Source organism: Shouchella oshimensis (genome assembly GCF_002019765.1).
GTDB classification, from domain to species: Bacteria; Bacillota; Bacilli; order Bacillales; family Bacillaceae_D; genus Shouchella; species Shouchella oshimensis.
In genome coordinates this window covers 3,519,418-3,634,760 of the sequence record NZ_KV917380.1, presented here as the reverse complement: position 1 = coordinate 3,634,760, position 115,343 = coordinate 3,519,418, and the positions used below count along the sequence as shown (strand labels likewise).

General features: G+C 38.9%; 116 protein-coding genes, 1 pseudogene and 1 riboswitch (2 of these 118 only partly in view). Of the genes and pseudogenes, 85 read left to right on the top strand and 32 right to left on the bottom strand.

From position 1 onward, the window contains the following. Together BK583_RS18210 and BK583_RS18205 are read left to right on the top strand one after the other, a co-directional pair. A protein-coding gene (locus tag BK583_RS18210) for a hypothetical protein (protein ID WP_055735508.1) crosses the window boundary here: on the top strand, nt 1–148 show its 3' end. Its footprint begins 518 nt before the window's first position; 148 of the gene's 666 nt are visible here — the last part of the coding sequence; its start codon lies beyond the left edge, outside the window; the stop codon is at nt 146–148. Nucleotides 149–177: 29 nt separating this feature from the next. Beyond that, entirely contained in the window at nt 178–525 is a 348-nt protein-coding gene (locus BK583_RS18205) for a hypothetical protein (protein WP_055735509.1), read from the top strand. On the opposite strand, the gene chbG is transcribed toward BK583_RS18205, so the two are convergent. Then, complete coding sequence (gene chbG, locus BK583_RS18200; RefSeq protein ID WP_055735510.1) at nt 499–1,206, bottom strand: chitin disaccharide deacetylase; 708 nt, start codon at nt 1,204–1,206, stop codon at nt 499–501. The genes BK583_RS18205 and chbG overlap by 27 nt on opposite strands. Nucleotides 1,207–1,222: 16 nt before the next feature. Next, nucleotides 1,223–1,933 carry a GntR family transcriptional regulator gene (locus BK583_RS18195; protein ID WP_236702350.1) on the bottom strand — a complete coding sequence of 237 codons (711 nt, stop codon included), beginning with the start codon at nt 1,931–1,933 and terminating at the stop codon, nt 1,223–1,225. Nucleotides 1,934–2,151: 218 nt separating this feature from the next. On the opposite strand from BK583_RS18195, the gene BK583_RS18190 reads away from it, so the two are divergent. From BK583_RS18190 to BK583_RS20915, 6 genes are all read left to right on the top strand, one after another. Further along, nucleotides 2,152–3,468, top strand: coding sequence for a 6-phospho-beta-glucosidase (locus BK583_RS18190; protein ID WP_055735512.1), 1,317 nt, complete (start codon nt 2,152–2,154; stop codon nt 3,466–3,468). A gap of 15 nt (nt 3,469–3,483) precedes the next feature. Then, a complete protein-coding gene (locus BK583_RS18185; RefSeq protein WP_055735513.1) occupies nt 3,484–4,764 on the top strand; it encodes a PTS sugar transporter subunit IIC in 1,281 nt (426 codons plus the stop codon). A gap of 14 nt (nt 4,765–4,778) precedes the next feature. After that, nucleotides 4,779–5,099, top strand: a complete 321-nt coding sequence (locus tag BK583_RS18180) for a PTS sugar transporter subunit IIA (protein WP_038476686.1) — start codon at nt 4,779–4,781, stop codon at nt 5,097–5,099. Between the two features lie 4 nt (nt 5,100–5,103). After that, nucleotides 5,104–5,412: a PTS sugar transporter subunit IIB gene (locus BK583_RS18175; RefSeq protein WP_038476689.1), complete on the top strand. Its 309-nt coding sequence runs from the start codon at nt 5,104–5,106 to the stop codon at nt 5,410–5,412. Between the two features lie 136 nt (nt 5,413–5,548). Continuing rightward, nucleotides 5,549–5,953, top strand: a complete 405-nt coding sequence (locus BK583_RS18170; RefSeq protein WP_201785149.1) for a GNAT family N-acetyltransferase — start codon at nt 5,549–5,551, stop codon at nt 5,951–5,953. A gap of 120 nt (nt 5,954–6,073) precedes the next feature. Continuing rightward, nucleotides 6,074–6,241: a hypothetical protein gene (locus BK583_RS20915; protein ID WP_160319272.1), complete on the top strand. Its 168-nt coding sequence runs from the start codon at nt 6,074–6,076 to the stop codon at nt 6,239–6,241. Between the two features lie 149 nt (nt 6,242–6,390). Here BK583_RS20915 and BK583_RS18165 read toward each other — a convergent pair whose 3' ends face one another. After that, nucleotides 6,391–6,573, bottom strand: coding sequence for a hypothetical protein (locus tag BK583_RS18165; protein ID WP_038476692.1), 183 nt, complete (start codon nt 6,571–6,573; stop codon nt 6,391–6,393). 484 nt (nt 6,574–7,057) lie between these two features. On the opposite strand from BK583_RS18165, the gene BK583_RS18160 reads away from it, so the two are divergent. The 11 genes from BK583_RS18160 (at nt 7,058) to BK583_RS18135 (ending at nt 15,178) form a co-directional block, all read left to right on the top strand. Beyond that, nucleotides 7,058–7,912 (top strand): ABC transporter ATP-binding protein, encoded by an 855-nt coding sequence (locus BK583_RS18160; protein ID WP_038476695.1) that lies wholly within the window; start codon nt 7,058–7,060, stop codon nt 7,910–7,912. Further along, nucleotides 7,909–8,565, top strand: coding sequence for an ABC-2 transporter permease (locus BK583_RS18155; protein WP_055735723.1), 657 nt, complete (start codon nt 7,909–7,911; stop codon nt 8,563–8,565). The genes BK583_RS18160 and BK583_RS18155 overlap by 4 nt, the downstream gene beginning before the upstream one ends. After that, on the top strand, nt 8,540–8,872 hold the full coding sequence (locus BK583_RS21465) for a YfzA family protein (RefSeq protein WP_496196931.1): 333 nt from the start codon (nt 8,540–8,542) through the stop codon (nt 8,870–8,872). Before BK583_RS18155 ends, BK583_RS21465 begins: the two co-directional genes overlap by 26 nt. A gap of 27 nt (nt 8,873–8,899) precedes the next feature. Continuing rightward, nucleotides 8,900–11,518, top strand: coding sequence for a class III lanthionine synthetase LanKC (lanKC, locus tag BK583_RS18145; protein WP_160319277.1), 2,619 nt, complete (start codon nt 8,900–8,902; stop codon nt 11,516–11,518). Between the two features lie 51 nt (nt 11,519–11,569). Beyond that, entirely contained in the window at nt 11,570–11,707 is a 138-nt protein-coding gene (locus tag BK583_RS20910) for a class III lanthipeptide (protein WP_166740231.1), read from the top strand. Between the two features lie 30 nt (nt 11,708–11,737). Further along, nucleotides 11,738–11,875, top strand: a complete 138-nt coding sequence (locus tag BK583_RS20905; RefSeq protein ID WP_166740232.1) for a class III lanthipeptide — start codon at nt 11,738–11,740, stop codon at nt 11,873–11,875. A 36-nt stretch (nt 11,876–11,911) separates the two neighbouring features. Next, complete coding sequence (locus BK583_RS20900) at nt 11,912–12,049, top strand: class III lanthipeptide (protein ID WP_166740233.1); 138 nt, start codon at nt 11,912–11,914, stop codon at nt 12,047–12,049. Between the two features lie 34 nt (nt 12,050–12,083). Continuing rightward, nucleotides 12,084–12,221, top strand: coding sequence for a class III lanthipeptide (locus BK583_RS20895; RefSeq protein ID WP_169789532.1), 138 nt, complete (start codon nt 12,084–12,086; stop codon nt 12,219–12,221). A gap of 31 nt (nt 12,222–12,252) precedes the next feature. Next, nucleotides 12,253–12,390, top strand: coding sequence for a class III lanthipeptide (locus BK583_RS20890; RefSeq protein ID WP_164468423.1), 138 nt, complete (start codon nt 12,253–12,255; stop codon nt 12,388–12,390). Nucleotides 12,391–12,478: 88 nt separating this feature from the next. Beyond that, nucleotides 12,479–13,309, top strand: a complete 831-nt coding sequence (locus BK583_RS18140; RefSeq protein WP_055735725.1) for a class I SAM-dependent methyltransferase — start codon at nt 12,479–12,481, stop codon at nt 13,307–13,309. Nucleotides 13,310–13,423: 114 nt separating this feature from the next. Beyond that, nucleotides 13,424–15,178, top strand: coding sequence for an ABC transporter ATP-binding protein (locus tag BK583_RS18135; protein WP_055735726.1), 1,755 nt, complete (start codon nt 13,424–13,426; stop codon nt 15,176–15,178). A 130-nt stretch (nt 15,179–15,308) separates the two neighbouring features. On the opposite strand, the gene BK583_RS18130 is transcribed toward BK583_RS18135, so the two are convergent. Both BK583_RS18130 and BK583_RS18125 read right to left on the bottom strand, forming a co-directional pair. Next, nucleotides 15,309–15,767, bottom strand: coding sequence for a FixH family protein (locus tag BK583_RS18130; protein WP_055735727.1), 459 nt, complete (start codon nt 15,765–15,767; stop codon nt 15,309–15,311). Between the two features lie 12 nt (nt 15,768–15,779). Beyond that, nucleotides 15,780–17,138: a PepSY-associated TM helix domain-containing protein gene (locus BK583_RS18125; RefSeq protein WP_055735728.1), complete on the bottom strand. Its 1,359-nt coding sequence runs from the start codon at nt 17,136–17,138 to the stop codon at nt 15,780–15,782. Nucleotides 17,139–17,453: 315 nt separating this feature from the next. On the opposite strand from BK583_RS18125, the gene BK583_RS18120 reads away from it, so the two are divergent. The 4 genes from BK583_RS18120 to BK583_RS18100 all read left to right on the top strand — a co-directional run bounded on the left by BK583_RS18120 (nt 17,454) and on the right by BK583_RS18100 (nt 21,111). Then, nucleotides 17,454–17,618 (top strand): YvrJ family protein, encoded by a 165-nt coding sequence (locus tag BK583_RS18120; RefSeq protein WP_078440252.1) that lies wholly within the window; start codon nt 17,454–17,456, stop codon nt 17,616–17,618. Continuing rightward, nucleotides 17,618–18,307: an N-acetylmuramoyl-L-alanine amidase gene (locus tag BK583_RS18115; protein ID WP_055735729.1), complete on the top strand. Its 690-nt coding sequence runs from the start codon at nt 17,618–17,620 to the stop codon at nt 18,305–18,307. Before BK583_RS18120 ends, BK583_RS18115 begins: the two co-directional genes overlap by 1 nt. Nucleotides 18,308–18,679: 372 nt before the next feature. Further along, a complete protein-coding gene (locus BK583_RS18105; RefSeq protein WP_055735731.1) occupies nt 18,680–20,011 on the top strand; it encodes a hemolysin family protein in 1,332 nt (443 codons plus the stop codon). Nucleotides 20,012–20,052: 41 nt separating this feature from the next. Next, nucleotides 20,053–21,111 (top strand): hemolysin family protein, encoded by a 1,059-nt coding sequence (locus BK583_RS18100; protein WP_055735732.1) that lies wholly within the window; start codon nt 20,053–20,055, stop codon nt 21,109–21,111. 774 nt (nt 21,112–21,885) lie between these two features. Here the strand turns inward: BK583_RS18100 and BK583_RS21335 are convergent. Further along, nucleotides 21,886–22,008: a hypothetical protein gene (locus BK583_RS21335; protein WP_269083162.1), complete on the bottom strand. Its 123-nt coding sequence runs from the start codon at nt 22,006–22,008 to the stop codon at nt 21,886–21,888. Nucleotides 22,009–22,170: 162 nt separating this feature from the next. On the opposite strand from BK583_RS21335, the gene BK583_RS18095 reads away from it, so the two are divergent. From BK583_RS18095 to BK583_RS18060, 8 genes are all read left to right on the top strand, one after another. Next, nucleotides 22,171–23,052: a helix-turn-helix domain-containing protein gene (locus BK583_RS18095; RefSeq protein ID WP_055735733.1), complete on the top strand. Its 882-nt coding sequence runs from the start codon at nt 22,171–22,173 to the stop codon at nt 23,050–23,052. 147 nt (nt 23,053–23,199) lie between these two features. Further along, nucleotides 23,200–23,412, top strand: coding sequence for a hypothetical protein (locus tag BK583_RS18090; RefSeq protein WP_055735734.1), 213 nt, complete (start codon nt 23,200–23,202; stop codon nt 23,410–23,412). Nucleotides 23,413–23,478: 66 nt separating this feature from the next. Then, nucleotides 23,479–24,312, top strand: coding sequence for an McbB family protein (locus tag BK583_RS18085; RefSeq protein WP_055735735.1), 834 nt, complete (start codon nt 23,479–23,481; stop codon nt 24,310–24,312). Then, a complete protein-coding gene (locus BK583_RS18080) occupies nt 24,305–24,967 on the top strand; it encodes a hypothetical protein (RefSeq protein ID WP_055735736.1) in 663 nt (220 codons plus the stop codon). The genes BK583_RS18085 and BK583_RS18080 overlap by 8 nt, the downstream gene beginning before the upstream one ends. After that, on the top strand, nt 24,964–25,953 hold the full coding sequence (locus tag BK583_RS18075) for a hypothetical protein (RefSeq protein WP_055735737.1): 990 nt from the start codon (nt 24,964–24,966) through the stop codon (nt 25,951–25,953). The genes BK583_RS18080 and BK583_RS18075 overlap by 4 nt, the downstream gene beginning before the upstream one ends. A gap of 36 nt (nt 25,954–25,989) precedes the next feature. Then, nucleotides 25,990–27,018, top strand: coding sequence for a YcaO-like family protein (locus tag BK583_RS18070; RefSeq protein WP_055735738.1), 1,029 nt, complete (start codon nt 25,990–25,992; stop codon nt 27,016–27,018). Nucleotides 27,019–27,032: 14 nt separating this feature from the next. Beyond that, nucleotides 27,033–27,710 (top strand): hypothetical protein, encoded by a 678-nt coding sequence (locus tag BK583_RS18065; RefSeq protein ID WP_055735739.1) that lies wholly within the window; start codon nt 27,033–27,035, stop codon nt 27,708–27,710. Between the two features lie 4 nt (nt 27,711–27,714). Next, the gene (locus BK583_RS18060) at nt 27,715–28,350 is read left to right on the top strand and encodes an ATP-binding cassette domain-containing protein (RefSeq protein WP_055735740.1); all 636 of its coding nucleotides are present in this window, start codon (nt 27,715–27,717) and stop codon (nt 28,348–28,350) included. Nucleotides 28,351–28,854: 504 nt separating this feature from the next. On the opposite strand, the pseudogene BK583_RS18055 reads toward BK583_RS18060, so the two are convergent. Continuing rightward, nucleotides 28,855–29,043, bottom strand: a pseudogene (locus tag BK583_RS18055) (zinc-binding dehydrogenase); the annotation flags it as partial. Beyond that, nucleotides 29,016–29,735: a PhzF family phenazine biosynthesis protein gene (locus BK583_RS18050; protein ID WP_055735741.1), complete on the bottom strand. Its 720-nt coding sequence runs from the start codon at nt 29,733–29,735 to the stop codon at nt 29,016–29,018. The pseudogene BK583_RS18055 and the gene BK583_RS18050, both read right to left, overlap by 28 nt. Nucleotides 29,736–29,840: 105 nt before the next feature. Here BK583_RS18050 and BK583_RS18045 point away from each other — a divergent pair, with 105 nt between their 5' ends. Then, complete coding sequence (locus BK583_RS18045; protein WP_269083164.1) at nt 29,841–30,050, top strand: LysR family transcriptional regulator; 210 nt, start codon at nt 29,841–29,843, stop codon at nt 30,048–30,050. Nucleotides 30,051–31,115: 1,065 nt separating this feature from the next. On the opposite strand, the gene BK583_RS18040 is transcribed toward BK583_RS18045, so the two are convergent. Then, nucleotides 31,116–31,865 (bottom strand): hypothetical protein, encoded by a 750-nt coding sequence (locus tag BK583_RS18040; RefSeq protein WP_078440249.1) that lies wholly within the window; start codon nt 31,863–31,865, stop codon nt 31,116–31,118. Between the two features lie 174 nt (nt 31,866–32,039). Between BK583_RS18040 and BK583_RS18035 the strand changes: the two genes are divergently transcribed. Then, a complete protein-coding gene (locus BK583_RS18035) occupies nt 32,040–32,306 on the top strand; it encodes a YesK family protein (protein WP_055735744.1) in 267 nt (88 codons plus the stop codon). A gap of 447 nt (nt 32,307–32,753) precedes the next feature. Next, on the top strand, nt 32,754–33,263 hold the full coding sequence (locus tag BK583_RS18030; RefSeq protein ID WP_055735745.1) for a DinB family protein: 510 nt from the start codon (nt 32,754–32,756) through the stop codon (nt 33,261–33,263). 73 nt (nt 33,264–33,336) lie between these two features. On the opposite strand, the gene BK583_RS18025 is transcribed toward BK583_RS18030, so the two are convergent. Beyond that, nucleotides 33,337–33,702, bottom strand: a complete 366-nt coding sequence (locus BK583_RS18025) for a hypothetical protein (protein ID WP_055735746.1) — start codon at nt 33,700–33,702, stop codon at nt 33,337–33,339. A gap of 161 nt (nt 33,703–33,863) precedes the next feature. On the opposite strand from BK583_RS18025, the gene BK583_RS18020 reads away from it, so the two are divergent. Next, nucleotides 33,864–35,066 (top strand): glycoside hydrolase family 5 protein, encoded by a 1,203-nt coding sequence (locus tag BK583_RS18020; protein WP_055735747.1) that lies wholly within the window; start codon nt 33,864–33,866, stop codon nt 35,064–35,066. A gap of 78 nt (nt 35,067–35,144) precedes the next feature. Here the strand turns inward: BK583_RS18020 and BK583_RS18015 are convergent, their stop codons facing one another. Further along, nucleotides 35,145–35,600, bottom strand: coding sequence for a VOC family protein (locus BK583_RS18015; RefSeq protein WP_055735748.1), 456 nt, complete (start codon nt 35,598–35,600; stop codon nt 35,145–35,147). Between the two features lie 507 nt (nt 35,601–36,107). On the opposite strand from BK583_RS18015, the gene BK583_RS18010 reads away from it, so the two are divergent. Next, entirely contained in the window at nt 36,108–37,094 is a 987-nt protein-coding gene (locus BK583_RS18010; RefSeq protein WP_055735749.1) for an aldo/keto reductase, read from the top strand. Nucleotides 37,095–37,414: 320 nt separating this feature from the next. Next, nucleotides 37,415–37,525: riboswitch (TPP riboswitch) on the top strand. A 215-nt stretch (nt 37,526–37,740) separates the two neighbouring features. Next, on the top strand, nt 37,741–38,982 hold the full coding sequence (locus tag BK583_RS18005) for an HAD-IIA family hydrolase (RefSeq protein WP_055735750.1): 1,242 nt from the start codon (nt 37,741–37,743) through the stop codon (nt 38,980–38,982). Nucleotides 38,983–39,263: 281 nt separating this feature from the next. On the opposite strand, the gene bla is transcribed toward BK583_RS18005, so the two are convergent. Continuing rightward, nucleotides 39,264–40,172 carry a class A beta-lactamase gene (bla, locus tag BK583_RS18000; RefSeq protein ID WP_055735751.1) on the bottom strand — a complete coding sequence of 303 codons (909 nt, stop codon included), beginning with the start codon at nt 40,170–40,172 and terminating at the stop codon, nt 39,264–39,266. Nucleotides 40,173–40,296: 124 nt separating this feature from the next. Between bla and BK583_RS17995 the strand changes: the two genes are divergently transcribed. Together BK583_RS17995 and blaI are read left to right on the top strand one after the other, a co-directional pair. Beyond that, nucleotides 40,297–42,045, top strand: coding sequence for a BlaR1 family beta-lactam sensor/signal transducer (locus BK583_RS17995; RefSeq protein WP_055735752.1), 1,749 nt, complete (start codon nt 40,297–40,299; stop codon nt 42,043–42,045). Continuing rightward, nucleotides 42,046–42,423: a penicillinase repressor BlaI gene (blaI, locus tag BK583_RS17990; protein ID WP_055735753.1), complete on the top strand. Its 378-nt coding sequence runs from the start codon at nt 42,046–42,048 to the stop codon at nt 42,421–42,423. Between the two features lie 152 nt (nt 42,424–42,575). On the opposite strand, the gene BK583_RS17985 is transcribed toward blaI, so the two are convergent. Beyond that, nucleotides 42,576–42,776, bottom strand: a complete 201-nt coding sequence (locus BK583_RS17985) for a hypothetical protein (protein ID WP_055735754.1) — start codon at nt 42,774–42,776, stop codon at nt 42,576–42,578. A 337-nt stretch (nt 42,777–43,113) separates the two neighbouring features. Here BK583_RS17985 and BK583_RS17980 point away from each other — a divergent pair, with 337 nt between their 5' ends. Further along, complete coding sequence (locus BK583_RS17980; protein ID WP_055735755.1) at nt 43,114–43,359, top strand: hypothetical protein; 246 nt, start codon at nt 43,114–43,116, stop codon at nt 43,357–43,359. Between the two features lie 504 nt (nt 43,360–43,863). On the opposite strand, the gene BK583_RS17975 is transcribed toward BK583_RS17980, so the two are convergent. Beyond that, nucleotides 43,864–44,442: a hypothetical protein gene (locus tag BK583_RS17975; protein WP_139366210.1), complete on the bottom strand. Its 579-nt coding sequence runs from the start codon at nt 44,440–44,442 to the stop codon at nt 43,864–43,866. 312 nt (nt 44,443–44,754) lie between these two features. Here BK583_RS17975 and BK583_RS20530 point away from each other — a divergent pair, with 312 nt between their 5' ends. Then, complete coding sequence (locus tag BK583_RS20530; RefSeq protein ID WP_055735757.1) at nt 44,755–45,609, top strand: GIY-YIG nuclease family protein; 855 nt, start codon at nt 44,755–44,757, stop codon at nt 45,607–45,609. Between the two features lie 176 nt (nt 45,610–45,785). Here the strand turns inward: BK583_RS20530 and BK583_RS17965 are convergent, their stop codons facing one another. After that, nucleotides 45,786–46,139, bottom strand: coding sequence for a hypothetical protein (locus BK583_RS17965; protein WP_055735758.1), 354 nt, complete (start codon nt 46,137–46,139; stop codon nt 45,786–45,788). Between the two features lie 115 nt (nt 46,140–46,254). On the opposite strand from BK583_RS17965, the gene BK583_RS17960 reads away from it, so the two are divergent. The 5 genes from BK583_RS17960 (at nt 46,255) to BK583_RS17940 (ending at nt 53,746) form a co-directional block, all read left to right on the top strand. After that, nucleotides 46,255–46,482 (top strand): helix-turn-helix domain-containing protein, encoded by a 228-nt coding sequence (locus tag BK583_RS17960; RefSeq protein ID WP_055735759.1) that lies wholly within the window; start codon nt 46,255–46,257, stop codon nt 46,480–46,482. A 67-nt stretch (nt 46,483–46,549) separates the two neighbouring features. Continuing rightward, nucleotides 46,550–47,371 carry a hypothetical protein gene (locus tag BK583_RS17955; protein ID WP_078440248.1) on the top strand — a complete coding sequence of 274 codons (822 nt, stop codon included), beginning with the start codon at nt 46,550–46,552 and terminating at the stop codon, nt 47,369–47,371. Nucleotides 47,372–47,522: 151 nt separating this feature from the next. Then, the gene (gene hsdR, locus BK583_RS17950; RefSeq protein WP_055737452.1) at nt 47,523–50,735 is read left to right on the top strand and encodes a type I restriction-modification system endonuclease; all 3,213 of its coding nucleotides are present in this window, start codon (nt 47,523–47,525) and stop codon (nt 50,733–50,735) included. Nucleotides 50,736–50,819: 84 nt separating this feature from the next. Then, a complete protein-coding gene (locus BK583_RS17945) occupies nt 50,820–52,253 on the top strand; it encodes a class I SAM-dependent DNA methyltransferase (RefSeq protein ID WP_055737451.1) in 1,434 nt (477 codons plus the stop codon). After that, a complete protein-coding gene (locus BK583_RS17940) occupies nt 52,253–53,746 on the top strand; it encodes a restriction endonuclease subunit S (RefSeq protein WP_055737450.1) in 1,494 nt (497 codons plus the stop codon). The genes BK583_RS17945 and BK583_RS17940 overlap by 1 nt, the downstream gene beginning before the upstream one ends. A gap of 12 nt (nt 53,747–53,758) precedes the next feature. Here the strand turns inward: BK583_RS17940 and BK583_RS17935 are convergent, their stop codons facing one another. After that, nucleotides 53,759–53,884 (bottom strand): helix-turn-helix domain-containing protein, encoded by a 126-nt coding sequence (locus BK583_RS17935; protein WP_236702471.1) that lies wholly within the window; start codon nt 53,882–53,884, stop codon nt 53,759–53,761. Between the two features lie 113 nt (nt 53,885–53,997). On the opposite strand from BK583_RS17935, the gene BK583_RS17930 reads away from it, so the two are divergent. From BK583_RS17930 to BK583_RS17900, 7 genes are all read left to right on the top strand, one after another. Beyond that, nucleotides 53,998–54,669, top strand: coding sequence for an inositol monophosphatase family protein (locus BK583_RS17930; protein WP_055737449.1), 672 nt, complete (start codon nt 53,998–54,000; stop codon nt 54,667–54,669). A 154-nt stretch (nt 54,670–54,823) separates the two neighbouring features. Further along, on the top strand, nt 54,824–57,358 hold the full coding sequence (locus BK583_RS17925; RefSeq protein ID WP_055737448.1) for an MrcB family domain-containing protein: 2,535 nt from the start codon (nt 54,824–54,826) through the stop codon (nt 57,356–57,358). Continuing rightward, on the top strand, nt 57,327–59,786 hold the full coding sequence (locus tag BK583_RS17920) for a restriction endonuclease-like protein (RefSeq protein WP_055737447.1): 2,460 nt from the start codon (nt 57,327–57,329) through the stop codon (nt 59,784–59,786). Before BK583_RS17925 ends, BK583_RS17920 begins: the two co-directional genes overlap by 32 nt. A gap of 104 nt (nt 59,787–59,890) precedes the next feature. Then, nucleotides 59,891–60,298 (top strand): protein-tyrosine phosphatase family protein, encoded by a 408-nt coding sequence (locus BK583_RS17915; protein WP_055737446.1) that lies wholly within the window; start codon nt 59,891–59,893, stop codon nt 60,296–60,298. 105 nt (nt 60,299–60,403) lie between these two features. Beyond that, a complete protein-coding gene (locus BK583_RS17910; protein WP_139366209.1) occupies nt 60,404–61,132 on the top strand; it encodes a hypothetical protein in 729 nt (242 codons plus the stop codon). Between the two features lie 42 nt (nt 61,133–61,174). Further along, nucleotides 61,175–61,672 (top strand): hypothetical protein, encoded by a 498-nt coding sequence (locus BK583_RS17905; protein ID WP_236702470.1) that lies wholly within the window; start codon nt 61,175–61,177, stop codon nt 61,670–61,672. A 102-nt stretch (nt 61,673–61,774) separates the two neighbouring features. Further along, nucleotides 61,775–62,026, top strand: a complete 252-nt coding sequence (locus BK583_RS17900) for a hypothetical protein (RefSeq protein ID WP_055737443.1) — start codon at nt 61,775–61,777, stop codon at nt 62,024–62,026. Nucleotides 62,027–62,147: 121 nt separating this feature from the next. Here the strand turns inward: BK583_RS17900 and BK583_RS21330 are convergent, their stop codons facing one another. Together BK583_RS21330 and BK583_RS17895 are read right to left on the bottom strand one after the other, a co-directional pair. Next, nucleotides 62,148–62,270 carry a hypothetical protein gene (locus tag BK583_RS21330; protein ID WP_269083182.1) on the bottom strand — a complete coding sequence of 41 codons (123 nt, stop codon included), beginning with the start codon at nt 62,268–62,270 and terminating at the stop codon, nt 62,148–62,150. Further along, a complete protein-coding gene (locus BK583_RS17895) occupies nt 62,267–63,355 on the bottom strand; it encodes a response regulator aspartate phosphatase (protein ID WP_055737442.1) in 1,089 nt (362 codons plus the stop codon). Before BK583_RS17895 ends, BK583_RS21330 begins: the two co-directional genes overlap by 4 nt. A gap of 317 nt (nt 63,356–63,672) precedes the next feature. Between BK583_RS17895 and BK583_RS17890 the strand changes: the two genes are divergently transcribed. The 7 genes from BK583_RS17890 to BK583_RS17855 all read left to right on the top strand — a co-directional run bounded on the left by BK583_RS17890 (nt 63,673) and on the right by BK583_RS17855 (nt 76,138). Next, nucleotides 63,673–66,777 (top strand): AAA domain-containing protein, encoded by a 3,105-nt coding sequence (locus BK583_RS17890; protein ID WP_055737441.1) that lies wholly within the window; start codon nt 63,673–63,675, stop codon nt 66,775–66,777. Nucleotides 66,778–67,560: 783 nt separating this feature from the next. After that, complete coding sequence (locus BK583_RS17880; RefSeq protein WP_055737439.1) at nt 67,561–68,226, top strand: 4'-phosphopantetheinyl transferase family protein; 666 nt, start codon at nt 67,561–67,563, stop codon at nt 68,224–68,226. 168 nt (nt 68,227–68,394) lie between these two features. Further along, nucleotides 68,395–71,394, top strand: a complete 3,000-nt coding sequence (locus tag BK583_RS17875; protein ID WP_055737438.1) for an amino acid adenylation domain-containing protein — start codon at nt 68,395–68,397, stop codon at nt 71,392–71,394. 887 nt (nt 71,395–72,281) lie between these two features. Continuing rightward, complete coding sequence (locus BK583_RS17870; RefSeq protein ID WP_055737437.1) at nt 72,282–73,196, top strand: helix-turn-helix domain-containing protein; 915 nt, start codon at nt 72,282–72,284, stop codon at nt 73,194–73,196. Between the two features lie 438 nt (nt 73,197–73,634). Then, nucleotides 73,635–73,958: a MazG nucleotide pyrophosphohydrolase domain-containing protein gene (locus BK583_RS17865; RefSeq protein WP_035398778.1), complete on the top strand. Its 324-nt coding sequence runs from the start codon at nt 73,635–73,637 to the stop codon at nt 73,956–73,958. 56 nt (nt 73,959–74,014) lie between these two features. Next, complete coding sequence (locus BK583_RS17860; protein WP_055737435.1) at nt 74,015–74,491, top strand: SRPBCC domain-containing protein; 477 nt, start codon at nt 74,015–74,017, stop codon at nt 74,489–74,491. Nucleotides 74,492–75,064: 573 nt separating this feature from the next. Next, a complete protein-coding gene (locus BK583_RS17855; RefSeq protein ID WP_371836668.1) occupies nt 75,065–76,138 on the top strand; it encodes a helix-turn-helix transcriptional regulator in 1,074 nt (357 codons plus the stop codon). Nucleotides 76,139–76,304: 166 nt separating this feature from the next. On the opposite strand, the gene BK583_RS17850 is transcribed toward BK583_RS17855, so the two are convergent. Then, entirely contained in the window at nt 76,305–76,979 is a 675-nt protein-coding gene (locus tag BK583_RS17850; protein ID WP_055737433.1) for a CPBP family intramembrane glutamic endopeptidase, read from the bottom strand. A 181-nt stretch (nt 76,980–77,160) separates the two neighbouring features. On the opposite strand from BK583_RS17850, the gene BK583_RS17845 reads away from it, so the two are divergent. Next, nucleotides 77,161–78,111 (top strand): hypothetical protein, encoded by a 951-nt coding sequence (locus tag BK583_RS17845; protein WP_055737432.1) that lies wholly within the window; start codon nt 77,161–77,163, stop codon nt 78,109–78,111. 636 nt (nt 78,112–78,747) lie between these two features. Continuing rightward, nucleotides 78,748–81,306: an exosporium glycoprotein BclB-related protein gene (locus BK583_RS17840; RefSeq protein ID WP_281248539.1), complete on the top strand. Its 2,559-nt coding sequence runs from the start codon at nt 78,748–78,750 to the stop codon at nt 81,304–81,306. Nucleotides 81,307–81,383: 77 nt separating this feature from the next. Here BK583_RS17840 and BK583_RS17835 read toward each other — a convergent pair whose 3' ends face one another. After that, complete coding sequence (locus BK583_RS17835) at nt 81,384–81,920, bottom strand: PadR family transcriptional regulator (RefSeq protein WP_038476771.1); 537 nt, start codon at nt 81,918–81,920, stop codon at nt 81,384–81,386. A 134-nt stretch (nt 81,921–82,054) separates the two neighbouring features. Here BK583_RS17835 and BK583_RS17830 point away from each other — a divergent pair, with 134 nt between their 5' ends. The 4 genes from BK583_RS17830 to BK583_RS17815 are packed head-to-tail and all read left to right on the top strand — an operon-like array spanning nt 82,055 to nt 84,872. Further along, nucleotides 82,055–82,384 carry a DUF1516 family protein gene (locus tag BK583_RS17830; RefSeq protein WP_055735516.1) on the top strand — a complete coding sequence of 110 codons (330 nt, stop codon included), beginning with the start codon at nt 82,055–82,057 and terminating at the stop codon, nt 82,382–82,384. Continuing rightward, nucleotides 82,384–83,109, top strand: a complete 726-nt coding sequence (locus tag BK583_RS17825; RefSeq protein WP_055735517.1) for an alpha/beta family hydrolase — start codon at nt 82,384–82,386, stop codon at nt 83,107–83,109. Before BK583_RS17830 ends, BK583_RS17825 begins: the two co-directional genes overlap by 1 nt. Further along, complete coding sequence (locus BK583_RS17820; RefSeq protein WP_055735518.1) at nt 83,106–83,993, top strand: COX15/CtaA family protein; 888 nt, start codon at nt 83,106–83,108, stop codon at nt 83,991–83,993. The genes BK583_RS17825 and BK583_RS17820 overlap by 4 nt, the downstream gene beginning before the upstream one ends. 6 nt (nt 83,994–83,999) lie before the next feature. After that, nucleotides 84,000–84,872 (top strand): phytoene/squalene synthase family protein, encoded by an 873-nt coding sequence (locus BK583_RS17815; RefSeq protein ID WP_055735519.1) that lies wholly within the window; start codon nt 84,000–84,002, stop codon nt 84,870–84,872. A gap of 546 nt (nt 84,873–85,418) precedes the next feature. On the opposite strand, the gene BK583_RS17810 is transcribed toward BK583_RS17815, so the two are convergent. After that, a complete protein-coding gene (locus BK583_RS17810) occupies nt 85,419–86,171 on the bottom strand; it encodes a tetratricopeptide repeat protein (RefSeq protein WP_055735520.1) in 753 nt (250 codons plus the stop codon). A gap of 715 nt (nt 86,172–86,886) precedes the next feature. Between BK583_RS17810 and chrA the strand changes: the two genes are divergently transcribed. The 5 genes from chrA (at nt 86,887) to BK583_RS17780 (ending at nt 90,915) form a co-directional block, all read left to right on the top strand. Then, nucleotides 86,887–88,080 carry a chromate efflux transporter gene (gene chrA / locus BK583_RS17800; protein WP_055735522.1) on the top strand — a complete coding sequence of 398 codons (1,194 nt, stop codon included), beginning with the start codon at nt 86,887–86,889 and terminating at the stop codon, nt 88,078–88,080. A gap of 213 nt (nt 88,081–88,293) precedes the next feature. Continuing rightward, complete coding sequence (locus tag BK583_RS17795) at nt 88,294–88,749, top strand: MarR family transcriptional regulator (protein WP_035396215.1); 456 nt, start codon at nt 88,294–88,296, stop codon at nt 88,747–88,749. A 13-nt stretch (nt 88,750–88,762) separates the two neighbouring features. Beyond that, nucleotides 88,763–89,392 (top strand): nitroreductase family protein, encoded by a 630-nt coding sequence (locus tag BK583_RS17790; RefSeq protein ID WP_055735562.1) that lies wholly within the window; start codon nt 88,763–88,765, stop codon nt 89,390–89,392. Nucleotides 89,393–89,543: 151 nt separating this feature from the next. Beyond that, on the top strand, nt 89,544–90,440 hold the full coding sequence (locus tag BK583_RS17785) for a fructose bisphosphate aldolase (RefSeq protein ID WP_055735523.1): 897 nt from the start codon (nt 89,544–89,546) through the stop codon (nt 90,438–90,440). A 178-nt stretch (nt 90,441–90,618) separates the two neighbouring features. Then, nucleotides 90,619–90,915, top strand: coding sequence for an antibiotic biosynthesis monooxygenase family protein (locus BK583_RS17780; RefSeq protein WP_055735524.1), 297 nt, complete (start codon nt 90,619–90,621; stop codon nt 90,913–90,915). A 634-nt stretch (nt 90,916–91,549) separates the two neighbouring features. Here the strand turns inward: BK583_RS17780 and BK583_RS17770 are convergent. Further along, nucleotides 91,550–92,059, bottom strand: coding sequence for a DoxX family protein (locus tag BK583_RS17770; protein WP_055735525.1), 510 nt, complete (start codon nt 92,057–92,059; stop codon nt 91,550–91,552). Between the two features lie 258 nt (nt 92,060–92,317). On the opposite strand from BK583_RS17770, the gene BK583_RS17765 reads away from it, so the two are divergent. Further along, a complete protein-coding gene (locus tag BK583_RS17765; RefSeq protein WP_055735526.1) occupies nt 92,318–93,778 on the top strand; it encodes an AMP-binding protein in 1,461 nt (486 codons plus the stop codon). Continuing rightward, nucleotides 93,714–94,826: an acetyl-CoA C-acyltransferase gene (locus BK583_RS17760; RefSeq protein ID WP_055735527.1), complete on the top strand. Its 1,113-nt coding sequence runs from the start codon at nt 93,714–93,716 to the stop codon at nt 94,824–94,826. Before BK583_RS17765 ends, BK583_RS17760 begins: the two co-directional genes overlap by 65 nt. On the opposite strand, the gene BK583_RS17755 is transcribed toward BK583_RS17760, so the two are convergent. Further along, the gene (locus tag BK583_RS17755; protein ID WP_055735528.1) at nt 94,819–95,196 is read right to left on the bottom strand and encodes a hypothetical protein; all 378 of its coding nucleotides are present in this window, start codon (nt 95,194–95,196) and stop codon (nt 94,819–94,821) included. The genes BK583_RS17760 and BK583_RS17755 overlap by 8 nt on opposite strands. Before the next feature lie 266 nt (nt 95,197–95,462). On the opposite strand from BK583_RS17755, the gene BK583_RS17750 reads away from it, so the two are divergent. Further along, complete coding sequence (locus BK583_RS17750) at nt 95,463–96,734, top strand: histidine--tRNA ligase (RefSeq protein ID WP_055735529.1); 1,272 nt, start codon at nt 95,463–95,465, stop codon at nt 96,732–96,734. A 50-nt stretch (nt 96,735–96,784) separates the two neighbouring features. Here BK583_RS17750 and BK583_RS17745 read toward each other — a convergent pair whose 3' ends face one another. Continuing rightward, the gene (locus tag BK583_RS17745; RefSeq protein ID WP_160319273.1) at nt 96,785–98,284 is read right to left on the bottom strand and encodes a UDP-N-acetylmuramoyl-L-alanyl-D-glutamate--2,6-diaminopimelate ligase; all 1,500 of its coding nucleotides are present in this window, start codon (nt 98,282–98,284) and stop codon (nt 96,785–96,787) included. A gap of 168 nt (nt 98,285–98,452) precedes the next feature. After that, nucleotides 98,453–99,235 (bottom strand): alpha/beta fold hydrolase, encoded by a 783-nt coding sequence (locus BK583_RS17740; RefSeq protein ID WP_055735531.1) that lies wholly within the window; start codon nt 99,233–99,235, stop codon nt 98,453–98,455. 642 nt (nt 99,236–99,877) lie between these two features. Here BK583_RS17740 and BK583_RS17735 point away from each other — a divergent pair. From BK583_RS17735 to BK583_RS17710, 6 genes are all read left to right on the top strand, one after another. Continuing rightward, nucleotides 99,878–102,592, top strand: a complete 2,715-nt coding sequence (locus BK583_RS17735; RefSeq protein WP_055735532.1) for an aminotransferase class III-fold pyridoxal phosphate-dependent enzyme — start codon at nt 99,878–99,880, stop codon at nt 102,590–102,592. After that, nucleotides 102,589–103,764 (top strand): DUF3419 family protein, encoded by a 1,176-nt coding sequence (locus tag BK583_RS17730; RefSeq protein ID WP_055735533.1) that lies wholly within the window; start codon nt 102,589–102,591, stop codon nt 103,762–103,764. The genes BK583_RS17735 and BK583_RS17730 overlap by 4 nt, the downstream gene beginning before the upstream one ends. Then, nucleotides 103,742–104,893 (top strand): Glu/Leu/Phe/Val family dehydrogenase, encoded by a 1,152-nt coding sequence (locus tag BK583_RS17725; protein ID WP_055735534.1) that lies wholly within the window; start codon nt 103,742–103,744, stop codon nt 104,891–104,893. Before BK583_RS17730 ends, BK583_RS17725 begins: the two co-directional genes overlap by 23 nt. 100 nt (nt 104,894–104,993) lie before the next feature. Next, nucleotides 104,994–105,593 (top strand): TetR/AcrR family transcriptional regulator, encoded by a 600-nt coding sequence (locus BK583_RS17720; RefSeq protein ID WP_038476798.1) that lies wholly within the window; start codon nt 104,994–104,996, stop codon nt 105,591–105,593. Nucleotides 105,594–105,624: 31 nt separating this feature from the next. After that, a complete protein-coding gene (locus BK583_RS17715) occupies nt 105,625–105,999 on the top strand; it encodes a DUF5367 domain-containing protein (protein ID WP_038476800.1) in 375 nt (124 codons plus the stop codon). Nucleotides 106,000–106,017: 18 nt separating this feature from the next. Further along, nucleotides 106,018–107,136 (top strand): acyl-CoA dehydrogenase family protein, encoded by a 1,119-nt coding sequence (locus tag BK583_RS17710; RefSeq protein ID WP_051667279.1) that lies wholly within the window; start codon nt 106,018–106,020, stop codon nt 107,134–107,136. A gap of 63 nt (nt 107,137–107,199) precedes the next feature. Here BK583_RS17710 and BK583_RS17705 read toward each other — a convergent pair whose 3' ends face one another. From BK583_RS17705 to BK583_RS17680, 6 genes are all read right to left on the bottom strand, one after another. After that, nucleotides 107,200–107,514, bottom strand: coding sequence for a DMT family transporter (locus tag BK583_RS17705; RefSeq protein ID WP_055735535.1), 315 nt, complete (start codon nt 107,512–107,514; stop codon nt 107,200–107,202). Beyond that, entirely contained in the window at nt 107,514–107,864 is a 351-nt protein-coding gene (locus BK583_RS17700; protein WP_055735536.1) for a DMT family transporter, read from the bottom strand. The genes BK583_RS17705 and BK583_RS17700 overlap by 1 nt, the downstream gene beginning before the upstream one ends. Before the next feature lie 205 nt (nt 107,865–108,069). Next, entirely contained in the window at nt 108,070–108,762 is a 693-nt protein-coding gene (locus tag BK583_RS17695; RefSeq protein WP_055735537.1) for an ABC transporter permease, read from the bottom strand. Further along, nucleotides 108,759–109,754 (bottom strand): LytTR family transcriptional regulator DNA-binding domain-containing protein, encoded by a 996-nt coding sequence (locus BK583_RS17690; protein WP_055735538.1) that lies wholly within the window; start codon nt 109,752–109,754, stop codon nt 108,759–108,761. The genes BK583_RS17695 and BK583_RS17690 overlap by 4 nt, the downstream gene beginning before the upstream one ends. Nucleotides 109,755–109,811: 57 nt before the next feature. Next, entirely contained in the window at nt 109,812–110,027 is a 216-nt protein-coding gene (locus BK583_RS17685) for a hypothetical protein (protein WP_038476810.1), read from the bottom strand. 20 nt (nt 110,028–110,047) lie between these two features. Next, nucleotides 110,048–110,536: a hypothetical protein gene (locus tag BK583_RS17680; protein WP_038476812.1), complete on the bottom strand. Its 489-nt coding sequence runs from the start codon at nt 110,534–110,536 to the stop codon at nt 110,048–110,050. 331 nt (nt 110,537–110,867) lie between these two features. On the opposite strand from BK583_RS17680, the gene BK583_RS17675 reads away from it, so the two are divergent. From BK583_RS17675 to BK583_RS17665, 3 genes are read left to right on the top strand one after another with little or no spacing between them, the layout of a single operon-like run. Continuing rightward, nucleotides 110,868–112,091, top strand: coding sequence for a NupC/NupG family nucleoside CNT transporter (locus BK583_RS17675; RefSeq protein ID WP_055735539.1), 1,224 nt, complete (start codon nt 110,868–110,870; stop codon nt 112,089–112,091). A 37-nt stretch (nt 112,092–112,128) separates the two neighbouring features. Continuing rightward, nucleotides 112,129–112,680: a TetR/AcrR family transcriptional regulator gene (locus tag BK583_RS17670; protein WP_055735540.1), complete on the top strand. Its 552-nt coding sequence runs from the start codon at nt 112,129–112,131 to the stop codon at nt 112,678–112,680. Between the two features lie 11 nt (nt 112,681–112,691). Then, on the top strand, nt 112,692–113,510 hold the full coding sequence (locus BK583_RS17665; protein ID WP_055735541.1) for a purine-nucleoside phosphorylase: 819 nt from the start codon (nt 112,692–112,694) through the stop codon (nt 113,508–113,510). Nucleotides 113,511–113,543: 33 nt separating this feature from the next. Here BK583_RS17665 and BK583_RS17660 read toward each other — a convergent pair whose 3' ends face one another. Further along, nucleotides 113,544–113,789, bottom strand: a complete 246-nt coding sequence (locus BK583_RS17660) for a hypothetical protein (protein ID WP_035396274.1) — start codon at nt 113,787–113,789, stop codon at nt 113,544–113,546. A gap of 235 nt (nt 113,790–114,024) precedes the next feature. Between BK583_RS17660 and BK583_RS17655 the strand changes: the two genes are divergently transcribed. Together BK583_RS17655 and BK583_RS17650 are read left to right on the top strand one after the other, a co-directional pair. Continuing rightward, a complete protein-coding gene (locus BK583_RS17655; RefSeq protein ID WP_035396276.1) occupies nt 114,025–114,867 on the top strand; it encodes a PRD domain-containing protein in 843 nt (280 codons plus the stop codon). Between the two features lie 114 nt (nt 114,868–114,981). Beyond that, nucleotides 114,982–115,343, top strand: the 5' portion of a protein-coding gene (locus BK583_RS17650; RefSeq protein ID WP_055735542.1) for a beta-glucoside-specific PTS transporter subunit IIABC. It continues 1,534 nt past the right edge of the window; the window shows 362 of its 1,896 coding nt (coding positions 1–362); the start codon lies at nt 114,982–114,984; the stop codon falls past the right edge of the window.

Here is a 115,343-nt window from a genome sequence, read left to right as displayed (position 1 = left end):
AATCGGCACCTTTCAATCTCCTATAACACTACCTGATTGGGCAAATACAACTTTAATTGTTGCTGCTGTCCTAGCTGGGATTGAGCGCGCACTACTGTTAAAAAATCATTGGCTTATTGATATGGAAACGGGCTATTGGGATAACTAATGCAAGTCTAAAGAGCTCATAATAGAATAATGGAAACTATTTTTATTATTCAGTTAGTCGTAGTACTGTTCGTAAGCGCCATTGTACAGCTTGTCTTGAAGAAAAAAGTAAAGCGGTTTACGTCTCCTATTATTCAAGCATCGATTATGTTAACGGTTTTGCCAATTATATGGGCAAGAGGTATTGAATGGCAGGCTGTTCAAGTTAGCTTTTTCAATCAATCATTTCTCTACTCTATATCAGCATTTATGCTTGGTATGTGGGGCTTATTCTTGTTACTAATGGTAAGGAAAATAAGAAAGAAACGGAAACCACACTCTCGTAAAACAAAGGAGAGTGTGGTTTTATGGTTACTTGAGCGTCCATCCATCTGGTAATGTATACGTCATTAAAACATCTGTTTCTTTTAAACGCTCAGAGACATAAGAAGAAGTGGTGGTTAACGTCGTGTCTGCATAAGCTGGGTGACACATAATCTCCAAAGATTGTACGCCTCTATGTTCGTCAAGGATACGATCTAACGCTTTATGAGTGACTCCTTGTTTGTAAAACCTTTCATCAAATGCCTCTGTATACATCTGAGTTTGGTGAGGCGTCTCTTCAAAATAATGCCGCCAAGGAAGTTGATAAACGGATGCTAGTTCCTCTATTACTGGGCGCAAATGAGCCCAATTATGCATGTGATGATGGCTGTCTAAATGACTAGGCGTTAACCCGAAGTCGAAAAACGTTTCAATTTGCTTTGTCCATTCTCGTAGCACATCGGCTGGATCAATCAGACGTTCGTTTCGTTGTTCCAGAAGAGATCTAAATTGGCCATCCTGATTTGTAAGGCTTGGAACGTTTTCTGCTAAGGGTGTACCAATTGTTAAAGCAAGATGAACTCCAACACGCAAGCTAGGGTGCTGCTGTGCAAGGGCAACAGCATGACGCGTACCAGGCATATTCACAAGCATGGTCGTAGATGACACGACCCCATGTAAATGGCAATCTAAAATACCGTAGTTAACGCCTCGTGATAATCCAAAATCATCTGCATTAAATACAACGTTAGACATATTCCCTAAACCTCCATTAACTATAGTGTCGTTCAATTTGAAAACTCGCTCGCTCCCCATGAAAATAGGTTTGCGAATGCTCCGCAATTGTACCGTCTTCTAAGAAAGCCAATGTTTCCAAATAAAAACATGGTGTCTGTTCTTCAGATTGGAGATTTGTAGCAATAAAAGGGTCCATAGTTGTTAACTGAAGATGTTCCTCAGTTCGCGCAATACGAACACTGTAGTGATCTCTTAGTGTGGAATACAAGGAAACGGAGCATTGCTCCTCAGTAATACCTGGAGCAATAGACCACGGTACATAAGCAATCTCATATTGCAAAGGCTTCTCGTCGACATAACGAACGCGAATGATTTTTTGAATAGCAGCATTGGCATCCGTCTGTAGTAAATCGGCCAACTCTTCATCAGCCGGAATCACTTGTAATGACAATACTTTAATGAAAGGTTTTTTTCCTTGTGAAGTGACTTGTTCTGTAAAAGAGGTAATCGTTTGGGATAAATTGGTGCGTATTTTCGGTTCTGCCACAAAGGTACCTTGTCCTTGTCTTCGAACCACATAACCCTCTTGACTAAGTTGTTGTAGAGCAGTTCGAACGGTAGTACGACTCACACCATATGTTTCACAAAACTCAGCTTCTGTGGGAAGTTGTGATTGAGGTGCATATTCATTGGCTTCTATCTTTTGAATAATGTTTTCTTTGATTTGCTGGTGCATTGCAGACATTGGCATGACCCCTCCAGATTCTATACCTTTATTGTATCATAAATGATGGGAAGTTTTCATACAAAGGTAATGACAAAAAAGAGAATTACTTTTAAAGTTGTTATTACAAATAATGCTGTACATTTCTTATTTGTTATGATAAATTGTAGTTTTATTAAGAAAGCGATTTCAAATAACGGTTATACCTACAAATAGAGTAGTAACAGGAGAGGGGCTTTATGATGTTGAAGCTTGTCATCATAGGTGGAGGATCTAGCTATACGCCAGAAATTATAGAGGGCATGATTGACCGTCATGATCAATTCCCAGTGACGGAAATAGCGCTAGTGGATATTGAAAAAGGAAAACAAAAGTTAGACGTTATCTCACGTTTAGCAAAGCGAATGGTGAAAAAATCAGGAAAAGACATTATGATTACAGCCAGTCTTGACCGACGAAACGCATTAAAGAATGCTGACTTCGTGACAAGTCAAATTCGAGTGGGGGGATTGAAAGCAAGAGAAAAAGACGAACGAATTCCACTTTCTTACGGCGCTTTAGGGCAGGAAACAAATGGTGCAGGAGGAATCTTTAAAGCCTTGCGAACGATACCGATTTTATTAGAGGTATCTAAGGATATGGCTGAGCTTTGTCCAAATGCATGGCTTATCAACTTCACGAATCCTGCTGGAATGGTAACAGAAGCATTGTTGAAATATGGTTCTCATAAACGCGTCATCGGCGTGTGTAACATTCCATTTAATATGCGAACAGGTGTGGCAGAAATTCTAGGCTGCCAAACGGAAGATGTTGAAATTGAATTTATTGGCTTAAATCATTTTGTATTTGGTCGTCGCGTGCTTGTAAAAGGAGTGGACTATACATCGATTGTGATTGAGCGATTAAAAGATCCGTCAAATCAATATTCTCCAGCAAATATCGTATCAGAAGGATGGTCGTCTACATTTTTATCTTCTTTTATGATGCTGCCGAATCCTTACCATAGCTATTACTTTAAAGGGGCAGAGATGCTAGAGAAAAGTTTAAAAGAGTATTGGGAGAATGGAACACGGGCTGAAGTGGTCCAGCAAGTAGAAGAAGAGCTCTTTAAAAAATATGACGATAAAGAGTTAACAGAAAAGCCTACCGAACTTGAGAAAAGAGGAGGGGCTTTCTATAGCGATGCGGCTTGTAACGTTATGACAAGTATCTATACAAATAAAGGCGATATTCAAACCGTTAACGTTCAAAATAATGGAACCATATCAGACTTACCGAACGATGCTGTGATTGAAACCAATGCTGTCATGGGGGGAGAGGGACCACGACCAATTTCAATAGGAACGCTTCCGCTCTCAATTCGAGGCATCATTCAATTGATGAAGAATATGGAGGAATTGGTCATTGAAGCAGCTGTAAAGGGCGATCGTGAGCGCCTGTATCAAGCGTTAGTCATCAATCCACTTGTTCGAGAAGAAACGCTTGCAAAAGATTTAATGGAAGAGTTATTGGACGCACATAAAGAAGATTTGCCGCAATTTTATCAGCAAGTATAAAAAGGGGGAATTTCTATGATGCAATGGTTAGAAAGAAATGTTGTGCCAGTGGCGGGGAAAATTGGCGCACAAAGGCACTTAGTTGCCATTCGAGATGGCTTTGTCAGTGTTATTCCGTTAATTATTATTGGCTCGTTTGCTATCTTACTTAACAACTTCCCATTACCGACAATCGATCGATATCAAGCGTTTATGATGGGGATATTCGGTGAAAATTTCACCATGTTCGGCGGAAATATATGGGATGCCTCTTATGCAATCTTGGCTCTCCTTGTTACGATGGCCATTTCCTATCATCTAGCTCGTTCCTATCATGTTGATGGGTTAGCAGCAGCAATCTTATCCGTTTCCACATTCGTTATGCTATCGCCGTTTACTGAGGATTGGGGACTCTCACTAGCATGGACAGGATCACAAGGCCTTTTCGTTGCGTTGTTTAATGCCCTCATTGTAACTGAATTATTTCGAGTGCTTGTTAATTCAAGATTTACGATTAAAATGCCACAGGGAGTACCTGAGGGTGTAACGAAATCTTTTCGCTCATTAATTCCATTTCTTATAATTCTCATAGGGCTTAGCTTACTGCAAATGTTTATGACATTAGTCGTTCAACTAAGCGTTCACGAATTAATCTTTGAATGGATTCAAACGCCATTACTAAAATTATCAAATTCATTACCAGCAGCACTTATCGTTGTGTTTCTTAATCATTTCTTATGGTTCTTCGGGTTGCACGGGACGAATATTATGTCACCGATTATGGAAGGTGTATACTTATCAGCAAGTATTACAAATACTGAGCTTGTTCAAGCAGGAGCGAGTATTTTTGGAAATGAGCTAGCGATTGTAACGAAAGCATTCTTTGATGCTTACGTTTTTATGGGTGGTTCTGGAACAACATTGGCACTGATCGCCGCAATCTTTATTGTAGCAAAAACGTCCCATTACCGAACGGTTGGGAAATTAGGTGCACCGGGAGCAGCGTTTAATATTAATGAACCTATTATGTTCGGTATGCCCATTGTGTTGAATCCGTCACTGTTAATTCCATTTGTTTTATCACCAATACTATTGACCATCATTTCTTATTTTGCGATTTCCTTTGGATTTGTCGCGAAAACGGCAGTTGCCATTCCTTGGACAACACCGCCTATTATAAGCGGATTCCTTGTTTCAGGGCATTGGTCAGGGGTGGTTTTACAGCTCTTTAACTTAACACTTGCCACACTTATCTATATACCATTTATTCGCTTATCTGAACGTGCACAAGAACGAATTGAAAACGAAAACGGTTAAGAAGGAGTACCATCATGACAAGAACACTTGAAGAAATTTCATTCACCCTCATTTTGCATTCGGGAAACGCTCGCTCTTTTGCCATGGAAGCCATCCAAGCGGCAAAGGCTGGAGAATTTGAGCAAGCGGCAGGTAAATTAAAAGAAGCCGAGGATGCATTTGTGACGGCTCACCATGGACAAACGGAACTGCTCCAACAAGAAGCGCAAGGAAACGGGGTCACCCCTTCCATTTTATTAATTCATGCACAAGATCACTTAATGACCTCGATGACAGTAAAAGAAATGGCTGTTGAATTGGTTGAACTCTATCAACGCTTACCAAAGGGAGTGTAAAAAGATGAATATTTTACTCGTATGTTCAGCTGGAATGTCTACTAGTATGCTCGTTTCAAAAATGAGAGAAGCAGCTGAAGTGAAAGGCGTAACGTGTGAAATTGATGCCGTATCCGCTTCACAGTTAAACGACCATTTAGAAAAAGTGGATGTCCTCTTAATCGGTCCACAAGTACGTTACATGCAAGCACAAATTACGAAACAAGCTGAACCGTACAACGTCAAAGTCGATCTGATTAATCAAATGGACTATGGGATGATGAAAGGTGAAAACGTACTGAATCAGGCAATACAGCTCGCTGAAGGGAAATAAGGTGTACAAAAAGTATAGGCAAGTTGCCTATACTTTTTTTGTGTATAATGGAGGAGTAGGGAAGCAAGCAGGAATGTTTACAAGTATGCTCAGCGATTTTGAAGGCTAGGAAACGAATAAAGTGGAGGGAAAGAAATTGGATTATACAGTGATGCATGAAGCCCCAAATCCGAAAGCTTATAATGAGTTACGACTGGAAGCGGGATTAAGTGGGAAATCGGTAGAGGCAGCTGAAATTGGCCTTCGTCATTCTTTATATGCAGTGACGTTGTACGATGGAGATAGGCTAATCGGTATGGGCAGGATTATTGGAGATGGTGGCGCATTTTTTCAAATAGTTGATATTGCAGTAAAGCCTACGTATCAAGGAAAAGGGTTAGGCAGCGTTATTATGAAGCACCTTACTGACTACCTTGATCAACACACATTGCCTGGTTCCTATGTTAGCCTTATTGCAGATGGGGAAGCAGAGCATTTATATAAGAAGTTTGCGTTTGAATATACAGCCCCCCGATCCCAAGGAATGTACCGTTCGTATTAAAGAGGTTCGCCTATTTGTTCACTGGATGGTAGAAAGATAGCCAAAAGTGTGGTTTTACGTATGGAAAGAGGGGTAATCAATACACATAGGTATCAATCATGTTTAAGGAGGATATCTATCATGAATCGCTTTGAGCGAGAACTGTTTCGCCGGGAATTACTATTTCTTAAAGCAATGAGGAGAAAAGTAACCGGTAATGAAGCTCGCTTTACGGAGATGCTGGATGACCAAATTATGCATCTTGAAGCGATCCTTCATGAAGAAACAGAGAATGTCTTATCTGATTAGTGTTAAAGGATAGGTGAACGCCTATCCTACATATCAATGCGAGAGGATCTTCCTTAACGTGATTGATCGCTAATCAATGGCTTGCTCTGATTCAGAGAAGAAGGCCCATGTATCCTTGCATGGGCCTTCTTTCTTGTCTATATTTAACACTAAAACCGCATAAAGCCGCCTTCAATAAATTCATAGAAAAAGAGAACGATCATAAAAGCCATTAGGACAATGGACCCGATAATCATCTGGCGTATAAGGTATTTCCAGGTTTTCATTAATGGGGCACCAAGACAGCCTAACACGACCAGTATGGCAAAGAGTATCGCAACCTCTAACATCATACATCACCTCTAGATGACAGTTCTTTCCTGAGCTCGAACGACTTATACTAGTCTATGCATCTCTTATTGCTTGTTTCATAAAAAAGACAATGAAGACAACGTATGTAATATGCTATCAGGCTGTATAGTAAAAGAATAAGGTCATTTTCGTGTTTTGAAACATGGCGCTGTGGTATATAAAAATAGAGATGAGAGGCGTCATCTAGCTTCTGAGCCTGTTTTTTTCAAGTTTAACCATAAAGAGTAGCCAGAAAAATCCCTGTTTTCGTAAAAATAATAAAAAAATTGAAATTTTGTGGTTTTGAAACAATTTGCTGTGGTATATAAATACATAAATCAAGACAGTGCCGATTTGAAGTGTGTTTTATACTCGATATAGGTTGTCATGCTGCTTTATATATAAACCTATATGGACAATGTGAAATGTATTTTCAATATATAAAAAATTAATAATATTTTTTATATATTTTTAGGAGGATAAAAAATGACTGTACTTCTTGAGATGGAAAATATAAGTAAAACATTTAAACGTAAACATGTTCTTAAGAATGTTACCTTAGATGTTCCTGCTGGGTCAATTGTTGGATTTGTAGGCGATAACGGAGCAGGGAAGTCGACTACTTTCAAAACAATTTTAGGTTTAATCAAAAAAGATGAAGGAACGGTTCGATTATTTGGAGAGGAAGTACATGGTCAGCAACCATCTATGAGAGAGCAAGTTGGCGTTGTCTTTGATGCCATTAACTTGCCTGCTGAACTGACGATTAAACAATTAAATAAAGTGTTTGTGAAAATGTATAGTAGCTGGGATCAAGAAGGATTTGACAGGTTGTTAGAAACGTTTCATTTGCCGACTGATAAAAAAGTAAAAGAGTTTTCAAGAGGAATGTCGATGAAGCTATCCGTGGCTGTAGCACTATCTCATAACGCAAAATTGCTTCTATTGGATGAAGCGACAGGAGGGCTTGATCCGTCTTCACGTAAAGAATTGCTAGAGGAACTAACTCGGTTTGTTGAGGAGAATAAAGGTGGCATTCTGTTATCCTCTCATATTATGAGTGACATTGAGAAGATTGCTGATCACCTTGTTTTTATAAAAGATGGCGAAATCATTTTAACGGAAAAGAGAGAAGTCATTCAAAATCAATACGCAATCGTAGAAATGAATGAAAATGACTTATCGACAGTAGAACCAGAGCATATTGTAACATCGTATAAAGAAAAGGATGCGTTTGTGGTATTGATCTCTGATAAAAGAGTTGTACCGGATAACGTACCTGTTAATGAATTAACACTAGAAGATTTAAGTGTTTTCCTAGCGAGAGGTGAAAAGAAATGAATGCATTATTACTAACAAGTTATTACTTAGTCTACCGTAGTTTATTTATGTATGTTGGCATATCCATTTTTGTAGCTGCGTTGGTGTTAGGGTTTGGTCAAGAATCCATGCATCCTTTCGTTGTGTTGCTTACGCTATTATTAGTTTCCATCCCTGCAATGGAAGTAATTAAGCATGAATCAAAGTCTGGCTACGATAAATTTGTGCTAACCATGCCAGTTAATCGAGCACATATCGTGTTTGGGCATTATCTTTTTTACTTAGCAGTACTCGCAATTGGAATTGTCATTACAACGGTAACGTTTTTCGTGTATTTTATTGTAGTGGAAGAGTCTTACATGCAACTCCTCGTGCAATTAGCGCCTTCTATTATGCTTGTATTGTTAATTGGAGCACTTATTTTTCCTCTGCTTTATTTATTAGGACCAGAAAAGTCAGATGGTGTCTTAATTGTGGCGGCAGGTGCAGCCATTTTGGTTAGCTTCCTGATGGAACGAGTGGTTTCCAATCTTGTATTTGAACGACTCGCTTTCAATGAGGCAGAGACGTCATCAATGGTTGTTTATTCATTGACCTTTGTGCTGATTGGGCTCATCCTTTATATCCTTTCTTTCCTCATTGCTTTAAGTGTTTATAAGCGAAAAGAATTTTAATTCACGATTACGTTTAAACGGGAGGCCTATTTTGAAAAAAGATACATTCATACGGGATATTTTTGAATATGGTTTGACGTTACTAGGTGTTAATATTCTATTTATTCTTACGGAAACACTGAACCTCAATCGGTCATTTAATACGGATGGCCAAGGAAATTGGAGCATCTTTGGTTTTTCCTTACAAGATTTTTTTACGGAAAATTTTGCTTTCTACGAAACTTGGGTATTTAACATGATTCTGGTATTCATGGTTGTAGCATGTCTATTTATGATTATTTTTAGAGCCATTAGACGGGGAATGTAATGTTTCGCTATGGAGAGGAAAGGGAGGATGAAAAAATTGGAAGGTAACTTTCTTTATCACCAGTATTTAAAAGTAGACTCAGAGCATTACGGGAAAATACAAAAAGGGGAAGGAGGTGAATTAACGGTTACGAACGAAAATAAGGGCATGTATTCTGTTCATTACGATGAGGCATCCGTTTGGACACACTATCAAATAGATGGCGTGCATTTACCGACCCAAGGATGGAAGATCCACATAACGGCCTCTAAGAATGATGCCCAAACCGTTCTTAATGACGTAGCGAGGGTTTGCATGGAACGCAAGCTAGTGTTTAAGCACTTAAAAGACCGAGAGAGCTTTATGAAAATGAATTCAAAAAATGCGAACCGTGCCTCATCAGGCAAATTTATAACGATTTATCCACTCAATGATGAACAATTTATACAATTATTAGATGTTTTTGCTGACGTAACAAAGAAGTATGAGAAAGGTCCATATATTTTAAATGATAAGCGTTGGAAGGATAGCAATGTTTTTTATCGATATGGAGGATTTAAAACAATATTAAATGAAGACGGGGAACATTGTATATACGACGATACCGGTCAATTAATCCCTGATCAACGCAACCCATTCTATCAAGTACCAACATTTATGAAAACGTATGATGCTTATTTAGATTCATTAAACATAAAAGATGATCTACTTTTAAACGAAGAGACGACTAAACTTAACGAATATACGATGGAGACATCTTTAAGCTACAGTAACGCTGGGGGAGTTTATTTAGCCACAAGAAAGAAAACAAATGAAAAAGTAATCATTAAAGAGGCTAGACCAGTAGCTGGCTTAGACGGAATAGGCAGAGATGCATTAGAGAGGCAGAAGATCGAACTAGATGCACTAACGACCTTAAAAGATGTATCTGGAGTTGTAAATGTTTTGGATCACTTCCAAGCGTGGGAACACTATTTTATTGTGGAAGAATACATTGAAGGCTCAGATTTAAGATCATGGTTAGTACAAAACTATCCTTTTGTAGGTAGTGTAGACTTGAACCTGTATGGTGAAGAGATCATGTCCATTATGACGAACCTTTATCACATTATGGAGGACATGCACCAAAAAGGCATAGCAATGGGTGATATTCAACCAGCAAATGTGATTCTGACTTCAAGTGGAGAAGTAAAGTTAATTGATTTTGAAACGGCGTCATCCGTCTATTCTACTGACAAACCTGGGATGGCGACTACTGGTTTTATCTCGAATGAAATTAACGTCGCAGGTGCAAGGGATTGGTTCGGCTATCTAAAATTACTACGGTATCTTTCTTTACCAATCCTAACGTCGGATACATTAGAAAAATACCTTGCCCCTATCCAGTTAGAGTGGATTAAGAACCAGTATCCAATTCACATTTATAAGCAGTTTATCGATCTATTTGAAAAAGCAGCTAATCAGATTCGTTCCTATCAAAGCGATATTCAATATCAATGGCAGTTAGATGTGGACGAGCAGACGGAAGACTTACAACAGATTGTGAACAAACTAGTAAAAGGATTAGGTCAACATGTAACCGATGATGAAAGGTTCATTAATGGTGATATCCGTCAGTACGAGTTAAAGGATGGGAAATTCAATATACTCAATGGGGGGAGTGGAGCGGCTTTAACCTTGTATCGTTCAAACCATTGTTTAGAAAAAGTAGATAAGTGGATCAACACTCATTTATTGGCTAAGCTTCCAACTGTTCAAAACATCGGTTTGTTTTCGGGACTGGCTGGAATCGGTACGTTGCTTTATGAAAGAGGATATACAGAATCGGTGCAGCAAGTAATCCAGAAAATAAATCAAACAGACGAAAGAAACGATCTAACTTTACGCTCTGGTCTCTCTGGTGTCGGTTTGTTTTATATAAGTCTGTATCTGGAAACGGATAAAACCGAATATTTGGATTATGCTGAATCTATTCAAGATAGAATTGACAGTGCAAGAAAAAAGCAGCCATCATTGAAGACTAACGATTGGTCTGCTGTACCGATAGGGTTAATCGATGGCGTATCTGGTATTGCTTTGTTTTACGCTGCGCTCTATTCTGTAACATCGAATGAGGACTACCTGCAACAAGCCATTCAATTCATAGCAGAAGACTTGGATAAAACGCAAAAAGACGAGGAATCGGATATGCTGCAAACATTGGATGAGAACAATCGATTATTACCGTATTTATCTGGAGGTTCAATCGGAATCGGTATAGCCATTTGGTATGTAAATCATGTTAGCGGCAAACAACTGTTTAAAGAAGAGTTCGACTCTATTTTGAATGTCTCAAAGATCAGATGCACCATTAGTGGTGGGCTCTTCGATGGTGCAGGCGGGTTTCTGCTAGTACCATCCTTAGTAGAAGATAGACAAGCACAATGGGACTGTACAAAAGATGTCATTCAACTGGCACATTTGTTTTTAATTGAAAAAGAAGATGCTTATCTCTATCCAGGTAATTTTTCCTATCGATTATCGGATGATTTGTTTTCCGGTAGTTCTGGGATCATTCTAGCCTTCCAATCGATTATGAAGAAAAATCCATTGTATTGGTTACCTCTCATAAATGTGGAAACCTTTTTATCAAGCACGAAAGGATCAGCACTGAAAAAAGTTCGTTAAGGTTGATCAACATGTGGACAAGCCGATTATTCTGTAAAGGAGGTGAGAACGATGAATCAAGTATTAGAATTACAGAAACTAGCACATGAAGTAGACGGTCAAGGACAATGGAGCGTCGAAAAATCACCAGCAACCGTGACGATCACGACAACAGCAGTAGGTTGGTCAACGGCGAGTAATGATTGTTAAGCATTGGCAAGGATAAGAGGAGGTACCAACATGAATCAAGTTTTAGAATTACAGAAACTAGCACATGATTCAGACGGTCAAGAACAATGGAGTGTCGAAAAATCACCAGCAACCATTACAACAACAAGAACCGTCATAGGCTGGTCAACGGCAAGTAATAGTTGTTAAGGCTCATTGGAAATTTGTAAAGGAGGTGAAAACACGATGAATCAAGTTTTAGACTTACAAAAACTAGCGCACGATTCAAATGGTCAAGGACAATGGAGCGTCGAAAAATCACCAGCAACCATTACAACCACGACAACGGCAGTAGGTTGGTCAACGGCAAGTAACGGTTGTTAAAAGTAGGTAGGAATCTTTTAAGGAGGTGACGAACATGAATCAAGTCTTGGACTTACAAAAATTAGCGCATGATTCAGACGGTCAAGGACAATGGAGTGTTGAAAAATCGCCAGCAACTGTGACAATCACGACAACGGCAGTAGGTTGGTCAACAGCAAGCAACGATTGTTAATAGTAGATCTTTTATCATAGGAGGTACGTACATGAATCAAGTACTAGAATTACAAAAGCTGGCAACTCATTCAAACGACCACGGGCAATGGAGCGTTGAAAAATCACCAGCAACAGTGACCATAACAACAACCGCAGTAGGCTGGTCAACAGCAAGCAACGATTGTTAATTATGATGCAAGTTGTTAGTCTGTTTGGCTAACAACTTGCATACATTATAGTCGGTTTGCAATAAAAACTCAAATAAGGGTGGTAGAAATGGACAAGTTATTAGAAGTTGTAAAGAGTCCTGAAGTGTTTGCAGAAGGGTCGCAGGATATTTGGCTTGATCCGGATCGTGCTGATTTTGTCTTACAGTCACATCTGGATGAAACAATGGACGGTGCAAGTAAAGATGCACATTTTATTCAGCAGTCCATTGATCTTATAAGTGAGATAGCGCCACTAACAAACTACCAATCTATACTTGATCTTGGTTGTGGACCGGGACTGTATTCAGAAAAGCTAGCTGAGAAAGGATATAGCGTTACAGGCATTGACTTTGCTGAGAACTCCATTGAGTATGCGAGAAAAGAAGCGGAGAAAAAGAACCTATCCATTGACTATCACTGTGGAGATTTCCTAACCATTAACTATGAAGAAGAATTTGACTTAACCCTATTAATCTATCAAATCTTTGGTATTTTGAACCCTGATGAACGGAAAAAAGTACTGTCGAATATGTATAGAGCTCTTAAACCTGGAGGATTCGTGTTGCTAGATGTATTGTCAGACAAAAGTTTCGCAGATTTCGAAGAATCAAGAGAGTGGAGTCTCTCAAGTAAAAATAGTATGTTATCAAGAAAAAAGCATTTAGGGTTGATCTCCACTGAAAAGTATCCTAATAATGTCTCACTTCAAAAAACCGTCTTAGTGTTTGAAGATGGGGAAATCGTTAACTATCATTATTGGAATCAATACTTTAGTGTGGAAGACTTAAGACAAGAGATTGAAGAAGCTGGATTCACACTTGAACAAGTGTATGCAGACGTGAACGGTGAAACGTATAAAGAAGATGGTGAATTTATAGCGGCTGTTTTACGGAAATAAACAAGCATTTCGTTGATAAAGATTTCTATATCGTTTAAAAGGGACAAAAAGTTTGTGTCTATTTCTTTTTTCAATGAACGACTGAAACTCTAACTATGAAAAGAGACTTTCACTATGGAAACGTTATCGTATAAACAATTTGTTGGGATTTTTACTACCTATAGGCCGTCTCGGATGCTCCTAACAATTGCCTTTACACTTTCCTTGGTTCAAACAGGGCTGTCGCTAGTCATTCCATTAATAGCTATGGATCTTGTGAACTTGCTCATCGAGGAATCGTTTAATGGGCTCCTACTTGTTGGGTTAGTGCTTTTGTTCGTTACTCAAGTTGTCTTATCTGGTCTATCCTTATACTTAATGATTTATATCGGTGAAAAAGTGATCGTACGTCTTCGGGATGACTTGTGGAATCGAGTTGTACGATTGCCCCTGACGTTCTATGACAAAAACAATTCCGGCGAAATTATGAGCCGCATTACCAACGACACCAATGTGATGAAAAATTTTTTTATTGATCATTTAGTCCCCTTCGTTACAGGGCTCATTTCAATAATCGGTTCATTCATCATCCTCTTTGTTTTAAACTGGTCTATGGCGCTGCTTTTCTTAATTATTTTTCCATTAGCGTTCTTTGTGATAAAGCCTCTTGGAAAACGAATGTACAGCGTTTCAAGAGACCTACAGCAGGAGACGGCTTCTTTTCAAGGCGACCTAAGTAGAGTGCTAGGAGACGTTCGACTAGTGAAATTTTCTGTTGCTGAAAAGCAAGAGGCAGCAGAAGGGACTAAGCGCGCTACTAAACTCTATCACTATGGATTATCTACCGGAAAAATACTAGCAATTGTGGCTCCGTTAATGACAGCAATCATTCTACTTGTGCTCGTAATGATTATCGGATATGGAGGGTATCAAGTAGCCACAGGAAGCCTTTCAGCAGGTGCACTGGTCGCTGTCGTTTTTTACATCTTTCAAATTATTAATCCTCTTTCCATGATGGCACAGTTTTTTACGCAAGCGCAAAAAGCGATGGGTGCGACTGAGCGGGTTTACTTATTATTGCAGGAAGAATATGAGGGGTCACGTGACCCAGTGAAAGAGCCTGTGAGAAAAAAACAGCATACGTTCAGAGGCATTCGTTTTTCAAACGTCGGTTTTTCGTACGATCCAGAAAGAAGCATTCTAAAAAACATTAGCTTTACGGCAGAGAAAAATCATGTAACCGCTATAGTAGGACCTAGTGGAACTGGTAAAACAACCATGTTTTCGCTAGTGGAACGATTCTACGCTGTAGAGGAAGGTGATATTCTCTTCAATAATGACTCGATCTACTCCTATACATTAGAAGAGTGGAGAAGGAAAATTGCCTATGTAAGTCAAGAGTCGCCGATTATGAGCGGAAGCATAAGAAAGAATGTAACCTATGGATTAAAGGAAGCAAAAAGCGATCAGACCATTTATGAAGCCTTAGGCAAAGCGAATTTAATGAGTGACATCATGGGGCTACCAAAAGGACTGGACACAGAGGTAGGAGAACGAGGGGTTCGGTTATCTGGTGGTCAAAGACAAAGAATGGCCATTGCAAGAGCCATCTTAAGAGACGCGGACATCCTTTTGCTCGATGAAGCAACAGCACACTTAGATGGGCAATCGGAAGCGCTTGTTCAAGACGCATTGAACGAGTTAATGAGAGAACGAACAACGTTAATCATCGCCCACAGAATCGCAACTGTTCAAAACGCAAACAACATTGTAGTAGTTGAAAATGGAGAAGTGACAGATCAAGGGATTCATGAGGATTTATACAAGAGAAATACATTATATCATCAGCTAGTGAATAGACAGATGTTATCGAACAACTATGGGGCGTAACGAAAGGGTAGTACAAGTAGCGATGAAAAGGAAACCGTACAAAGAACGAAAGACGAATGGCCGCCAACGGGATCATTCGTCTTTTTCATGCACCGTCTATTACTTGCATCCTTAAAAGAGTGTGCATGTTCTAATGGTGTGCATGATCGTTTGAAAATGGTTGTGAAGAGCCGTTTAGTAAATACTCCGCTTCTTCAGGTGTGATCTTGCCGATAGCAAAACGTTTTGTCGGCATCGCATATAAGTCATCAACTTGTGTGAAGGCTTTGGCAAAATAGAGCCCTTCCTGTGTAAAATCAATTTCCACTGCATAGATCCCATTTCCTTCAGAAGTAGCCGTTACATATTCATGTTGTTCATGATTATTGGACCAGACTTCAAATCGAACAAGATCCGCATCTGTGATCTCCTCCTCTCCTTGAGAGACAGACGCATAAATCGTTTGTTTCCCTCCTTCCGAGACGGAATCAGGTAATTCGACTCTTACTTGAAGCGGTTGAAACTCTGTGTACGCTTCAGGGTTATGGCTAGTAAAAGAACAGGCAGACAGGAAAACAGTCATGCTCATGATGGTAAAGAATAATCGCATGTTATCAACCTCCTATGCGTGGAAAAACGCTTTGAGACGCTTGTTTTTTTGAATAAGGAAAACGTCCAATAAGAACACAACGAGAAGAGAAAGGGCAACAAGTGGAAACACAACAGCAAATAAGAGTAGAATGACGAGCAAAGCCCGGTTATGACGAATGGAATGTGCTTTTGGAGCACCCATATGTTGTTGAGGCTTCCGGCGTCTCCATAAGAAAAACCCTGATACAATGATGCCAACTAAGCCAATACAAATGAGTAAGCCGAACAATTGATTAAGAAGTCCGAATTCAAGCCCTTTATGAATCGTAATCCCCGTTGCCATCCATTTTCCAACTAGACCATAGTCATCATACCGATAATCGGCGAGAACAGCACCTGTATATTGATCCACATACATGGTCGCCTCGTCTCTTGCTTGGTCAGGAAAGGCAGAAAGCGTGAAGGAGCCTGTTTCACTCCTTGGAAAATAAACGGTGTAGCTCGGATGTAATTCCCGGTGCAACCCTGTTGTGACTACATCATCAATTGAAACCTGTTCATAGCCTTGGGCGTTCCCAGAAAGCGGTACAGGTAATTTCTGTGCAGCCCAGGCTGATTCTGCTACATCCTCTGTTAAGGATTGCGGAGCATCACCTACCCAAATAGACGGGGGATACCCCTGCCCTGTACTTGTGGCTAAATGCTGCACACCATTTCCCCAAAAACCAGTCCACAACATCCCTGTTAAAACGAAAATCAAGAGGCCGATGGATAGCCACGCAGCAGGCACTGCGTGTAAATCGCGAACAAGAACACGCTTGCCCTTTCGCACCCGCGGGAGCCAGACCCCATAGAGAGTAGGTTTGGAGCGTCTTGGCCACCACAAATAAAGGCCACTAGCGATCAAAATAATGGTCCATGAAGCTGTGAGTTCAACAACTCGATCCCCAAACGTTCCGAGCATCAGCTCGCTATGTAATTCAATTAACCGTTCCATCACCCGATTTTGATCCAGGAGCACCCCTAATGATTCCCCAGTGTATGGATTCATGAAGACGGTGCCCGATGCCCCATCTTCAAATGAAGCGCCAATAGCAACAGATCGAGTGGCTTCTTCACTAGGGGAATAAGAGGTAACCGTTTCAATTTCCTCGTGAGCAGTGAGCGCATTTGCGATCAACTCACTAGGCGGATACGTCACACCATCTTGGTTAGGACGCACATCGTAATACTCGCTGTAGATGGAAGCTTCAATCGAACCTTTAAACAAAAAGATGCCTCCTGTAATCGCTAGAAGAAGTAAAATGGGTGCAATGATAAGACCAGCGTAAAAATGCCATCGCCAAACCGTACCATAACGTTTTAACGATCGAGGTGGATCTGTTTTCAATGGTCATTCCTCATTTCGATTATAATAATATAATGTTTGTTGAACTAACTATACAACAAGGATAACGAAATAATGTGAACTAATTGTGTGTTTAGGTTGGGAAAATAAAAAAAGCACCTAAACGGTTTAGAAACAAGGCATTTCCATAACGTTGGTCGCTTTTAATCCTTTATAAAGTCCTGCTGGCGCCGCTTGATCGTATCAAACGAACCACCCCGACTTATCCTTCTAAATCCCCATTTTATATTTTTCTCCATCTCATGATTGATTTTTTCTCGAAGCTTTCTCTTTTTCTAGTAGAGGGGGGAACATCATATGGAAAATCTACCTGATTGGGCAATTTTGTTAGGGAACTTTGGTTTTCCCACGCTCGTGGCTGTTTATTTACTCATTCGTTTTGAAAAACGGATTGAACATTTAACAGATGCGATTCGTGAACTAGAGAGGAGCACACATCAACAGAATGGAGGAAAACGATAATGGAACTAAAACAAGATTTTATCCCACAATCAAATTCAAATCGTCCGCAGACTGCTTTACGTCCAACGCATATTACGGTTCATGAGACCGCCAATACGTCTAATGGGGCAAATGCCGAAATGCATGCACGTTACGTAAAGGGGGCAGATGCTCAGGCAAGACAAGTCTCATGGCATGTGACGGTGGACGATACTCAAGCGATTCAGCACTTGCCTTTTAACGAAGTCGGTTGGCACGCTGGTGCAAACGGAAATCGCCAATCAATTGGGATTGAAATTTGTGTAAACCGAGATGGCAACTTTCCGCAGGCACGAGCAAACGCCATTTCCTTAGTGCGACGATTAATGAATGAGTTATCAATTGGCATCAATTCAGTTGTTACCCACCAACATTGGACAGGCAAAAACTGTCCAGCAAATTTATTACCTTCTTGGAATGAATTTATTGCTGATGTTCGAGCAGGTACAAGCCCTGAACCGGCACCACCTATGGAGGGTCGTCTACTTCGTGTTATTGTCGACAGCTTATGGGTTTACAATCGACCGGATTGGAATGCACGCTATACGACGGTTTCAAGAAATGAAGTGTTCACCATTGCCGAGCAATTAACAGTAAATGGCTCACGCATGTATCGATTAAAAAGCGGGCTCTATATTACAGCTAATCCATCTTACGTTCAATTGATCTAAATAAAAGCCTGTCTCACTAGTGTGGGACAGGCTTTTGTAAAGTTTGTGTAAATGTATTTTGTAAGATGTGACGCAAACGGCTTTCGGTTACGGGAATTTGCTATACTCTTCTTACACCAAATACGTGAGGAAGCTCGAACGTAAAGGTGTTTAGCCAACAATACGTATACGATAGGGAGGGACACCCATTGGGAAGGCGACGCTTTTTAACAGAAATCAAACGGAACTAGCGCAAGAAACGGTTGCTTTTCTAAGCTGCCCTCTTTGTCATTCATAAAAGATTGAGGAGCTAAAGAGAAAAGTGAATCTGTTTCTGAGAGTGACTGAAACAACAACAATTCTTGGAGGTGAATCCCTTCTTTAGGGAAATCATTGGAAGTAAGCATATTTATTAATCTCTTGCTCATTGTACTATTTTTAGCATTAACCGCTTTCTTTGTAGCTTCTGAATTTGCGGTCGTCAAGATCCGAAGCTCACGAATTGATCAACTGATTGCGGAAGGAAATAAACAGGCGACTGTCGCCAAAACAATTACGCAGAACCTCGATTACTATTTATCGGCCTGTCAGCTTGGGATTACCGTAACAGCTTTAGGTTTAGGTGCACTTGGTAAGCCTGCTGTAAGTAGTTTAATGTATCCTTTGTTTGACTTCTTTAATGTGTCAGACTCCTTATCATCTGCTATTTCTTATGCGGTTGCGTTTCTACTTGTGACCTATTTACACGTTGTCATCGGGGAAATGGCGCCTAAAACATTGGCAATTCAATTCTCGGAAAAAATGACGTTGCTTTTATCAGGACCATTGTATTGGTTCGGTAAACTAATGTACCCATTTATTCTGACGTTAAATGGTGCCTCTCGTTTATTGTTAAGAGTGTTTGGCGTCACGCCGCTTGGTCATGATCAAGCGTACACAGAAGAAGAACTGAAAATTATTATGGCGCAAAGCTATGCAGGCGGCGCGATTGATAAAGAAGAACTTCAATATATGGAGAACGTCTTTTCATTTGACGAACATGTGGCAAAAGACATTATGGTGCCACGTACAGAAATGATTACCATCCATGAAGGCATGGCGATAGAGGAACTAGTGGCGTTAATGGATCGCTACAACTATACGCGATACCCAGTTATAGAAGATGGCGACAAAGACAATATTATTGGCGTCGTCAACGCGAAGAAAATGCTTCAAGCGATTGTTGCTGGAAAAGATGTATCCATTAAGTCCTATATGCGCGAGCTTCCATTTATTTTTGAAGCAACGAGCATTCAAGATGTGATGCACAAAATGCAAAAAGAAAAAGTGCATATGGCTGTCATTATTGATGAATTCGGTGGTACGGCAGGTCTTGTCACAATGGAAGAAGTCATTGAAGAATTGGTCGGGGAAATACGTGACGAATTCGATCGGGATGAAGAAAGCGATATTGAACAAGTCGGACCGAACGATTACTTGATTAACGGTCGTGTGCTGTTAAATGATTTAGAGGAGCAATTTGGATTGGTGTTTCATGATCGTGAACACGTGGATACCATCGGTGGCTGGCTCTTACAAAACAGTCACGTCATGGATGGACCGATTGAAGGCATTCAAATGGAAGTAGAAGGCCATGTTTGGTCGGTTGTCGAAGCAGACGAACACCATGTTAAGAAAGTAAAGTGGACGCAACCCCAACCAGTTAAGCTTACTCAAGCAACTTAAATGATACGGAGGTGAACCCTTCTCTACATGAGAAGGATGAATTGGACCCATTTATTAGTATAAATCTAACCCTTGTCGCACTCTTTATTCTTTTGACCGGACTGTTTGTCGGTGGAGAGTTTGCGATTTTAAAGGTTCGGATGTCAAGGCTTGATCAGCTCGTTTCAGAAGGGAACAAAAAAGCGGTTCTTGCTAAGAAAGTGGCACATGAGCTTGATTACTACCTATCTGCCTGTCAGCTTGGGATTACCATTACAGCACTTGTGCTAGGTGCATTAGGTGAACCAACTGTTCAAAATATCCTGCGACCTGTCTTTGACTACTACAGCGTCCCAGACACATTGGCAACTGCCATGTCTTACGCCATTGCCCTTGCTATCGTGACTTTTCTCCACGTGGTAATTGGAGAATTAGCGCCAAAAACACTTGCAATCCAGTTTCCAGAGAAGATGACGCTTCTATTAGCACCTCCCCTTTACTGGTTTGGGGTCATCATGGGACCCTTCATTCGCATTTTAAACGGATCAGCCCGCAAGTTACTAGGGTGGTTTGGCGTTAAACCAGCAGGGCATGAGACCGTCTACTCAGAAGAAGAGTTGAAGCTTATCGTCTCAGACAGTTACAATAGCGGACAAATTAACCAAACTGAGCTAGCTTACTTGGAAAACATCTTCTCATTTGATGGACGAACATTAAGCGAGATCATGATTCCGCAAGAGCAAGTCGTGACGTTACAGGAAAACATGGAGATCGATGACATTTTAACAACCATTGAGCAACAAGGATACACCCGTTATCCCGTTGTAAACCAAGAAGGAACAAGGATCGTTGGCTTTGTAAACACGAAAGAAATGCTCACAAGTATCGCAGCAGGTCGTGCCAACGGGATCGATTCGTACTTGCACCACATTCCACGTGTAAAAGAATCTTTGATCATACAAGATGTCTTCCTAAAGATGAAAGCCACACGCACCCATATGGTGATGGTGACAAATGATCAAGGTGACATAAGCGGTCTTGTGACGATGGAAGACATTCTAAGTGAAATTGTCGGTGACTTGGAAGAAGAAGATTACGATAACGTCGGTTTGGCAACGTAAACGAAAGCCTTTAGGGATTTTTAGTGTAAGACCGCAGAGCGTTATACACACTGGACATGCCTTTTTAAGTAATTTGGTCTGAGTTATACATTCTCAAAAGAAGATGAACAAAAGCTTCGTTCAGGTGAAAAAATAGCGATTAAAGCTAATAGCAGCAAAACAGGAAATCCATTCAATGTTGAATGTTACATCTGAGTTAAAGGAATTCAAAGGGAACAAGTTTTAGGGCTTGAAGCTGATTTTGTTTTATAGAGAATAGATGTTACGTTAACGGCCAGACAAAAGTCTGGTCGTTTCGTGCTTTTTGGCAGATTGTTCTTATCAAATGTAATACTTTGTTTAATGGGGGAACGGTTATAGTGGACATTTTGAAGAACATGAACCTAGCAAATCAAGCGCAATACTCAACAAGCATACATGAGCTTTATGATCGTATTGTGTAAAGCAAAGAAACAGCTTTTTTTTATCAAACTAAGCCTTTACGATGTGTCCTTAGAACTGCAACAGATCGAGATAACGAAGAAGATTTAAAACCATAAATAAGTAAAAACTCCTTTATTGAAGTTATAAAGGAGTTTTTACTTATTAAAGCTTTTGTTTATTTCTTTATATAGATTTGAAAGAAGTATTGTTTAATTTTTGTAAGTTACTAATTTTGCTGAGGTTAGCAACAGACTATTTTATACGAATACTTGTCTGCAGTTCATCAATATGGCATCTGGATGTTTCCGTTAAAAGATGTTAAAATAATGGTAAAAATAGCAAATCGGAAAATTAATGTTCGTATGGTAAGTCATTATAAGGTTCAATAGTTGCTTGTTTGGCATGATAATTGTCTTCAAAAGAACCTGCTTGCAATGCAAATATAATAGATAAAATTAAAATTACTTGTTTCATGTTATTGCCCCCGTTTTGTTTTTTTTTAGTATAAAAGAAAACAAATTTGACGGGATTTTCTGTTTATAGCTGTTTTTGCGCAAATTTCACCAAATACAGAATTTTACCTACTGATTATTGTAACAATTATGAATATAGTCATATTATAAAGGGGAGCTTATCATGAAAAGTTTTGAAATTGGTCAAGCTATTAGAGAATTTAGGCGAAGGTATGGAATAACTCAAGGTGATTTGGCTGCAGGTATATGTGACCAAGGATTAATAAGTCGAATTGAAAAGGGGAATGTTATTCCTTCATCTTACTTGCTTGTTCAATTTGCCGATCGAATGGGAATCAGTGTTGAGGATATAATAAACCATTCAAAATTTGATAATGTAGAATATGTCAATGAAGTAATTCATCAAGTAGATTTAATGCTTAAAGAAAAGAATTACATAGAGCTTAATGATTTCTGTAAATTAGAGCAAAATAACCCTTTATTTAACGATGATCAAGGTAATCGGTACTTTTTATGGTTGGAAGCCACCTGTCTTTACTACATTGAAGGTGACGCTAAGGGGTCAATTCAAATGTTAACACATGCACTCCAATCAAAAGAAACATCAAAAAAATCAAATTCAAAGTTAGATTTTTCTATAAAGAATAGCCTATGTGTTATTTATGGAGAAACGGAGCAATATGACTTAGCATACAATGGATATAAAAGTCTAATCGAAGATCTTAGAATTAACGTCAATGTAGATTTTAAAAGTAAGATAAAGATTCACTACAATTTCACTAAAATTCTTCTTCATCTTGAACTCTATAATGAATGCTTAACTTATTGTGACGCAGCTGTAAAAATGATTAGAGCACAAGACTCAATGTTCCTTTTAGGGAATTTCTATTATCAATCTGGCTACACCCACTGGAAACTAAGTCATATTGAGGAAGCTATACAAGCAATAGATAAAGCAGAAGTGATTTTTACAATTGAAGGCAAGCAAAACGTTATAGAAACAATAACTAAAAGAAAAAAGGAAATATTAAGTGCTAATAAATGAATATCTTCATAATTATAACAGACTGAACACGGTTCCTTTGAGGATTTCGTGTTTTTTTGCTGTATTTGGCCTCTAAGACCAAATTCATGTTTTTTACGACCTTTATATAATCAGAGTGTACAAAAAACAAATTACGGAGGAATACAAATGGAAATCAAACCAAACAGTAAAACAGCACAAAAAATTAGCGATCTTGATCCGACATCTTTAGGTGTTGGCGCTAGCTCAGGTCCGGTATTAGCCAGCGGTGGCGGCGGCGGTGGTGGCGGTGGCGGTTGTTGTTGCTGCTGTTGCTGCTGCTGCTCAGGGGCAGGAGATGTAGAAAAAGAGGAACGGTATTCAAAACTATTTGGTGAATAATATGAAAACTGAAGAGCACTATTTCACATTGAAATAGTGCTCTTCTTTAAAAAAAGAGGTGCTGATATGTACAAAGTGAACCCATATCTAATCAATGATGTAAAACAAGCGAGTGTCATTCAAACAGGGAGATCAACAGTAGTTATTAATGATCAAGAATTAAAGCAATATCTTAAGGACTTGGAAAGCAATAGAATTGTGTCAGTATCATCGAAAGATTTGGCTAATCAATTTCCAAATAAGGGTGAAGAAGTGAGTCGATTTTTGTTACAGAATAGGATATTCTCTTCTTATGAAAAACCAACAATAGATTATGAAAATATTTTTTTATTTTCTAATAACGATAAAATGACAGAAACCTTTAATTATCTTGTAGAAGACCTATTTGATTCAAATCGATTTTTTCTAAAATCATCGCTAAAAGAGACACATGAAGTAGGAGATGGTGATTTAGTTTTTATCTTTTTGAATCCATTTATCTTAGAAGAGTTTCTTGAAGTTGTTAATGATATTAAACAAAAATCGGCAATTATTAAGGTGATGTTTTATTACAACCACAGCATTTATGTGTCTCATTATAGTAAAGACAAGTGGAAGAACCCTTGTCCAAAATGCTTTTATTATAGTTTAGAAACCCAACTCCGAGGTGAAGTTACCGGGAGTGGACCAAATTTCCAAACCATAATCGACTTAATTTATCGTAGAGTCTCGCATTTTAATGTTGAATCAAAGCTCAGTGCAAATGATCTGTTACCCGCTATCGAAAGCATTGTAAGAGATTTCAAATTTGAACAAGATGTTGATCATTTTATTAATAAAGCATATGAGTTTTCTATTGAACAAGGGACAAAGCAAGAAGATTTAACTTATCACTGGGAAATGTGTGATTGCTATGAGTAGTAACTATTGGGATGAAGCAAAAAGTATGTTACTTGATGATAAAGCACTAAACGATGTGTTGAAATTTCATCAAAATACAACGCGCATTACAGACATTAACAGTGTATTAGGTAAAGATGAAATTAGAAGCACTTGGATTGAAGAAAAAAGAGGAAGAGTGATACATGCAGACACTTTCTTAAAACGTTATTCTTTTGATGAATTGCATGAGAGTTTGTGGCATATTACTAATGTTTTAAAACACTATATAGATACTGACTCATTAAATTTCACGCTTCCAGTATTAGGTGTATTCAAAGATCAATTTGAACTTGAAACAGGTTTTTACACATTTGATTTTGAAAACAGATATCTAGTGAAATATCAGGAAATTGACGATTCAGTTGAATTACTTCAACCTATTCGGCGAGAATTTCATTTGTCTCTTAGTTTTTTTCTTAGCATAGAAGAAGCGGTTTTTATTTTAGGTAGACAAGGTTATAGAGATGGATTGGTTCAAATAGGGGAATGGTTTGGAAAAGTGACGAGTCATTTGACGCTTGTGCATTGGTTGAGAACTATATTTATTCCTGACCAGCCATGGACCTACGTATTAGGACTAAACCTTCGAAAACAATTCCACATTAAGACCATCTTCATTGGTGAGAAAAAATGATATTTACCGGTAAAAAAAATTATGGGACAGTCGTGAATGACTTTCTAGTAAATCCATATATATCATACACCAATTTAGGCAGCGTTCAAACAGTCGAAGGGAATACGCCATCAGCAAGTACAGGAATAGACAAGAAAAAGCACATATCTTTAATTAAGGCATATCAAGAGCATCTTGAAAGGCGAAGAATGGGCTTCGCAAACTTAAACAACATTAAAGTAAAGGCATATAATCATGTTAGGCAAAGCGAAATTGAAAGATTTTCAACAGATTTTGGTTACGGTAAAAGCAATTTCTATGGCCACAGTGACACGACCGGAAGTGCATCAGGGTTATGTTCTGTAGATATTAAGAAAAAAGCATTAACTGAGCTATTAGAGAAAAATGAAATGTATTTGTTTTGGTATAAGAAATTAGGGTTTAAGGTCATGATCAATAACGATTTACATAGACTGATCAACTCATTTGCTTTTTATAGCGAGAGAATTGAAATGTTTTTCTCCAAAAACATTACCAATTGTGTAACCGTATTTGTTATTCTAATTGCTAATAATAGAATTCAAGCATCCGGGGTTGCTTTAGATTCAGATTTCTATACTGCTTTCCGTACAGCGTTGGCTGAAGCATATACTATTGAATGGCAAATCCGAAATAACCCTTTGTCGCATTTAAATAATTATAGTGATAAATTTCATGAGGGTGTAGTAAAATATGTCGACTATCTATCAGAGAGCTTAAGTTTAGAAAAGCCGCTAGAGGTTTCTAATAATCCAGATATTGAAGTTGATTCTTGGATTACATCAATTGATTACCATGTATTACCTGGTGCTGATGATAATTTGACAATTAAGTGTGCTTCGAAAAATCTATATAATTGTTTACCACAGAAGAAGTACATCCTAAGTGGATTTAATCGAGCAATTAACCAAATTTATAACATTAAAAAGCAAGATATTAGGAACACACCAGAATGTATCTTGTTATAGAGAGGTGGGCTCATTATTAGAAATCATGGATTTTTAATGAATCGAATTACACTGGCGTTAAATCGTGATCACTTTCAATCTCATCACAGTAATATATTTATACTAAAAAACGAGAAAGTGGACGTAAAGTCTTATGAATGTGTTTTACCGTACGCAATTAACAACATCGTGAGTACATTAGGGGAATTTTTTGAACGGGAAGTCCTTGTTAATTCGAATTCAATTAGTACAAAGGATTTAAATGCAGTTTCCCTAATAGATGGAAGAGTGCATCAGGTGCCATCAGGGCAAGTCGTATTTGAAGATCAATTCGTAGATTCTTGTGGAATGTCTTCACATTATCAATCAAGCTACACTATAAAAAGTTCGTTTCTAGAGTTTTTAGAAAGGCAATCTTTACTCTTTAATTATCTTTCTCAATCGTTGGGGACACAACTAATAATTAAGACGAAATCTCCTGTTTTTGAAAATTATCAGAAATACCTGTTTAATTATATTGATGAGTTGAAATTTTTCAATATTTCTATGGTTGACGATGTTTATGTGATACTTGCAATTGGTTATGGTAATAAGAATAAGGTAGTTGGTATGGGTACAGGATCAAATGTCATAAAGGCTGCGGTTAAAGCTTTGCAAGAAATGTTACAATATTTCGCCGTTGAATTCTCAAAGTATACAAATAAAGAATCGTCTGAACAGCTCCCAAAAGATAAATACCATGCAGATTTTGATTCATTGACTCCTGAGGAATTGAAAAAGCTGTATAGTTATCTTGAAGGCTCTCCAGTAAGTATTATCAGAGATGAAGTAGATGAAACGAAGGAAGAGATTGTTAATATACAAGATTTATCGAATCAACTAAATAGACAATACGGAATAAACCCACTAATTGTTGCTATTCCATCAAAACGAATGAATGAACATTTAAAAGTCACGAAAGTTCTAGATTTAAATTGGTTTCCCCATATGAACCCATCAAAATACAAAGAAGATATTTATCTTTATATAGAGAACGCAACAAACTGTTCACTTAACCGAGAGCTTAATTTTATACCGTTTCCTTAGAGGAGGAGCTAATTATGAATGTCGTTCGAGCTTACTACGTATTAAATATGAAGATGATTTTAAAAGAGAAATTGCCGTTTATATGGTCTACGTTGCTTCCAATTATTTTCTTAATTGCAAACGGTCAAGCTGTCACTGACGTAATGCATTTAAATTTCTTTTGGTCGTTTATAATCATGTCATCCTATGTGTTTGGAGTTGGGCTTCATGCTGTAAGACTTCGAGAACAGGGATTATTGAAAACATACTTTTCAATCAATCAATCTAGAACACAATTTTTTGTAGCTAACATCTTAACTCAAATTACTTTTGCATTTTTCAGCGTTTTGACTCTAAACCTTGTAGCAACTGTAATCTATAAGCTTAATTTCTTTTTGTCCATGTTCTACTCAATGATTCTAATAGTAATGGCTTTACCTATTGCGTTTTTGTCAATTAACCTTACGATGATTAAGAAGAGTACTTTTAACACGGTCAATACGGTTGTTACAATTATATTTTTCATTTCACTTATGCTAATTAATATGACGGGAGTATTCAATTATCTTAATCCACTACTATACACGTCAAAATTATTGGCAATTGGAACACACATTGACATTTTAATCTACGTATTTTCTTCAATAGTTTTTATTTTAAGTGGACTCTTTTGTATTAAAAAATACGAAGTTAATTCTATAATGAGAAGGTGATTGTATGATTAAGGTAGAGAATTTTAAGTATAGAAATATTATTGATGACACAAATATTGTAATTAATCCTGGTTTAAACTTTTTATACGGTCCAAACGGGACGGGAAAATCAACCTTTTTAGATTGTATTGCTAACATTCTAAATAACTATGATGGAAATATTACGGGGAATGAAAATATTGTTTACCTAAACCAAAGTTTATATTTCTCGATGAGACTAAAAGTAAAAGACTTTGTTCAATTTGTTTTTACGTTAGATAATATAACGCCGTACAAGAAACAATTTTTCAGGAAAGCTAGTTTTTATAATTTGGAAAGTTTTTTTGAGAATATATGGAATAAAGAGGTTGCAGTTCTATCAGGTGGAGAGCGTAGGAAACTTTTCTTTATAACTATTTCGTTCTTGGATCGAGAATGGTACGTGTTTGATGAACCATTTGCTGGTGTAGATGAGGAAGGTAAGAAGCAAATGCTATCAATTTTTAATCATCTATTAAGCCAAGATAGAAGTATCATATTTACATCACATGAAATCTTAGGATTTAGTGAACAACATCATGTTAATATTTATGAGTTTTCAAATAAATCTATTATAAAGTCAAATGAAAAAAAGTTTATTAAAACAACAGCACTTACCTGAGTATTAAAGTGTTGCTGTTTTAATCGTACATTGTTTAGGCAGATCGACAAAGCCGCCTTAATGAGAGCGTGTATTAAGTCATGAAGATTGGCTTCGAAAATTGCAGTACCATGAAAAGAAAAGAAAAAGTGCAACTGTAAACAAAGCGGGTCGTTATCAACCATGGAGGAGCGAGGTGTAGTAAAGAAGCTATTAGAAATAAGTACTTCTCATAGCCGTTTCTAACTTTAATTTTTAAAGTTTACTTGTAATGCTTTGACGCTAAGACAAGTGACGAAAAAGATAAAACCAATTCACAAAAAAGTAATCATTTGAAAATAACCGTACCGTCCAAAATGGTAAGACTCCCCTTGAAGAGTTCTAGTTAGTCGATTTATGACCAAAGTAATATTTTAATTACTTACTTGTAACTCGCCCTTTAGATGTTGATTTTCTAATAAGATGAAGTGTCTTTTATATTCTTTCGCTAACCGGGCATTATGCAGTACATTATTTCTTTCGTAACTATTTAATTTTCACTATTATTTTCCCTTTAGCTCTCCCAGACTCAGCGTATTCCATCGCTTGTTGAGCATCTTCAAAAGGGAAAACGCGATCAATTATAGGTTTGATTAAACCAGTCTCAATATAATTAGTGATTATACGTAATTGTTCTCCGCTTGGCTTCATAAATAGAAACGTATATTGAGCATGGCACCAGTAGCCGGATCTTCCTTAAAACCGGCTCTATTTGGAAATTGCCTTGCCGAAACCGTGTTAAGTTGTTCTTCATTAATTGCAAATGGATAAAAGCCTGTAGTTCGATAAACATCACAAACCTCCCATAAGTAATCAAAATTCGGCTGAAGTTTGTTTAGGGTATCTATACTCTTTAATGGAACTACTAGTTTTGCTCTTGAAGTAGAAACGGATTGTACTGGCCACTTTCTTTCAATATCTGATTCTAGAATATTCAAAGCCTTAGCAATTTCCTTTTTCAATGGGTTATTAACAATGTATTCAGGTGGAAATTGTTCAACCAAAATATCAATTTCCATGTCCTCGTTTTGTTGAAAATAAGCTTTTACAATTCCTAAAGGTGTCTCTAAGTGAATTGGTGAACTACTATAACCTTTCTCCTTAACTAATACTGTTATAGAAGCAATTGTTGCATGAACGCACATCTCCATTTCATGATTCGGTACAAAATAACGTAATTTCACATCTGCTTCATGCAGAGAAGGCTTTAATATAAAAACCGTTTCTTCCATAAAGCTTTCTGCTACTTTCCGCATCTCCTCATCTGATAAATTATCACCCTCAAATACAACAGGACAAGGATTTCCACCAGTAGAAGATACAGGAAATACTTTAGTATGAAAAATTGACAATAAATTAGATGACATTTCACTTCCTCCTTTTTTCATCTTAAATATACATCCTTACTTGCTATTGTGTACAATTAAGAAAAACAATGTCAGCAATAAACAAAATTAATATCAATCACGAAGGTGGAGAAATTATTGGATTATCATGATTTTAAAATTTTTTGGATGGTATCACAACATAATAGTATTTCAAAAGCTGCTTTTATCCTTAAATATTCACAATCTAGCGTCTCGATTAGAATTAAACAATTAGAAAAGGAATTAAACTGTCAATTATTATTAAGGAATAATAGAGGAATTTCCCTAACTTCGGCAGGGAGAACCTTACGTTGAACCATACGAGAGAAAAGATATGGTTCGTATTCACACCCTTAATAAGGTTGATAAATTTATTAAAACATCTTTTATTTATAAAGATGGACTAATCATGGAGTCTATGCTTGAACTACTAATGGAATCTATCAAAAAAAATAAAAAGATTCTACATAAATTAATTTAGAATCATTATGATACCATCCGTTAAATTGGATCAATTGGCTCTCTAATCTTTTATCTTATGAGAAATAAAAAACCTGAGAATGTTGTTCAGAATGGGTAAATATAGATGGGTTAGAAAAAATGAAGATATTCGCAGATTTCTTGAAGAAGTCATAAAGAGTTAAGGATTTGTGAACTGTATGGTCAGGTATTTTGTTTAGAAAGGGGTCTATGCCATTAAAATTGCAGGATAGTTTTTTTACTACCTAAACCATATTATTTTACACCATGCAAGATCAAAAATTGTATGAGTCGTGATTTCCTTGATTTATTGACAGAAAATATGACAAGTCATAAACTAAAAGCAAAATAAACTTGGTTAAATTTAGTAAAAGTCTGAAAGTAACGATGATTCATACAAGTCTTATAGATAACTTCAAATTATATTGAACTAGCTCCTTCACTTTAGCTCATAGGCTCAATGATGGCCATATTGTTAATCTATTGCGCACTGTCGTTTTTCTTTTAAAAGTTAAAGAGGCTGTGGGTCAGTTTATGCGTGGTGTTAGCTACTGGATCTTGGGCATGTGAAAGCTATAGGTAGATTTGTTCAAGCTATATGCACTAACGACCCCTTTTGATTAGCACTACTAAAGATCTACAAATTAGAACGAGATAAAGTGAAAAGATAAAGCAAGATTGAAGGTGACTTCGTTCGGGCTTTTTAAGAATATTAAAAAGCTATGAGGGATAGAAACTCCTCATAGCTATGCTAACCTTTAAAGTATTTTCGTAAAGCTTTGGTACTCAAAGAAAGGAGGTAGAGACTAAAACCAAAGCCCAACAGATGTGATGACTTGCGACATCACCGTACCGAAATCAAAAATGGTAACCTAATTTCTTTATAGAATAATACACTATTTAAATCCTCTTTCCTTCAATTCTCTGAAATTGCTTAGTTTGAAGATGATACACATAGAAAGTATCTTGTGTTAGAATATCCTTCCCTTTAGTATGCGGTAAAGACATTACCTGGATATCTTCTCGAATGGAGTACTGGAAAACCATCTTCTTTGGTAATCTATACTGATCTTCTTCAGGAATAATTTCAATTTCAAAGTAATAACCAGCCTTCTCTATCTTCCGAATATAAATAGGAATTGTTAAAAAATAGATTATAAGAAATAACAATTGAATCGTGATTATGGGTAGTTGTTCTATAGTGTACAATTCTTTTTGAACATGTATAGCATTTATGCAATAGTTTAATGCTAATAATGACAATAAACCTATCGCAGCCACAGATTTACAGAGATTTTTCCTGACAACTACTTTTTCTCTAAAAATAAGTACGAAATAATGACCTAATATGAAAAGAAATGCACCTAAAAATGGGAAAATAGCTAGTAAACCAATAAACCCTAAAAAATCATCCCCTATGTATTCTGCTGTTTGAAAAGAGAAATATAAAAATACTAAAAAAATAAATGAAGATATGATAATTACAATACTGAAATTATGGCTAACTTTTTTATGTCTTGGTTCATAAAGCAGCTGTAACGGTGTTGTGTTCCACATCTTAATGATCCATCCCACAACCGAAATTACCGCAATAATAATCGTCAACCATGGAATAAAATTAGGTAGTTGATCTAGTGATAAGTAATTCATTGTACCTCCAAATTAATATATTCAGGACGTAATATTAATCGACACATAACGAATTGGATTGTAGTTGAAGAGAGGACATAGGTAAATTAATTGGGTAACACCAAAATTTTTTGAACTAACCGGATGGACTTAGGTATATCTTCTATAGGGGTAATTTAGAAAGGAGGATGCTTGATGTTATTAACGGTTCCTTTAGGAATTGGTTTAGCTATCGGTCTAATTGTTTTCTTAATAACCGTTTTGTTAGGGAGAGGTAAACAAAGTAAGAAAATAGTCTATGTACCGTCAATAATAGCTATTAGTAGTTCATTAGGGTTATTTGCTTATGGTTTTGTAGTTGCTCGAGGTTTTGAAGGAGCAGCTTATTTGTTTTTATCAATAACGATCATTATTAGTGCTACATTTATTTTGTTTTACAGTAAGAGAAAATTGCAAAAATAAATAAGAGCTAAGATTATGTTTTATTAAAAGGGCTACTTTAATTTGGAAATGAGTTAGCAACAAAAAAGCGATGAGGAAGAGGCACTCCTCATCGCTATGCTAACCTTTAAAGTATTTTCGTAAAGCTTTGGCGCTAAGAAAAAGTAAGTAGAAGACAAAACCAAGACCCGCAAAAGCGATCACTTGCAACAATACCGTACCGAAATCGAAAATGATAAGCACCTTCTTGAATCGTTCTAGTTAGTCAATCTACGATGAAAGGAAAGAGGTGGTTTCATTAATGGGCACGTAAACGTTCGGGCGGTTGATATCTAAAGAAATGATCACTAGCAAAACGAATATATTCCCAGCTTAAAAGAGGCTAATGGGATTGCGAATTTTTTGGAAGTTTGAAATAATTGATAGGAAGCTAAAAGCAAAATAATGATTCCAATAAGGAGGATGTTTATGCGTCCACGCCCTTTGTTTATTGAAAATCCAGAGCATGATCGGTATGTGAGCCTTGTTCCTGATGGCGATATTAAAGACATACTTACTAATCAACGAAATGAGAATATTCCCTTCCTAAGCAGCGTGTCAGAGGAGTTAGCAAAAAAAGCATATGCTCCAGGAAAATGGACTTTAAAAGAAGTAATTGGACATATGACCGATTCGGAGCGTGTGATGGCGTATCGAATGCTTGCCATTGCGCGAAATGAAAGTGAACCACTCCCAGCAATGGACCAAGATCAATATGTTTCTGCAGCACACTTTAACAAACAGTCGTGGGAACAGTTACTAATTGGTTTAGACGCGGTACGCGCCAACACGTTAAGCCTCATCTCAACCATTGATGATGAGGCGTGGGTTCGTTGTGGGACTGTAATGAACAGTTCGGTATCGGTAGGCGCCATTGCATATGGCATTGCCGGGCACGAATTACACCATATGAAAGTAATTAGAGCTAAATACGTATAAGACTGTTTCTAACGGAAAAAATCATGGTGTAAGATTTTGACTAAATCTCAATGTATGAAGTCATTGAAATTGTTTAAGAGTGGCAAGTAAGCGTATGATCACTACGTTTTTTCTGTTTAAATTTTATAATGTCCCAATTTCCATATAATTCCTCATCACTGAATGTCATTCTCACGTCATAGGTATCATGATTGTCACAAGCAACTAAATCAACTTTGAATTGATGTCCTTCTAAAGTTTTCTTAAAAGAATGACCATGTACGCAACTGAAACTCATTGGATTATCAAATTTCATTTTGAGTTCGTTGGAAATAGTTACGAACAGTATCGATTCAATAATCTGATCTTGTTGACTTTGGGAATTCGATTCGACTTGAGCCTGTATTGGTGTCGTGAAAAGGAAGGTTGCAACCAATAGTATGAGTATAGGTACTTTCATTCATTCAGCTCCTTAAACAGCATTGTCGTTATTATGTACTAAAAGAAGAATGTAACTCAATTTTCACTGCTAGTATTTCCATTCGAAAATGTTAAAAACCGTTGTTTTTTTTCATATATCTTCTCTATAGACCGTATTACTTTAAAAAGGAGAGGATTTGAATGACTGACATGCAAGCTGAAAATGAGCATACGGGGGTAGAACTAAAAAAGGTTATACGCACTACCATCCAAACAGGGGATACACCGTTTTTAAAAACCGATGGGAAGAAAATGCGGAATGAGTTTGGTACTGGTGATGAAGTCATTTTACGTGGAACAAATGCTGGTGGTTGGCTGGTTATGGAGAACTGGATGTCACCAACAAACGCACCTGATCAAAAAACCGCAATGGGTACCCTCGCTTCACGCTTTGGTGAAGAAACAGCTTGGGAGCTCTTAAACCTTTTTCAAGATACGTACTGGCAAGAAAGTGATTTTGATCGCGTTAAAGCGGAGGGGATGAATGTCATCCGGCTTCCCTTCACTTATTTTGAAATGTTGAACGATGATGGGAGCCTAAAAGCAACTGCTTTTGAACGAATGGATTGGTTTATAAATGAAGCGGAAAAACGAGCATTGTATATTATTTTGGATATGCATGGCGCGCCTGGCTCCCAAAATGGAAAGGACCATTCTGGCGACACACGGTTCCCTGACGTAGGGAATTTATATGGGAACGCTGAGAATATGGATCGGACTGTCTTTTTATGGGAACGTATTGCAGAACGATATAAAGACCATCCATGGATTGCTGGGTACGATTTACTGAACGAGCCTGGCGGTGCAAGTGGAACGGAACAGTTTGACTTTTATGATCGCCTTTATCGAGCAGTTCGCAGAAAAGATCCAGATCACATCATTATTATAGAAGCGATTTGGGACCCGATGGACCTTCCGCACCCTGACTTGTACGGTTGGCAAAATGTTGTCTATTCGTATCACTTTTATGGATGGGACGACATTAACAACCTCGACTATCAGAAACAATTTGTGGATTCAAAAGTGACGATGGTCAATGAATGGACCAATTACCCTGTCCCTCTTTTGGTTGGAGAATTTACATTGTTTAGCAATCTACAGAGTTGGGATTACGCGTTACGGGTGTATGATGAACAACGATGGAGTTATACAACTTGGACATATAAGGTAACCGGTCAAGGAAGTAGCTGGGGCATGTACACAGGCAATCCGCTGGAAGTTGATATTTACGCCGACAGTGAAGCAGACATTAGAAGAAAATGGGCAACATCAGCAACGGAAACCAGTTTCACACGCAATGATCCTATTGTAGATGTTATTCAAAACTATACAAAACGCCCATAGCGTGTAAAAAGAGCAGTCGCCTAGGCAACTGCTCTTTTTAGTAGTCCTTATGAAGCTTATTCAATTCACGTATCTACGCTAGCGGTTTTTTTTAAGCCAGTCACTTAAATACATTCGTTCAGTCAGTTCCCTTTTGTTATCAAGTTTACAAATCAATTCTAAACTGTTGCCGTCAGGGTCATTAAAATGAATTTTTGCATGTGCATATCCTTTTTGGGGCATGACAAATGGCTCGATTGGTTCAAATCCAAAGGCTTCTCTTGGTTTGTAACCGCGAGTATGCAGCCAATCAACTGAATGCATTAGGTCGTCTAACGATACTTGGAATGCTATGTGTCGGATAGAAGGATGATACTCATAATGAACTTCTTTTGTTTGCCATAAACCTAACCAACTTTCATTCTTTACAATCCATAAAAAAGCTAGTTTATCTTCAACAGTATGATCCAGTTCAAGTCCTAAACCTACATAAAATTCAATTGATTTCTTGATGTTACTTACAGGTAGGTGTGCTTCATATAAACCTTTAATCATTCTAGAACCTCCGATTAGTTGTGTTGTAGATGTCTAATAAAACTATAATGGAAATGCCAGTTGATCACTTCAAACATAAGACACACACAGTCTACAACTTTAGTCGTAGAGTACAACACGATCAACAAAACAAAAAGTAAGTAAAAGAAAAAATAGATCATATAGAGTGAAGAGGTTTGAGAGAATTTAAAAGAATGATTTAGTTTTAAGAAGAGATTGACGCGAAATAGTGTCAATCTTTTTTATATTTAAGGTGGGAACTGGACATTCATCATAAGTATAGAAGATAAATCCCAAACCAATTTACTAACATAAGCATTGCTATTTGGCGAAATTAATGAGGTCAAACAGGAGGGTCACCAACAATCCTATGCTCATGGGATCAAGCAATCTGAAGGGTTATGGCATTCTACGCTTTTTAAGGAAGAAAAATCCTGCTTATGAGAGGTTTAAACCTCCAGATGAACGGTAAAAGATGCATATGAATGAAACGGAGGAGAATGACATATGGATCACATTAACGAATTACTGACTCAAAAAATAGGACTTGGTACAGCACCCCTAGGCAATATGTTCCGGGAAGTGCCAGAAGAAGAAGCCCAAGCGACAATTGAAGCAGCCTGGAAAGCAGGCATTCGTTATTATGACACCGCACCATTTTACGGGGCAGGTCTGGCCGAGCTTCGGTTAGGGAAGTTTCTCTCCAAGCAAAACCGAGATGACTATGTTCTAAGCACAAAGATCGGTCGCGTCATAGAAGATGAAACAGAGGAAAAAGAAGGTCTCTTTACGAATGGTCGAACGAACAAAATCACAACCGACTATTCGGCAGAGGCTACGCATACTTCCATTGATCAAAGCTTGGAAAGACTGCAAACAAATCGTTTGGATTATGTTTTCGTGCACGATTTGTCACCTGATTTTCTCGGGGACGAATGGATTGCCAAATTTGAAGAAGCACGAACAGGTGCATTCCTTGTTCTTGACGACTTAAAGAAACAAGGTGTCATAAAAGGTTGGGGTCTCGGTGTAAACACAACCATCCCAATTGAGCTTGCTCTTCAACTTGAACAAGTGCATCCAACTATTAGTCTACAAGCAACCCAATATACCCTTCTCGATCATGAAGACACATTGCGCCGAATGATGCCTGAAGTCGAGCAATCAAATTCAGCTATTGTGGTAGGTGCACCGTATAGCTCGGGCGCCCTTCTTGGTGGAGATCACTATAACTACGGGGAGATCCCAGGAGACGTTCAAATAAAAATAAACAAACTAACAGAAGTAGCAAAGTCTCACGGCGTCAGCCTAAAAGCAGCAGCGCTCCAGTTCTCATCAGCGCATCCAGCTGTCGCTGCGGTTATTCCGGGATCAACGCGACCTGATCGCATTAAGGAAGACCTCGACGCGTTACAAGAGACGATCCCAGAAGCATTCTGGCAGGAGTTAATTGAAAAACAACTCATTTCAGCGGTTGCACCATTGCCGTTGTAAAGGAAAAAGACATTCAGCACACGCTGGATGTCTTTTTATCTGTGAAAAGAACGAGTCAAAACAAAATATGAGGTAGGTGGACTGTATCGAACAAATAGAAGTTATTTAGAATGGATTGATATTGATTGGTGCAGTTATTATGTGGGCTGTTTATTTCCGTTTGTGAATAATGAGTGAGAGAGGGGAGATGCATTGGGGGATTAAATGTATTATTTTAACAAAAAATACGCGATTGGATTTCAAAATTCGTAGATTCTTCAATTTATTTATGTTACTCTTTAGATGAAAGTGAATATTATTAATTTTTTATACAATAGAATAACTATTACTAGGGGTGCTTTTGTGTTAAAAGCTGAGAAAAGGCTAAAAGTCTTTAACTCTTTGAACCTGATCTGGTTTATACCAGCGGAGGGAAGTGTTGAGCATCAAAATTTTTTGAATGCTATTATTTGTTAACAAAAAACCACTTCCAAATCTGGAAGTGGTTTTTCATTTTATAGGAGGAGTGATAAGGAATGAGTCAAGGTGAAAAATGTAACCAATGGAAAAATGAATGGGACTCCCCTCCCTTCGTTCTGTATCGATCAATAAAACCAGCACAAGAGTAAATCGTGAGGTTTTTTAGCTGTTCAAAGGAGAGGATCGTATGATTGTTGATGAATTTGATGTATTTTTCTTTGATTTAGATGGAGTGATATATATAGGGTCCGAACCACTTCCAGAAGCAGTAGAAACACTGGAACGTCTTCGGCAGGATCGAAAGATGATTCGTTTTCTAACAAATGATCCCTGTACAACACGAAAAAAAACAGTAAGTCGGTTAAATCGTTTAGGAATAGAGGCAAGTGTCGAAGAAGTGATTACATCAGGTTGGGCGACTGCGCAATATTTACAGAAAGAAAAGATTAGAACGGCACTTGTTTTAGGCGATGAACATTTAAAATGGGAGTGTCAACAGGTTGGTATTACGATTGACGTCCAAGATACCGTTGATGCCGTTGTTGTCGGGTGGGATGGTGATGTGTCTTTTCATGACATCCAATTAGCAGCGCGGTGCATTCATAAAGGTGCAACATTTGTTGCGACCAATCCAGATAGAACCTATCCGACTCCGGAAGGTCCGTTACCTGCAGTTGGAGCTATGGTAGAAGCCATTCGCGTATCAACAGAGAAGAGGCCTATCATTGTAGGGAAACCATACCCTTATATGTTTGAAAAAGCGATGGCCGATTTCTCTTCATCCGATAGAATAGTAATGGTTGGTGATAATCCATATACTGACGTGTTAGGAGCACATCAGTCAGGAATACCAACCATTTTAATTTCAGATCAAGAGACAACTAAATTTCCGTCTGCTAGAGATTTTCGAAATCCTGATGTGACGATACCGAATTTAAAAAGTTTATTTGATCGTAAGATTGAAATAAAGCATTGGATTTCTCCTTCCTTTTCTTGGCCAGATCATATAAAAGCGGGAGTAGCGGGCATTATTTTTGATAAGAAGCAGCGCGTTCTCCTCATGAAGCGTGCCGATAACGGTTTATGGGGGATTCCTTCAGGTCATGTCGAACCAGGAGAAACTGTCGAAGAGGCGATCATTAGAGAAATTAGGGAAGAAACAGGTTTACAAGTTAAAGTGAATCGATTAATTGGTGTTTATTCTGACCCAGCTTCACAAATCTTTGAATACCCCAACGGAAAGGTGAGTCACTTTATTACAAATTGTTTTGAATGTGAAGTTGTGGGAGGGAATTTAATTAAGGAAAATGAAGAAACATTAGATGTGCGTTACTTTGATTGCAATCAGTTACCTGATGATCTTTTGCTGATGCATCCAAGGTGGCTTGAAGATGCATTAGAAAAAAGACAGCTGTCCTATATACGTTAAGAAACGCAAAGCTTTGGATGCCAGAAATCGTACTGGGTAGCGAAAGAGTATCTTAAGGTAAATTAAGTGAACTAAGTAGGGATATCTTTCATTATCAAACAAAAGTGGTCGTTCTTTAGACAAGCATAATGGCTCATTCTTATGAAGTACCTTTTGGGAAAATACAGTCTTGAAAAAACACGCCATCAACAGGCGTGTTTTCTCAATAATTTAACGTCTTCTCGTCCATTTAAAAGCAGTGTAGGACTGGTCCGCTGAACAACAAACAAGTTAAGCTACTCTTAAGGCGTCTGGCTTGCTCCATACTCAAAATCGTCCATCAGCATGCGCAATGCAGCTTCAGTCGCGTCGGCAATTAGCGCATCATCGGACTCAGCATCTGCTTGTTCCTTGCTTGATAACACAGCGATTACAATTGGATCTTCATCTGGTGGCCAAATAATGCCGATGTCGTTTCGTGTTCCGTAGGAAGCAGAGCCGGTTTTATCGCCGACAAGCCAACCTTCAGGAACACCGGAACGGATGAGTGCGTCGCCTGTGGTGTTATGGATCAGCCAGTCGTTTAACAGCGTTTGTTTTTCTTCGTCAAGTGCATCTCCAAGTGAAAAGGCATAGAGGCTTTCCGCAAGAGCCTTAGCTGTGCTTGTATCGCGTGTTTCTCCAGGTTTAACATCATTTAGTTCCGTCTCCATTCGTTCTGGTTCCGTCACTTCATCTCCGATTTCTCGGAGTGCCTCTTTAAACCCTGATGGACCGCCAATTTCATTGAAAATAAGATTAGCCGCTGTATTGTCGCTGTAGCGAATCGAGGCATCGCTTATTTCGTGTAGACTCATACCCGTCTCCACATGTTGCTCGGTAATCGGACTATATGTAACAAGGTCAGCTTCGGAAAACAGAATCTGTGTGTCTAACTCATCAAGGGAAAGCTGCTGTAACAGCACGCCAACCGCCAACGCTTTGTGGGTCGAAGCATAGGCAAAGCGTTCATCCTCGTTGTATGCGATGGTCTGTCCATTACCCGTATCAAGTGCATACACGCCTAAGCGTGCATCATAGTGGTCTTCAAGCACGGAAAATATTGCTGCACTGTTCTCATCATCTGGTTGCTGTTGCTCGGTTGTCTCAGGTGTTCCGCAGGCAGCTAATACGGTTAATGTAAAAATGGCTCCATATCTCTTCAATGTCAATCAACCTTTCGTTATTAAGATTACAACTGTAGTCAATATTACAAATGTAATCTAATTCTGTCAAACGATTTTTATTCGTGTTATGATAAACGAAAAACGAAACAAGTGGAGGAGCGTATAACGAATGCTTGTGACACTTCTAGTGCTAACGTTGCTCATTAGCGCACTTTTTCTCGTTCGTCAGGGTATGAAACTAGTGCGACTACCGGCCATTTGGTTGGATCGTTTCTGGTCTCTTCTCTTTGTAGTACTTTTGCTCCCATTTCTCCCCCTTCAAGCCGTTCCGTTTTTTGCTGGAGAGACGAGGGGAGTAGAGCAACGTCCTCAACTTCCTGGAGGAGCGCAACTGACAGAAGCAACAAACATGACGATTTCTGACTTTAGCGTGTCTGTTACTAGGTTTGATTTAGGCTGGCTTGAGTCTGGTTTATTCGTGGTTTGGCTTGGAGGAATCGGATTTGGGTTGTGTCTTATTTTCCAATCCCTCTTTAAGCTAAAAACAATAATTGCTAGGGCGAGAGCTGTAAAGGACTCTCGGTTAACGATCGCTTATGACGCCTGTGTTAAGGAGCTAGGGCTTAAAAAGAAACCACGCCTATTGGAGTCAGACTCAATCGAGTCACCCGTAACATGCGGAATTCTCCGTCCTTATCTCCTTGTTCCGGAAGATTTGTATAATCTTTTTTCTACCGATGAGATTCGTTACATGTTCCTGCATGAACTAAAGCATCATCAGCTGCACCATCCTCGGATAAATGCGACCGCGCTCTTATTTCAAATCGTTTATTGGTTTCACCCGCTCGTCTGGCTCGCACGAAAAAAGATGGTAATGGACCGAGAGCTTGCCTGTGACGCAGCTGTTATTGAAACAATCGGCATGCGCGAGCGCAAAGCCTACGGGAGGACGCTGCTTCAGTTCATTGAGAAAAAACAATCCCATTCGTCGCTTGAACTCGGTGTTGGTGGGACGAAGAAACAGATTGAGACACGCATTTATTCTCTTATTCACTACCGCAGTTCTTCTAAAAAAGATACGGTCAAAGGCAGTCTTATTTACACGCTCGTAGTGTTGTTCATTGTCCTGCAGACGCCATGGCTTGCTTTAGGAGCGGCAGAGGAGCAAAGGTATTCATTTGATCAGTCAAATGCCAGCTATGATGAGCTGTCTTCCTTTTTTGCTGATCATGATGGAAGCTTTGTGCTCTACAGCGCTAAAGAGAATCATTATTTCATTCATAATCGAGCCGGAAGTGAGCAACGCTATTCACCGAACTCCACGTTTAAAATTTATAGTGCCTTGATCGGGCTTGAAGAAGGTATTGTTCAGCCAGATACCGTCCTCGCTTGGGACGGGACAGCACACGATTACCCTGAATGGAACCAGCAACAAACCCTCAATAGCGCGATGCAGTATTCGGTTAACTGGTATTTCGAAAAAATAGAAGCAGACATGTCACTTAACCAGATGATGACTTATATCAACGAGTTGAATTACGGCAACAAATCGATTGAGGGACCGACGCCAGTTTGGCTCGAATCTTCGCTAACCATTTCTCCAGTTGAGCAAGTTGATTTGCTACATCGGTTGTATAGCAACGAACTTCCGTTTCAAGCGAAATCAGTCACGGCGGTTAAAGACGCGCTCTTGCTTGAGCAAACGGGTGAAACCGCATTTTATGGCAAAACAGGGACTGGTGTGGTGAATGAACGGGCTGTGAACGGTTGGTTTGTGGGTTTTGTGGAAACGACAGACGATACGCTGTTTTTTGCCACGCATCTAGCTGGTGATGAAGAGGCCACGGGACAAAGTGCGGCTGATATAACCCGAGCCATTTTAGTAGATAAAGGAATTCTAACAGGGGGATTGGAGTAAATGAGTAAAACCATGCCGAGCATTTCAGATGCAGAGTGGGAAGTGATGAAGGTACTCTGGAAAAATCCGCCGAAAAGTGCACGTCAAGTCGTGACAGAGCTCAAGGCGCTCGTTGACTGGAAGCCCAAAACAATCCGCACGCATCTTGACCGTTTAACCAAAAAAGAGATTATCAAAGTGAATCGGGATGAGCGGATTTACACGTTTACGCCACTCTTTTCAGAAGATGAGTGTAAGCGGGCAGAAACCAATTCGTTTATTAAACGTGTTCATGACGGCACAACAAAGTCGATGATGCTACAATTCATTGAAGACGAAACCCTCACAAAAGAAGATCTACAGGAGCTTCGGTCCTTGCTTGATGAAAAGCTAGATTAAAGAAAGAGCTGCAAAGGCAGAAGCATCTGCCTTTGCTTTTACCAATGGAGGATAGCACTAATCCATCCGCGTCAATTTTATAGCGTAAAGACGGTAAAGTGTATTGAATACGGAAAAAAACCAACCAATCGGTTGGTATCAATCGTACTCATTTATTTCTCTAAAAATTTCTTACCTCTGTTTTTGTCAACGGCTAAACGCAATAAAACGAAAAGGACACCAACACCAATCCCAATAACGGTATAAGCCATAACGTTTCCAACTGTATACTCATCAGAAACTAGAAAACCAACACCGGTAAATACAATAGCAAATGCAACAAGCAATACGGTGATTTTCACACCAGCGTTCATCTGGAACACCCTTCCATTTGTGACCTTATACGATGGATTCCCAATAGTCGCAAAATAAAACATGAGGCAGAAGGTAACACTCGATACCTAGATAAGGCTTTAAAAGTACGCTCAATAAATCGTGGTGCTGGTCGAACGAACGTTTCTAGTGTCACCCGTTCATAACAAAAAGGATTAAACGAAGTTGAGGGCATTTAATTGATGTTGATGGAGATTTTGGTCCTGCAACTAAAACACCAGCAACAGAGTTAAAAGAAAAGTAGGGATTACTTTAATTAGATTTGGTTGTTTTTAATGTTATTCTTAGCACTGATCCTTTTTAGAAAGGAGGTTAGTTGTGAGAATACTTAGTAGAGTTTTAATCATTCTTCTAGTCGTATTTAGTATAATGACAGCCCTCACCTTTTTTACAAACCTTTTTCCTTTTAACGTACCAATGCCTGCATTCTTTTTTGTTATTGCTAGCATCTTAGCTTTAGTAGCATTTACACAAGAGACAAGAAAAGAAAGAAAACATTTCTTAGTAGGCGCTAGCGTATTTTTTTTATTTGCTATTTCAGGGAGCATATTGTTTTTTCAATAGAAGTAAGAAATATATATAGTGCATGAATTATTGAATATAAAACCTCACCGTTTATACAGTTAGGTTTTTTAATGAATAAATTAAATTCATTTAGATCTAGTGGTGGTGTGAAACTATCATTCACGATATAGTTAATAGTGTAGTAGGCTTGTGATCCTTTCTCCTATTTTAATAGGAGGGAGGTGTTTAATTATTCCTTTACCCACACGTTAACAGCGAATGGAACGGCAAAAAGAAAAACAAAAAAGCCGTCGGAAACTAGCCATTTCCGCAGCTTTAAGTGGACTTCTTTATCTTGCTTTAGAAGAGTCGATAAAGAAGTTTGTTGAATATCTATTTAGTTCCGTAACAGGTTCTAATCGGTGTTTAATTATTCCTATGCCATTAGAATATCATAGTTTGCCTATTATATCAAACAGGTAAGATGTAATTAAATGAGGTGAAAAAACGTAAATTTGTAATCAAAAATAGGGTAAGGCTCCATAACATTCAAAAAAGCTATTATTATAAATTACCAACTTTAATTGATTCTTCCACTTCTACTTCACAATCATACCTTATCTCTCCCACAGACCCTACTTCTTCAACACTCACCCTTCCTAAAATGTTGCCGTCCTTCGTGTTTAGCGTAACCTCAATCCCTAACTGATCTTCATCAACAAAATAAAAGCCTGGGCTGTCTGTTTTTTCACCATATAATTCGGCTACCATTTGATTATTGCAATTTGGCCCCTTGTATTCATATTCCTTTGGTACAAAGCGTTCATTGATTTCGTTTAAAGCTTCTTCAAGTGATTCGAGAGATGTAATTTCACCACGTATAGTTCTCGCTCTGTATTCCTCATCATAATCTGCAAATGCAACATGCAAATTATTGCTTGAAAAATATGCAGTTGGGTAACTTTGTGATTCATTCAATTCATATTCACCATATAAATCTTCAAAATCATCCAAGGAATCTCCTATTTTTGCTGAATCGTTAAAGATACACCCACTAAGAGTTATCATTAAAACAATCAGATAACCAACAAGATGAATTCTGATAATAAAACCTCCCCATTTTTTATTCTTTGAATAACTCAATCGAACAAGCGCTCATCCCAATGTAAGGACGCATCGTTTTTCTTTAACATGTATAGACTAACATAACCTTCTGTCATCCAACTTGAGGTATCTTCTACCGTTCGCTGCACTTGTTGAATTGGTACATGTAATTCCATAACGGAATAATTGACAGAAAAATGTCGAAACCAGTGAGGGCTGACACTGCCTTATTTTCTTCCAATATCATTTACTAATATACTGAACGCCAACGATCGTTCTTTTGTGTGTAAATGTACAGTGGTGAGAACCGATAAACAGGGTAGAGGATACGAAGAAAGGACTGCACCCGACATGCCAAATGAACGAACAGCGATGATGTATTTTCCAGATTCGACCCACGCTTCTTCTTTAAAAGTGGTACAGGAGCCAACAAGCCAAATTCGCGGCTTTTATTTCAAAAAGAGCCTTTTAGCAGAAGTAGAGAAACTTGAGCACGCCAACAACTATGCCGTTTATTTTCTTATCTCGGATGTCGAAGAACCAAGTATCTACATTGGTCAGTCGATACATGGCATCAAACGATTAAAAGAACACTTAAAGCAAAAAGACTTTTGGCAGTTCGGCATTTTATTTGTAACCGACAACAATAGCTTCGATAAACAACTGATTGATTTTCTTGAATATGAATTTATCCAGCGCTTTAACGCTTCGACTTATATTGTAGAGAACCGGGACATGCGCATCAATAAACCGAACGTCAATTGGTACATGGCAGCAGCAATGAACACATTTGCTGGGCAAATTACCTTCTTGCTAGAAGCATTAGGCGTGACAATAAAACAAGCAAAGCAAGCAGAGTCGTATGAAGGAGAACGAACCTATTACCCAGCCGAAAAAAACCATCCTGCCACCATCTATCTTCACGATGGACAATTTGTGATTACAAAGGGCTCTACCGTCCTATTTCCACAAGAAAAATTGAAACACTATAAAGACGAAGGAAAACTCTATCAGAAATTAAAAGCAAAAATAAACCAACTAATTCAAGCAAACCAAGCTGAGCCCATCGATGACAAATCCGCTCGCCTAACAGAAGACATCGTGTGTCCAAGTCCAAGCTATGCGGCAGACTTATGTAGCGGTGCGTCAAAAAATGGGTGGGAATATTGGCAAGGATTAAAGGAAGAGCGGGAAAGGTTAGGGTGAACACCTCTATTCGAGCTCTTCCCGATCATTAAGTCCGTCGATGAAATTTAGCTTACTATATTTTTTAGCAAGTATTGAGCGGAGGGGTTTTAATAATTCTTGTTAAAAATTGGACCAAATTTACCGATATCTTTAAATGTAGATATAGCATATGTACTTCTCTCTTAATCAAGAAATTAATAAAATATACGATCTAAATGAAGGTTCAAGGAGCTGTTCCGATCTACTAATTGTTTTAAATAATTGAGTAGCGAGATCTCGTGCAATTGAGTTAGAAATTGCTCTAGGTCTTCTTCTTCAAACAATTCTCCTGGACGAATTTTCATAAGCACAACAATAGATGACGGATGAATTTCATATGTATGATTATCTTTATATTTTTTTATATCAGCTAGTAGCAGTAAACAATCTGTCTTATCCACATACCAAACTACTCGTTCATTTTCCTGTATCCACCCTCTGTGAGTGTAAACTATTGTTTCAGATCTATCTGAATAATCTTCAATAATCGTAACGGACTTAAAAGGCATAGTCTAACTCCTTTCATAATAACTTAACGATTTGAGTTAATAATAACTTATTGAGTTAATAACGTCAATTGTTAAAATGCTATTCTTTGACAAAGGCATTTATACGGAGGAAGACATGATTCGCATAAAATTAAAACAGCTCCTAAAAGAACGAGAGATGACCATGTACGAGTTAAGCAAGAGAACGGGGATTCGTCCGAATACGATTAGCCAGTGGGTTAATGATAAAGAGCTTTCAAAAGAAGGCAAAGGCGTTAAATCTATTACTAGAGAGACTCTTGATACGCTCTGCATGGAGTTGCAATGTGAGGTAGAGGATTTAGTCGAGTATGTGGAGGAATAGATTTAATTAAAGTTTATTTAATTATGTTTCTTCTCTATAAGTTAATAAGTAAAGAAAGGATTTTGCTATGGTAAATACGCTTGTAGAATTATATCAGCAACATTTAGATTTAGATCCTATTGATTTTATTGTATCTTTAACAATTATTATTCTAGCTTTTTTGCTTTTTAAGGATGTTAGAAAACGTTTTACAGAAATGGAGAAAATTAAAGTAGAGAAAAAAAGAGAAGTCTTAGAATATCTTTATCAATTAAATCTTGAATTAAGCAAAACTCATGAAGAAATCTCTTTTAAAGAAGTCGAGAAGATAATACCAAAGATCTTAGTATACGTTAGTGATTCTTTAGGAGATGAGTTGATCAAATTAAGAACCACTAACACTGAAAAAGATATGCAGTCAATTCAAGAGTTAGTGAAGTCAGAGTTGATTGGTATAAAGAAGACTGCAACATTAGAAAACCAGATTAATCAATCAGAACGATCTTTAAATGACCATTTTATGAGGAGTGTGAATTTGTGGTTTATGCCGATCTTTGTACCGGCTAGTGTAACACTACTATTAATAGCGGTTGGGATGTTTTTTACAATAATTGTTTTGTATTTATACTTGGAAGATAGTTTTTTTATGAAAATAAAAATTTTGGGTTTGTTTATCAGCTATATAATTAACTGTGTATTAGTTGTACATTTAATTAGTCTGATGAACTCTGGTCAATTATTTAGAGGTAAGAAATTTAAGGATAAAGTTCTAAATTTATTAATATTTTCTGCTATCATATTAAGTATTATTTTTATTATCGTATTTTACCCAAACTTCTCTTATTTTGGTGCAATATTTTTTTTAGTAGCTGTTTATATTATAAATAAAGATAAAAAATTAAAAATTTAAAGTTTGCTCGTGATTATTTATAATATTTTTGGTATTACGAAACAAAATTTTTAAAAACTAAGAGGTTTGTATAGCGTAGATATTTAACAAATAGGGTTTATTACATATTAAAACGAATCTTTAGCAGACATATTTCAAACGAGGTGACTTCATGACCAGCAATTTTTCTTTTCTAAAAGGAAAGTGGAAAGTTCTTTCAAACTTAGGAGAAACAGCGGAAACAAATGTTTTTCAAGACCCACATACGACAATTATGAAGCTTCGTTTGTTCGCGGAGACATTGGCTCAATTCGTTTTAGCAGCTGAAAACATTAAGGAAGTTAAGGGCACAAATCAAGTAGATCGCATTAACGCTATGAAGAGAGAAGGCCTGCTTGAACCTGAACTTGTTGACTTATTACATACACTGCGAACAAAAGGAAATTTCGCTATGCACAAGGCTGGTTATGGAGAATCAGATGAAGCTATCACTCTACTGAATCTTGCTTATCGACTCGCCGCTTGGTTTATGGAGGTATATGGCGATGATTGGAGTTTTGAGGCACCTGAGTTTAAAAAGCCTCAAAAAGAGAAGGTCGTTAATTTAAAACAGCTGCAACTTGAACATGAAGAAGAAATTAAAAAATTAGAAGTGCAACTTGAACAATCACGCCTTAAGGCGGAAGTGGAAGAAGAAGAGGTTAAAGCGGAACGGAAACGAAAAACCAGAAGGTTTGCAAAGCGCCAATATCTATCTGAAGAAGAAACACGTTCTATTATTGATAGTAAATTACGCGATGCTGGTTGGGAAACCGATACGCAATTTTTTAATCACCAAAAAGGTACATTGCCGCAGAAGAATAAGAACATGGCCATAGCAGAGTGGCGAGTAAATGGTGGTCGAGTTGATTATGCGTTATTTATTGGCTTGCAGCTTGTTGGATTTATTGAGGCAAAAGCAATTCGGAAAACGGTACCAAGTGCATTGGAAAGTCAAACGAAGGTATACGCAAAACGGATCATTCAAATAGGTGATGAGGTAATTACACCTACTACCGGTGAATATCAGGTACCTTTCTTGTATGCAACAAACGGAAGACGCTACTTAAAACAGTTACAAGAAGAATCTGGCATTTGGTTTTGGGATTCGAGAAAACCAACGGTACATGCAAGGCCTTTAGAAGGATGGCATTCCCCAGCTGATTTAAAGCTCTTTTTAAGTCAGGATGATCAGGAAGCGAATCGAAAACTAGAAGAAGAGGATCTAACAAAATTTGGACTGCGACCTTATCAACAACGAGCAGTTTCAACTGTGGAAAAAGCTTTAATAGAAGGACAGAGAAACATGCTTGTGGCAATGGCGACAGGTACTGGAAAAACAAGGACGGCAATCGCTTTAATGTATCGTTTAATAAAGTCGAAGAAAGTAAGGCGAGTCTTGTTTTTAGTTGATCGAAGCTCGCTCGGCAAGCAAACAGAGGATTCTTTAAAAGATACAAAATTTGAAGAGTTGTCTTTCTCTGATATTTACGATGTAAAGACATTGGAAGACATGACGCCAGAAGAAGCGACTAAAGTGCAAATAGCGACGGTACAGGGAATGGTTCGCCGCCTTTTTTATAATGCAAACCCACTAGAAGTTCCTTCTGTTGGCCAATATGATTTTATTATTGTGGATGAAGCCCATCGCGGATATACAAGCGATAAAGAAATGTCGGAAGATGAATTAGCGTTTCGTGACCAAGATGATTATATTAGTCAGTACCGGCGTGTAATTGATTATTTTGATGCGGCTGTGCTTGGATTGACCGCTACGCCGGCACTACACACTACAGACATTTTTGGAATGCCGATTTTCAAATACTCGTATAGTGAAGCGGTGTTAGATGGTTTTTTAGTCGACCACGAACCCCCTTACTTGTTTAAGACAAAGTTGTCCGAAGATGGTATTCAATTTGAAAAAGATGAAGATGTCGAAGTATTTGATGTAGGTGCAGGGAAAGTGGTTCTGGAGAAAATGGAGGATACGGTCCATTTTGAAATTGAACAATTTAATCGTCGTGTGATTACAGAATCATTCAATCGAGCAATCCTGACAGAGCTTGTGCAATACATTGATCCTTCAAGTAAAGAAAAAACGCTCATTTTTGCTGCAACGAATCAACATGCGGATCTAATTGTGCGTTTGTTAAAAGAAGCCTATCAGGAGCTTGGTGATGTGATTGAAGACGATGCCATTATGAAGATCACGGGCTCCATATACAAGCCTTTAGATGCAATTAAGCGATTTAAAAACGAACGCTTGCCGAATGTAGTCGTTACCGTCGATTTGTTAACAACTGGTATTGATGTACCTGCTATAACCAACCTTGTTTTTTTACGTCGGATTCAGTCTCGAATACTGTACGATCAAATGCTAGGTCGAGCAACAAGGTTAAATTCTGAAATAGGGAAAACTCATTTCAATATATATGATGCAGTAGGCATTTACAGTAAGCTTCAGCGTTACACAGAAATGAAGCCTATTGTGAAGAAACAAACCATGACAATTCCAGAGTTAGCTGATGGTTTGGCTCAGGCAGAAACGGGACAAGAAACGAGTTTTTACCGTGAACAATTGACTGCCAAATTACAACGGAAAAAGCAACGTTTAACAGAGGAAGGGAAGCAACAGTTTGAGCAGTTAGCTGGTGGACAAACTGTTGATGAGTGGGTTAATGATGTAAAAGGTTATCAACCTGTTGATGCAATACAACACCAAATCTTATTTGAGTATATGGAAAACTATCAAACAAAGAAAAATGATCGTCGCTATATCTCACATGCAGAAGATGAAGTTGTTTCCATTGAAAGAGGTTATGGAGAAGGAAATGATAAGCCAGAAGACTATTTAGAAGGCTTTACGGCATTCATCCGCGAAAACATTAATAAAATTCCTGCTTTGCAAGTCGTCGTCACAAGCCCTCGCGATTTAACAAAAAAAGATTTACGAGAATTATATGCAATTCTTGAGACGAAAAACTTCAAACAGTCGCATTTGCAATCAGCATGGAAGCAAGCTAAGAACGAGGAAATCGCTGCAAATATTATTAGTTTTATTCGCCAAGCAGCGTTAGGCGAAGCACTAATCGACCATGAGGCCCGTATTAAAAATGCAATGCAAAAAGTATACGCTTTGCATGACTGGAAGCCGAGGCAAAAGAACTGGCTCGAACGAATTGAAAAGCAATTGATCCAATTTCCTGTTCTTGCACCTACATCTCAAGACGCCTTTTCAGAAGAGCCTTTCGCAAGCCACGGAGGATACAAGCAAATGAAGAAAGAGTTTGGCGATCATATTGATATCGTGGTGGACACAATTAATGACCACCTCTATATTAGTTGAAAGTTTCAATTTACTGCCTCTTTATGAGGCTCTTTTTTTCGTTTATACTTAATAAAGCTAAAAATAAGGCATACGGAGGCAATAATGAACAACCAAGAAATTGTGCAAAAACTATGGAATTTATGTAATGTGTTACGTGATGACGGAATTACCTATCAGCAATATGTAACGGAACTAACATACTTACTTTTCTTAAAGATGATGCAAGAAAAAGGTGAAAAAACGGAAGCGGTTATTCCAGCAGACTATCGCTGGAATCAACTTGTTGAAAAAGAAGGAACGGAATTAAAAGACTTCTATCAACAATTATTGTTGGATCTTGGAAAAAGTGAACATTCTCAATTACGTTTAATTTATAGTGATTCATCAACAAGTATTACGGAACCAAAAAATTTAGAGAAGATCGTTAAATCGATTGATGCGCTTGACTGGTATAGTGCGAAAGAAGAAGGTCTCGGTAATTTATACGAAGGCTTGCTCGAAAAGAACGCGAGCGAGACCAAATCAGGAGCGGGTCAATATTTCACACCACGAGTCTTAATTGATGTAATGGTGCAGTTGGTTGATCCGAAAATCGGCGAGCGTTGTAGTGATCCCGCTGCAGGGACATTTGGCTTTATGATTGCTGCTGATCAATATTTAAAAAGCAAAACTGATGACTATTTTGAAATTGAGCCACAAGAAGCAGAATTCCAAAAGAAAGCAGCGTTTAATGGGATGGAGCTTGTCAAAGGGACACATCGTTTAGCGTTAATGAACGCCTTGCTTCATAACATGGAAGGCCGTATGGAAAATGGCGATTCCTTATCAAGTAATGGGAAATGGATGAAAAACTATGATGTGATCTTAACCAATCCACCATTTGGAACAAAAAAAGGCGGCGAGCGTGTTTCTCGTGATGATTTAACATTTGAAACATCAAATAAGCAATTAAATTTTGTCCAGCTTATTTATAATGCCTTAAAAGATAATGGCAAAGCTCGAGCAGCTGTCGTCCTACCAGATAACGTTTTATTTGAAAGTGGTGTTGGAGCGCAAATCCGTCGTGACTTAATGGATAAGTGTAACCTGCATACGATTTTACGCTTACCAACGGGAATCTTCTATGCCCAAGGCGTTAAAACAAACGTCTTATTTTTCAACCGTGAACAAACAGATAAAGACAGCACAAAAGATGTCTGGGTCTACGACTTACGTACAAACATGCCTTCGTTCGGAAAACGGAACCAGTTAACGATGGCTCACTTTGAAGAATTTATGAAAGCATACATAGCCGAAAACCGTCAAGACATTCAAGACGAACGCTGGAATCACTTCAGCCGCGAAGACATCGCCAAAAAGAACGACAGCCTAGACATCGGCTTAATTGCCGACGAATCCTTATCTTCCTACGACAACTTACCAGACCCAATCGAATCCGCCGAAGAAGCGATTGCCAAACTGCAACAAGCGATGGAACTACTCGGGGAAGTCGTAGAAGAATTACGCGAAACAGAAGAAGTTAAGGTGAATAACTAATGGCGAAGAAGAAACAAACGATGGAAGAGTTGTTGGAAGAAGCATTGGTGCCGGAGGAAGAGCAGCCTTATGAAGTGCCGGAGAATTGGGTGTGGGTACGTTTTGGGACTGTTGCTAAACTTTTTAATGGTTATGCATTTAAGAGTTCTGATTATTGTAATGAAGGTATACCCATTATTAGAATTTCTGATATTTCTGATGGAAAGACCACAACTTTAAAAGCAACTAGAGTTCCTAAAAAGTTGTATAGTGAGAAGTTTTTAATTAGTAAAGGTGATTTGCTTATTGCAATGTCTGGTGCTACAACAGGTAAAACAGGGATCTTCGAGACTGATGAAGTAGCACTACAAAACCAACGTGTAGGTAATATTAAAGAAGTTAGTGATAAAACGTTGAATCAGACTTATAAGAATTACTATGTGTTTAATAAGACACATGAGATTTTAAGTAAGGCTCATGGTGGAGCACAGCCAAATATTAGTAGTAAGTTAATAGAGGGGTTAGATTTCCCCCTCCCACCCCTCATCGAGCAAAAACGAATTGCTGATAAGGTCGAGCGGCTTTTAAATAAAATTGACGAAGCGAAGCAGTTGATTGACGAAGCGAAAGAATCATTTGAACTGCGAAGAGCGGCAATTTTAGATAAGGCGTTTCGGGGGGAATTGACGAGGGAGTGGCGGGAAGAAAACCTAAATTTGGAAACGGCTGCAACAAGGCTTGAAAGAATAAAGCAAATAAGATATCAAATTGTTGAAACCAAAAGAGAAAAATCCGAAATAGCAGAGATGTTCAATAAATTTAATGCAGAAGAATCTATGGATGTTAATGGATGGTTGTATTTAAAGGCAAATATGTTTTGTTATAACATAAGTTGCGGTAGTACACCTTCGAAAGATATTTCTGAAGAAGGTGAAATTCCATTTTTAAAAGTATATAACATAATAAATAATAAAATTGCTTTTTCGTATAAACCTCAGTATATTCCAAAAGAGGTTCATGAATCAAAATTAAAAAAATCAAAATTAAAGTCAAATGATGTAATTATGAATATAGTTGGTCCACCATTAAAGAAGATTGCCATAATACCCGAAGAATATAACGAAATGAATATGAATCAAGCAATAGTACGTTTTAGACCGATAAAATATGTATTAACTAAATATCTATATTACTGTCTCCAGTATGAAGAAACCTTAAGAGAGGTCATCAATGCAACTAAAGGAGTTGTAGGTCAAAGTAACATATCTGTTTCTCAAAGTAGAAATCTAGTCATGCCTATACCTTCCATAGAGGAACAAAATGTAATAGTAAGCAAATTAGAAGAGTTAATTGAAAGGGAAGAAGAAACATTAAACCTAGTTTCTGATGGTAAGAAATTAGAAGAACTAAAACAATCCATCCTCTCCAAAGCGTTCAAAGGTGAGCTTGGAACAAACGACCCTACAGAAGAAAATGCAATTGAATTACTTAAAGGAGTATTAAAAGCCAAATAAATGATTGGCATCTCACTTAAATTTCAAGATCTCATTAATATCTTCAATCCCTAAAGCATCCGCAATCTTCTCTATATGCTCCAACTGAATCCGTTCGCGCTTCCCATTAGCCATTTCGCTTAGGGTAGCGCGGCGGATTTTTTAGTGTGTAGTTTTTTATTGTGTAGTTTTTTATTGTGTACCCTTATGCGTACAACTTTCATGACTGATTGCCTTTATAATAATGTAAAGGTCTTTTTTGAGGTGATCCGATGTTACCCCGACAACAGTTTGTTTCGAAATTAATTAATGAAGTAATCAGCACCATTTCAAAAACAAATAAAGCAAAATCCACGACAATCCAATCCAAAGTGTATACCTTCATCCAACGAAGTGTGACAGACACTTATCCATCTGACATCCTCTGTTTTCCACACCAAGAAGTTGCTATAAATGCTATCCATCCAACCTGGTTGATTTCACTCAACCCTTATTACTATGGCTCAAAAGCATCCTCTGTTTTATCCATCTTAATCGTGAAAGATAGAATGCCAATACATGGCTGGGTCTATGATAACCTTTCAAGCAACCTTTTCCATGCAGAAAAAGGATGCGGTGCTTACTTGAATGGCAAAAGAATCTTTCGGAATGAATTAATGAGTTTAAGAGAAGCCGAAATTCGCATTCATTCCTCTTTTCTACGGAAGTCGCAACCTCAAAATCCTGCCTATCAACGAGTAAGAAAAACAGAACTGCCAACAGCGCTTGAGATTTGTGCGGTTGCTGAAGGAAATGCTGATATATTCTTATCAATAAATCAAACGCCTTATGAATTTGCTGCAGCAAGTTTAATTGCAAAAGAAGCTGGGGTAGAGGTAATGACGTTAGAAGGAGAAGAACTGAGTTGGGGTAAAAGCTCGAGCGTATGGTGCGGAATGGTTTGATTCTTATATATAAATATGATAGATCTGGAACCGTTTAAGTGAACGGTTCTTTTTTGTGTTTTAAATTTCAATAAATAAGCTTCTATTTTAACTCATGGCTAAGGTCTTATATAATAGATAGAAAGGTTAAGAGATTAGTAGAGGTGTTGATCATTTGTTTGAACAATTATTAAACGAGTATCTTAAAAGAAAGCCTAGTATGTTTTTGTTAAAGGGCAATATAGAAATAACTGTTAAATTAGTCAATGATAATTCAGTAGAATTCAGTTTAGAAAATGGAAAGTCTGAATCGATTCAATATAATGAACTTCTTACAGTTTATAAACAATTATTAAATGAAGGGTCATATTCAATAAATGAAGATGTGTTAGTGGCGAGTTTGTTGGCTAGCCTTCCATTTGCAGAGATTTCCGTTGAAGAAGGTGTCATCCGATTAACGTCATTTCATACAGAAGAATTGCCTGTCAGTACAGTTAAAGATGTAACAATATTTCTAGAAGAGTTGGCTACTGGAACGTACAAAGCTGATCGACTTAGCGAACAATTAGCAGGGAATCAAAATCTTTTTCGACGAAAATCAAATGCGCGTCAAAACGTAAGGATGCTCGGCATTTTGGATAAAGAACATTATGAACAGAATAGTTTTTTTGAAAGATATCGTGCCTCATCCAATCAAGAAGAGCGGGACGAGTTGCTTAAAACTCAAATCCTATCGCAACGTTTTTTTCAGATGGTTTTATCTGTCTTAGTTTATTCAGAAGATAAAAATAAGGGTGCAAGAAAGCAACTATTGTTTGAAATTGTACGAAAGATCGTTTGGAATTCTCGGGGTGAAAATCAAATTACGCAATCCGTTGCAGAGGATAGACTATCGCATACACTAAATTGGCTTTCCTATTTTCATTTAATTGATGAAAATTGTTTACCGATTCATGATATTGAAAACAGTCAGGAGCGCTTACCGTTGAATACAAGGTTAAGAGAGACATTTATAAGTATATTAAACAATTATTCGTCTGCAAGGAAGGAAAAGTTTTCAAAAGACAATGAGATGTATCAACTTGTGAATGAAACGGCGGCTAATGAGCTAAAAAAATTACCGTTTATTCATGATCAATTCAAAATAAAGACATCTGTTGGTCAGGGGAATTGGACATTTACACCATGGATTGCTTTTTTACATAAGGATATTACACGTTCAACTCAAAATGGCTTTTACATTGTTTATTTGTTTCATGAAGATATGAGTAAATTGTTTCTAGCGTTTGGACAAGGGGTGACGAATACGGATTCGCAAACGATGGCAAACGTGAAGCAAGAAATACGTCAGAACATCGAAATGGATGCTAGGATTAATAAGAACGATTTACTTAATATGGGTGCAGGGAAGACGGCTAAGGGTTATGCGGAATCTACAGCTGCATACATTGAATATGATCGTGAACAAATGCCTTCGGAAGAGACGTTGATACAAGATTTAGAAATGATGATCGGTTATTACGAGTCCTATATTCAATTTTTGAATAAGAAAGACGCATATGAGCTTCCTCAGTCTGGAGCGGAAATGGTGCAGGAATCGATGGTAGAGTGGGAGCCAATACGTGTGGTAGATCACATCCATACCTATATTAGCGGTAAGGGGTTTTACTATGAAAAAGAAGAAGTAACCAATCTTTATCTGTCTCTCAAAACAAAGCCGTTTGTTATCTTATCAGGAATCTCAGGAACGGGTAAAACCATGGTTGTTCGTTGGTTCGCGGAGAGTCTTGGGGCGACTGAAGAAAATGGTCAATTTACCGTTATACCAGTTCGTCCAGATTGGAATGATGGGACCGATTTAATAGGGTTTGAAGATTTAAAAGGAGAATTTCAAAAGGGGCCATTAACCGATGTGCTGCTTCGTGCTATTGAAGATCCAACCCGACCCTATTTCGTTTTATTGGATGAAATGAATTTAGCTCGTGTTGAATATTACTTTAGTGATTTATTGAGTGTCATGGAAAGCAAGAAGTGGCAAGATGGGAAACAGGTGAGTTCAAGGGTACTACCATTTCAAGTTGAGAGTCAAGATGTGTATTTACCGGCAAATGTCTACTTAATTGGTACAGTCAATATGGACGAGACGACTTTTCCTTTCAGTAAGAAAGTATTAGATCGAGCAAATACAATTGAATTTAATCGTGTCCGTCTTGATCACTTATCTTTTTTAACTGATTTAGAGGAGCAAGCGCCAATCGCTCTTCACAATAAGCGTTTAGAAGCAGAGTTCTTAACCCTTAAAGATGTTTATGCATTAAACCCGAGCTTAATAAATGAAGTGACAGAGCTTCTTGTACGTGTAAATGAAGCACTTAAATTAAATGGGTCTCATATTGGCTATCGAATAAGAGACGAAATTTGTTTTTACCTGGTCTATAATGAGCGCGATCGTCTATTATCCCAGAACGATGCGTTTGATTTGTGTTTGTTGCAGAAGATATTGCCTAGGTTAACAGGTAGCGATGCGCGAATGAGAGATGTTCTACTAGCATTATTTGACGTGTTAACAGGAAAGCGAATTCAACAGTATGCGGATATTGTTGCAGAGGAAATAGAGCTAGCAAACTATCGAAAAAGCACGGAGAAAGTGGCTGAGATGTTGAGGGGGCTGGAACAAGATGGCTTTACATCCTTCTGGATCAGCTCGTGAGGAAGTTGAATTACTTCAGATTGAAACAGCTTGCTTTTCTTTTATTGTAAAAGGTAGACCGTATCACCCTCGATATGAAGGATTACAGACGTATCGGAGTTTGGATTTTCATGATGAGATGGAATGTAAAGCGGACGGGAAAGAAGTTGAATCGATTAAGGTATTTGACGTCGATCATCAACACTTAGTGTTACTTGATGAGGGTCCTTTCCGGCCGATTTTCTTTGAACAAACGACCTACCAATTCTTAATCATTCCAAAAAATGATCGAAAGGTTTCGTTTCATCATGAATTCCACTTATTTAGAAATGCCGTAAGTGAGTTAAATGTTGGGTCACAGTCTTTACTAATGGGGCAACTCAATTTTGGGAGTGAAGTTGGGTTGTCAACGTTTGAAGTGAGGTCAGAAACGGAAACGCTATTGACGACAACCATAGAGATTTTTCCAGCTAAATTAGACTATAAAGAAGATTATCGACAATTATTAAATGAAGTAAATGATGAAATTTATAATTTATCTTATCATTTTTTGCGGAAAACACACTTAGGTGCGACGATTAGAATAGATGGGCAGCCAACGATGTCGGAGTTCTATCGGTTATTTACCTATCATTTTGATTCATTTGTTAAAGCAATCACTAGAATTGAGGCACAGCCTCATCACAACTTACAAAAAACGTACGAGTTGGAACGCGCCGATAAAGTGAAGCGGCTAGATTCTTACAGTCGAAAGCAATTAAGAAAGAATGGTCGACTTTTTGTAGAGCATCCAATGGGATTGGAGGTCAATGGCAAGACCCTACTTCCGTCAAAAGCGTTAAATCGGCAAATGTATGTTGTGTACAATACGCCAGAAAATCAATATATAAAGTGGATGATGGAAAGGGTGGTTGAGAAATTAATTGACCTTACGAAACAGTTGTCCAGTCGGAGTCGATACCAAGCAGTTGATGAATTTGCGGTTGTTCGCAGTGAAGTAATGGAAAAGTTAAATGCTTTAAAACATAAACTCAGGACACCATTCTGGCAAGGAATTAAAGCAACTCCGATGACGCAATTTAACACGGTTTTACAAATGGCACCTGGGTATCGTGATGTGTTACACATTTATTTGACGGTTTCAAAAGGATTAGCTCTATTTGGCCAACAGTACCAAATGTCGGTTAAAAATGTTGCTGAGTTGTATGAATACTGGACATTTTTAAAGGTTGGACAGATTTTAAGCAAACGCTACCTTTCAATTAGTCAAGATGTTGTGTCTGCCACATCAAACGGATTGTTTGTAAATTTAGATGCGAGCAAAAGTGCATCTAGACTCTTTGAACATCCCCTTACCGGTGAAAAAATGAAGCTAACTTATCAAAAACGTGAATGGAATCCGACCACAACCCAATTGCCAGACATTGTCCTTAGTGTTACGAAAAAAGGAATGAATCAATCTTTTAATTATGTGTTTGACGCGAAGTATCGAATTGATTTTGCTGCAGAGGAAAGTTACTACGGGCTTAAATATCAGATTCCAGGGCCTATGGAAGAAGACATTAACACAATGCACCGTTACCGAGATGCAATTGTTCACAAACGTCAAGGTCCATATGAACAAACAGCTTTTGGTGCATATGTATTGTTTCCCTTTGGGTTTGAAGAGGGATATCGGGAACACCAATTTTTTAAAAGTATTGAAGAAGTCAACATCGGGGGACTACCTTTTCTTCCTTCTACTACAAAGTTAGTTGAAGAACTAATTGAAAATATCGTAGAAAAAAGTCCGTCAGAACTCCATGATGAAGGCATTTTACCTCAAGGTACAAAGCATAAGTGGCAGTCGGAGTTAGATGAATTTGTACTCATTACAAATGTCTCAACAATTGATAATTATAAAGAAAGCTTACATAAGAAGGAGTATAAGATCCCCATTAATACGTTACCTCGAGACTGGCGTAAAGCAACGCACCTTGCTCTTTATGTAGGTAAAAAGGTTAATGAGACGAATGGTGTGGTTTGTTATGGAAGAATTGAAGATATTTCAATTAGAGATCAGCAAATGACTTTTTGCATGGAGTCTTGGCAATCAATTGATCCCATTAAACCCGTACGCTATGGAATCGCAAATACAATGATGACAACGTTAACTCAACTAAGAGAAGCGAATGAACTACCGGAACTCTTTATGAAATCCAAAGAAGAGGCGCTCATTTGGAAACTACTAAGAAGAGTGTCGGATAAAGTGAAAATAGAATTAACCGAAAATGAACTTGATCAAGCTACAGGGATAAGGCATTTTACGGTTAAGGATATAGAAGTGAAGGTTAAAGGGACTAAGGTTCAATTCAGACGAGCGGGAGTAATAAAGATATTTGAACGAGATGAATTAACCAAATCGCTCTATAAAATATTCCGGAGCCTGGTTACGATGATGAAAGAATAGTGGATCTTGTTGACTACATTCAACTGGAATATGTAACGACACCCATGTTGAACGAATGAATTTATAAATTTATAGAATTTGTTAACTGCATTAGGAGTGATCTTTTGCGTTACTCTATATTTACTTTTACAATTCTTTTAACGTTGTCTAGCTGTACTTTTGGTAAAGAACAATCGGTTTTTAACTTAGAATTTATCGTATCTAAAAATAAAGCGACTCAAAATGAGTACATGTTAGAAATTGAACACTTAGATGAGCCAAGGTATATGGATCATCACCCTGTAGCTTATGTTAATGATCCTTTTGAAAAAGATGCAAACCTTTATTTAACTGAAAACAGATCTGTAAATGTGCCAGTGGAAATAGATATGCGTTATTCCATCACTGTATTTGAAACCACGTTAACAGAAATAGGGGAGGAAATGAATTTGCATCAAAACAAGGGCAATCCATTATGGGTAGGAGAAGTTCTAATAAATGATGATACGAAACAATTGATAGACTTAAATTGATGCGGGTAGTAAGAATTTAAAGGAACGAACGTGCATGGATAGTCAAAAAAGGTAGACTGTAGAGGGTCTGAAAATAAGATTGCTTGAAAGAGAGAAGGGGTTGTTATGAGGGGAATGCAAATAAGCAATAGAGAGAAATGGATCAAATGCATAGGCTGGATAGCCATTATCCATGTTGTATTTATTCTTATCTGGTTAATCATAAATATCATACTTTCGATTACCGTTCCAGCTACATTTGACCAAGGTGTTCCCTTGATGGAAGCAGGATTAGAGTATCACTCAACATTAGTTGGCTATGTAGCAATGGATCATGGGAGTAAATCAATTGTTATGCTAGTAACAATCCTTGTTCCAATAGGTATGTACTTTCTTTTACCGAACAAGTCCTTTGCCAGTGTGACGGGTCTGATTGCTGGTGTGTCGGGTTTTCTTATCTATTCGGTTTCATTCATGTTACAAGCCGTAAGTGTGGCTTATGCCATTAACCTGTATCAGATTCATACAACGGAGTACGGAAGGCAGTTTGCGATGCACGTATTTGAGTGGACGATGCTGGAAGGTGGGTTTTCAACAAGTCTTTACGTGCTGTCGAATTTGTTACTGGCATGCTGGGTCATTCTTTATTCAAAACAGCTTTTTAACGAGAACAAACGGTTACGTTTATTTGGTTACATTGTAGGTGGATCACTTATTATTGGTTATCTCACTTCGTGGGTCTTTTTGATGTTCGGGCATCATGCGTTACATCTAGTAACCGAAACCATTGGTATGTTGTTTTTACTCTGGTTAGGATTAATCGGAATGAGGCTTGTCAGAGGTCAAGTGAATTAGCTACGGTAGCTATGAATGACCATTTTAGAAAGGGGTGTTTCTATGATACTGATTGAGCTTTACTGGGAAGGACCATTTACGTTTGAAGAAGTGAAGCGGTTGGGAAATGAGGCAACCGATTATGGTGTCTATCAAATCTATGGAAATCATATTACGTATGGAAGTGATGTGTTGCTTTACATTGGCCAAGCCAATAATCAAACGTTTAAAACGCGGTTGGGTCAACACAATGATAGGTACCTAGTCATGAATGATTCGGCTCATACAAGAATTTACATTGGGCGATTAGGTGGGGAGAATCAAATCACTTATGATAAATGGTTTGAACAAATTCACTTAGCCGAGCGGTTGTTGATTAATGTCCATAAACCTGCGTTTAATTCCCAATTTGTTACTGATAGGTACGTAGGGGAGTTAGACACTGTTCATCTATTAAATTGGGGCAATCGAAGGCACTTATTGCCAGAAATATCTAGTCTGCGTTGGGGAAGCAAACCGATGAATAAACGAGGAGGTAGATTCTATGTGTATGAGGATTGAAGCAAGGTAAGTATTAATAAAGCTTCGAAAAGGATACAGGTAGAAGTGGCTGTTTTTCCGCAATAGGGGAATAGGGCATTGATCTAAAAAGGAGTGTCAGATATGGCGTTTTTCATTCTTATGATCGGCGTATTTTTAATTATTGCTACTAAAGAAAAGGGAGTCTCTCTTTTCAAAAATAAAGCATGGGATGTGCTACACCTGATTTTATTTGTCTCAACTATAGCATTATACGTTGTTAATAGCACATTCGTTCAGTTCGTTCCTGATACAATAATAAGTTTTCTATCAATTTTATTAGTAATTCCGTTGTTCATTACCTTTTTAAAACGCAATCATACGGCTGATGTATAAAAGAAAGTCGAAGAGGGGAAGGAACGATCTTCGACTTTTTTTTTCTCTTTAAATTTACATGCTAAATAAGAAAAATGCCTCAAAACAAAGGATACCTTAGTTTTGAGAAGGTAGAGGAATTTTATGTTTGATCGTAACCAGTCTTACCAAATGGTTCAATAACATGATGATCATCGGATTGAATAGAAAACGCTGTAGACGTAAATAAGGTTACTGCAATAAAAGCGAAAAGATACTTTTTCATTCTTGATCATCCCCAATCATGTTTTGGTTTAACTTTGCTTTGTAGGCGATCTTGAAGTACTTTATTACGCTATTATCATCACCCTTTTTTTCAAAAATGTCAATTAATTCTTCAGCCAATTCACACAACTCAAAATACAGTTCAGCGTTAAGTAATTCGTCTAAAGCTTCGTCAACCACTGTGATTTTACTTGCATGATAAAGACCCTCCAAATACTTGCATCTAGCTTTACACTCTAGATCATTGTAAAAGTGTGCGCTTGCTTTGGCTTTTTCTAAATGAATAAGTGCGTTGCTCTTATCGCCAAGCTTAAATTGGGCATGAGCCATTTCCGCCAAAGTGTTCATTCCATAAATAGAGTTTGCATGTTCTTCAATCTCTAAAGCCCTTTTGAAATAATGAAGCGCTGACGGATAGTTGTTTTGTGAGAACTGGCTAAGACCAAGTGCTCTTAATATAATTCCTGTCGTTGTAGCATAGGTACTCTCATTGAGAGCTTCAATTAAAATTTGATCACCTTTGTCATACTGTCTTAATTCTACATAAATCGCACCCATCACCTGCTTATTATTAATTGCTTTCTTAGTTAGATTTAGGCGCCTAAACACTGTTTCCGCTTGTTCTAGATACGATAATGAAAGGAGATATTGATTTATTCTATAGTACGCATAGCCCATATAACCTAAAAATTCAGCTTCTTCTGCATCGTCTTGTACATATTCCAACAATCTTTCGGCCTTTCTAAACATCTTAACGGCAGTTCGATACTTATGGTTATTAAATTCATCTTGACCACTGACGAAATAGTACAAATACTTTAAGTAATGGTCCATTTGCGTTTCAACATACTGAAACGTATCCTCTAGCGACACGCTCTTGTTGTTTCCGTCGAGCATATTCTCATGTCGATAATTGACAAGCGAATAATAGGCTAGGATTTTATCATCATCTTCCATTTTCTTGAGCATTTGCGTCACTTCATGTTTGAGGATGGTTGCGTCTTCATAGGAGCTTGATAAAATACAGCTATACCATTCTACAATTTTAGCACCCACCTTCGATGAAGGGATTTTCTCCTCCTGCATGTTATACACCCTCTTTGCCTAGTAGTATCCAACTAGGATCACTTTACCATATTTACTATACAAATTGTGGAAATTAAACTATTTGCCAACATGAAAAAAGGTAGGAAATAAAAGAACCCGATCTTGCTTTATCGGAGAGAATAGATAAGGTTATAGACTATAGCAAGTTGTACGAAGTGTATCGTTCTGCTAAAACCCAAAGACTATGTTAAAATTTTCAAGAGATCTACTCCTATTGATGCGGCTAGAATGTATGGCTGCATCATGAATCAGGTTGTGGAAAAGTAGTGAACAGATACATATATTCAGGGGGACACATGAATAAAAGAAATGATATTTTAGATGCATGGATCATGGTCGAACAGCTGTCGGAAGGTTCTATGAATAAAAAAGATTCTTCTTTAGTGCCATTACGTACTCAAGAAGAAGACTGGCATAGCTTTTTCTTACGCTTTTTAGAAAAGCAAAAAGTAGAACGAAACATTACTGAAAAGGGATTTAAGAAATCGGGTCTCGTACTTTATTTTGGCATTTTCAATTTTGAAGAAGTAATTGAATTGTTGAGGAGTCAATTTAAGATTGAAAAATCGTATGAAGAGGTGAGTAAATCTGACAAGTTCACCTTCTTATTAAGCTTTGATAACGAACTCAATTTCAAAGAAGACGAGTTATTCTTTACAATGAGTGGCTATGTTCAACAATACAAGAAATTCCCTAAAAACTTCACCGGGTTTGAAGATAATTTTAAAGAGGATTTGAAAAAGAGATTTGAAGAAGACTTTAATCAAACCATGAAGGAACTTTTTACAAAATACGTGGTGTCTAAGGAACAGTTTCGTTATCAATTCGTGAACGATGTCACGAATAGTGATCCTAATCTCCATTCGTTTTTTATAGAGGATTTGAATAAGGCAAAGAAAAAGTCGAATCAGAACTTGGATCGCTATTTTAATGGGTTTGTAGGATCTCGCCAGAATCTTGACAGCAATAAAGAGTCCCCTCACTTTAATCCGAGTGCTTTTGAGAGTATTTTACAGCCGAAATTTTATCCTCTTGGACGTTTCCCGAGTAATCCGAAGTTTGCGTTGTCCTTTATGCAACAGGTTGCGGTTAATCTCGCCTCAAATGATCGTAACCCCATTCGTAGTGTAAATGGTCCACCAGGTACAGGTAAAACCACCTTACTTAAAGATATTTTTGCGGATTTAGTTGTACAGCAAGCATCGGAAATCGTCGCTTTATCTACAAAACGTATAGACGGTAGCTTACCGTACTGGAAAAATGCCAAATTGGGTGTTTTGCCACACATTATTTCTGAGAAGAATATCGTTGTTGCCAGTTCAAATAACGGTGCGGTTCAAAACATTGTTAGAGAATTGCCGAAGAACGAGCAAATCTCAGAAGAATTTCAAAATCAGCTTGCTGAGGCCGATTATTTTAAGCAATTATCCAACTCTAAAGTAAAGGTGGAAGGGGTTGGAAAGAATCGTGATCTTACCCTTGAACATGTAGAAGATGAGAATTGGGGGACCTTTTCATTGGAGGGTGGCGCCTCAAAAAATATGAATAACGTTCTCTTACATATCGAATCAATTGAGAAAAATTTAGAAGATGACTACCAAACGAATGAAGATGCCTATAAGGAATTTATGCGTCTTACTGAACGATTAAAAAAAGAAAGAGAAACGATACAACAATTCAGTGAAAAGGTATCTCTTTTTCAAAAGGTAACCATTGACTATACTGAGCAACTTGCTGCTTTTAATGAAAAAGAAAAGCAGAAGCATGAAGCCTTAGCCTCCGTTGAAAAAAGAGAGAGAGACGACATGGAAAGAGTCGAACAGGAAATGGCTCATCTTAAAAAGGAACATGATAGCACATCTATCGAACTCGAAGATCTAAAGAATGTACAAGCTCAAGCTGAAAGGAATTATGATGTCATTAGCGCAAAGAAGCCGAGCCTTTTCTGGGTGAAAAAACTGTTAAAGGTGCCGGAAATGAACGAATACATGAAAGAGCTTACAAGCGCAAATGACAAACTGAATCAGATGACTCAACAGCAAACAGACTTAAAAAAGACGCAGTCGAAGTTGGAGAAGCAACTACATGATTATGAAAAAAGAGTAAAGAGCGCAGTGAAACGGATTGAAGAATCACAGGCTGAATTCAATCAATGGATTAGTACTGAACAAACGATTTTGCGAAATTTAGAGCAGCAAATAACAGCCTTGAGAGAAGATTTGGTGAAAAGTGATAGGAAGGTACTTGATTTTTCACTCTCCTATGATCAACTCCAAAAATCCAACCCATGGTTTTCTGATCATTTCCGTACCTTACAATCAGAGCTCTTTATTTCAGCGCTAAAAGTACGGAAACAATTTCTTTATGAAAATAGAAAGAATGTAAAGAAGGCGAGGATGATTTGGCAAAAGCAGTCTGATTACATTGCAAAAGAAAATGGGCTTTTAATACTTGCTGAGTCGTGGCAATGGATCAACTTCACGATCCCTGTCATTAGCACAACGTTTGCTAGTTTTGGTCGGATGTTTAAACATTTGAATGAAAACACAATCGGGAATTTATTTATAGATGAGGCGGGCCAAGCACTGCCGCAAGCGAGTGTCGGGGCCATCTTAAGAAGTAAAAAGGTGATGGTCGTTGGAGACCCTTCACAAATCAAGCCTGTATTAACTTTAGATTCGCCTGTTTTAAGTTTGATAGGGAGGCATTACAAAGTAGATGAAACCTTTGTCTCCGCTGATGCATCGACTCAAACGCTTGTTGATGCAACGAGTCAGTTTGGCTTTCAAAAAGACGATGAAGAATGGATTGGTATCCCTCTTTGGGTGCATCGACGGTCAAACTACCCGATGTTTACCATTTCAAATGAGATCTCGTATAACAACTTAATGGTTCAAGGTAAAGAAGGGGATGCCGCACAGGGGAAATCAGATTGGTTTGATTCAACAGGAAATGCCATTGACAAGTATGTGAAAGAACAAGCTCTCTTACTTAAAAAGCTCATTACAAATCGTTTGAAACATAAACCGGATTTAGCTGAGGAGATCTATGTTATCACACCATTTAGAAACGTTGCTTTTAAAGTGGCACGTGTGTTAGATGACATTGATTTTACAAAAAGAGAAAATGGAAAGCCAGTCAATGTCGGGACAGTACATACGTTTCAAGGAAAAGAAGCGAAGATTGTTTACTTTGTGTTAGGGGCAGATTCTACAAGTAGTGGTGCAGCTAGTTGGGCCGTTTCTGAAGCCAATATTATGAATGTGGCAGCAACTCGTGCGAAAGAGGAATTCTACGTCATCGGTGATAAGGAATTATATGGATCTCTCGGAAGTAACGTGGCAGATAGTACTATCTCCATTATTGAGAACTATAACGAAAAGGCACAACAGCTTACTTAACCTACGTTAGTCTCTTTCATATCTGATTGATAGAAATTTCATGATTTCGATTACGGTTCCAGATACATGTGACCAGGTTGATGTGCTCCTCAGTCAACACAAAAACTAAAGCATAATATGGATATAAATACTGAGGCTGGGACAAAAGTAGATAGACAGACCAAAATGACGAACATTCCTGAAAATAGGAACGTTTGTCGTTTGTTTTATATGAAAATGAGCGAAGGATTCTCCTGTAGCGGTTCTGCTCATCATATTTTAGACTATTCGTCTTTTCATATACTACTTTTCGTTACGTCCCAGCCTCTTTTATAAAATGTAAAAAGCTCAAGATGAGCTGTAAACCGATCAAGATTGATTCATATCTGATTTTCCCCGTGACACTCATGAATTGCTTGTACCACTCTGGCTAAATCGTTAAGTATACTTATTAAGTTACTTATTCTTTGAGAAATAGAACTAATCCATATTCGTAAATTCTGAATAAACTTTTTATATCAGGGTAAGTGATTCTAAAGACAATTTTTAAAGGGAATGGTGACGATGCCTGGTCATTGGGGAAAGTACGTAGTGTTACTGATTCTATACATTCTTATTGGTATTGGGATGTATTACTTTTTTGATGGAAATCCATTTCCGATAGTCTTTTTATCGTTAGGAATAGCTTTTTGGTTGATAATATTTATATGGATAAAAATGAGCCGAAAAAAGGCTCAAAGAAAGCGTTAGACAATTTGTTTCATTTTAATTTGAACAGCACACACGCCAATCAAAGGAGAACATATGACAATATCGATCGTGTATGGAAAGACAGAAAATGTCATAAACAATTTAAGTGGGATGGATATAAGACTGAATCAAGAGGAAATGGAAAACTACAATCGATTCCGGTTTCCTAATGATCAGAGAGATTACCTAGCCGCTCATTTACTTGCTCGTTACTGTATACACCATCTTACGGGTGTAGCGATTCATGAAATAGAATTGACTCAGCATTGTGCGACTTGTGGTGGGAATCATGGCAAACCAGAAGTGATGCACCCTGCAACGACGTTTGTCTCTTGGTCACATACGAGTGGTTATGTAGCAAGTATTTCAGCTCATAAACCAGTAGGCATTGATATTGAAAAAATGGGGGCTGTATTGGACTCAGCATTTGGAGACTCATTCTTGTCCTCATTGGAGAGAGAAGCGATTTCTTTAGCAGAGGGGGATGAAATCAGCTCTACCTTATACAAGTTGTGGGTTAAGAAAGAAAGCATAATTAAGCTAGGGTTGTTTCGAATTGATGAGTTGAGAGACATCTGTTTGGCTTCTAGTAACCCTTTTTATTCTCATAATAGAAAGAAATACGCGTTTATTGATATTCATTCGAATCCCCTGATGGGAGCTGCTGTATACGAAATAGAAGATGGTGCCATAGAAAAGGTCTCGCTCACACATTTATAAATCGTCTACCTGACTCACTTCCTGTTCCTTTGCGTCATCGGTACATGACACATTTCCCAATATCAGTCTAGCATATTGAAAGGTATACTTGTTAAAAGGTACAAATAGAAGCAATGAGATGCAGTATCTTTGGGAACGTGTATGTTAAAAACAAAAAGGAGCTATTTTATGATGCAGCGCAGTCTAAAGGAAATTTTCTCAATGCAGGTAGACGAAAGACCAGAGGATATCGCGTTAACGTTTGGTCATTCGGACATGACGTATGGAGAGCTAGATCAAGCTAGTAATCGTCTCGCCAATTATCTTCTGGATCAAGGTGTGAAGAAGGGTCAATTAATCGGACTGTCCCTAGATCGATCGCCTCAACTGATTGTAGCGATAGTAGCTACAATCAAGATTGGTTGTGTTTATGTCCCTATTGATTCGAAATACCCTCAAGAACGTATTGAATATATGATCGGTGATTCATGCGTCACGACTCTTATCACGACATCTACCACTCTAGCCCAAATGCCTTACCTTCAAATAGCTACCATCTTACTTGATCAAGAAGCAAGTCAAATTGATTTAATAAAAGCAACTCCTCCAGCTATGAACGTTGAACCACTTGATTTGGCTTATATTATGTACACTTCTGGATCGACTGGAACGCCAAAGGGTGTAGCGATCCCACATCAAGCTATTATACGACTAGTGAAAGAAACAAATTATTTTCAAATTGATCACCAGCAAACCGTCGGTCACTTTGCGTCCACTTCTTTTGATGCAGCCACCTTTGAGATATGGGGGGCTTTATTAAATGGTGCGAAGTTAGCCATTAGTAACCCGGAACCAATTACACCGGAAAGTGTTGCTAAGGTGGTACGTGATCACAATGTATCGATTCTGTTTTTAACCACAGGCTTGTTTAACCTCATGGTTGATGAAAGGATAGACGATTTAATCGATGTTAACTATTTAATCAGTGGTGGGGAAGTGATGTCGCCTACCATTGCAAAAAAAGCTGTGGAACGATTGCCAAATACTCGGGTTTTTAATGCTTATGGTCCAACGGAAAACTGTGTCTTTAGTACGGCATTTGAATTGACGAATCGAACCAATTTCGATACGAGCATTCCGATTGGTAAGGTTCTCAATGGAACCTCCATGATAATCGTAAATGAGGAATTGAACATTGTCGATGATGGTCAAATTGGTGAACTTCTTCTAGGCGGTCTCGGTCTTGCGAGTGGTTATTGGCATCGTGAGGATGTCACAAAAGAAATGTTTATTTACTTGAATCGTGAGCGTTTTTATAGAACAGGGGATCTCGTACGTAAGCTTCCAGATGGAACTATTGAGTATTTAGGTAGGATGGATCATCAAGTTAAAATTCGTGGTTTTCGAATAGAGCTTAATGAGATCGAAAATCACATTATACTAAATGATGAGATTAAGCATTGTTCCGTTAGTATTCAAGAAAATACGCCAGGAGATAAACGTCTCGTGTCCTATCTTGTCCCGTTGAATCAAAAAACCTTTCACCTTAAAAATTTAACAGCCTATCTAAAGCAAAAATTACCTGAATATATGATCCCCTCTAATTATGTCATACTAGATAGCTTACCTTTAACAACTAATGGGAAAGTAGATCGCGCGGCATTGTCGAATACACTGTTCACTCGTCCCAACTTTGGCGTGCCTTATAAAGCGCCACAAACAGAAAGGGAGCAACAGCTGGTACACATATGGCAAGATCTATTACAAGTCGATCAGGTCGGCGTGGACGATGATTTTTTTGAACTTGGAGGAAACTCTCTTCTTGCAGCTCGAGCGATAATTCGTATGAAAGAAGCACTCGACACTTTCTTACCGTCAAGCGCGTTGTATAAGTATTCCACTATTTTCAAGCTAGCTAGCTTCCTAACGAATCAATCTACAGAAACCGATTTAACTACAGTAAATTTAGCCAATGAGATTCAATTAGACGAACGCATTTCACCATCAACTACATTCAGCCCTTCATTCTATAAACAAAAAGCCATCTTCTTAACAGGAGCAACTGGATTTTTAGGGGCATTTTTAATCAAAGAATTTCTGGAGCATGATGAGGAAGCGAATATTTACTGTCTCGTTCGTGCATCTAGTGTAGCAGAAGGTCTTCGACGCATTAAACAGAATATGGAAAAGTATCATATTTGGTCTGATGCGTATGAGCCGAAGATTCTACCGATTCCTGGTCACTTAGATCGACCAATGTTCGGGCTAACCCGAGAGGAATTTGATCAATTAGCGAAAACCATTGACGTCATTTATCATAATGGGGCAAAAGTAAACTATGTTCAAGCTTACGATTTGCACAAAAGCGCAAACGTAACTGGTACACAGATGATCCTTGAACTTGCATGCACGTCAACTCTCAAACCGGTTCATTATGTATCAACGATATCTGTATTTGGTCCGATTGGTTATTTTACGGATGTTAAAGAATTAAAAGAGGATAGTCGGTTGGAGGTAAGTGAACCGTTTATTTATAAAGACATGGGTTATGCGCAAAGCAAATGGGTTGCTGAAAGCGTAATGTGGGAAGCAAACAAAAGGGGTATTCCTATGACGGTGTTTCGTCCAGGCTTTATCATGGGTGATCGTCATACAGGTGTAAATAACACCGAAGATTACGTTGCTCGAATGATCAAAGGTTGCATCCAATTAGGGACATATCCTCATTTACCGAGACAAAGAAAAGAATTTGTACCTGTAGATTTTGTGGCCAAAGCTGTACGAGAAATTTGTCTCGATCCAACTAACTTTGGAAAAGCATACCATCTAACGCCGCCGACAGATAGTATGGACCTTGAAGATTTCTTTGCAGAAATGAATACCACACTCGGCTATTCGCTTAAGGTGGTTCCTTATAAAGACTGGGTTCAGCAACTTATCGAGGATACAAAGAATTCGAGCGATAATGCTTTGACACCATTTCTTACACTTCTCTCTGAAGAGCTTTATAATGGGAAGACAGCCTTTGAGCTTTATGAAAATATGCCCACGTACAATTCGAACAATGTGGAAAAGGCTCTTAGCGAGAGCGGGCTGACTTTTCCCATAATGGACAAGAAGTTGTTACGCACGTACTTTAACTATATGATAAAAATTGGGTTTATTCCATCACCACTTGTACGAGTTTAAAGAGCGACTAAAGCCCAATTTGCTTTAGAAGAAGCGTTATGTTAACGAGGCTGGGGCAAAAGTAGATAGACTGACCAAAATGACGAACATTCCTGAAAATAGGAACGTTCGTCGTTTGTTTTATATGAAAATGAGCAGAAGGAGAATCCGAAGACTCCTGGGGGATCAGCACGTGTCTGAAGACTCGAGTGGCGGTTTTTCACGAAGGAGGCTGAGGCCGTGTCCCCGGAAAGCGAAGGATTCTCCTGTAGCGGTGCTACTCAGCATAGTTTAGACTGTTCGTCTTTTCAACTACGACTTTTCGTTATGTCTCAGCCTCTTTTTATTGGTTTTTGACGTGCTTGAGGAGGATAGATGATTTACTGTTAAGTTTAATCGTGCCAATGAATACACTAGAAGTAACGTAACATTATGAGGCTTTTTAGATGGTGATTACGTGGAAATCTTATAGTATTTTATTCTTAAGTCTGTTCTTATTGTGCTATATTTTTTGGACTGCTAATTTTGCTTAACAAGAAGAGTCCTTTAAGCTACTCTCTAAATGTAAAGAACTGACTTCGACCATTAAACATAGTGTGATGGCGTTTAAGATCACCAGTAATTAAGATGAAATAGTGGAATTAAATGTGTTTGGAAAGTCTTCGGTAAGTCTTTTTAGTGCTTAAAAAGGTTTTCATGACGTTTCTTCGCTTTGTATCGCTTCTTTCAGATATACCGTTAGAGGAATAAACATAAGGTTGCTGAATGGAACGAATGAGCAATAGCAACCCAAAAAACGGCGATGCCACGCAAAAAATGAAAAGTGCAACCAGGAATGGCGCGGTTGCAACCGCTGGTAGGTAGAGGGAAAGTGGTCATTGGATTACGATAAGAATGAGGTGAGGAGAATGGAATTTTATCAAAAACTAAAAAAATTGAGAGCCCAAAAAGGATGGTCTCAAGAGGAATTTGCTGAAAAGCTTCAAGTCTCAAGACAGGCAATCAGTAAATGGGAAAATGGTCAAGGGTTTCCAGAAACAGAAAAACTGGTGAAGATGAGTAGGTTATTTCACGTTTCCCTGGATTACCTATTAAAGGAGGAAGATCAATCTCTTGGAGAACAAGGAACGGAAGAAGGTTACTATGCCAGTCAGGAAGTCGTGGAAGCCTATCTTCTAAATAAGAGGCAGGGCGCTAAAAAAATCGCAACTGGAGTGGCGATTCTTATAGCTTCGGTCTTATTACCGATGTATTTTCAACATGCGTTTAGCTATGTGTTGTTTATCGTAGTGATTGCTAGTGGAGTAGCCATCTTGGTATGGCAAGGATTAAGTGTGAAAGCATATGAAGAACTCGAAACACAACCATTAATTTTTGATGATTCGTTTATTCAACAGTTTAAACAGAAAAGCTTGGCTAATCGCAAGAAGTTTGGACTCTTAATTGTTACGGGAATTGTCATCATCATATTAAGTTTTGGGATACCTTTTTTAGCTAGCGACACAAGTCATGCAAACAGAGATCCCCTCTTAGCATTAATGCCGTTAATATGGGCCTTTGCTGTGTATTTGTTTATTATTGCTGGTTCTGCAATGGACGGGGAGCGGTTGGTTACCCACAATAAAGAATACCTAAAGGAATATAAAGAATATGAGGAATCAACTAAACATGAGTGGATTCATGCGGTCATGTGGCCATTGGCAACGGTTGTTTTTTTGGCCATCGGTTTTATTTGGGATACCTGGCATCCTGGATGGTTAGTATACTTGGCTGCAGCAGTTGTTACAGTCGCTTATACGACTTGGAAAAGTAGTAAAGAGTAAAAGGATTGCACAGATTTTGGTTGTTAGTATAAGAATCCCATCTTGCCCATTCGCTCGGGGTGTTGTATAGAAAAGAATCGCACTTTACTCTACAATTAGGTGCTGGAACATGTCTCTACCTTGTGACATTCCCCTTATGAAGAAAAGTAGTTAAAAAAGCTATGAGGAATAGGTTTCCTCATAGCTATGCTAACGTTTCAAGGATGTTCGTAAATGGGAAATTCACAAGAAAATCGTAATTTACAGATGTCTCAAGTAACAGTTTGATGTTTATTCTCTATTAATGTCAGCTCTTCAGATTGATTTTCTACTTACTCCAAGATCATTGGATTAGAGAACTATGTTAAATGAAAAATTTAACACTCAATTATGTAACTTAACTCCATATGGTGGTAACATTAGATTTGTTGATACTACATATTGATATGGGGGATGAATATGACGAGTGAAGAGTTTCAAAATTGGATTCAAACTTATTATGAAGAACGAGGCTGGCACGATTTAGATATTTTTATTCGAATTGGTTTTCTATCTGAAGAAACTGGAGAAGTAGCTAGAGCAATTAGAGCTCTTGAAATTGGTAGAGATAGACCGGAAGAGGAAAGAGGAGATTATCAACAAAATAAGGTGGCTCTTACTGAAGAACTAGGGGATGTTTTAGGCAATATAGCTGTCATTGCTAATAAATATAATATCTCTTTAGAGGATGTTTTTACAGTACATAGAAATAAATTAGAGGAAAGATACGCGGAAAAAGGTTAACACTAATTGAAAGTTGATCGAGTGAAGGTAAGGAGCAAAATAAGGAGGATTTTATTATGGCTCATGTGTCAGGTAACAGGAGAACAGATTCTGCTTCAAGAATAATAGTGGCATCACCACAAACCATTTATCAGTCATTCTTGCATCCAGAAGCACTCGTTTCGTGGCTTCCACCGGAAGGGATGTCGGGTCATATTGACATGTTTAATCCTCGCGAAGGCGGAACGTATCGATTGACCCTCACGTACGAAATGGATCACTCGAACCCTGGCAAGACATCAGAAAACACCGATGTGTCCCGAGTGAAGTTTTTAGAGTTGGTTCCGAACAAGCGAATTGTTCAATCAGTAAAATTCCATTCCGATGATCAAGAATTTTTAGGTGAGATGAAACAGACATGGCTCTTAGAATCCATTTCGGAAGGCACAAAGGTCACGATTATTTGTGAGAACGTACCTGAAGGTATTCGTAAGGAAGATCACGACACGGGTTTACGGTCCACTTTAGAGAATCTAGCTACCTTTACTGAATGACAAACTGTAAAAGCCATTTTTGAACTTTTTTATATAGAGGTTTACCTCCTCTCCACCGTACTTTAATCTTTAAATGTAAATCATATAAAGTGTGACTTAAAAGAACCAAGGTCTTACATTCTTGGTTCTTTTTTTATGAATGGATGAAAAAGCTAATTACAAGTTTAGTTTTTTAACTAGTTGATTGATGAAAAGATAAGAGCTGTCACGATCAAGGAGATGGGTATACTCTGATGACACTAGTTCATGCAATCATAACTTGTAAAAGTCCTTGAGAACACCAGTCAGAGTTAACTCATTATCAATAATGTATGTTTTATCCACAATGACTGGAAGTGTTGAATGCAAAAGAGTAGGAACTAGTCGGAAATTAGTAGGACGGAAAAACCCAAAATTAGAAGCCGACATAATAAAAGTAATACTTTTTTCTGTTTCTTCATTAGACATGATAAAAATACAAAATTGAGGCTTTGTATCGTTTAGGATAGAAAAATCTTGGATGATAAAAACACAATTATTATCAAATCAACTAAATGAATAGCGCTTATTCTATAGATGGAGGTGAGACACGTCATGGAACAAGTGCAATGTATGATTGATTGGATTGAAGACCATTTAAAAGGCCGATTTTCGTTAGATGAATTATCGGACTATATGGGGTATTCCCCTTATTATTATTCATTTAAATTTCATCAAGTAACGGGTGTAAGCATCAAAAGGTATATTCTTCTTAGGAGATTGTATTTGTCTACAGAAGACTTGTCGAAGAATAAACGAATTATTGATGTGGCTTTCACGTATGGTTATTCCTCACAGGAAGCGTATAGTAGAGCCTTTAAAAGGGTTTTTGGTATCAATCCTGGACAATATCAGATGAAGAAGGTTCCTGTTCAATCAATTGTTAAACTCACTACTTATAAGAATGGGGCAGGATCTACGATGAATGTTTCTAGAAAAATAGAAGTTAATAAGGTGAAGAATGAGCGAAGTGATCTTTTTGATAAAAATATCCTGCATATTATGAATGGACAACTCATGTATGATGAGTTTAAAACCAACAAACTATTGGGAGATGCTGATTATGCACCTTTTAATGAAGCGATGTGCGTGAATAAAACTACAGAGGAAATACTCAATCATACTTTTATTCGTACTCGTGCCGATGGTCATAATGAATCAGAAGAAAGTTATATGGATAAGGTCATCGTGCCTTTACATGATCTGTTTAACAAAGAGTATACATGTATTGTGTTATGGTTTGGAGAAGACATGTTTTGTCAGATGAATGTGCTTACTGTATTATCCTATCTTGAACAAACAAAGTATAAGGGGAAAGTGTTCTTAAATAGTTTTAGAGAAGATGAATTTAAAGTTAATCAAACAGAGCTTACTTTAGGGCATTACCATTTAACTTATAAAGAGACGATGATTCACCATGTCTTGCCATCAAACGAGTTAATGCCAATCATGTATCAAGCAATTAAAATTTATTTAGATATGCTTAAAGCAGAGAACGAAGTAGTGAAATATATTAGAAAGAATAAAGACTTACCTACAAAACAATTAATTCAAACGTTGTTTCATTTATTTCCGACAATAGGTTACGGTGACTCCCAGTATATTGAGCTAATAAATAAGATAAAATAATGCTAACCCGGCTTGATTTGAAGCAAACTAGCGGTAAAAGTAAATGATGTATGTCCGTTTTATCGTTTAGGAACCATGAGTCAAATGGGGAAAAAGGGAAATCAGGTTCCCCAATTCTTCACCATCCGTAAAAGAAGAAATCAATATTTTATATGTTGTCATGCCATTACAAGAAGTTCATAGCAATGAACGATGCAAGGGTAGCTAAACCATTATTAACGCAGTGCACGATTACGCCTGGCCAGACTGAGCCGGTCCGATAAAATAAATAGGCGGCCGCTAATCCAGTGAAAAACGCAATTGGGAGCACTTCGTTAATACCATGTGCAACGGCGAAGATTAAGGAACTTATGATGATACTCACCCATGGACCATATCGAAGTAAAGCACTTGTTAGCACACCTCTAAAAGCAAACTCTTCCCCGATTGGCGTTGCAACGGCAATCAAAATTAATTGAAGAAGAAATAAGAGCGTACCACCTGCAGCTGCTTCTCGGTAGGCGTCCTGTGTAGTAAAGTCTGTGTAGCCAAAGAAAGCAAGAATATTGAACAGAACGACTCCTGATACATAAACGGCAACCCCGAGTACTGCTCCAGCTATCAACCATTTACCCGTTGTTTTCTTTAACCCAAAGGGGAGCGGCTTTCGAATGCGCAGGAAATACGCTGCAGCGAAAGCACAAAGCCCTGCGCCTGCAGATAAAGCGGATAAGCTTAACCCCATGATTATAGGTGTTTCACTCGTTTGCTCTACAATGATTTTTGAGAATACGACAACCACAACAATATATACAATGGCTAATACAATGATTTCTAACCAACCTGGCCTTTGTTTTTCCACTATTAGTCCCCTCCTATTTGCTATTTACTTCTTACCCTTAAATTTCAAAGTTACTCAGTAAAAAGACTATGGCAGGAATTTATAGTGACATAGGAAAAGAGTGTATTTTTGAAATAAATCGCAATACACCTTTTATTTTCCAATAAAGTCGGGTATCTGAACACAAAGGAGATGGTGGCGTGTGTACAAGGTGACTGTATTTTTCTTATTAGTGTTTTTAGTTGCTGGTTGTCAAGGTTCTGGTGATGAATTGAATGGGCAAAATCAAAATACGATTGAAACGGAGGAAGGAGAATTAGAAGAACTAGATAGTGAAAGTGAAGCCTTGGAGTATAAAAAAATCGAAGTGGACGAAAGATATGTACTTCACTCTCATTTGATAGATGAGGATCAAGCGTTTTATACGGCTTTCTCTATTAATCGTAACGAAAGTGAAGAGATAGATTCATTGGAAAAGCAAGTAATAAATTCCCTTACTGATAGCGATCCGTCTGAACAAGATATTTTGAGCTCTTTTACAAGTTTATCTCTTGAATCACGAGAGTTAACCGTCCAATTTAATGAAGAAGGGAGTCAATTATCCACAACAACAGCACAAACGGCGTTGTTTTACGACTCGTTGATTGGGATTAGTGACCTCTATGGGATAAAAGAGATTGTCTTTATCAATCCTGACGGTGGAACAGATATTATTGTTGCAGAAAGAGAGGTTAATAAACCTCTAGTAGTTGAAGAAGAAAGAGAGGCAACACGTGGGTATTATACAGTCTATGATGAAGCGTTAGAGGAGACTTTATTTTTAGCTGGCCAGGCACTTGAAGAACAGGTTGTAAATGAAGAGGGTGAGCTTTTATCGTTTTCAGACACTGTGTATAAGATGGGAATCATTGATGAAGAAGGTGCATTTTACGCTTCTGCCGTTGTGAAGGGAATTGACATTGTAAATGCAACCCTCGTTAATGGAAGGGCATCTGTTCAATATACAATGGACGAAGACATAGTAACAGAAGCGGATCGTGTTGTGTTCGAAAATGCCATCCAGCTTGCCGCACTTGATTTCCAAGCGTCAAAAGTCGAATTGGTCAATGATACGTTAGAAGAGCATGTGATCTATTCATTAATTGAAGAGTGAAAAGTAAGACGAATTAGCTTCTTTAAGTCATTTCATCTTCTTATAGATCTAAATTTCAAGCACATGTATGAACATTAGACACATAGTCAGAATGATGGCTTGGCGCTAGATTTAGTAGATAGCAATTGCGTATTGGGGGCTATGTTAACGCATCTCTATATGGAAAACTAGTTGAAACTCTAGTCTTAAGTATATGAAAAAGAGTTGAAGAGGCTGGACATAACGAAAAGTAGTATTTGAAAAGACGAATAGTCTAAACTATGCTGAGTAGCACCGCTACAGGAGAATCTTTCGCTTTCCGGGGACACGGCCTCAGCCTCCTCCGTGGAAAACCGCCACTCCAGAGTCTTCAGACACGTGCTGATCCCCCAGGAGTCTTCGGATTCTCCTTCCGCTAATTACCATATAAAATAAACGACGAACGTTCCTATTTTCAGGAATGTTCGTCATTCTGGTCTGTCTATTTACTTTTGTCCCAGCCTCATTCGACGTGTTCAAGATTTATTGTTTTTATAAGTTAACTCCTTTGGGCACTGGCCCTGTTTTGAAAAGAATCAACAATTGAAGAACCTTAACATAAACCCAAAATATAATGATTAGAAAAAGTTTTCTCCAACATTGTAAAGGGTGAGTAGGTTGAGTGAATTTCATAACTGCAACAATATCCAATATTTTAGGCGTACGTTACGTAATGGTGGATCAGGTCAATTTGAATGTGAGTGTGATTTTAATGGTGCTACGGGTGCTCCTGGTCCAACAGGTCCAACGGGAGCAACTGGAATTGGATTTGATAGCGAAATAGTGGTATATGATCCAGCGGTAGCACCGGGTTACGCAGTTGGACAGCTGGTAAGTTTTGAGGGAAGTTTGTATGTAGTCAATACGGCACCACCGACAGGAGAGCCAGGGACATCAGCGGACTATAGCTTAGTTGCATCAAGAGGGGCGACGGGAGCGACTGGAGCTGGAAGTACGGGAGCCACAGGTCCAACAGGAGCCACCGGAATCGGGTTTGATAGCGGGATAGTGGAATACGATCCAGCGTTAGCGCCTGGTTATCCAGTCGGTCAGTTGGTAAGTTTTGAGGGAAGTTTGTATGTAGTCAATACGGCACCACCGACAGGAGAGCCGGGGACATCAGCGGACTATAGCTTAGTTGCATCGAGAGGAGCGACGGGAGCGACTGGAGCTGGAAGTACGGGAGCCACGGGAATAACAGGAGCTACGGGAGAAACAGGAGCAACAGGAATAACAGGAGTCACGGGAGTCACTGGGGTAACTGGAGAAACGGGAATAACAGGAGCCACGGGAGCAACAGGAGCCACGGGAATAACAGGAGTAACAGGAGCCACGGGAGAAACAGGAGCCACAGGAGCCACAGGAGCCACGGGAATAACAGGAGCCACAGGAATAACAGGAGCCACGGGAATAACAGGAGTAACCGGAATAACTGGAGAAATAGGAGCCACGGGAGAAACAGGAGCAACCGGAGAAACGGGAGCAACCGGAGAAACGGGAGCAACCGGAATAACGGGAGTCACGGGAATAACAGGGGCCACAGGAATAACAGGAGCCACGGGAGTCACTGGGTTAACAGGAGTAACGGGAGCCACAGGAATAACCGGTGTAACAGGAGCGACGGGAGAAACAGGAGCCACCGGAGCCACAGGGCCTGGTACTGGAGCGACTGGGGTAACCGGAGCAACAGGAGCCACGGGGGCCACAGGACCTGGTGCAGGAGCCACGGGGGCCACAGGAGAAACCGGAGCGACTGGGGTAACTGGAGAAACAGGAGCCACGGGAATAACAGGAGCGACGGGGGAACCCGGAGTAACCGGAGCCACGGGAATAACAGGAGCAACAGGAGTCACCGGAGTAACGGGAGTAACGGGAGTAACGGGAGTAACGGGAGTCACAGGAGTCACTGGGTTAACAGGAGTCACCGGAGTAACGGGAGTAACCGGAGCAACAGGAGTCACCGGAATAACGGGAGTAACCGGAGAAACAGGAGTCACAGGAGCCACGGGAATCACAGGAGTCACAGGAGAAACGGGAGCCACCGGAGTTACAGGAGTAACCGGAATAACGGGAGCCACTGGGTTAACAGGAGCCACTGGGTTAACAGGAGCCACTGGATTAACAGGAGCCACGGGAATCACAGGAATCACAGGAGTCACAGGAGAAACGGGAGCAACCGGAGTTACAGGAGTAACCGGAATAACGGGAGCCACTGGGTTAACAGGAGCCACTGGGTTAACAGGAGCTACGGGAGTCACAGGAGTAACCGGAGCAACAGGAGTAACGGGAGTAACCGGAGCAACAGGAGTCACCGGAATAACGGGAGTAACCGGAGCCACAGGAGTAACCGGAGCCACGGGAATCACAGGAGTCACAGGAGTAACCGGAGCAACCGGAATAACGGGAGCCACAGGAGTCACAGGAGTAACCGGAGCCACGGGAGTAACCGGAGCCACGGGAGTAACCGGAATAACAGGAGCCACGGGAGTAACCGGAGTAACGGGAGCAACAGGAGCCACGGGAGCCACAGGAATAACGGGAGTCACAGGAGCCACGGGAGCCACAGGAATAACGGGAGAAACCGGAGCCACGGGAGTCACCGGAGCTACAGGGATAACAGGAACGACTGGTTCAACCGGGGTGGCTGGATCAGGAGCGGTTGTACCATTTGCTTCTGGATTACCAACAACCTTAACTACTATTGCTGGTGGATTGGCAGGAACAACGAGCTTAGTCGGGTTTGGTAATTCGGTTGTAGGCGTTGGTTTAGTAGGGGGGAATGCGATTGACCTTACTGGTGCAGCTGGAACGTTACTGAACTTTGCTTTTGTTGTTCCGAGAAGTGGGACGATTACAGCGTTATCAGGCTTCTTTAGTGTGACAGCAGGACTTTCCTTAGTTGGTACCACTGTAACAATTACGGCTCAAGTGTTTCGATCTCCAGGGCCGACGCCAACGAACACGTTAACAGCGATTCCTGGTGCAGTCGTAACGTTAGCACCAGCGTTAACTGGAGCGATTACGATAGGAGCCACATCAAGCGGGATCACATCCGGGTTAAATATCCCAGTCGCAGCTGGCGATCGATTGTTGTTAGTATTTTCGGCGACGGCAACGGGATTAACATTATTAAATACTGTAGCGGGTTATGCTAGTGGGGGCTTAGCACTAAACTAACGAAACCAAACAAACTGCTGGAGATGAGTTCAGCAGTTTGTTTCTTTGTGTTTTTGTATGGTACACGTTCGTGTCTGTTAGTTCGTCGTTCCTTTTTCTATTAGGCTTTTTGCCCACTGACACCATTCTATATACATTTTCGCGTACCGAATGCCGTATTCCACAGTTAATAGAGCCCCGAGGTCTTGCTTGTTATCTTGTTTGAAATGGTCTCTCCACGCTTCTGTCTTTTCTAACGTAATGCGTTCCCTTTCTATCACTTCATCTAAAAGAGTGAGCACTTCTTTGTGAGTTAAGATTGGGAAGATAGTGGTTTTAATAAGAAATTCATCTTTTATTTTGGCTGATTTTAAAGGTTCTTCTATAGCCCACCGAATGAGTTCTTTTCTCCCTTTATCTGTAAGAGAGTAAATCTTTTTATTGGGGGATGATTCTTGAATCACAAGCTCGTGGTCTACGAGTTCTTCTTTTTCCATTTTGTGAAGCTCTGTATAAATTTGACTGTGGGTTGAACCCCAAAAATGAACCATCTGTTGCTTAAAAATGTGGACAACATCATAACCAGTCACGCGTCGTTTGGAAATGATTCCTAAAAGAGCATATCGCAGACTCATATCTTATTCATTCCTTAAAGTTTGTCAATATAAAGAAACTATACCATATCTTCTTGACCATTGTCTGACGAGTGTTTATTATTACTATAGTTTCATATGTCAAAAAAGACATATGGTGCAGAGGGGAGATTCATATGGATAACGTTCTTTATCAAACGCACATTGGGACATGGGTGATTTTAGCATTAGCTGTAATTGTCAGTCTGTTTTATCGTTCTTTCTATTTAAAGATCTTTTTTAGAATTCTTGCAGTGTTGATGTTAACAAGTGGAATTGGTTTAGCCATTTCTCTTTCTTTCCCACTCGTCTTTGTAATGAAGTTGATTATAGCTGTACTGTGTATAGGCTTAGTAGAAATGTTGTTAAAGCGAGAGAAGCCTATTAAATCCTACGTTCTGTTAGGTTCAACCTTTATAAGCTTTTTATTGTTATGCCTGATCGGTTTTGGGGTGATTCGATTCTAATGAAGAAAAAAAGAATGAAACTCGTATTGCTCATTATCCTCGCTCTTATTATATCTAGTATTCTAGGCTTTTATATCTGGTCACAAAATACGTACAGTGCTATTAGAGACCTTCCTAAAAGCGTAAAGGAACAAGATGGTTGGCTTTTATTTGAAGCGGATGACCCGCAAAATGGGCTCGTCCTCTATCCAGGAGCCAAAGTAGAACCAGATGCTTACGCCTTTTTAGGTGAGGAATTAGCTAGCCAAGGCATCACGGTAGCCATTCCATCTGTCCGCTTGAATTTACCTATTTTTGACCTTTCTAAAGCGGATGAGTTGTTTCAAAGGGAGGGCGTTGACTCGTTGAACTGGTATATAGGTGGTCATTCCATGGGAGGAGCGGCAGCTGCTATGTATGCAGATGCAAACTTGGATAAGGTTTCTGGTTTAGTGTTATTAGGTGCTTATGCTGCTGATAATGATTACTTACAAACGTCTCAGCTTCCGGTTTTGTCGATTAGTGGTTCTGAAGACGGCTTAAGTACACCTGAAAAAATCAATCAGTATCGCCCAAATCTTCCTAATCCTGCTCAATTTATTGAGATAGAGGGAGGAAATCACGCTCAGTTCGGGGTATATGGGCCTCAATCTGGAGACAATGAAGCCGCTATTTCTGTTGATAAGCAACAAGAGATGATCATAACAACTATTTTAGAGTGGATAGACGACCAGGGGGACGTATGAAGAAGCTCCGGATTTTTTCCATCGTAACAACCATTGTTGTACTGTTTGTGCTACTTCAAGGCTCCATTGTCACAAAGACCGGCTCTGGACAAGGCTGTGGAACAACTTGGCCACTCTGTTTTGGAGATGTTATTCCGTACAATCCAACGTTAGAAACGATTATTGAATACACACACCGCTTACTATCCAGTATAGCTGGTATGCTTGTGTTCATCTTATCCTTCTGGTCTTGGAAACGGTTATCCTATGTAAAAGAGATTCGCTTTTTTGCTCTTTTAGCTTCAGCGGCTATTTTGCTTCAAGGTTTAATGGGAGCTGGTCAAGTTGTTTATGGGCAACCGCCGTTAATTATGGCCCTTCATTTCGGCTTTTCAGCCATTTCATTAGCGGCTGTCTCTGTTATCACGCTGTTTACATTTGAAAAGCGGTGGAATCCGTTTAAGGTGACTGTAGAAAAAGCATTTCTTCGGTATGTGATAGCCCTCACCATTTATTCGTACTTGGTTATTTATACAGGGGCATTTGTGAAGCATATGGGCGCTGCGACGGCATGCTCTGGGTTTCCACTATGTAATGGTGAATGGATCCTTTTTAGTGAAGGGACGATTGTGTTTGCCCAAATGTTTCATCGGCTTGCAGGAATGACGTTAGCCTTGCTCGTACTTCTATTTGCCGTTTGGGCCATTCGTATGTACAAAAAGCAACGATCCCTCGTTATCATTAGTTTGATCAGTACAGGGCTGATTGGCATTCAACTTGCCAGTGGGATTGGAATGGTACTCACATATAATCAAAACTTAACAATTGGAATAATCCATGCGCTAACGATTTCTCTTTTATTTGCTTTGTTTACGTATACCATCGTTTTATCGAGAAGAGGATGATTGAAGATGACTGATTTAGATGATGCCTATGCGCTATGCTATGAAAGAATGAAAACACATTCTGCTACGTTTTCGAAAGCTTTTCATTTTCTCCCAGTAAAGCAGAGAAGAGCTGTTTGGGCGATTTATGCTTTTTGCAGACAAGCAGATGACATTGTTGACGATGAAGGCGAGATGTTTACAAAAAGGCTTAAACTAAAAACGTTTGAGCAACAGTTCGATCAGATGCTTGTAGATAAAGATGTTTCCCAGCCCGAGTGGCTAGCGCTAAAAGATGTGTTTAACCAGTTTCATGTGAATCCATCCGATTTTAAAGATCAATTAAAAGGACAAGCGTTCGATTTGCGAATAAAGCGGATCGTCACTATAGAAGAGTTGGAGCAGTATTCGTACTTTGTAGCCAGTACTGTCGGGCTAATGCTCTTACCTATTCTTGCGCCAAAGGATCATCACGCATTGAGGGAAAGCGCTATTGCCCTTGGAAAAGGAATGCAGCTTACGAACATCCTACGGGATGTGGGAGAGGATCTTCAAAGAGGCAAAATTTACTTGCCTATTGATCTAATGAATGAGTACGGGGTGACCGAGGAGCAGTTAAAAGCAGGAGTTGTCGACCAATCGTTTATTGATCTGTGGGAAGCAGTAGCTAGAAAAGCCGAACACTACTATGACCAGTCTTTAGAGCAGTTGGATGTGTATCCTAATGAAGCCAAATTTAGTGTATATGGGGCTACTATCATGTACAGAGAGATTTTACAAGCAATTCGAATGGAAAAGTACGATGTGTTTTCCCGTAAGATTTATGTAGACGACCAGCGCAAAAAAGAGATATTAGCCGAGTTACGATTAACGAAAGACGAGCATAGAAAACCTCTTTGATAAGATTTTAAAATTTTGAACGTCTTGGCATTTTGTAAAGAAGTATGGTAGATGGAAGAAGCGTAAAGTAGAACGAATCAAATACACTGATTGGTGTTCAATTTAAGATCGTTAAAAACACCAAGAAGAAAAACTATTTGTTAGAAAAATTATTCGCTTCACATGGTGAGGATGTAGATTAAGATAAAGCTAAAATTTGTATCCTTAACTCGTTGTTAGTATATGCTTTCATAACAATGAGGGAGGGTACAAGCTCCATCTTTTATTGTATGTCCAATCAATGTATCTATCTAAATGATAAAAAAAGACAACCGTTACTTTGCGATTGTCTTTTTTGTAGGATGTGCTAATCTCAAAACCTATTTGTGATCAAGATGGTACTTAAATACTTCCTAAATCTATCAGTAGTAATTCACATGTTGAATGGAGCCGTTTCAACGTCGCCTTTTCCTCCACCTGCTTGTTCGACATCGCCTTTTCCGCCCGGAGAGTTAGTCGTAATAATAGTGATGATGGCAGTTGCTAAAAGTGCATAAGACCATTTTTTTAAGTTTGATTCACCCCCACAATATGATTGTTTTGACCCATTTTTCGAGCCAACTTTAAATATTCGAGGGAACGTGCTAAATCTCCTTTAGACTCGAAATAGTGTGATATTTCGTCACACATTAATGCATATTCAAAATACAATTCGTCCGATTCAAGCGTGGCTAAACCGGTATTAACAAGAGTGATATTGTTTTCAAGATATAGTCCACGACTGATCTTACAGCGTGCAATGAATTCCGGAAGTTTAAGCCTTTTGACTCTTTTTTCGAGATCGTCCATACCGTATGAGTAAGTGCCCATCATCATTTGAACATTGTATAGATGATACGTTGTTTTTACTGCTGTTACGGAGTCTTTGAATTCAGGAATAGCTAGTGCCATTTTGAAGCTTTCCATGGCATTTACAAACTGATCTAATGCTATGTAGTGAAGTCCTAAGTTGTGATATGTAAGAGCATTTTCATAGGGGTAAGGCTTTGTCATTTTGCCAATTTCTCTATAAAGAGCTTCTGCCGTGTCAAATAGCTTCATTTCGCTTGCAATGATGGCGAGGGCTAGTTTACAAGTAATTTCGTTCTTTTTATATAACGAGTCTCTTTCAAATATTTCTAGAGCCTGCTCGGTATAGGAAATGGCAAACGTATATTGGTCGATCTTGTAATAACTCATTCCAAGCTTTTGATAAAATTCAGCTTTTTCGGCTTGATCGTCTACTTTGTCGAGCAATCGTTCAGCAATTTTGGCGTACATTAGGTATGTTCGTGTTAGTTCTGCTGTGAAAAAATTTTCCGGTCGTACAGTAAAATAACAAATTGCTAATAAGAAAAAATTAAATAGCCGATAAGATGCGTGCTTTCTACCTGTTAATAAACACGTTTATTCGTGAGGGATTGCTTAGAGGTCTGCTAGGACAAATTATAAAGATAAGTCAACTACATGGAAATAAATAAGAAGACTTTAGTCTTGTTCTATTGTCCCCCTATTCATTAATCTTCTGTTTACGTTAGCTATATCAGTTGCAATGCCTTCTATCAATGTATTACGATTACGACTTGTATTTATTATTGACTTACCACTTGTACGATCATCAAGCCCTATTACGTGACCGAATTCATGAGAAGCTGCGCTCTTTCTAACATTGGTATTATTGCGAACTGAACTCAAATGAGTGTTTAGTAACCTATGGGAAGGCGTTTTGCGACCAGCTTGACCTTGATAAAGGATTCTAGCATAAGTATGAGGTTTTAGAGCATTTAATATTACAATTCCAGCTTTGATTAAAGAGTTAAAAGTTAATTTAATTCCAACCAAGGATCGTTGTTATAAAGTAAACTGAATGGTGTCTCTCCACGATTAAACTTTTAAGATTTTGTAAAGTTCCTCGTGATAAGAAGGATTTCGTATACTGTCGTGATAGTATTTTAGATACATTGTAACAAAAAGATTTCGCAAGAGGTGTTTGTGGTTGAATCACAAAAAAGAAAAAAGCAAGGTCCATACGTGGTGGGAGATCCTCGTTGTGTCCACAAAGTTAGGGTTAACCTCATTCGGAGGACCTATCGCTCATTTAGGGTATTTTCACGAGGAATATGTACGGCGAAAAAAGTGGATCAATGAAAAAAGCTATGCAGATTTAGTCGCATTGTCTCAATTCCTTCCTGGTCCTGCCAGTAGCCAAGTAGGGATTGGGATTGGCGTCCTTCGTGGTGGCGTTCTAGGAGGGGTTCTATCGTTCCTCGGCTTTACACTCCCGTCTGTTTTTGTTCTTATTCTGTTCGCTCTATTTATGCAAACAACTGGTGTTGAGTTAACTGGTTGGATTCATGGTCTTAAATTGGTGGCAGTAGCAATTGTAGCTCATGCCATCATAGGAATGGCGAAAAAGTTAACCCCCGATTTAAAAAGAAAAGCGATTGCTCTTCTCGCATTGGTCGTTACCTTATTGTGGCATACTCTGGCTGCGCAAGTTGGAATCATTCTGTTGGCTGCTTGTCTAGGTTATGTGATGTACAAGCATCAAGACAATCATGTGAAGTCTGAAATGTCCTTTCCGTTATCGCGTCGCTTTGGCATCATTTGCTTATCACTCTTTGTTGGCTTGCTTCTACTATTACCGCTAGTAAGAGAACTAACGTCCATTCAATGGATTGACATGTTTGATCGTTTTTATCGATCCGGTTCGTTGGTTTTCGGCGGTGGTCATGTGGTGCTGCCTTTACTGGAACGAGAATTTGTGCCAACTGGATTGGTAAGTGAAGAGGCATTCCTTGCTGGGTATGGAGTGACCCAGGCCGTACCGGGACCATTGTTTACGTTCGCTGCTTATTTAGGAGCCACAATGAATGGATGGCTAGGCGGCTTAATGGCAACAGTGGCTATATTCTTACCGGCGTTTCTTTTAATACTAGGGGCGATTCCATTCTGGGACCAGTTAAGACGAAATCCTAAAGTAAACGGCGCATTAATGGGTGTAAATGCAGCTGTTGTTGGTCTTTTACTTTCTGCTTTTTATCAACCGATTTGGATAAGTGCTGTTTTTGAACCAATTGATTTTGCGCTTGTAGCGATTTTGTTTAGCATGTTGGTTTATTGGAAGCTACCGCCTTGGGTGATTGTTGTAACAGGGGCAATCTGTGGTGCTATAGTAAGTGCCCTCTAACTAACGAACACCCTTTTGTATGTTTAAGTGAAGAGCTGCATCTAAGCCAAGGCTGTAAAGCCTTGGCTTTATTGATGTATTCCTTCTTAATGTGGTTATAAGAGAAGCGTTTTTAAAAATTGTATTGACAATAGAAGACGGTTCATCCTATATTATTGATATATCAATCATTTCGATATCAATAATTGAGGAGTCAAGTAAAGGAGGCCATTAATGAATTCGTGTGCACTTAAAGTAGAGCTGTTCTTAAAGTTACAGTCTGTAAATAAAGAGTTATGTTCAGGTTTTGAATCTTGTTTTGGAGCCAGTACGTCACGTATTCAAATACTGCATGCCCTTCTTGAAGAAAACGAAATTCTTCAAGCGGACTTGCAGAAGCAATTGAATATAGATCCTGCCGCCATTACGAGACATTTAAAGCAATTGGAAAAATCGGGTGTCATTAGTCGGTATCGAAAAGATAACGACCAACGTGCCACATGGGTTAAGTTAGAAGAGGTAGCAAAGATAGAGATAGAGAAGTCATACAAGGAAAAGAAAGAGTTTATTGATCAACTGTTTGATCGCTTTACAGAAGAAGAATTAAGTTTGTTCCATAAAATGATACAGCGCGTCGAGCTGAACATTGAAGAAGCCGTTCGTGCAAAGGAGAGTAATGAAAATGGATAAAGTGGGAAATGAAATGACAACGAAGGAACATTTTTTAAACGTACTTGAAAGTAGAAAATCCATTCGTATTTATGACGAAAACGTTAAAATCTCAAAAGAAGAAATGACTGAACTATTGGCAGCGGCTATAAAAGCACCTTCTTCTGTTAACTTGCAACCTTGGCGATTTGTTGTAATTGAAAGCGACGAAGCGAAATCAACATTAGCGCCACTTGCTTCATTTAACCAAAACCAAGTAAAGACGTCGTCAGCGGTCATTGCCGTTTTTGCTGATATGAATAATTTAGATTATCTTGAAGAGATCTATGGCAAAGCGGTTGAACTAGGGCTGATGCCTGAAGAGGTGAAAGAAAATCAAGTTCCTGCTATTCGTGGTCTTTTATCAGGCATAAGTAATCAACAGAACAAGGAAACCATTTTAATTGATGGTGGACTCGTATCGATGCAACTTATGCTAACAGCGAAAGCCTTTGGCTATGACACCAATCCAATTGGCGGATTTGATAAAGAGAACATCGCTGAAGCATTTGGCTTAGAAAAAGAACGGTATGTTCCGGTTATGTTAATTTCGATTGGTAAAGCGAACGAAGCTGGGTATAAATCGTATAGAATGCCGGTTGAACAAGTAACAGAATGGAAGTAAGCTTTCACAAAAAGGACGTCCTCTAGGAGCGTTCTTTTTTTGTTAGCGAAAAACGTGACAGCAGTCTGTAAATGTATAAACACCGGCAAGAAAGGGTACAAACAAAACAGAACCCTAATTTGTTTGGTGAAAACGGAAGGAGTTACGTGACATGAACACACAGCAGATGGAAAAAATCAAAACCGGTAAAGGATTTATAGCAGCTCTTGACCAAAGTGGCGGGAGTACACCAAAAGCGTTAGCTGAATACGGTGTGCCAGAAGAAGCGTATGCTTCAGAGGAGGAGATGTTTGACCTCGTTCATGAAATGAGAACCCGCATCATGAAGTCTTCTGCCTTTCATTCTGATAAGATTCTTGGGGCGATCCTGTTTGAACAAACAATGGACCGTAAGATTGACGGTGACTATACAGCCGATTATCTCGCAAATAAAAAAGGCATTGTCCCTTTTCTGAAAGTGGATAAGGGATTGGCAGATGAAAAAGATGGCGTTCAATTAATGAAGCCAATCGATCATCTTGATGAAACCCTCAAGCGTGCGAATGAGCGGCATATATTTGGTACAAAGATGCGTTCTGTTATCAAAGAAGCAAATCAAGAGGGGATTCACAAGGTTGTCGAGCAGCAGTTTGAAATGGGGAAGACCATTATTAGAGCAGGACTTGTCCCAATCATTGAACCAGAGGTGGACATTCATAGCGCAGATAAAGAAGCGATAGAGCACCAATTAAAAGAAGAGCTGCTCACCCATCTGAACATGCTACGTGACGATGAACGGGTGATGTTGAAACTAACCATCCCATCCAAAGACGGATTTTATCAAGAGCTTGTTGATCATGATCGTGTCGTTCGTGTTGTGGTTCTTTCTGGAGGCTACTCTCGGGACGAAGCCAACAAGAAGCTGAAGCGTAATCAAGGATTGATCGCGAGTTTTTCCAGAGCCCTTAGTCAAGACTTACATGCGGATCAGACTGAATCGGAATTTATCCATGCGCTACAAACAGCTGTTGATTCTATTTATGATGCCTCTGTAAACAAAACACAATAGAAGATTTAACCCCCGTGCTGTTCATGCATAGGGGTTTTTACGTGAAGGTGAATCTAATACATCGTTATTTACGTATAGCGAAATGTATGGATGGAATTGTCTCTTAATACACACCTAAGCCAATGGTTATGTAAAAAGATATAAAGCCGCTGAAATCTAGAGAAGGAGTGGAGCGAAGATGATAGTAGAAGCTGCACTATTACAAGTTATCCCAGGGAAAGAAAAAGAGTATGAAGAGGCCTTTCGAGAAGCGTCTGTTCTTATTTCTTCAATGAAAGGTTACCTGTCACATGAATTGCAACGTTGTCATGAAGTAAAAGGTAAATACTTGTTACTTGTGAAATGGGAAACCATAGAAGATCATACCATTGGATTTAGACAGTCGCTTGAGTATATTCAGTGGAAGCAACTGCTTCATCATTTTTATGACCCGTTTCCGGTTGTGGAGCATTTTGAGGCTGTCTCGCTAAATTGAAGTAAAAATTTGTGTAAATAGAGGAGCGAGGTTATTGAAGAAGTGAAATCTTTACAAAAGAGGTCATACGCTTTTTGGTCTACGATTTGTTTTTTGCTGTGTGTAGCTGTTTGGGTTCCTAATATCGTTTTTCAAGTGGCAAGTCCGTTATTTCTCTTAACGTTTATTATTGGACCAGTTGGCATGATTCTAGCTTTGTGGAGAAAGTATTTTTTACTAGCTGCTCTCAATCTATTTGGGACGTTAAGTTTTTTTATCCTTATGTTTCTTGTATACTGGTTAAATTCATTCTGAAAAGAAGCATCTTAAAAAGCGTATAAGAATGGAACGAAATTACTATCCTGATTTAACAGCGGCACTTATTGGAAGTATTTAATCGAATTAAAAGAACTTACTCGTTATGAATAGAAAGATAGTCTGAAAGCAAACAGTGAGGAGCGGGTGATGTTACATTTGAGGTTCGCATCTCCTGTTTGGCTTTACCTGTCAGCGTAAAACGTCCAAGGGTGATAAAAAAAGTTCAAGAAGGCAATAGACATAGATTGAAACAGGAAACAAGTGGATGGGACGTCGACTGAAAAATAGCCCTGACAGCTTACGCTCAGAGGGCTAATTTCGTTTGTTTGTGGCGTGCTTATGAAGTGGCTAGAGTATCTTTATTGCCATAGTCTTTTTTTACTTTTTGTTTAATAGTAGGGGTAAAGCGGTCTAATCCAAGTTGTCCAGCGTTTTGTTTACTGATAAGAAGGATAATGGCCATAATAAGCATGAGCGGATTCGTTGATACGGTTCCTGCTAAGAGGAAAGAGGTATTCATCATACCACCGAAAAACGCTGCGCTTTTTGTGAAAAGACCAACAATAAGGGCGATTCCGATGAGGACTTCTCCCCACATAACGAGAAAGCTAAAAAGGTCGGCATAAGGGATGGCTACATGTTCTAAAAAAGCGACGTATAGCGGGTAGGCGACATCTTCCCCTTTGAGCACAGGATTTGCAGCAGCAACCTGTAAAAATCCACCTGCATGAAATTCTGCCCCAACTACTTTTCCAATACCAGAACTAAACCACATCCAGCCAAGTGAGACACGAAGAACGGTTAAAAGCAACTGCGCCATTTTAGATGATTGTAAAAAATGTAACATAGGAAACCTCCTTAGTTTGTGAATGTGTTCACATTCTCTTTATACTCTTAGTATACACTTGATTATTTAATTGTGAAGTATTTCACAAACTAATTCACAGATTGTTCATATTTCGATTAGAGCGTTAGTACAAAGAGGCTTAAGTAGTTTCCTGCAGACTCCACAGGAGCCGTTTTTAAATAGACGATCTTGCTCCTTTGTGTTATTGTAAACCAAATAATTTATAAGTTTACAATTGAATGGAGAGGCGGGTTTTTCGTGTTTATTGGGAAACAGATTCATCATCATGCTTTGGCGCTACCAGACAAAATCGCTGTTATCTATAATAAAAAGCAGATTCCTTACTGCATGCTTCAAGAGAAAGTGGAGCAATACCGTGGGCATTTGTATCGTGAAGCCCAAAAAGATCAGAGGAAAGATCCCTTTACTGTGGCTATTGATGTGATGCAACAAGATGAGCAATTGTACTGGTTTTTAGCGGTGACAAGCCTTGGCTGGAATGGTGTACTTTGTCATCCGAATTGGTCTGAATGTGATGTGATTAAAATGGCTAAAAAAGCAACAGCAGACGTTATTTTGAGCAATCGTTTCCAAACAGTAGAAGCGGACATTACCATTTGGAGAATGTCTAGTTTTCCTACGTCAGACGAAAAACAAGCTATTCCGTATGCAAAAGGAACGGAACCGTTTTACACAGGGTTTACCTCTGGAAGCACTGGGGAACCTAAAGCCTTTGTTCGGAACCATTTGTCGTGGTCAGGGAGCTTTGACGATGTGCAACAAGTGTTTGCGCTAAGCCAGTTAGATCGAGTTTGCATACCAGGATTGCTCTTTCATTCTTTGTTTTTATTTGCAACCATTCATACCCTCCATATTGGGGCAACGGTTTGTTTAGAGCAAGAGTTTCAAGTGAAACAAACAAAGAATACAATAGAAGCTTATAAAGTGAACGTTATTTATGGAGTGCCAACAATGCTGTATGCCCTGTCCCTGGAGGGAATAGATGCACAGCTTGTTGAAAAAGTCATTGTTTCTGGAGCGGAATGGCATGAAACAAATCGAGCTCAAGTAAAAGCGATCTTTAACCAAGCAACGCTTTATGAGTTTTACGGTGCATCAGAGCTAAGTTTTGTTTCGTACCTAAACCATTCAAATGGAAAGCAGCTTAATTCTGCTGTTGGGGAACTTTTTCCCAGTGTAGAGGTTGAAGTAAAACGAGATGGCCAACTCGTTGTTCGTAGCCCATATTTATTTACTGGCTATGTAGGACAAGCGCCAATTGGGGAATCATTTTCAGTTGGGGACATCGGCTATTTCGATGAACACCACATCTTACATGTTAAAGGAAGAATAGGGAATATGCTGACGATTGGGGGCCATAATGTCTACCCAGAAGAGACGGAAAGAGTGGTAAAAGCGTTGCCGTTTGTAGAAGAAGCGGTAGCGGTTGGAACGTATCATGGATATTGGGGTAATCAAATGGTGCTTTTCGTGCAAACTGCTCAAGCTCAGGAGTTTGCATTGGTACAGATAAAAGCAAGACTGAAAAAATGTCTACCTACACTCAAACGTCCAAGAAGGATTTACGTCGTAGAAGCATTGCCCTTATTAGCAAATGGAAAAGTCGATCGACAAGCGTTGGAGGTGAAACGAGATGAATGCAGTCTATGTGGTGAAAGCAAAACGAACGGTTATTGGCAAAAAAGGGGGCATTCATAAGAAGGTTTCACCTGAAAAGTTAGCGGCGGCAGTTTTGGCAGAACTAGGGAAGGCGCTACCAGTTGATGGGGTTATAATGGGTAATGCAGTTGGCGAAGGAGGGAATATCGCCCGGCATTCGTTACTTGAAGCAGGCTTTCATCCTAGCGTTCCCGGATTGACTGTCGATAGTCAGTGTGGAGGAGGATTAGAAGCTATTGTTACCGCTGCTCGTTTTATTCAAGCAGGTGCTGGAGATTGTTACCTAGCTGGTGGTGTGGAAAGCACGAGCTTAGAGCCTGCCCGCTTTCGAGTTGGAGAAAAAACGCCAATTCTCCGGGCCTCGTTTGCCCCTGCTGACATCGGTGATCCTGATATGGCAGCATCAGCTGAAAGCGTGGCCGAGGAATTTCGTATAACCAGAGCTCAGCAAGATGCGTATGCGCTAGAAAGCTATAGGCGGGCTTATGAAGCGGATCTGGAAGGTCGGTTTGACGAAGAAAAAATTTTAGCACATCAAGGGATACGAGATGAAGGCATACGTAAGCTTTCGGAGAGGTTAGTTAAAAGAATGCCGCCTCTTATAATGCCATCTGGTACCATTACGGCGGCAAACTCTTGTGAAAAATCAGATGGGGCAGCAGCAGTGATCCTGATGTCTGAAAAAGCCTGTCGAGAAGCAGGTGTGAAACCGTGGCTTCAATTCGTTGATAGCGTAAGCGCAGGTGATGATCCAAATTACGCTAGTATAAGTCCAATTGGTGCAATTCAAAAACTTCTCTATCGGAACTCCTTGCACATAGATGCTATCGGACGAATGGAATTTAATGAGGCCTACGCGGCGCAACTGATTGCTTGTGGAAACCACATACCCCTCTCATTTAGCCGAGTAAATGTATCAGGCGGTGCTCTGACTCTTGGTCACCCTTATGGTGCTTCTGGTGCAATCAATGTCTGTCGCTTGTTTCACGAATTACCCAGCTGTAACATGAAGTATGGCATCGCCACAGTCGGTGCTGCTGGTGGTGTTGGAACGGCGGCTCTTTTTAAGAAGGTTTCAGTTACATGAGCAAAATCGCTAAACATAAAATGAACGCCAAACCAGAAAGCGGCGTCATGACCTTTTTTTCTTTTGCGCTTTTAGAAGCGAAGTTGGCTAATGTATTTATCGCCAGAAACAGTGTGAATAGCCAAGCAAGAAGATGAACAGGCAAAAAAGCAAAGCCAGTTAATACATTTGTATACGTTAAAAAGGTGACGGCCATCACGAGCAAAATCAATGCATTGGCAACACTAACAACACGCATGGGAAGTGGTAATACGCGATAGAAACCACCCATTGCATAGTCACCTAGTGGAAAACCTAAAGCCAAGAAAAGTTGAAATATACTAATAATAACAAAAAGAATTGACACACCTATTGCTAGAATAACGTCCAATGTCTTTCCTGCCTCCTTTAAAAACAAATTGTATTTCCTTTGTCGGTGTGATACGATCATATGCATTCGAGGTGAGTATAGATGGTACTATATCAAATGAAAATACTTGTAAGCTCACAACTTCATCATCATAACAAGTAGTCTTGCTAGCCGATTTCTAAAAAATCGCACATAGGAAGACTATTTCTCATGAAACCGTATTTGATTAAGTGTACCACTAATCAAGTGCGGTTTTTTATGTTTACTAAAAAAAGGAGGAAAGAAGAATGAAGAAAATGGATTACCAAAATGTAAGAGGCACACAGGATTATTTACCAGCAGCGGAAGGTATACGACGGAATATGAAGAGAACCCTTGAGGACGTGTTTAGTCAATATGGCTGTAAACCGCTAGAAACACCTATTTTGAACTACACCGATTTAATGGCTTCTAAATACGGTGGAGGCGCCGAGATTTTAGAAGAAATGTACACGTTAACAGACCGAGGAAAGCGTGATTTGGCACTGCGATACGATTTAACCATTCCGTTTGCAAAGGTAGTGGCGATGAATCCAACGTTGACCATGCCATTTAAACGTTATGAGATTGGGAAAGTTTTTCGAGATGGTCCTATTAAAGCTGGGAGATTTCGGGAATTTACCCAATGTGATGTCGATATTGTTGGCGTTGACACCCAAGTTGCAGAAGCAGAATGCATGTTAATGGCGGTGGATGCGTGTGAAAAACTCGGATTACCAATGGTGATTCACTATAACAACCGTAAGCTGTTAACAGGTATGCTTGCATGTATAGGAGTAGAAAAGGAAAAACAAAGCAGAGTGATCCTCACTATCGACAAATTGGAGAAGATTGGTGCGAGCAACGTTGTGAAGGAGTTACACGCGCAAGGGCTATCTCAACAGGTAACAGCCACGATTGAGTCGTTTTTACAAGCAGGACATTCAATGGACTACTTCAAACGATACGCGGAAGAAAGTGTAGACGTGCAACAGGGAATAGCAGAAATAGAAGCACTACAGTCGTTTCTTACATCTTTAGCCATTGAGAAACAATGTGTCTTTAATCCTTTTCTTGCTAGAGGACTAGAAATTTATACGAGTACGGTATACGAGCTATTTTTAGAAGATGGAACGATTACGTCAAGTATTGGCAGTGGTGGTAGATATGATCAAGCGATTGGTGGGTTAATTGGTACAGATGAAACGTTCTCAACAGTTGGGATATCCTTTGGCCTTGATGTTATGTATGAAGCAATTCGTTCTACGAACCAGCCAGCTAGTCCATTAGTAGATTATTACATTGTTCCATTAGGCAAGCAGACCGAAGCCTTGTTAGTGGCTCGTGAGTTACGAGAGCAGGGCTACCGAGTTGAATGTGAATGGTCCAGTAAGAATCTACGAAAAGCGTTAACGAAAGCGAATAAAGAGGGAGTGAAGTATGTCATTATCATTGGGGAAGAGGAAGTGGAACAGAATCAGTACAAAAGAAAAGATATGCAGTCAGGTGAAGAAAAGAGGATACCGTTTCGATTTGCGTAAGAAGGTAGTTCAGACGACATCAATTCAGTAAAAGATGTCGTCTGTATCGTTTAAGCGGAGGTTGTTTTGGTGTCTTGCTCAAGAAATAGATGAATGTGCTTGAGGTCATCATAGGGTAAGCGTTTTCCTTTAACGATCTGATAATTTTCCATGCAAATACCGGTAATGAGGATAAGATCGCCTTCATCTGCTAATGATAGTGCCTTTTGAATGGCTTCGCCTCTTTCTCCTACTAGGTGTAGGTGCTCAGGTTTATTTATAAAACCAGAGATAACATCTGCCATGACGGTTTCTGGGTCTTCATCGCCAGGATGGTCAACAGTTACAACGATTTCATCCGCTTTTCCTTCAACAGCCTTTGCAATTTCTGGTCGTAAATAGGAAGGTCTGACGCCAATACCAGCAATAAGAAGTATTAATCGTTTATAGGAAAAGGGTTTTATAGTATGGAACAGTTTTTCAAAAGCGAAAGGACTATGAGCAAAGTCAAAAATTAACTGCCTTCCTGGATAATCGGTTAGTAATTGGAAGCGACCAGGAGCTCCTTTAACAAGTGGAAAACAACGAATGATTTCCTCTATAGCGTATCCTTTTACCAGACAAGTCGTGACGGCAGCTAAAAGGTTTGCAACATTGTGTTCTCCGAATATCGGTGCCATAACGGAGTAGCGTTTCCCATGGACGATTAAGTCGAAGGAGGTACCAGATTGCTGCGTTTGTAGTTTTTGTGCCATGACGGTCGCTTCCTGTTCAATGCTATAGGTCCAAAGCTCTCCTTGAAACGAGTTAATAATGGCAGCTGACATCCCTGCATCATCAAGGTTCACAACCGCTTTGTTTGCTTGTTGAAAAAGCTTCAGTTTTGCGTTTCGATAATGCTCCATAGTGTTATGAAAATCAAGGTGTTCTGGTCGTAAGTTTGAATGAACCGCGATATCAAACTGTAATCCATGAAGGCGCCCTTGTTCAAGGGCAATGGACGTGGCTTCCATCGCAACGTGAGTTGTTTTGTTTTCTCTAAGTTGATCAAAGAGCGTATAAAGATCAGATGATTCTGGTGTAGTAGGTGTGGTTGTTTCTACATTGATTTTTCCGTATTGATCCCAAACTCCTGCTGTTCCAATGGAAGCGGTTGGCTCGCCGAGAGCGTTTACTAATGAGCGTATGTAAGCCGTAATGGTTGTTTTTCCGTTTGTACCGGTAATTCCCGTTAAGGCAAGTTCCTTATGTTTGTTTTGATAAAAAGCAGATGCAAAGCTAGCCAGCGCTTTTTTGCTATCATGAACCACTACAAATGTACGGTCAGGTCGTTTGAAATACCAATCCATCATAAGTTCTTTTTCACTTCCAACGATAACCTGAGCGCCATTTTTTATGGCAGAGTCTATATATTGGTGACCATCCACGTGCTGTCCTTTTATACAAATAAAACAGCTATTGGTTGTGACTTTCCGTGAATCGTACGTGATGGAATGAACGGTGGCAGGGGAGGGGCCGACAACAAAAGCGATGGTTTCAAGCACGTTTGACTGTTGAAATAAATTCTCCAAAAAAGTACCTCCATAATTAGGTAATGAGTGAGTCGTGCTTGTAGTCATTAGACTAGTACCTACTCATACCTTTTAAAAGGTAATTTGAAACCTGATTTATTAAAATAATTATTTATGGAGAAAGTAGAGGAAAAAAATAGAGGGAGGTTGAAGAGGATATTGTATCTATTAGGACCTTTCTAACGATACTAGATGTTTCATAATTAGGTTGTTCACCTGTACAGGATTATCAAGATTTGTCGCATGGTGAGCGTTTTCGATGTAAACAAGTGTTGCTTGAGGAATCTTATTTGCCATTTCTTTTTGTTGGCGCGCTGTCATCGTATCATGATCCCCTTGTAGAATAAGGGTAGGGCAGCTTACTTTGTGAAGATCCTCCTTGCTTTCCATTCTGGATACGGCATCCCAAATACGTACCCACTGCTTATGTGGGATAGAAAGAACGGATTTTTTGATATAGTCAGCATTATTCTTATTAAAGGTTGATAGGGTTTTTGCTTGTATAGAAGCCATTAGGCTCATGGGGATGAATCTACTAGAAAGGCGGTTAAGCGGAATAGCTAGTTTTTCGAACCAGTTATACGTATTGGTAAAGGGCGTGCCGATTAATAGTAAGGATTGTACGTAAGAAGGATAACGAATAGCTGTTTGCAACGAAATATGGCCCCCCATAGATAAACCGCAAAGGTGGGCTTGCTTTATACCTAAATGTTGGAGAAGCGCGATTAAATCACTGCTAAATTCTTCAGAATCTACTTTTCTATCCGGTAAAGTAGATTTTCCATGTCCCCGTACATCCCAAACGATTGTTTTGTAATCATTAGAGAGTTCCTCTACTTGTGGTCGCCACTGTGCATGATCCCATGAAGCCCCATGGGTAAAAAGAATTGCGTCACCAGAACCAGCGACTTCATAATAAATCTCGCTATTATTATGAGAAAAAAATGGCATAAAGACCTCCTAGATAATGTGTAGAGTAAATGAATAGAGTATGTATCTATCATTACGTTTCGAAAGGGCTTTGTCAACGAGAATAAGCCATTTCAAATCATGATTGAATGAATCAAACGTTTAATTAATCGTGTATAACATCCTTCAAACGAATAAATTGCTAAACTATGAAACAATGTTTCTCATTCAAGGTTTTCATTAGCTAATTTCGGGTAACTGAAAATAGCTAGTGGTTTTTTCATTTTTTGTAAATGGTGGGTCATAGCACTAATCATCATTTTGAAGAACTTGTTTTTTATGATTGGGTATTTTTAAGGTGAACCAGCGGTCATATCCAGTCATTTGAAGCTTGTATTTGATAAGAGCTATTGTCTAGACATTTTTGATCATGCTCGATTACACTGTAGTGCCAGTGTAAAGGTTACGTTAAAGTTTGGTTAATGGAATTTCATTACTATAGCGATTTTGTTACGCTCTAAGAGTATTTAAGAGTGATTAAAAAATGGATACTTCATTCTTTTTATTAAAATGATTATTTTTTCTTCCCCCTATTGATTGACAGTTTTGGTTTTTATATTTATGATATTTTAAATAGTGGGTCAATTCTTTTTTTTGAAATAACATTTGAGAGGGGAAGCTTATGTGAAAACGATCAATCCTTCAATTTCCAAGATTATGACCATTTTTCATATGGATAAGACCTATATGAAAGGAAGGCGCAATCGGCTTTATGATGCGAATGAAACTGAATATGTGGACTATACCTCACAATACGGAGCACTACCTCTTGGTTACAACCCTGAAGAAATATGGCGGAGTATTAAGACTTTTAAAGAAAATCAATACCCAAGTTTGTGTCAGCCATCAGCCCCTTTTTTTGCAGAAGAATTAGCTATCCAACTAACTAACCTTTTTGTTGATGATCTGAATATTTGTACATTTGCACAAAGTGGTGCGGAATCGGTAGAAGCAGCAATAAAGTTAGCAAGAGCTTATTCGAAAAAAGAGAAAATTCTTTCTTGTCACAAAAGTTTTCATGGAAAAACACTTGGGGCCTTATCCGCTACTGGGCAAAAAGTGTATCAAGAGCCGTTTTTTATTCATCATGATTCCTATCCTAAAATTCCTTACAATGATCTTCAAAGCTTGTCGGAAGTTTTGAAGACGAGTGGAGACGAAATTGCTGCGTTCATAGTTGAACCGATACAAGGAGAAGGTGGCGTTAACATTCCAGACGCTGAATACTTATCAACAGCCATTGCGCTATGTCATTCATATGATGTATTGGTCATTGTGGATGAAATTCAAACTGGTCTTGGTCGAGTAGGGAATTGGGCGGTGACCTCGGAAGAGAAACTATTGCCGGACATTGTTTTGTTATCTAAGGCGTTAGGTGGGGGGTTAGTTCCGATCGCAGCTTGTATTAGTCGAGAAGTACTTTGGACGGATCGGTTCGGTTTAAATCATAGCTCAACATTTGCGAATAATAATTTTACTTCGAGCGTAAGTTTGTCCTTTATTCAAGCAATAAAAAACCAAGATGATTTCTTCGAGAATGTAAAAGAGCGAGGGAATGAACTTCGTGAAAAGCTTGACCAATTAAAGGAAAAGTGGCCAGGTGTCATAAAAGGAATTCGTGGTAGAGGTCTTCTTTGTGCGATTGAATTTGAGCAAATAGACGCAAGTGATTCTTTTGAAATGGCGAACCTCATTTCTTTCGGTGGCTATGGGTACATGATTTCAGGTTACTTATTAAATGTGCACCATATAAGGATCGTTCCTTTTTTAAATGATCCATTAACATTGAGGATGCAACCACCATTAAACGTTGATCGATGCGATATTGATTATTTTTGTGAAGCCTTTGATCGTTTATGCGAGATATTATACAAAAAAGATTTTTACTTATTGTATCGTTATACAGTAGGGGATTGTCGAATACCAGTTGAGGTAAGAAATTACCGAGACCGAAACCTTCCGATCTTGTCATCAATGATCGACGAAACGAGTCATTTAGTAGGTTCGTTCGCGTTTCTCTGTCACTATCCGTCAACAAACGATTTGATCAAGAATACCCCTTCGTTTGAACAGTTTAGTGAAGAAGAGTTAAAGGACATTTTGAAATGGGAAGCAGACTTCTCCGGTGCAGGTGTGATCTGCAAATTGCCGGCGATCAAAGGGGCTGATGGCAATTACGCAGAAGGTTGGCTAATCGGCATTACATACGGTGGGGAGGAAATTCTCGACCGTCCTAAAGAAGAGGTCTTACGTACGATAAAAGATGGCGTTCAGCTTGCAAAAGAGTTAGGGGCTGATGTCATTGGACTGGGTGCCTATACCTCAATCGTTACAAGAGGAGGCTATGATTTACTTGATGAGGGTGTCACGTTAACTACTGGGAACACACTCACAATGATTAATGCAACAGAAGCGATGCTAAAAGGAGCGCATTTATTAGAACATACCATTGCCGACTCCACAATCGGTGTAATCGGAGCGAATGGTGCCATTGGAAGAATTGGTTCTTATCTTTTAGCGAGGAAAACCTCCAAGTTAACGTTAATTGGAAAAAATGGCAACAATCCTGTTGCTAACTATAACCGCCTGAAGAAATTGGCTAATGGGATTTACCTCGATTGTTTAACGGAATGTAAAGAAAATACAGGAATTCGTAAGCGGTTGTTAGATGTTCTCCATATGGCACGGTGGACGGACCAATTTGAAGAAGAGTTATCAATCTTGGATACATGGCTTGAAAGTCCGACCATTACGAAATCGTCTCTTCCAAATGTGATCGATCCAATCGAACGGATCTTTGAAGCATTAAATGAACCCATTCCCATTAGGTATAGTGTGTATTTGGAAGAAGAATTAGCTGATATGGATATCATTCTCACAGCAACGAGTTCAATGAGTGAGTTTGTTCCTGTTCACTTAATTAAGGCAGGAGCCGTCATATGCGACGTGTCTCAGCCTCCAAATGTTGGAAGGGATGTGCAAAAAGAGCGGAAGGATGTTCTGATTATTGAAGGGGGACTTGTTCAGTATGCTGACCCTATTCGATTTGGACAAAACTTAGGCTATGATGCAGGTCAGAATTTAGCTTGTTTATCGGAGACGATGTTGCTTTCACTCGACCAAGCGAATAAAAGCTATGGGATAGGTGGACGAATTCGAATGGAAGATGTGTATTACATTCAGCGGTTAGCAGAAAAGCATCAATTTAGACTTGCAGACCTGCAAAGCTTTGGTAAAAAAGTAACCGATGAAGATATCTTAAACATTCGGGCAGAAATAGTGTTACGTCAGGAAGCGAATGCTTATTCATCTAGTACGATAAAGGAGGCAGGCAAATGAGTGGAGTCGATACCATTCAGCGAACTCAAGTACCGTCGGTAGAAGATAAGCTCAAAGAAAGCATTTATCAAAATGATTGGCTTTTATACACAACGAGTGACGAGGATTCTGATTCAGAGATAAGGGCTCTTGATATCCAGAATGAGGATGTTGTTTTATCTGTTACAGGTAGCGGTTGTCGGAGTTTAGCGCTTCTCATAAAGGAGCCAAGTAAACTGATTTCAATTGATGCCAACCCTTACCAGAACTTTTTACTTGAATTAAAAATGGCAGCGATTAAGCATTTCGAAAGAGAGGATTGTTTAGCGTTTTTTGGTATAACGGAAAGTGAAAATCGCCGAGAGATGTTTCAACAAGTAAAAGAAGATTTATCCGAACAGGCGCAAACATTTTGGTTAAGGCACATTGAAAAGATTGAAAAAGGATTTATTTATTTAGGTAAACATGAGATGTTCTACAAAAAGTATATGGGTTCATTCCTGTTTCGTTTTAGACGAAAACAATTCAAAGAATTATTGGCGTGCGAGACCATTGAACAACAAAGAGACTATTTCGATAAAAACTGGAACAATTTTTTATGGAAACGAGCAGTTAAGCTGTTGAGTCAAAGAGTATTCTTCGAGAAATTTTTAGGGGATCCAAGTTACTTTAATCAAGTCAAGAAGGATTTCTCCATAGGTGATTATTTATTGTCGAGGTTTGAGCATACATTTAAACACCATTTGGTCCAAGAGAATCATTTCCTTACCTTTTTGTTTTGTGGACACTATATAAATGACAAGGGTCTTCCTGTTTATCTGCTAAAAGAGAATTATGACATCATCAAACGGAATCTTCATCGCGTCGAGATCGTCACTGATCGAATTGATCCTTACTTAGCATCCTTACCTGAGCGAGCAATTGATAAGTACTCTCTTTCTGATATTTCTGGATGGATTCCATTAGAAGAGTTTCGTTTCATTCTTGAGGATGTGAAGCGGACAATGAGTGAAAACGGAAGGCTATGCTATCGCAATTTTTTAGCGAAGCGCACTCTTAGTGAAGTTGGTATTGTTGGATTACAACAAGATAACGCGATGATGGCTGAATTAGATGCAACAGATCGTGCGTTTGCTTTTAGTTTTGAAGTCGCGCAAAAGGAGGAAACCAATGAATCCGTATTACGAAGTTGAATGGTACGATAAAGAAACAAACACTAGAGTTTTTATTGTAATCGATCAATTGATGGGTGGATTAGCTGCTGGAGGTATACGAATGAGTCCAACCGTAACGATGGAGGATATTCGCACTCTTGCTCATTTGATGACAAAGAAAAACAGTGTTATGGGTATACCGCTCGGCGGGGCAAAGGTTGGAATAGTCGGTGATCCGGGAGGTGCTGATAAAGAAGAGAAGTTAAGAGCATTCGGTCGCATGGCAGAGTCTTTATTAAAAACAAAGCTTTTAATCGGTGAAGATATGGGAATATCAAGTCAAAACGTCAAGTCTATCTATGAATCCATTTCTTTTAATCCCATTGAACTAGTCGTTCAAATAAGACAACAACAAGGGTTTCAGATCCAGATGCCTGAAGGGAAAAATATTGACGATTTATTAAGTGAGACGTTTATGGATTACCTTGCTGGTTTTGGTCTAATGGAGGCAATGGAAGAGGCTGCCCACTTGATAAATCTGGATCTTGAACAAGCTCAGGTTGGTCTTCAAGGCTTTGGAACGGTAGGCAGTGGAATTGCGATGCTTTTATTAGAGAAAGGGTCAACGATAACAACGGTTAGCGATGCCCATCGTTGTATGTATAGACAAACAGGTTTTTCTCTTCCAGAACTTCAAGTCTTAAAAGAGCACGGTGGAATCATACAGCCAGAGCTATTCAAAAATGTTAAAATCGTGCCATCTAGCGAAATCGTTGCACTACCTATAGATATATTTATACCAGCATCGATTTCACATGCTATACACAAAGACAATGCCGATAAGATAACGGCAAGCCTCATTGTGGAAGCTGCGAACTTTCCAACAACGAATGAAGCAGAGCAGATCTTGTTGGAAAAACGTAAAGTAATTCTTCCTGATTTCGTTGTAAACGCCGGATCAGCGACAGGTTTTGGTTTATTAATAACAGGGCAAGCAGACTATCAGGGTGTTTTCCAAGCAACTGCTCAGCGAATTAGAGGAACGGTGAAAACGATTTTAACAGAGAGTTTAAAAGGCGAAAAAACACCGCGAGAGGTTGCCAATGAACTCGCTTCTTACAACTTAAAAGAAATGGAAACAAGTGAACGGCAAGTGGAGACAAAGTAAACCATTGAAGGCTATGTGTTTAGTTAGGTAGGATTGACACTTGCTATCGATCATTATAAGCTTTTAGTTATATAACTAACTTATAATGAGGGGGCTAAGCATGGCCGAACCAAATGTGATTACGAAACAAGATTTAATTGAATCTGCGAAAACGTGTATTGTTGAAAATGGTGTCAATAAATTAACCCTTAAAGCAGTTGCACAAGGAGCAGGAGTAACGCAAGGCACTGTTTACTATCATTTCAAAACGAAAGACCAGCTAATGGTTGAAGTCGTAAGTGATATGTGTCAAACGTCATGGAATCGATTAGAAAAAATGAAAAAAAATTCGAATCAACAAGCGAAAGAATGGATTCAAACCGGTTTAAAATCTGCAACTGAAAGAAATTCAAGCGATTCGTCCTACCACTCTTTATTTTCATCATTGGTCACTGCTAGTTTGCACAACGATAAAATACGAGAACAAATCAGTGAACTACTAACCTATGAAAATCAAGTGTTACAAAAACAAATTGAAGCTGTGGTAGGGGAAAGGCTTTATGGTGTATCAGCAGAGACCTGGAGTGTGTTAATGAACGCTTTAATAGATGGTTTAGCCATTCAGTCTATGATGATTGAAGATTTTGACGCAGGAAAAGTGTTTAAAGGTCTTGAAACCCTCCTTTTAAAGCAGATGGAAGAGAATCAAGCATCGGAGTAAGACTAAAATCGTATACAGGAGGTGATCATGCTTGTTCTTTCTATTTTGGGGTTTCTTAGTGTGGTTAGGGGCAACGGCTATCTTTCGATTTTTAGGGCAGTTCTTCTTCACCCCGGATAATACCTTTTTTCTAGTGGCAGCGTATGTCATTGTTGTTCCGCTAATACTTGTTATTACGCTACCCCTTTATCGGTATAAAAAGCTGAACGCTTTTAATCAATTGAAAGCTGCGGTTTTTATTGCACTACCGGGAATGGTGTTCGATGTTATTGTGTTAATTTATTTCGCAGAGTTTTTTGTGAATTTGGATCCGGGAATGGATCAGTTTTTTGCATCGTGGTTATTATTGGCTTATTCTGTCATTTTGCTTACAGGATTGATTTCTAATGGGAAACAACGTTCTTAAAAATGAGGAGGAATTGGAATGTCATTGTTTTTAGAAAAGGAACGACAAGTGTTTCGTCAGTATTTTCCAACGATTGATGAAGAGTTCGGAAAAGATTCTTTATGGGATCGTGAAAAACATACAGACGAACTTCTTCAACAAGCGAAAGAATCAGGAATGACCGCATTAATGATTCCTAAGGAATATGGTGGCAAAGGAGCGACGGCTCTTGATGCCATCTATATCCAACGTTGGATTGCGAGTAAGTCTCCTTCTCTTGCTGTTTCTTTAATGATGCACCAATTCTCAGTTGCGTCTCTAATTGAAGCTGCAACCATACAACCTAATTTACAAGAAGTCCTTAAACAAATTGCCGAAAACAATCTCTTATTAGCCTCTGCTTTTGCAGAAGGGGTAGAGAACACCCTTTTTTCACCAACTGTTCAAGCGAAGGGAGTAGAAGGTGGCATCATTGTAAATGGAACAAAAAAACCATGTACCAATTCGAAGACAATGGATCTCTTAACTGCCAGTGTTGGTCTTCCTAACGGAGATTTGGCGGTTATTACCATACCTTCAAACACAGAGGGTATTCATGTGAATGACTTTTGGGAGCATTGGATCTTGAAAGGTACGCACACGGAAGAGGTAGTATTAAAAGATGTGTTTGTCCCTAACGCGTGTATTTATCGTGCTGGGCCACCTGAAAGTGTAGATTCGACTATTACAAACGGGTTACTCTGGTTCGAACTTTTTATGATTGCTACATATATAGGCGTTACATCAACCCTTGTTGAGAAAGTAAATAAGGCGAATCGTGTGCCTTTGGATCGATTGTTTGAGTTAATGGCTGAGCTGGAAGGCGCGATGACTTCGTTAGAAGGGATTGCCTTTAAGTTTGAGAGTAAGCAGTATGAGCAGTCTATTCTTCAGGAAACCCTTTTTGCTCGCCATGCAATCGACAAAACGTTGGAGCGACTTTCAACACAATCTGCCAAAATGCTTGGAGGCCTACAATATCTAACGTCGAAAGAAATCTCTTATTTGTTACTTGTCAATCAAATGATTTCGTTTCATCCGCCATCTAAGACTGAAACGCTACAGATGTTTGAACTGTATGCACGAGGAATTGAACAGGAAGTGACGGTTCAACAATAATAGAATGAATCCCTTGCTACTAGGATTTAACTCCTAGTAGCTTTTCTCTTTATGAAAATCAATCTAGGATACAATCTTTAAACTAATGATACACGCAATGATTCCACCTACTAACGCAAGTTTCTTCCAGTTCTTTGGTTCGTTAAACAGAAACATACCTAATAGGACACTTCCAGATGCGCCTATTCCTGTCCAAATCCCATAGCCAATGCTGATGGGAACTTCGACTAAAGAGAGGGAAAGAAATAAAAGGCTAAGGCCCATGAACAGAAAGAAAAAAAGAGTAGGCTTTAATTTGGTAAAACCCTCTGTTAATTTAAGATTAATGACCCCACATACCTCAAAGCAACCAGCCAAGACTAAAAACATCCAATACATTAGATTTCGCCTCCAGTACGAGTATCCGGCGGTTCGTCTTTTACTAATTTAAGTCCAATAATGCATGTAATGAGAAGAACGACAATAATAACTTTCGGTAAGCTAACAGGATCGCCTAATATCGCCATACCAATAATTGCCGTTCCAAACGCTCCAAGTCCGGTAAACACGGCATATGCGGTGGACACGGGTACGGTCTTTAACGTTTTCGCAAAGCAATAAAAGCTTAAACTAAACAAGATAACGGTTGGAATGACAAATTCTATTTTTGTGAATCCGTCTGAGTAATCAAGACCGAGTGCCCAACCTACTTCCAGTAACCCTCCGATGACTAAATACACCCAAGCCATACGACCTCTCCTTAACAATTTGATTTATTATAAATGACAATTAAGAACGTATACTGACCATTCTTTCTTAAACCTAAAAATTGATTTTATGACAATTAGTCAGTTTAGGCAATGAAAAAAGAGTCCAGCCGATAATGATACCGATTACTTTGTGAACGTTTTGTTGCCAATAAAAAAAAGCTGTCTATAAGAATCAGACAGCTTGTTATAAATCATTTGTTCTCATTTTGTTCATAAACCACCAGGTGAACACGATTACGACAATGATCATCCAAAGATAAGGGGTAAGTAAATAAGGCAGTAAGGAGTCGCTCGTTACGCCATAATACAAGTGATAATTGGGGAACAACGCGATCCACTGCATGTAACCTAACTGATGATTCATGAGCAAGCCTTCGAGAAACAAGTAGAATAAGGCAATAGGAGTACCATATAAGCTCACCTCAATGGTATTTTTTGCTTGTAAGCCTACAAACGTTCCTGCAAGTAGCATGATGATAATAACGGGAAAGCTAAGAACAAGTAAGTTAAAGCTAATCGTTGGATCAAATCGATAGAAGAGTAAAAAGAGAATAACAAGAACGGATGTAACGAGAAACGATACAAACATTTTTATAATAAGGACATCCTTAATGGAAAAACCAACTTGTTGTAAGCGTCTTAGCGTCCCTTGTTCTCTTTCTTCAACAACAAGATTTCCCTGCGTAAACATCGTTACCATAGCGAAGGTAAACCCGATAACAAAGGAAATTGGAAGATCTTGTCGCGGATACCAGAGAAAAATAATCGTGACGAGAAGGCAAATGATTACGTTAAAGAGAACTTGCCCATTCCAACGTAAATCCAATAGATCTTTATAGAATAACGCTTTTTTCTGTTCTTTTGTGAGTCTTTTCATAGCTGAATCAACTCTTTCAACTTACTATAATTCCCTTTTGATAAGGGGATGGTACTCTTCGACGTATTATCAAGACTAAGACTATAACTATTTTTACTCCACACAATAATTTCCCTAACTCGTTGAAGGTTGACTAAATACGAGCGATGGCATCTGAAAAAACCTAACGGTTGTAAGCGTTCCTCTAATGCTTTAATGGTGGTAGAAGAGGAGAACTCTTCGTGGTTAACAAATAAATACGTTTGCCCATCTCGTGCTTCGATATAGTCGATTTCCATCGGGTTAAAAAGCATAATCTTGTCATCAATCTTGGCACTTACTTTATTTAATTGGACTTGCATATCCGTGCTATCTGGAGAAGATTTTTCCTCTATTGTTCCTGGTTCCTCGTCATCTTGCTCCAATTCATGCAACCCCCGTTCGTTGTACCGGTATACTTTATTCCCTAATCGGATGGCATCCTCTAGCGTCGTTGTGAAGATAAGAATAGTGCCACCGTTTTCAGCTAAATGGGTGAGTAAGGTATGCAATACTTGCTTTGATTGTAGGTCGAGCATAAGGGAAGGATCTTCAAATAGATACACTTCGGCTTGTTGTATAAGAGCAGAAGCAAGTTGTAAACGGCATCTTTCAGAATGGGTTAAGAACTTGGTTTTTTTGTATGCGCATGTTTGCAGTTCACACATCGTTAAAATCGTGTTTACGTCCATATCTTGTTGATACAATCTGCACCAAAAGGCCACCGTTTCGCTAACGGTTAACCGTCGATATAACCCATCATCACGCTGAAAAAAATATACGCTGTTTTCTGGAAATGAAATGGTCCCGCTCTTCAGTTGATTTGGATGATGAAACAATTCAAATAGCCGCTGAATGTATTCATTCTCGCTTTGAATAGCAAGGATATCCCCTTTTTCAGCACTGAGCGTCAAAGGGGGAACCTTTACGATGTTGCCTTCAATTTTTGTTAAATTATTAAAAGAAAATGCCATGGTTGATTAAGGCTCCTTTGTCATCTTGTTCTTAGTGTATACGGTAGGGAGAAAAAATCAAAATGGTTCGTGCTTATCTCCATTTCCCAACATGATTGCAAGAATGACAATTCCTAGAATGCTAACGAAGCCAGCCGGAACGAACCAAGAAGGGGATTCGTAGTTTGGCAGAAATGGTACGGCTTTCGATAATGGATCATAAATCACTAAAAAGGGCAACACAGCGAAAAGAAACATAAGTAGGACTAAAAAAAGTTTAACCGATGCTTTCAAGACGAACAAATCCTTTCATTTTAAGAGAATGGATTCAGATTCGGTATATATTCAAGAAGGTTTATACCATAATGGAACGCAATGCCTAAAGCAATGGACCATGTTCCAATGGCAATTCCTTGCCATAGGCTGACATACGATTTTTCAGCTCCTGACGCAATCGAGATGGCAGCGCAAACGTGGTAACAAATGATTGGACCAGCAAAGGACAGACCGGCGACTCCATATTTATTGAAGATGCCTTGTGCTCGTGCATAGCGTTTAGTTGATTTCTTTCCATTGGATTTGCGGAACTTCGCGATTAACCAAATGAAGACCATAACAGAGAGCCAGTTGGCAATAGCTGCAATAAGGATGACGGGAATACTCGGAAAGCCAAAAAGAATGCCAATCGGTACGGCCACATAGGATTCGAAAAAAGGGACAATCGAAATGACAAATACACTTAGATATTGTATCCATGTATCTGCCTCAATTAAGGTAATTAAAAGATTTTGAAAGGTTTCCATCTACGATCACTCCTGTTTAATTTGTCTCCTTCATCATACTGTTGGCATGCTTTTACCGCATTCAAATACTGGTGAAAAGAGGCAGAATTCTGTTGGAAGGAGAATAATTGGTGTGAATGGTACTCAAGAATGTCAGAAGCCTTGCTACGGATGAATTCAAGCTAACGGTTATTCGTGAATGGAGCTGTAGGGTTGCCGAATGGAGCCGGTGAATGTAATCATTTAGACAATCTCTTAAAGAAAAATTCTGATAAGTACTGTTTTTTTCCTTATACATGATTTATGATAATTATGTAGACTGGTCTAATGAATATAGGTGTGGGAGGAAAACATGGTCGAAGTATTATGGGGATTGGCTGGCTGTTTTACGATTATCGGTATACTTTACTTGCTATCAGAAAACAAAGGGAAAATTAATTTTTACACAGTCGGGATTGGTTTTGCTCTTCAGATTTTATTAGGTTTTGCTGTTCTCCGCTGGGATTTTGGTCGTGAGGCATTACTTGTTTTATCGGATTGGATTATAACGGTTATCGGTTATGGAAACGAAGGCTTGGCATTTGTGTTTGGTCCACTGGCACAAGGGGGAGAGTTTGCCATATTTGCGGTAACGGTTCTTGGCATGATCATTTTCTTAACAGTTCTTATTAGTTTGCTTTATCATATTGGTGTCATGCAATGGGTCGTCCGAATTCTTGGTGGCGGTATTGCGAAGCTCATGCGTACATCCTATACAGAATCCGTTGCAGCAGCAGCAAATATGTTTTTAGGTAATACGCAAACGCCGTTAACCATCAAACCCTATCTACATACGATGACACGCTCACAAGTATTTTCGTTAATGGTTGGCTGTTTATCTTCTGTGTCGGGTGCCGTGATGATTGGTTTAAGTACAATGGGGATTCCGCTAAACTATCTATTGACAGCTGCGGTCATGTCAGCACCAACAGGCATTATGCTTGCTAAACTGATGGTTCCAGAAACAGAAGTGACACAAGAACGCTTTTCTGATATTGCGGAAAGTGTAGATGAACGGAACAAAGATACGAATCTTCTTGATGTGATTCAAGAAAGCTCAAGAGAAGGCCTTCAATACGCGATAAATGTTGGATTAATGCTCATTGCGTTTATTAGCTTAATTGCATTATTGAATGGGTTTATCGGTGGTTTAGGAGGACTTGTTGGTCTGGAAAATATAACGCTAGAAATGATGCTTGGGTTTGTATTCGCTCCGATTGCATTCCTTATCGGCATTCCATGGGGGGAAGCGGTACAAGCGGGGAATTTAATTGCTCAGAAGTTGTTAGTGAATGAATTTGTTGCATTTAGCAGTTTCTATTCATCAATGGATGCATTCTCACCTAAATCCATTGCGATTCTAACGTTTGCCTTAAGTGGATTTGCGAACTTTGGCGCCGCTGGCAGTTTAATTGGTATGCTTTCTCGCATGGTTCCAGATCGAAAAAAAGAATTTCAAGGTATGTTTGGAAAAGCGTTGTTTGCAGCCACTTGTGCAAACCTCTTAAATGGCGCAGTGATTATGATTATATTATAATTTTGTTAGCTGACAGAACAATAAGGGATTGGATAAGGTGTCTAAATCGACAAAAGAAAATATGATTGAAACAATGGCAATACTTTTGCAGAAGCAAGGGTATCATGGTACTGGATTAAACGAAGTCATTCAGGTGAGCGGTAGTCCAAAAGGATCTATTTATCATCATTTCCCAGGCGGGAAAGAAGCGTTAGCAGTAGCAGCCATTCAATGGACGCAGGAGCAAGTACACTCGTATTTAACGATGCAATTAGCAAAAGAAAAAACAGCCAATATCGCTATTGCAAAGCTTATTGAGGATAGTGCGAATCAATTTGATGAAGGTACATATTTTCGCGGTGTGCCGATGATTGCTCTAACCCTTGAAAACGCTTCATCAAGTGAAGCGATACGGTTAGCTTGTAAAGAGGCATTTGAAGATTGGGAACGCCTCATTGCCGAAAAATTGATGGATGGTGGTCTTCATGAAGCAGAGGCACTGAGACGGGCATCAGTGATCCACTCGATGATGCAAGGAGCTGCCGCAGTAAGTTTTGCCAAGCAATCAAGTGAACCACTGCGATTAGTCGCAACTCATATTTCTATTTAGGAGGAAGAAACATGAATCTAATTGAACAAATAAAAGAAGCAACAAGCTATATTCAATCAAAAACAAGTACGGTTCCAGAAGTAGGCATTATTCTAGGGTCTGGGCTCGGTAATCTAGCAGATGATTTAACAAATGCGGTAGAAATCCCATATGAAGATATTCCACATTTCTCAAAATCAGCAGCCATTGGCCACGCTAATAAGCTTGTAGTTGGTGAATTAAATGGCAAGACGGTGGCGGCAATGAAAGGGCGCTATCATTATTATGAGGGCTACACTCTTGGTCAAGTGACTTTCCCTGTTCGTGTAATGAAAGCATTAGGGATACAAACGGTTATCATTACGAATGCGTGTGGTGCTGTTAACACATCCTTTAATCCAGGTGAACTTATGTTGATTAACGATCACATTAATCTGGTAGGTTCAAATCCGCTAATTGGTGAAAATGAGAACGAACTTGGGCCACGTTTTCCGGACTTATCAGAAGTATATAGCAGTCGCCTTCGCAGCATCGCGAAAAAAGTTGCTGAAGAACAAGGCACAAAAGTAAATGAAGGCGTGTATAGTTGGTGGAGCGGACCAGCATACGAAACACCAGCAGAAATTCGTATGATTCGCACTCTAGGAGGAGACGCTGTAGGCATGTCAACTGTTCCTGAGGCAACAGTTGCTACACACGCAGGTATGGAAGTGTTAGGGATTTCCTGTTTAACGAATATGGCTTGCGGAATTTTAGATGAGCCGCTAAGTCATGACGATGTGATCGTGGTTGCGGGTAAAGCGAACCAAGCGTTTACGTCGCTTGTTAAAGGCATTTTAAAAGAACTGTAAAGAAGAGGAAACCTGTCGATTGGACAGGTTTTTTTAATTGGTATGGTTGGAGTGCTTTTCTTTTCGAAGGTGTGAAAGTTCTTCTAAAATGTGCTCTTGGGTCTCTTTTATGGCGGTTAGATCTTGACGAAATTGTGCTTGCTCCGATTGATTCTGTTTAATCGTCTCTGCATGTTTCTTTCGCTGTGTGTTGATTTTTGGGATGAGAACAATAAGGAAAATAAGCGTGAGCAGTAAGGATACGAGCGGGATAAGTAGCATAATGAGGTTAATAGTCATCTTCTCCAAGACCTCCTTTTCTTTCACTTTAGCATAAAGATGGAAAGGTTTTCTATTAAAGGTTGTAACGAATACTAGTTGACATCGGTTACAAAAAGCAGTATGGTGTAATCATAATACAATACGGGATTGTTACTGATTCGATCAGGCATTACCTATGTTAAGAGCACGCAAGCATTTTTTGTGTTTCTTAAGATGGGATTTTTGTTGTTTTTGGATAGGTGGAGGACGTAGTATGAAATTCATAAAAGCATTCAATAACAATGTTGCATTGGTGAAAGATGATTCTGAGTTAGAGTGGATTATCATGGGAACAGGCGTCGGTTTTCAGAAAAGCAAGGGCGACCTCATTCCTGAGGAGGACATTCGTCGTAAATTTGTTGCGGAACAATCTTCTACTCGAAAGCCTATTATGCAAGTGTTGAATGAAATTGATCCTAAAGTCCTCGACGTATCAGTAGAAATTATTAAAAATGCTGAATCCAGTTTAAAGGTTACATTTACGAACTCTATTTATTTAACCCTTGCCGATCATTTAAGTTTTGCAATCAAACGCTCAAATGAACGAATTGATTATGCTGAAGCGAGCCGCTGGGAAGTGAAAAATCTCTATCCTAAGGAATATGAAGCAGCGAAGGAAGCCATTCGTCAAGTATTTGACAAGCTTGATGTGCTGTTACCGAAAAGCGAAGAGACGTTTCTAACCTATCATTTTGTGAATGGTCAGCAAGAAAACAAAACGAAAATGGAAGAAACATTAAAGATGACAGAGTTGATTAATCGTGTGATTGAACTTGTTCAATACCATTTTCAGATTAAATTAGACGAGGATTCTTTGAACTATACAAGGTTTGTTACTCATCTACGCTATTTTTTAATACGACAAATGAAGCAAGACGCACTTGAACAAGAGGAAGTGGATAAAACCCTTCTTGAGCTAGTGAAAACGAAGTATGAAAAAGCGTATCAGGCGGTTGAAAAGATAGCAAAACTACTGGAAACAAAATACGGTTGGACACTTTCATCCAATGAAAGGCTATATCTTACTTTACATGTTTGGCGTGTGACCAAACGTTAATTGAATAATGAAGAGTCATAGAGGATTGTTACTGATTTGATCAGGCATTACCCAAACGGTACGGCATACGTCGACTGTTTGGGTATTTTTTATGCTCAAAATAGGAGGAAAACAATGACAAAGCATAAGGAACTAGCAGAAAAAGTCCTTAGTCATGTAGGCGGAGCAGGAAACGTTTATCAAGCATGGCATTGCGTTACCCGTTTACGCTTTAATTTAACAAACAAAGACAACGTTGACATTGAAGCCATTAAACAAATAGATGGCGTATTAGGCGCTCAATTTTCAGGCGATCAGTTTCAAGTCATTATTGGAAACAAAGTGGCTGATGTTTACGCAGAGTTAGAACCACTAGTAGAAAATGAAGGTGGGGGAAAAAACGACCAAAAGAGTGAAAAGTCAGGCGTCATCTCGTCTGTTATGGACTTTATCTCTGGTGTGTTCACTCCTATTCTTCCGGCTTTAGCAGGCGCCGG

Bases quoted from the DNA above. Each gene is read 5' to 3' on its own strand.
- BK583_RS18205 (WP_055735509.1), top strand. From the start codon at position 178: ATGGAAACTATTTTTATTATTCAGTTAGTCGTAGTACTGTTCGTAAGC.
- chbG (WP_055735510.1), bottom strand. From the start codon at position 1,206: ATGTCTAACGTTGTATTTAATGCAGATGATTTTGGATTATCACGAGGC.
- BK583_RS18195 (WP_236702350.1), bottom strand. From the start codon at position 1,933: ATGTCTGCAATGCACCAGCAAATCAAAGAAAACATTATTCAAAAGATA.
- BK583_RS18190 (WP_055735512.1), top strand. From the start codon at position 2,152: ATGATGTTGAAGCTTGTCATCATAGGTGGAGGATCTAGCTATACGCCA.
- BK583_RS18185 (WP_055735513.1), top strand. From the start codon at position 3,484: ATGATGCAATGGTTAGAAAGAAATGTTGTGCCAGTGGCGGGGAAAATT.
- BK583_RS18180 (WP_038476686.1), top strand. From the start codon at position 4,779: ATGACAAGAACACTTGAAGAAATTTCATTCACCCTCATTTTGCATTCG.
- BK583_RS18175 (WP_038476689.1), top strand. From the start codon at position 5,104: ATGAATATTTTACTCGTATGTTCAGCTGGAATGTCTACTAGTATGCTC.
- BK583_RS20915 (WP_160319272.1), top strand. From the start codon at position 6,074: ATGAATCGCTTTGAGCGAGAACTGTTTCGCCGGGAATTACTATTTCTT.
- BK583_RS18165 (WP_038476692.1), bottom strand. From the start codon at position 6,573: ATGATGTTAGAGGTTGCGATACTCTTTGCCATACTGGTCGTGTTAGGC.
- BK583_RS18160 (WP_038476695.1), top strand. From the start codon at position 7,058: ATGACTGTACTTCTTGAGATGGAAAATATAAGTAAAACATTTAAACGT.
- BK583_RS18155 (WP_055735723.1), top strand. From the start codon at position 7,909: ATGAATGCATTATTACTAACAAGTTATTACTTAGTCTACCGTAGTTTA.
- lanKC (WP_160319277.1), top strand. From the start codon at position 8,900: ATGAAAAAATTGGAAGGTAACTTTCTTTATCACCAGTATTTAAAAGTA.
- BK583_RS20910 (WP_166740231.1), top strand. From the start codon at position 11,570: ATGAATCAAGTATTAGAATTACAGAAACTAGCACATGAAGTAGACGGT.
- BK583_RS20905 (WP_166740232.1), top strand. From the start codon at position 11,738: ATGAATCAAGTTTTAGAATTACAGAAACTAGCACATGATTCAGACGGT.
- BK583_RS20900 (WP_166740233.1), top strand. From the start codon at position 11,912: ATGAATCAAGTTTTAGACTTACAAAAACTAGCGCACGATTCAAATGGT.
- BK583_RS20895 (WP_169789532.1), top strand. From the start codon at position 12,084: ATGAATCAAGTCTTGGACTTACAAAAATTAGCGCATGATTCAGACGGT.
- BK583_RS20890 (WP_164468423.1), top strand. From the start codon at position 12,253: ATGAATCAAGTACTAGAATTACAAAAGCTGGCAACTCATTCAAACGAC.
- BK583_RS18140 (WP_055735725.1), top strand. From the start codon at position 12,479: ATGGACAAGTTATTAGAAGTTGTAAAGAGTCCTGAAGTGTTTGCAGAA.
- BK583_RS18135 (WP_055735726.1), top strand. From the start codon at position 13,424: ATGGAAACGTTATCGTATAAACAATTTGTTGGGATTTTTACTACCTAT.
- BK583_RS18130 (WP_055735727.1), bottom strand. From the start codon at position 15,767: ATGCGATTATTCTTTACCATCATGAGCATGACTGTTTTCCTGTCTGCC.
- BK583_RS18120 (WP_078440252.1), top strand. From the start codon at position 17,454: ATGGAAAATCTACCTGATTGGGCAATTTTGTTAGGGAACTTTGGTTTT.
- BK583_RS18115 (WP_055735729.1), top strand. From the start codon at position 17,618: ATGGAACTAAAACAAGATTTTATCCCACAATCAAATTCAAATCGTCCG.
- BK583_RS21335 (WP_269083162.1), bottom strand. From the start codon at position 22,008: ATGAAACAAGTAATTTTAATTTTATCTATTATATTTGCATTGCAAGCA.
- BK583_RS18095 (WP_055735733.1), top strand. From the start codon at position 22,171: ATGAAAAGTTTTGAAATTGGTCAAGCTATTAGAGAATTTAGGCGAAGG.
- BK583_RS18090 (WP_055735734.1), top strand. From the start codon at position 23,200: ATGGAAATCAAACCAAACAGTAAAACAGCACAAAAAATTAGCGATCTT.
- BK583_RS18085 (WP_055735735.1), top strand. From the start codon at position 23,479: ATGTACAAAGTGAACCCATATCTAATCAATGATGTAAAACAAGCGAGT.
- BK583_RS18080 (WP_055735736.1), top strand. From the start codon at position 24,305: ATGAGTAGTAACTATTGGGATGAAGCAAAAAGTATGTTACTTGATGAT.
- BK583_RS18075 (WP_055735737.1), top strand. From the start codon at position 24,964: ATGATATTTACCGGTAAAAAAAATTATGGGACAGTCGTGAATGACTTT.
- BK583_RS18070 (WP_055735738.1), top strand. From the start codon at position 25,990: ATGAATCGAATTACACTGGCGTTAAATCGTGATCACTTTCAATCTCAT.
- BK583_RS18065 (WP_055735739.1), top strand. From the start codon at position 27,033: ATGAATGTCGTTCGAGCTTACTACGTATTAAATATGAAGATGATTTTA.
- BK583_RS18060 (WP_055735740.1), top strand. From the start codon at position 27,715: ATGATTAAGGTAGAGAATTTTAAGTATAGAAATATTATTGATGACACA.
- BK583_RS18050 (WP_055735741.1), bottom strand. From the start codon at position 29,735: ATGTCATCTAATTTATTGTCAATTTTTCATACTAAAGTATTTCCTGTA.
- BK583_RS18040 (WP_078440249.1), bottom strand. From the start codon at position 31,865: ATGAATTACTTATCACTAGATCAACTACCTAATTTTATTCCATGGTTG.
- BK583_RS18035 (WP_055735744.1), top strand. From the start codon at position 32,040: ATGTTATTAACGGTTCCTTTAGGAATTGGTTTAGCTATCGGTCTAATT.
- BK583_RS18030 (WP_055735745.1), top strand. From the start codon at position 32,754: ATGCGTCCACGCCCTTTGTTTATTGAAAATCCAGAGCATGATCGGTAT.
- BK583_RS18025 (WP_055735746.1), bottom strand. From the start codon at position 33,702: ATGAAAGTACCTATACTCATACTATTGGTTGCAACCTTCCTTTTCACG.
- BK583_RS18020 (WP_055735747.1), top strand. From the start codon at position 33,864: ATGACTGACATGCAAGCTGAAAATGAGCATACGGGGGTAGAACTAAAA.
- BK583_RS18015 (WP_055735748.1), bottom strand. From the start codon at position 35,600: ATGATTAAAGGTTTATATGAAGCACACCTACCTGTAAGTAACATCAAG.
- BK583_RS18010 (WP_055735749.1), top strand. From the start codon at position 36,108: ATGGATCACATTAACGAATTACTGACTCAAAAAATAGGACTTGGTACA.
- BK583_RS18005 (WP_055735750.1), top strand. From the start codon at position 37,741: ATGATTGTTGATGAATTTGATGTATTTTTCTTTGATTTAGATGGAGTG.
- BK583_RS17995 (WP_055735752.1), top strand. From the start codon at position 40,297: ATGCTTGTGACACTTCTAGTGCTAACGTTGCTCATTAGCGCACTTTTT.
- blaI (WP_055735753.1), top strand. From the start codon at position 42,046: ATGAGTAAAACCATGCCGAGCATTTCAGATGCAGAGTGGGAAGTGATG.
- BK583_RS17985 (WP_055735754.1), bottom strand. From the start codon at position 42,776: ATGAACGCTGGTGTGAAAATCACCGTATTGCTTGTTGCATTTGCTATT.
- BK583_RS20530 (WP_055735757.1), top strand. From the start codon at position 44,755: ATGCCAAATGAACGAACAGCGATGATGTATTTTCCAGATTCGACCCAC.
- BK583_RS17965 (WP_055735758.1), bottom strand. From the start codon at position 46,139: ATGCCTTTTAAGTCCGTTACGATTATTGAAGATTATTCAGATAGATCT.
- BK583_RS17960 (WP_055735759.1), top strand. From the start codon at position 46,255: ATGATTCGCATAAAATTAAAACAGCTCCTAAAAGAACGAGAGATGACC.
- BK583_RS17955 (WP_078440248.1), top strand. From the start codon at position 46,550: ATGGTAAATACGCTTGTAGAATTATATCAGCAACATTTAGATTTAGAT.
- hsdR (WP_055737452.1), top strand. From the start codon at position 47,523: ATGACCAGCAATTTTTCTTTTCTAAAAGGAAAGTGGAAAGTTCTTTCA.
- BK583_RS17945 (WP_055737451.1), top strand. From the start codon at position 50,820: ATGAACAACCAAGAAATTGTGCAAAAACTATGGAATTTATGTAATGTG.
- BK583_RS17940 (WP_055737450.1), top strand. From the start codon at position 52,253: ATGGCGAAGAAGAAACAAACGATGGAAGAGTTGTTGGAAGAAGCATTG.
- BK583_RS17930 (WP_055737449.1), top strand. From the start codon at position 53,998: ATGTTACCCCGACAACAGTTTGTTTCGAAATTAATTAATGAAGTAATC.
- BK583_RS17920 (WP_055737447.1), top strand. From the start codon at position 57,327: ATGGCTTTACATCCTTCTGGATCAGCTCGTGAGGAAGTTGAATTACTT.
- BK583_RS17910 (WP_139366209.1), top strand. From the start codon at position 60,404: ATGAGGGGAATGCAAATAAGCAATAGAGAGAAATGGATCAAATGCATA.
- BK583_RS17905 (WP_236702470.1), top strand. From the start codon at position 61,175: ATGATACTGATTGAGCTTTACTGGGAAGGACCATTTACGTTTGAAGAA.
- BK583_RS17900 (WP_055737443.1), top strand. From the start codon at position 61,775: ATGGCGTTTTTCATTCTTATGATCGGCGTATTTTTAATTATTGCTACT.
- BK583_RS21330 (WP_269083182.1), bottom strand. From the start codon at position 62,270: ATGAAAAAGTATCTTTTCGCTTTTATTGCAGTAACCTTATTTACGTCT.
- BK583_RS17895 (WP_055737442.1), bottom strand. From the start codon at position 63,355: ATGCAGGAGGAGAAAATCCCTTCATCGAAGGTGGGTGCTAAAATTGTA.
- BK583_RS17890 (WP_055737441.1), top strand. From the start codon at position 63,673: ATGAATAAAAGAAATGATATTTTAGATGCATGGATCATGGTCGAACAG.
- BK583_RS17880 (WP_055737439.1), top strand. From the start codon at position 67,561: ATGACAATATCGATCGTGTATGGAAAGACAGAAAATGTCATAAACAAT.
- BK583_RS17875 (WP_055737438.1), top strand. From the start codon at position 68,395: ATGATGCAGCGCAGTCTAAAGGAAATTTTCTCAATGCAGGTAGACGAA.
- BK583_RS17870 (WP_055737437.1), top strand. From the start codon at position 72,282: ATGGAATTTTATCAAAAACTAAAAAAATTGAGAGCCCAAAAAGGATGG.
- BK583_RS17865 (WP_035398778.1), top strand. From the start codon at position 73,635: ATGACGAGTGAAGAGTTTCAAAATTGGATTCAAACTTATTATGAAGAA.
- BK583_RS17860 (WP_055737435.1), top strand. From the start codon at position 74,015: ATGGCTCATGTGTCAGGTAACAGGAGAACAGATTCTGCTTCAAGAATA.
- BK583_RS17855 (WP_371836668.1), top strand. From the start codon at position 75,065: ATGGAACAAGTGCAATGTATGATTGATTGGATTGAAGACCATTTAAAA.
- BK583_RS17835 (WP_038476771.1), bottom strand. From the start codon at position 81,920: ATGAGTCTGCGATATGCTCTTTTAGGAATCATTTCCAAACGACGCGTG.
- BK583_RS17830 (WP_055735516.1), top strand. From the start codon at position 82,055: ATGGATAACGTTCTTTATCAAACGCACATTGGGACATGGGTGATTTTA.
- BK583_RS17825 (WP_055735517.1), top strand. From the start codon at position 82,384: ATGAAGAAAAAAAGAATGAAACTCGTATTGCTCATTATCCTCGCTCTT.
- BK583_RS17820 (WP_055735518.1), top strand. From the start codon at position 83,106: ATGAAGAAGCTCCGGATTTTTTCCATCGTAACAACCATTGTTGTACTG.
- BK583_RS17815 (WP_055735519.1), top strand. From the start codon at position 84,000: ATGACTGATTTAGATGATGCCTATGCGCTATGCTATGAAAGAATGAAA.
- BK583_RS17810 (WP_055735520.1), bottom strand. From the start codon at position 86,171: ATGTACGCCAAAATTGCTGAACGATTGCTCGACAAAGTAGACGATCAA.
- BK583_RS17795 (WP_035396215.1), top strand. From the start codon at position 88,294: ATGAATTCGTGTGCACTTAAAGTAGAGCTGTTCTTAAAGTTACAGTCT.
- BK583_RS17790 (WP_055735562.1), top strand. From the start codon at position 88,763: ATGACAACGAAGGAACATTTTTTAAACGTACTTGAAAGTAGAAAATCC.
- BK583_RS17785 (WP_055735523.1), top strand. From the start codon at position 89,544: ATGAACACACAGCAGATGGAAAAAATCAAAACCGGTAAAGGATTTATA.
- BK583_RS17780 (WP_055735524.1), top strand. From the start codon at position 90,619: ATGATAGTAGAAGCTGCACTATTACAAGTTATCCCAGGGAAAGAAAAA.
- BK583_RS17770 (WP_055735525.1), bottom strand. From the start codon at position 92,059: ATGTTACATTTTTTACAATCATCTAAAATGGCGCAGTTGCTTTTAACC.
- BK583_RS17760 (WP_055735527.1), top strand. From the start codon at position 93,714: ATGAATGCAGTCTATGTGGTGAAAGCAAAACGAACGGTTATTGGCAAA.
- BK583_RS17750 (WP_055735529.1), top strand. From the start codon at position 95,463: ATGAAGAAAATGGATTACCAAAATGTAAGAGGCACACAGGATTATTTA.
- BK583_RS17740 (WP_055735531.1), bottom strand. From the start codon at position 99,235: ATGCCATTTTTTTCTCATAATAATAGCGAGATTTATTATGAAGTCGCT.
- BK583_RS17730 (WP_055735533.1), top strand. From the start codon at position 102,589: ATGAGTGGAGTCGATACCATTCAGCGAACTCAAGTACCGTCGGTAGAA.
- BK583_RS17725 (WP_055735534.1), top strand. From the start codon at position 103,742: ATGAATCCGTATTACGAAGTTGAATGGTACGATAAAGAAACAAACACT.
- BK583_RS17720 (WP_038476798.1), top strand. From the start codon at position 104,994: ATGGCCGAACCAAATGTGATTACGAAACAAGATTTAATTGAATCTGCG.
- BK583_RS17710 (WP_051667279.1), top strand. From the start codon at position 106,018: ATGTCATTGTTTTTAGAAAAGGAACGACAAGTGTTTCGTCAGTATTTT.
- BK583_RS17705 (WP_055735535.1), bottom strand. From the start codon at position 107,514: ATGTATTGGATGTTTTTAGTCTTGGCTGGTTGCTTTGAGGTATGTGGG.
- BK583_RS17700 (WP_055735536.1), bottom strand. From the start codon at position 107,864: ATGGCTTGGGTGTATTTAGTCATCGGAGGGTTACTGGAAGTAGGTTGG.
- BK583_RS17695 (WP_055735537.1), bottom strand. From the start codon at position 108,762: ATGAAAAGACTCACAAAAGAACAGAAAAAAGCGTTATTCTATAAAGAT.
- BK583_RS17690 (WP_055735538.1), bottom strand. From the start codon at position 109,754: ATGGCATTTTCTTTTAATAATTTAACAAAAATTGAAGGCAACATCGTA.
- BK583_RS17680 (WP_038476812.1), bottom strand. From the start codon at position 110,536: ATGGAAACCTTTCAAAATCTTTTAATTACCTTAATTGAGGCAGATACA.
- BK583_RS17675 (WP_055735539.1), top strand. From the start codon at position 110,868: ATGGTCGAAGTATTATGGGGATTGGCTGGCTGTTTTACGATTATCGGT.
- BK583_RS17665 (WP_055735541.1), top strand. From the start codon at position 112,692: ATGAATCTAATTGAACAAATAAAAGAAGCAACAAGCTATATTCAATCA.
- BK583_RS17660 (WP_035396274.1), bottom strand. From the start codon at position 113,789: ATGACTATTAACCTCATTATGCTACTTATCCCGCTCGTATCCTTACTG.
- BK583_RS17655 (WP_035396276.1), top strand. From the start codon at position 114,025: ATGAAATTCATAAAAGCATTCAATAACAATGTTGCATTGGTGAAAGAT.